We start from the raw sequence: 115,036 nt of genomic DNA, 5'->3' as shown, positions 1-115,036 counted from the left end.
GCGCGTTGTTCGGACTACACTGCCTATATGTACCTTGGCGAACTGATCGAATTCGGCGACACGGAAAAGATCTTCATCAAGCCGGTCCGCAAGGAAACGGAAGACTACATTACCGGTCGCTTCGGCTGATCGGCCGCGCGAGGCCAACGCTCACCTACAAGCGAAGCACAAAAGAGCAACGCAGAGAGCACCAGGAGCAAGACATGACCGACAAACACCTCTCCAGCCAGTTCGACGCCGACCTGAATCTTGTTTCATCGAAGGTCCTCGAAATGGGCGGCCTCGTTGAGTCGCAGATCGTCAAGGCGATGGAAGCGCTGAACAACTTCGACCTCGACATCGCCGAACAGGTGATCGCCGCCGAAGACCGTCTGAACCAGATGGAAGTCGATATCGACGAAGAATGCAGCAATATCATCGCGCGCCGTCAGCCGGCTGCGCGTGACCTGCGTCTGTTGATCGCGATTTCGAAGACGATCACGAATCTCGAACGCGCCGGCGACGAAGCCGAAAAGATCGCAAAGCGTACGAAGCGCCTGATGGAAGACGGCGCATCGCGCACGATCAATATCGCCGAGATCAAGCTGTCAGGCGAGATGGCCGTCACGATCTTGCGCCGCGCGCTCGATGCGTTCGCGCGTCTCGACACGGTGGCCGCCGCGCAGATCGTGCGCGACGACAAGGCGATCGACGAGGAATTCCGCGCGTTCGTGCGCAAGCTGATTTCGTACATGACGGAAGATCCGCGCTCGATTTCGGTCGGCCTCGATTTTCTGTTCATCGCGAAGGCGATCGAGCGGATCGGCGACCACGCGAAGAACATCGCCGAATTCATCATTTACATCGTGAAGGGCACGGACGTTCGGCACAAGTCGCGCGACGCGCTCGAACGCGAAGCGCTTAGTTAACCCCGTCACAAGGATACAGAGGTGCCGATGCCCAGCAGCATTCTTGTCATTGAGGACGAGCCCGCTATTTCCGAGCTGATTTCGGTCAATCTTCAGCATGCGGGACATTGTCCGATTCGCGCGTACAACGCTGAGCAGGCGCAGAACCTGATCAGTGACGTGCTGCCCGATCTCGTTCTGCTCGACTGGATGTTGCCGGGCAAGTCGGGCATCGCCTTTGCCCGCGACCTGCGCAACAACGAGCGCACGAAGCACATCCCGATCATCATGTTGACTGCGCGTGGCGACGAGCAGGACAAGGTGCTCGGCCTCGAAATCGGCGCCGACGACTACGTGACGAAGCCGTTCTCGCCGAAAGAACTGATGGCGCGGATCAAGGCGGTGTTGCGCCGTCGCGCGCCGCAGTTGACCGAAGACCTCGTCGCGATCAACGGCCTGAAACTCGATCCGGCGACGCATCGTGTGGCCGCGCACGCGGAAGGCAGCGAGATCAAGCTCGATCTCGGTCCGACCGAGTTCCGTCTGCTGCATTTCTTCATGACGCATCCGGAGCGCGTGCATAGCCGCACGCAACTGCTCGATCAGGTGTGGGGCGATCACGTGTTTGTCGAAGAGCGTACGGTCGATGTCCACATCAAGCGTCTGCGTGCCGCTCTAAAGCCGGCAGGGTGCGATGCTATGATTGAAACGGTGCGTGGCAGCGGTTACCGGCTCGCGAAAAGCGCCTGACGTTTGCGCGCATGGTGCAACAACGGCAATGACCGCAGAGCGTGGCGATGGTCCCGTCCCGTCGCGGCGCGCATGAATCCCTCTTCGACCGATAGAACATGAACGTCATCTGGGCGCGGTCCATCGTGTCGCTCGTGCTGCTCGCGATCGCGTGTGCGGGCGTCGGCATGCTTGTGAACGTCAAGGCTGCCCTCATCCTCGCGATCGTCGTGCTGGCCGCGCAGACCTGCTTCAGCACGTTCCACAAGCAGCGTCTGTGGCGTCTGCTCGACGCGCCTGTCTATGGCGAGGTGCCGAGCGCACCGGGCGTCTGGGGTGAAATCTACTATCGGTTGCACAAGCTCGCGAAGCGCTGGCACGCACAGGTGCGCCAGGTCGAGCAGCAGCACTCGCGTTTCATTCAGGCCATTCAGGCGTCGCCGAACGGCGTCGCGATGCTCGACGACCACGATCAGATCGAGTGGTGCAACGCGATCTCCGAAGTGCATTTCGGGCTCGACGCGAAGCGCGATCTGCGTCAGCACATCACCCATCTTGTCCGTCAGCCGGACTTCGTCAAATACCTGAACTCGCATCTCTATGACGAGATGCTGATCATGCGCGGCATGGGCGAAAAACGGCAGAACGTGCTCTCCGTGCAGGTGTTTCCGTACGGCGAAAATCGCAAGCTCGTGCTGTCGCAGGACATCACCGAACTCGAACGCACTGACGCAATGCGACGCGATTTCGTGGCCAATGTCTCGCACGAACTGAAGACGCCGCTCACGGTGCTGTCAGGTTTTCTCGAGACGATGCGCGAGTTGCCGCTCTCTGAAGCGGAGCGCTCGCGATATCTCGAACTGATGGAGCAGCAGGCGGGGCGCATGCGGCATATCGTGAGCGACCTGCTGGTGCTGGCGACGCTCGAAGGCGACAACAAGCCGCCGAGCGAACAGATGGTCGATATGCGCGCGGTGATGCGCCATCTTAAGGACGACGCGGAAAATCTGTCAGGCGAGCGGCATGCCTTCACGTTCGATATCGATGAAGGTCTGACGGTGACGGGTGTCGAAACGGAGATACTGAGCGCGCTTGGCAATCTGGTGACGAACGCAATCCGCTACACGCCCGACGGCGGCAAGATTCACGTCGACTGGCATGCGAACGGCGGCAGTGCGCTGTTTTCGGTAACCGATAGCGGCCTTGGTATTCCGGCCGCCGATATTCCGCGTTTGACGGAGCGGTTCTATCGCGTGGACCGTAGCCGCTCGCGCGACACGGGCGGGACAGGTCTGGGGCTCGCAATCGTCAAGCACGTGCTGCAACGGCACGATGCGCAACTCGAAGTGAAAAGCGAAGTGGGGCGCGGCAGTACGTTCACTGTGCGGTTCCCGGCTTCGCGTACTGCAAGGCGGCAACCGGCACCGGCTTGAGCCGCCAGTGTGATCAGGACGGCGACACGATGATTGATGTCGCCGTCTGTACCGCCGGCATCAGGGACAGAACCGCGCCAGCAAACTCATCTGCGCATTGCGCGACGATTTCCCCGGTCGACGCCGACGATAATGCCCATCGCTCTGCATGAGCCACGCGGTCTGGTTGTCGCCGAGAAACGCCGATAGGCCCTCGGCAATCACACGCCGCTTCAACCGGCGGTTATTGACCGGAAACGCCACTTCGACACGACGGAAGAAATTGCGGTCCATCCAGTCGGCGCTCGACAGATAGACCTGCTCCTCACCATTCGCGTAGAAATAATAGATGCGGTGGTGTTCGAGAAAACGTCCGACGATTGAACGCACCGTGATGTTCTCCGACAGGCCCGGCACGCCCGGCTGCAAGGAACACACGCCACGCACGATCAGATCGATCTTCACGCCCGCCTGCGACGCTTCGTATAGCTCGGTGATAACGGTCGGCTCAAGCAGTGCATTCATCTTCGCGACGATGCGCGCCTTGCGTCCCGCGCGCGCATGATCGGCTTCAGCACGAATCGCTTCGACGAGCTTCGGATGCAGCGTGAAAGGCGACTGCCACAGCTCGTACAGTGTCAGTTCGCCACCAATGCCCGTCAGTTGCTGGAACACGTGATGCACGTCTTCGCAGATTTTCTGGTCGGCGGTCATCAGGCCGAAGTCGGTATATAGGCGCGCCGTGCGCGGGTGGTAGTTGCCCGTGCCAAGGTGAGCGTAGCGCTTGAGCATCGACTTGCCGTTCACCGACACGCGCCGCACGATCAGCATCATCTTCGCGTGACACTTGTGGCCCACGACGCCATACACGACGTGCGCGCCAATCGCCTCGAGCTGGGACGCCCAGTTGATGTTGGTCTCTTCGTCGAAGCGCGCGAGCAGTTCGACCACCACCGTCACTTCCTTGCCGTTGCGCGCGGCCTGCATCAGCGCGTCCATCAGCGGCGAATCGGTGCCGGTGCGATAGATCGTCTGCTTGATCGCGACGACGTTCGGATCTTTCGCTGCCTGCAACAGCAGTTCGAGCACGGGCTGGAAGCTTTCGTATGGATGATGCAGCAGCACGTCGCCCTGATCGATCACATCGAACAGGCTCGCGCTGTTGGCGACCTGCTTCGGAATCGCAGGAATGTGCGGTACGAACTTGAGATCGGGCCGGTCGACCATCTCGGGCAACTGCATCAGCCGCACGAGATTGACCGGACCGTCGACGTAGTAGCAGTCCTTCTCGGAGAGGCCGCTTTCGTCGAGCAACCGGCGCGCGAGATGCGCCGGCGTTTCCGCCGACACTTCGAGGCGCACCGCATTGCCGAGATGCCGCGCGGGCAGTTCGCCTTGCAGCGCGACACGCAGATTGGTGATTTCGTCTTCGTCGACGAACAGTTCGCTGTTACGCGTGATGCGAAACTGGTTGCAGCTGCGCACGACGAGGTTCGGAAACAGTTCGCCCACGAAGCGCTGCAGCAGCGAACTCAGCAGCACGAAGCCGTGCGGATAGCCCGACAGTTCCTGCGGCATGCGCACGAGGCGCGGCAGCGCGCGCGGCGCCTGCACGATGCCCATCATTGCCTGGCGGCCGAACGCATCCTTGCCTTCCAGTTCGACGACGAAGTTCAGGCTCTTGTTCAGGACGCGCGGAAACGGATGCGCCGGATCGAGTCCGATCGGCGTCAACACAGGCAGCAGTTCATCGAAGAAGTAGTTGCGCGCCCATTCGGTCTGCGCTTCGTTCCACACTTCGGTGCCGTGAAAATAGATGCCTTCTTCCTCGAGCGCGGTCAGCACGGTGTCATGCAGCATCGTGTACTGACGATGCACGAGCTTCTGCGCGCGTTCGACGACGAGGTCGTACACGTGCTGCAGCGACATGCCATCGGGCGAAAGCGCGCCCGGGTTGTCGCGCATCTGCTCATGCAGACCGGCCATTCGGACCTCGAAGAATTCGTCGAGGTTGCTACTGGTGATACAGATGAAGCGCAGGCGTTCCAGCAGCGGCACGGCGGGGTCCGCGGCTTGCGCCAGAACTCGCTCGTTGAAACCTAGAATGCCCAGTTCGCGATTCAGAAGAGGGTAGCGGATGGACATCGGCAGCGAGAATGGATTGTCGGTGGGTGACTCGAAAGGACGCTCGGAAATTCGCACAGTATGATGACGTTCTTATGACATTCACGAATGTCATAAATTCTACGCCGTGTCGGGTATCTGTCGTTAATTCGACCCAGTGTATATGGGACCATAGCGCACCCACAACCGCGAGGGTGACACCGTGAGGACCAGTACGCTTAAAATGGCGTCTTTGAACAGCGCCGCGGCCAGCAAGGCCGCCGCGCTTGCGCGCATGGAGTCCGCTCAATCGATGGTCAATACCCCGCAACTCCTCGCCGCCGTGGACATGGGCTCGAACAGCTTCCGGCTGATCGTGGGCCGCGTCGAAGAAACCGAAGCAGGCAGCCAGATCTATCAGGTCGACGCCCTGCGTGAACCCGTGCGGCTTGCCGCCGGGCTGTCGCGCGACAAGATGCTCGATCGCGCATCGCAGGTGCGCGGCTGGGACGCGCTGAAGCGTTTCGGCGAACGTCTGCGCGATTTCCATCCTGATCATGTGCGCGCCGTCGCGACGAACACATTGCGCATCGCGAAGAACGCGGGCGAATTCCTCGGCGAGGCCGAAGCGGCGCTCGGGTTTCCGATCGAAGTCATTGCTGGCCGTGAAGAAGCGCGTCTCATCTACGCAGGCGCAGCACACTCCGTGCCTGCGAGCGCCGGCCAGCGGCTGGTCGTGGACATCGGCGGTGGCTCGACGGAATTCATCATCGGCTCGCACTACACGCCGATCCGCATGGAAAGCCTGTACATCGGTTGCGTGAGCCACAGCCGCACGTTTTTTCCGGCCGGCAACGTCGACGAATACACGATGCGTCAGGCCGAACTCGCCGCGACGCGCGAAATCCAGATCATTTCCAGCGACTACAAGCAGACTGGCTGGGATCAGGCGATCGGTTCGTCGGGCACGGCGCGCGCGCTGGCTGAACTCGTCGAGGCGAACGGCTTCAACGATCCCGGCATCACGCATGGCATTTCGCGCGGCGGTCTGGAAAGGCTGAAACGCGCGTTGATCAAGGCGGAGAACGTCAACCGGCTGAAGCTCGTCGCGCTCAAGAGCGACCGCGTTCCGGTGCTGGCGGGTGGCCTGTCGATCATGCTCGCCGTGTTCGATGAACTCGGCATCGATTACGTCGATACGACCGATGGCGCGTTGCGTCTTGGCGTGCTGTACGACCTGCTGGGGCGGTCGCAGCACGAGGACATGCGTACGGTGACCGCCGAGGGCTTCATGCGGCGCTATGGCGTCGATCGTGCGCAGGCGGGGCGTATCGGTGAGCTTGCCGTGCGCTTCTATGACCAGTTTGAAGAAGCCGACGATGAGCGCCGTGCGGAGAACCGCATGTTTCTCGGCTGGGCCGCGTCGCTGCATGAGATCGGCCTGTCGATCTCGCACAGCGCGTATCACAAGCATTCCGCCTACATCGCGAGCAACGCCGATATGCCGGGCTTTTCGCGTACCGATCAGGCGCGGCTGGCTGCACTCGTGCTCGGTCACGCGGGCAAGCTCGGCAAGCTGTCGCAGACGCGTGAAGTGGAATGGCCGTTGCTGTTCTGTCTGCGGCTTGCGTCGCTGCTATGCCGTCGACGCGCCGACGTCGGTTTGCCCGGCATTCTTGTCGCGCAGGCGAATGGCGGCTACGAGGTACGTCTGCCCAACGAATGGGTCGCGAAGAATCCGCTGACCGACTACAGCCTGATCCAGGAAGCCGCGGAGTGGGAGAAGGTCGGCATTCCGTATCGCGTCGTTTATACGGACGATTGAGCCGGCCAGTTCACGGCTCGCGCTTCACGCTGCGCTGTTTCGATGTGAAAAACCCCGGCTGATCTTCATCGATCTGCCGGGGTTTTTCGCCTGCCGTGCGTCGATCTGGCGATCAGCGCGACAACGAATCGCCGAGGAAATGCTTCGCGTAGCGCGCGTTGATTTCCGACAGACGGAAGAGCGTCAGAAAGTCAGCCGTGTTGAAGTCCGGATCCCATGCCGGTGCGCCGCAGATTTTCGCGCCGAGACGCAGATAGCCTTTGACGAGCGGCGGCGGCGCGACGTCGACGCCCGTCTGCAGTTCGTCGACCGGCAGCGGGGTGTGCGGGAACGCGCGATATTCGGGCGCCGTCAGCGCGCTGTCGCGCAGCGAGACGTACAGGTTCGACGCGTAGTGTCCGCCGTCGGCCATCGAGACGCTTGCGCAGCCGAGCATCGTCTCGTAGTCGTTCTGCATCATGTACGAAGCAAGGCCGGCCCACAGCGACATGATCACCGAGCCGCTGCGGTAATCCGGATGCACGCACGAGCGGCCGACCTCGACCATCTTCGAGCGCAGATGCGTGAGGCGCGACACGTCGAACTCGCTTTCCGCATACAGACGGCCAATGCGCGCCGCCTGGTGCGGCGGCAGCACGCGATAGGTGCCGACCACTTTCAGCGTATCGAGATCGCGCACCAGCAGATGGTCGCAATACGAATCGAACGAATCGACATCGAGTCCTGCGGGGCCGGTCAGGCGCGCGCCCATTTCGTCGGCGAAGACACGGTAGCGCAGACGCTGCGCCTCGCGCAGCTCTTCGTCGGTTCGGGCCCAGGTGACGCGGAGCCGGTGCTGCGCGGTGACCGTTTCTTCGGCGCGCGGCAGACGGCGGCGCGGTTCGGACAGGATCGAAGCGAAGGGCAGGGTAGGCGTCGGCAGTTCTCGCATGGGGCGTTCCTGGTGAAAAAGGGAGGAGTCCGTTTTTCCGCCAATGTAGTAACGCCAGGTGACGCTCGCATGGCAATGCGATGACGATTCCATGACGCGTCGTAAGGACCGCGCCGGAAGAATATAGGGATCAGACGAGATCCGGGCTCATCACCGCACGCAGGATGACCTGTTCGTCGCCGGCGCGCTCGCGGTTGGTGAGCCACCAGAGGCCGGCCTTTTTGATCGGCCAGCTCGTCGCGTTGCCGGACAGCAGCAGCGCCGCGACCTGGCCGAGCGTGGGCTGATGACCGACGATGACGACCGTCGGCGCGATGCCGTCGGGCCAGCCGGCGGCGGCGAGCACGTCGGTGGCGCGTGCGCCCGGCGCGAGTTCCCGCACGACGCGATACTGGTCGGTCAAGGGCTCAACGGTCTGCACGGTGCGCGCGGCGGGGCTGACGAGAATGACGGCGTCGTCGTCGAGCCGCGCGCGCAGCCATTTCGCCACGCCCTGCGCCTGCTTGCGGCCACGGACGGTGAGCTGCCGCGCGAGATCGCTCGATGCGACGTCTTCGGCTTCAGCGTGACGCCAGAGGATGAGGTTCATCGTCGTCTCCTTGTGATTTGGTGGTGCGCATGCGAAGCGATGCGTTTTGTGCCTGCTGGCACTGTCGCATGTCCGCGCGGGAACGGGCAAGGCGAACCTTTCTTGTGCCCGGCCCGATTAAAGATTGACGCGGACATCAGCACCCAGATAGAATCTTGGATTCGTCGGAGCGTAGCGCAGCCTGGTAGCGCATCTGATTTGGGATCAGAGGGTCGTAGGTTCGAATCCTATCGCTCCGACCACGAATGAGCGGTAAGCAGAAACAGCCAGAAACGCAGTAAGCAAAAACCCGCGAAGCCGGAAGGCGACGCGGGTTTTTGTTTTTCCGGCGCGAAGAAATTTCGTGGATCAGCGTACAGGCGTACAGGCCTGCACATCGCAGGCATCTGCGTCGCGATCCGTATGAAAGAAAACGATGCGCGCGGGAGACGCGCTCCCGCGCGAGGACTGGGGCTCAGCGTCTGTGGCGCAGACGGTCGAACATGTGATGCCCGGCGTCGAACACGTGATGTCCGGCGAGCCAGTGGTGCAGCATGCCTTCGCCGCCGTGTTCGCGTCGGTACGTTCGCGATTCGAAGACCGATAGCGCGACCAGCACGAGCAGACCGATGCCGAGGCCGATCAGCCCCGCGATTGATTCAGCATCCATGGCACCCTCCCTGGACGATTACAGCCATGCGTACATAGTAGGTCAGACATCGCGAAGCAGGGAAGTCATTGTGCGCTGCACACCTGCCGTCAGCGAAAACGCCTTGCAGGTAGACTGGCGGGCGTGTCCCACCGGGCGCGTCTCACGTTTATCCCTGCTTTCGAGAGTCTATGAATCGCGCCATTCTGATTGCCCTGCTGCTGACCGCCCTGACGGGCTGTGCCGACAACCCCAACGCCCATCACAAGACACCACCAAAAGATCCGCAGGATTATCACGGCGTGCCGACCGACGACCGTCCGCCGTCGATGCTCGATACGCCGACCGCTCCCGCTGCACCGGCCGCGCCGAAGTAAGTACGGTCCGTGTCGGAGCCGCCCGCCCGTTGCGTCACACGACGCCGGCGGGCGCGACGCTCGCCGCCGTGCGCGGCAGATAGCGCATCAACGTCGCGCCGCGCGCGAACATGAAGATGAGCAGCGCGAGCCACAGCCCGTGGTTGCCATACGGTCCCATCAGCGCCCACGAAGCAGCGACGAATACCGTCAGCGATGCCGCCATCGCTTTCATCAGGTCGTGCGTGCGCGTCGCGCCGATGAAGACGCCATCGAGCAGAAAACCCCACACCGAAATCACAGGCGATAACGCGGCCCATGGAAGGTATGTTTCCGCCGCAGCGCGCACGGCGGCCTGATCGGTCAGTCGTTCGACGATCCACGCGCCGCCCGTCCAGTACGCGACCGAAAACCCGAGCGCGCCGAGCGCCGACCACAGCATCGTCACCTTGACGGCCTGACGGAACGCATTGCGGTCGCGCGCGCCGATCGCCGCGCCGACGAGCGCTTCGGCCGCGTGCGCGAAGCCGTCGAGGCCGTAGGCCATAAACGTCTGGAAATTGAGCAGTAGAGCGTTGGCTGCGAGCGTCGCATCGCCTTGCCGCGCGCCGAGATGGGCGAACCAGCCGAACGCGCCGAGCAGACACAGCGTGCGCACGAAGATGTCGCGGTTGATCGCGACGAGCCGCCTGAGCGCCGCGGCATCGACGAGCGACGCGCGATCGGGCGTGGGCAGTCCACGCGGCCTCAAGTACCAAAGGATCGAAGCGCCGAGTACGAAGCCGAGCGCGTCGGCCGTGGCCGTCGCTGCGCCGATGCCGGCTATGCCCCAGTCGAAGACATACACGAAGAGGAGCACCGCGACGATGTTGACCGCGTTGATGAAGACCTGCGTCACGAGCGCAAGGCGCACGCGCTGGGTGCCGAGTAGCCAGCCGAGCACGACGTAGTTGGCGAGGGCGAGCGGCGCGGCCCAGATGCGCGCGTGGCAATACACGCGTGCGTGCAGTTGAACCGCTTCACTGCCGCCGATCGCGCGCAATGCATAGCCGATTAGCGGCGCCTGCAGCGCAAGCACTACCGCGCCGATCACGAATGCGAGCAGCAACGCGCGCAGAACATTCATCCGCAGGCCGGCCGCATCGTTTGCACCGAACGACTGCGCGACGAGCCCGGTCGTCCCCATTCGCAGGAAGCCGAAGCCCCAGAACACGAAGCTGAAAAACAGGCCGCCAAGCGCGACGCCGCCGAGATACGACGCGCTGTCCAGATGACCGGCGACGGCGGTGTCGACCGCGCCGAGAATCGGCTGCGTCAGATTCGCAATGACGATCGGAAAGGCGAGGGTGAGCACGCGGCGGTGCCAGCGAGCCGGAACGCCGACGACCGGTTCGACCGCTTCGGCGCGGGTTCCCGTGCCGGATTTGGGGCGTTCTGGCGTGCGGCTCGATGTATCAGCCGGCGAGCCGTCCGGCGCCCCGTTCGCGCCGCTCAACCGCGTTCCTGCACGCAGACCCACGGCGATACGACGACTGCCCACAGGTCCGGGTCGCGTGCCGCGAAGTCGGCCGCTGTGTCCGCCTGCACCCGTTCGACGAGGCCCGCTGAAAGCCATTGCGCGACCTGCGCGGTATCGTCACTGGCGATGGCTTCGGCGACACTTACGAGGTCGAGGTCACGGACGACGCGCAACAATATGCCGCGCGCGAAGAAGCGTTCGAGTTCGGACCAGCCGATCTTCGCGGTTTCAGCGAGGAGCTTAAGGTAAAGCGGGCTGTGGGTTGCGTCAGGGGAAGTCATGGGATATCGGGGAACTGGACAGGCGGCCGTCACTATAAACCATCGACGCGGCGTCGCTTCCGCGAGGACCGTTGCGAGGGGATTCCGCAGCGGGAATTTAACGTCGCCATTTTAGCCGTGATTTAAACAATCGCTAGGACACCGGCATTTAATCTGATCAAAGCGCAATACCCGAAACCGGCAGTGGACGCGATTGCATTTAGCCATTAAATCGATAGAAGAGTGCGCTTGCGCACCAAGGTTCAAGCGTGCAGGTTATCGCAAAAAAAATGCAGCCACGCTGCTTGTGAGAGACCCTTTCGCAGCCCGCTGAAAGACCTGTTCCGTCAGGCGTAGACGCTGGCCTGGCGCGGCTCTCAGGGGAGATGGAGAGGGCGAAAAAAGAAGCGAAATGCTCCGCTGCGTCGCAGCATTCCGGATACTTCGGTTTGCTAAATGGACGAGGCGCAGTTTGGTTGAGGGGCACTCCGTGCGCCGAGTAACATTATTTGCACAATTAATCGATTGCGTGGCTATAGGCGCGTTGCTAGATTTCGTTTCGGCGCATGGTGAACCGGTCCTTTGCCGATATGCGCCGAACCCCCGTTAGCCCGGCCTCGTGCCGGGCTCTTTTTTATTGCGCATCAGACAACGATCCGACGTAAGCGTCACTGCTTGCAGTGGATCACCATCGATCGGTTCTTCACGTTCGCGCCGAGAATTCCACCGATCGATCCGCCCGATGTCGCGCCGGTGTCGACATCCTTCGAGATCACGTCGTATCCATATGCGCCGCATGCTTCGCCGGCCTGCTTGTAGCATTCGCCCCAGCTTTCGCTGGCGTCGCTGCCGCTGCAGTTGATCGCGAAACCCGTCTCGCCGCTCGGCAGATAAGTGAGCTTCGATGTGCTCGAGCAGCCCGCGAGGCCTGCGAGTGTCAGGACGGCCAGTCCGGCCGCCATGGCGAGTGCGCTTTTCATCGCAGATTTCCTTTTAGCGGACGCAGCCGGTTGCCGCGCCCCTTGAGAATGGATTGTCCGAAAGCACGCGGGGTTCCCTGCGCGCCAGATCGACGGGCGGCAAAAGGCGATGCAATTGATATTACATCGGCCTTACATTGTGCCTTGCAACCCGCTTGATCTCAGTGGTCCAGCCCGGCCGCCACGTCTTAGCGAGGCGGCAGGGAGCGGGCCGGGTCGATCGAACGGCTCTGATAGCGCAATTCGAAGTGCAGCATCACGTGGTCGCTGTCCGTGTCGCCCATTTCGGCAATTTTCTGACCTTGCGAAACCGTCTGGCCTTCCTTCACGACGAGCGCGCGGTTGTGCGCGTAGGCGGTCAGATAATCGCTGTTGTGCTTGATGATGACGAGGTTGCCGTAGCCGCGCAGACCGTCGCCGGCGTACACCACGGAACCCGCCGCCGCCGCGACGACCGGCGTGCCGGGCGCGTTGACGATGTCGATGCCCTTCGAGTTCGCGCCGTCGAAGCTGCGTGTGACATTGCCCTGCGCAGGCCACACGAGCGCGATCGACGAAGCGGGCGCAGCCGATGGCGCAGGTGCCAGTGCGGTCGTACCGCGCGACGCTGTCGAACCCGCTGACGCCGTCGAGCCAGACGAAGCCTGTGCGCTGCCCGCACCCGCTGTCGTGGTATTGGCGGGCGGCGCGACACGCAGCACCTGACCGGTTTCGATGGTGTCGGGATGGGTCAATCCGTTCCATCGCACGATGTTCTGTACCGAGGTCCGGTTGCTGCGCGCAATACCGGACAGCGTGTCGCCCCGCTCGACACGATAGAACCCTGGCCCCACCGGAGCCGCCCCACACGCGGCGAGCACTGCGATCATCGATACGCAGGCGAGCCGTCTGATTTTTGTTCGCAACCTGGACCTCGCAAAACGCTGTCGCGCGCCGATCCCCGATCACGCACGCCAGTAGCAAAACGACCGATTCTAACGGTTTTGGATTGCAGCACCGGAAATGCTGCGCATCTCACCTCACGTGCCCGCGGCAACGCTGATGCGCAGCGCGGCGGTTTCCGTCGCGCCCGGTGCGAGCCAGCGCAACCCGAAGCCGTTATGAATGGCATCGGGCAGTCCGAGCCAGGGCTCGACGCAGTAGAAGTCCGATTCCGGCGCCAGGGTCCACGTTGTCACGGCGTACCAGGGGATCGAACCCGGCCGCTGCAGATCGATCGTGATCGTGCGGTTCAGGCCCGGCGCGATGATTCGTACCGGCCTGTCAAGCGTGCCTTCGGGCAGATGGAAGCGGTCGAGGATACGCCCGTCGTCGAGCGTGTAACGCGTTTCGCCAGGCTCGGCGGCGCTGATCGACGCGTCGGCCAGCTGGTGACGGCGCTGCGTCGGCGGCAGTTCGAGCGTGGTTTCGCCGCGCTGCGTGTGCGGCAGCGCGAAGTAGAAGTGGTGGCCGGCGTAGTAAGGCAGCGGTGCGTCGCCGGTGTTGGTGGCGGTGAGCGCCACGTCGAGCGTGTGTGCGTCGGCGAGACGGTAGGTTGCCTCGAAGCGGAAGCCGAACGGATAAGCGGTGCGCGTGGCGTCGCTATCGGTGAGCGTCATGGTGACGCCGCCGCCTGCCGCATCGAGCTCTGCAGCGAACGGCAGGTCGCGCGCGAAGCCGTGCATCGGCAGATCGCGCACGACGCCTTCTGCGTCGCGCCAGCGCCCGATCTGGCCGTCGACGAAATGCCGCGCAAGAAACGGAAACAGCAGCGGATTACCGCCGCGGACTTTGGCCGGCTGACTCCAGTCGGCGTCGTCGGGCCAGTAAATGACCTGTTCTCCGTCAATATCCCACGACAGCAACCGGCCGCCTGCCTGCGGCGCAATGCGGAGCAGGGAAGCGCCCTGCGTGATTTCGAGAATGTCCTGATTCTGGAATGTGGCCATGGTCGACGTTCAGAGTGAATTGGATGCGTTGCGCGAACAGGAAGCCGGCGCGTGAACTCCCGGTGGCCGATTTTGCGCTGGTTTGAGCTACGGGGAAACCCTTTCTCGGGAAATTGCGGGCGTGACCGCACGGACAGGCTTGCCGATAATCCGTACCAGCGCTGGTTGTTCGACCGGCGGGCCGACAGTTCAGAACGGAGGACGCATGGATCTCGCAATGGCAATGGGCGTGGCTTTGCTCGGTATGTTCGCTGGCAGCACCATCTACTTCTTCTACAAGGTCGAGCGCTAGACGCGCCGGTAGCCGCTCAAGGGAACGCCTCGCGCGTCGTATCCAACCTCCTTTGCCATTCGAAAAAGGCCCGCTTTTGCGGGCCTTTTGCTTTCGTTTTATTTACAGGTGTTTCAGGTTGTGACGCGGTGCGGCAAAAACCCGGTTATATGTGCGGTAAACCCTTGGCGGTGTCCGGAGCGCCAGGCATAATCGTGCGGCTCCTACGCACGGGAAGCGTTGTCCCGCGCGATGTTTATCACCTTGAGAGGACCGCCGCGTGAACTTGTGGTTTCTGATTTTTCTGAGTGTGTTGCAGGGCGTCACCGAGCTCTTTCCGGTGAGCAGTCTCGGCCATACCCTCCTCGTGCCGGCGCTGTTCGGCATGCACATCGACAAGCATGCGCCGCAGCTGCTGCCGTTCCTCGTCGCTTTGCATCTTGGCACCGCCGTCGCGTTGCTGTGGTATTTCCGCAAGCGATGGGTCGCGCTGATCAATGGCTTCGCCGGTGCGCTGCGCGGTCGTCGCAACGACGAAGGCCACATGATGTGGGCGCTCATCATCGGGACGATTCCGGCGGGTCTGGTCGGGCTGATTCTCGAAAAGCATCTTGAGCGCGTGTTTCACGATCTGCGGATCGTCGCGATCGCGCTGATCGTGAACGGCGTGCTGTTGTGGTTCGGCGATCGTCTGCAGCGCTCGCGTGAGCATCGCGCGCCGGAGAAACTCACGTTCCGGCAGGCGTTTTTCGTCGGTCTGGCGCAGATCGGCGCGCTGATTCCGGGCTTTTCGCGCAGCGGTCTGACGATGATCGCGGGCAACGCGGCCGGGCTCACGGCCGAGAAAGCAGCGGAGTTTTCGTTCCTGCTTGGCACGCCGATCATTTTCGCCGCGGGTCTGCTCGAAGTGCCGAAGCTCTTTCACGCACCCGACCAGCTCGCCGACGCGCTGCTCGGCGGCGTGCTCACGGCGATTGCGGCGTATCTCAGCGTGCGCTTCCTGATGCGCTACTTCGAGGGACGCGGCAAGCTGGCATCGTTCGGCGTGTACTGCGCGATCGCAGGCGTGCTGTTCCTCGGCTGGTTCATGATGCATCCGCAGCCGGTTTAAGCCTCGCAGGCTTGTCGGGCGCGCCGCTTACGCCGGCCCGTCGGGCGCGCCGCGGCGATGCGGTATAATTTGCGGCTCGGTCGACATCTCAGGCCGGGCGACCACTACGGTCTTTGCCTCCCCATAGTTCAACGGATAGAACACGGGTCTTCTAAACCTGAAATCGAGGTTCGATTCCTCGTGGGGGGGCCAACCAGGTTTCCTGCAATTCCCCAGTTTTCCCAGAAAGCCCCGCTAAGCCACAGCGGGGTTCAGGCTGCCAGCGCCATACGCAAAAAAGGGCAGCCGAAGCTGCCCTGTCAAAGTCCGGTACGAAGCGGACTGTGAAGCGGACTGTGAAGCGGACTGTGAAGCGGACTGTGAAGCGGACTGTGAAGCGGACTGTGCTTACCCAGTCATCTGGTCAGTGCGCGATGTTGAGCGCGTTCGTCAGATCACCCATCGGCTTGCCGCCGTTTGCCATGAGCGCATTGTCGCGGGCGGTGAGACCCGGCAGCGCCGGCAACGCGAAACGTTTCGTGATGAAGCGCAGGATCGACGTCGTGTCGTACTGCGTATGGTCGACGAAACCCTGTTTCGCAAACGGCGAAATGATGATTGCCGGAATGCGCGTGCCCGGACCCCAGCGGTCGCCCTTCGGCGGCGCGACGTGATCCCAGAAGCCCCCGTTTTCGTCGTACGTGACGACCACGACCATGGTCTTCCACTGCGGGCTCTTCTGCAGATGCGAGATCACGTCGGCGATGTGCTGGTCACCCGACGCGACGTCCGTGTAGCCCGGATGTTCGTTCAGGTTGCCCTGCGGCTTGTAGAACGTGACCTGCGCCAGCTTGCCTGCATCGATATCCGCGATGAACGATGCGCCGTTCGTGCCGCCGTCCAGCAGGTGCGTCGTGCGGTTCGCGGTGCCCGGCGCGAGATCGGCGAAGTAATTGAACGGCTGATGATGCGGCTGGAAGTTCGGCGTCGACAGGTTCGCGCCGTAGACCACGCCCGACGTGCCGGCCTGCGTCGCCGACAGCGCCGCGCCCCATGCGCCGCCATACCACGCCCACGATACGCCCGCGTTGTTCAGCAGGTCACCGATGTTCTGCTGCGTCTGCGGCGGCAGCGTGGTGGCCACCGTCGGGTCGGCAAGGTTCGCATCGCCGCCGCTGGCCGCCTTGTTGCCGCTCGGCTGATACGCCGGCTGCATCGTGTTGACCGCGTAGAAATCAGGCGTCAGGTTGCCGGCGTTCGCGAACTTCGGCGGCCCGTTCAGCGCCAAAGCGGGATTGTTCCCCGCGAGCGTGAGCGTTACGCCATCCGCCTCGACCTTCGAAATCGAACCGGCCGCGGGACTCTTGTCCGCGTTCGGATAGACCGGCGTGCATGCGCAGATCAGCCACTGGTGGTTCAGGAACGAGCCGCCGAACGCACCCATGAAGAAGTTGTCGGCGAGCGTGTACTGCTGGGCGATCTTCCAGAGCGGCAGCTTGTCCGCGTTCATCGTGTAGTGCCCCATCACGAGACCGCCGGCATCGGACCATGCGGCGAACCTGTCGTTCTTGCCGCCGTTGATCTGCATCTGGTTTTCATAGAAGCGGTGCACGAGGTCGCGTGTCGCTGAAGTGACCGGCGTGTTGAAGCCGTTCGGGTCATCGATCGCGAAAGCCGAATTCGGCAGGTTGGCCGTCATCGCCTGCGTCACGACCGGCGTGACGCCCGTCTGCGTAAGACCGTTCCAGACCTGCGGCAGCGTGGCGAGCACGGAGCCGTCGCGGTCGAGCTGCTGCGAGCTCGCGGCGGTCACGCCCTGGAGGCCGTTGGCGCCCGGGAACTGGCCGTACAGGTTGTCGAAGCTGCGGTTCTCGGCGTAGATCACCACGACGTTCTGCACAGCCTTGATGTCCGGCTGCGACACGCCGTTGCCGCCGCAGGCGTACAGGCCGATCGCTGCTGCGATCGCGATGGGCGTCGCGCAGATCAGATTGAGTTTTCTCTCTCGCGTTGGGGACCGGCGGTGTCCTTCGACCTGGCGCTGCGTCGAGGTTGGTATGGCCAGCGCGAAGAGTGTCGCAGCGCAATTTGACAGAACGATGTAAGCATTACGAATGGCTTAAAGTCCACGTAACGCTGTAGGCAGGATGTCATCGAAGTGACATACACGTGACATACGCTCGCGCAGTTCAACAACGTCGAAGATGCTCATATGCTGCCTGGTCAGAAAGGGATGCTGAAGCAAACGGCTGCGGCCAGGAGGTTGCGGACGGGTTTCCTCACGGCCGTGTGGGTGTCGTTCGCGCTGACAGGTTGCGATGCGCATGGGCCAGGCGGCGAGGGGAATGCAACGACGGTTGCGTCAGCGGTAAGGGTTGCATCAGCGGCGGTTGTGCCGGTTGCGGCACACGGCGGCGGACAGACGCGCGCCGAAGTCTACGAGTCGGTCCGCAAGATGACCGCGCTCGGCAAGCAGCTCTTTTTCGATGCGTCGCTATCGGGCTCGGGCAAGCTTGCGTGCGCGTCGTGTCACAGCCCCGACCACGGCTTCACGCCGGCGAATTCGCTTGCCGTGCAGCTCGGCGGCAGCGACATGAGGCAACAAGGTTTGCGCGCCGTTCCGACGCTCAAGTATCTGCAGTCCGTGCCGGCCTTCGCTGAGCACTTCCACGATTCCGAAGACGAAGGCGACGAGAGCGTCGACGCGGGCCCGACTGGCGGTTTGACGTGGGATGGCCGCGTCGACCGTGGATCGGATCAGGCGCGCATTCCGATCCTGTCGACCTTCGAGATGGGCAGCACGCCGGAGAAAGTGGCCGCAGCGGTGAAGGCCGCGCCGTACGCGAACGCGTTTCGCGCGGCATTCGGAGCGCACATTTTCGACGACACGGATGCCACATTCAAGGCCGTGCTTCAGTCGCTCGAAACATTCGAGCAGACACCTGAGACGTTTTATCCATACACGAGCAAGTACGACGCTGCACTCGCGGGCAAGGCGCAGCTGACAACGGCCGAACTGCACGGCCTGCAGCTTTTCAACGACGAGAAGAAGGGCAATTGCGCAAGTTGCCATCTGAGCCAGCGCGCCAACGACGGCTCGCCGCCGCAATTCAGCGATTTCGGTCTGATTGCGATTGGCGTGCCGCGTAACCGCGCACTGAAGGTCAATCGCGATCCGCACTTCTACGATCTTGGGGCATGCGGTCCCGAGCGAACCGACCTGAAGGGACACAACGAATATTGCGGAATCTTCCGCACACCGACGCTACGCAACGTCGCGTTGAAGAAGCGCTTCTTCCACAACGGCATCTACCATTCGCTCGACGAGGTGGTGCGCTTTTATGCAGAGCGCGATACGAATCCGGAGAAGTTCTATCCGGTCGTGAAGGGCAAGGTGCAGAAGTTCGACGATCTGCCGAAGCGTTACTGGGCAAACCTGAATACGGATCCGCCGTTTGATCGCAAGCCGGGCGGAGAGCCGGCGCTGAACGAGGCGGAAATCAAGGACGTGGTGGCGTTTCTGAATACGCTGACGGATGGCTACCAGCCCGCCGCGCACTGAACGCCGCGGTTATGACTTCAGCAGGAATGCGCAGATCATCAGCAGCATCACAAACGAAGCGAGCATGCAAACGAAGCCTGCGCGCGTGAGGATGGCGGGCCATTGAGGGCGTGGCAGCACGTTGATGCTCAGCACGCCGGCGACTGGCGCCGGATCGCGACGCGCCGCGATCGGCACGAGCGCGATGCAGATGAGCGTGAGCATGATGACGAAGAAGCGCAGAGCGATTGAGTAGTCCATGGCGGCAAGTGATCGTAGATGCGCGTGCGGACGGATGAAGACGGGTGAAGCGCAAGCGCGTAGCAAAGATCGCCATGCTAGGGGTCCGGCCCGACCCTCGCTATCGGACCGGTCCGAAAAACGATGACGGTCCGGTTCTCGCACCGTCCGCCGGGCAGCGGCTGCGCGTAACGTCGTGCTATGCTTTTAAGGGTCAGCTTACGCGGTATCTGGCGCGTGGGCGTTCCAGTCAGCCTTCAAGGAGAACAATCAATGTCGATGCGAACCCGAGCCCTGTTGTGCTGGGCTGCAGGTGGACTGCTGCTAGCAGGCGCAGGCGGCGCGCAGGCAGCGAATCTCGGCTTCCTGAACGATACGCCGATCAGCTACATGAAGCCGCGCGACGTCGATTCGATCAAGAAGGCCGTCTTCGACGCGCTCAACGACAAGCAGGACGGCGAGACCGCGAACTGGGTCAACGAGGGCACGGGCAATAGCGTCAAGATCGACGCCACGGTGACGCCCGATCAAACCACGAAGGAAGGCGACCGCACCTGCCGCTCGACAGCGGTGGTGCTGCAGTCGAAGGGCCAGTCGATGAATCTGCATCCGCTCTTTTGCAAGCAGGGCAGCGGCGCATGGCAACTGCAGAAACGGTGAGCACGGCGATTGTGCGCGGCGCGGGGGCGGGCTTTGCCTTCGCTGTCGCGGCAAAGGCGATAGTGGCATCGCGCCGCGCGATCCGGTGATGAGCGCGCGCGTCACCTCGTGCGGCGTCGTGCTGCTCGATGCCGACGGTCGCGTGCTGCTCGCGCACGCCACGGAAACCTCGCACTGGGATATTCCGAAAGGACACGGCGAAGAGGGTGAAGCGCCGCATGTCACCGCGTTGCGGGAAATGGTCGAGGAAACGGGCATCGAGCTCGCGCCCGAGCGGCTGAAAAACCTCGGTCTCTTTGTCTACCGGCGCGACAAGGATCTGCATCTGTTCGCGGCGCGTGTGCGCGACGGCGAAATCGATCTCGCGAAGTGCACGTGCACGTCGATGTTCCCGCGACGCTCAGACGGCACGATGATTCCCGAAATGGATGCATACCGCTGGACCGCGCCCGACGAAGTCGAGCGCTATGCGAGCCGCAGTCTCACCCGGCTTTTTCAGACGACGCTCTCGCTCACCGAGCTGCACCGCACGCTATAAGCGCGGACACGCGGCTGGCGCGGCTTAATCGAGCGCTTTGTCGTTCGGATGGGCGAAGAGTTCGCGCATCTCGGCGGAGATCGGGAAGTTCAGGTTCGTGCCGTGTGGCGGAATCGGCTGGGTGAACCAGACGTTGTAGAGCCGCTCAGCTTCGCCGGACGTCTGCATCCGCGAAATGACCCCGTTGACGACGTCACGCATGGGCGCGTCGCCCTTGCGGAACATGCACGCGTACGCCTCGTAGCCGAGCGGCGTGCCGGTGATCACGTAGTCTTCGGGATGCGCTTCCGCGGCCTTCAGGCCGTGCAGCAGCGGCTCGTCCATTACGAACGCCACCGCGCGGTCGGCGCGCACGGCGGCGAACGCCTCTGGATGATCCCTGGTCGCCGTGATGCGCATGTTGAGCTGCTTCTCGCTGTTCAACTGGCGCAGCAGGCGTTCATCCGACGTGCCCGCCGTCGTCACCACAGACTTGCCCGCGAGATCCGCGAAGTCCGCAATGCCGGATTTCTTGCGCGCGATCATGCGCACCGCGTACTGGAAGAAGCTGTCCGAAAACGCGACCAGCGACTCGCGCTCCACCGTGTGCGTGGTTGAACCGCATTCGAGGTCGATCTGGTTGTTGAGCAGCATCGGAATGCGGTTGCTCGACGTCACGACGATCTCGCGCACCTTGAGATCGCGCACGCCCAGTGCTTTCTTGATCTCATCGACGATGCGCAACGCGATCGTGTACGAATAGCCGACTGTGTGGCCGCCATCGGAGTAGGCAAACGGAATCGACGCCTCACGCACGCCGAGCGTGATGACGCCGTCGTCGTGAATTTTCTTCAGCGTGCCGGTGAGTTCATCGGCGTGAACGCCGAGTGCGAACGTAGCCGCGGCGGCGCATGCGATCAGCCGGATTCGGGCTGCGAACTTCATTGCTCCTCCGGGAAGGGCGCGCCTTTTCAAAAAAATCGGATCCCGCCGCAACGCCCTGTCGATGGTATGGAGCGCGCCGGCGCACGTTCCTGCCGGAAGCGATGCGCCGCGGACTGCATTCAAGTGCCCGACGGTCAGTGGAACACCCGGCTTACGCCGGCTTGCCCCAACTATCCCGCAAAGTCACGATACGGTTGAAGACGGGTTTTCCCGGCTTCGAATCGTAGCGATCGGCGACAAAATAACCATGTCGTTCGAACTGGAAACGTTGCTCCGGCTGCACGTCGTGCATGCCCGGTTCGAGGTACGCGCTGGCGATACGTTTCGAATCCGGGTTCAACGCTTCGAGGAAGTCCCGGCCGCCCGCATCGGGTTGCGGTTCGCGGAACAGGCGGTCGTAAATGCGCACTTCAGCTGGCAGCGCGTGCGCGGCGCTCACCCAATGGATGTTGCCCTTGACCTTGTAGGTGTTCGCGCCTTCCGTGCCCGACCTGCTGTCCGGGAAATAATTGCAGTGCACGGCGATCACGTTGCCGTTCGCGTCCTTCTCCGCGCCCGTGCATTCGATCACGTAGCCATAGCGCAGACGCACCTTGTTGCCCGGGAACAGCCGGAAATAACCCTTCGGCGGTGCTTCAGTGAAATCGTCACGCTCGATCCACAGTTCGCGCGAGATCGGGAACGTGCGCGTGCCCATTTCCGGATGATGCGGGTGAACTGGCGCACTGCATTCTTCCGTCGTGCCTTCCGGGAAGTTGTCGATGATCAGCTTCAGCGGATCGAGCACGGCGGCGGTACGCGGCGCCTTGTCGTCGAGATCGTCGCGCAGCGCGCCTTCGAACACGCTCATGTCGATCCACGAATCGACCTTGGTGATGCCGATGCGTTCACAGAACAGCTTGATGCTCCCCGGCGTGAAACCGCGCCGGCGGACGCCGACGATGGTCGGCATGCGCGGATCATCCCAGCCTTCGACGTGGCCTTCGGTCACCAGTTGCAGCAGCTTGCGCTTGCTGGTGATCGCATACGTGAGGTTCAGGCGCGAAAATTCGATTTGTTGCGGCAGCGGACGTGTGAACACGCCGGCGTCGGCCAGTTCGTTCAGGATCCAGTCGTATAGCGGCCGGTGATCCTCGAATTCGAGCGTGCACAGCGAATGCGTGATGTTTTCGAGCGCGTCCGAAATGCAGTGCGTGTAGTCGTACATCGGATACACGCACCATTGATCGCCGGTGCGGTAGTGATGCGCAAAACGGATGCGATAGATGACCGGGTCGCGCATGTTGAAGTTCGGCGACGCCATATCGATCTTCGCGCGCAGCACGTGCTCGCCTTCCTTGAACTCGCCCGCTTTCATGCGGCGGAAGAGGTCGAGGTTCTCCTGTGCCGTGCGGTTGCGGAACGGCGACGGCGTGCCCGGCTCGCTCGCCGAGCCGCGGTTCGCACGCATTTCTTCGGCCGACTGGCTGTCCACATACGCCTTGCCGCGCTCGATCAGCAGTTCGGCGAACGCATACAGCTTGTCGTAGTAATCGCTCGCGTAATACAGCTGTTCCTTGCCGTCCTTCGTCCAGTCGAAGCCGAGCCAGGTGACGGCATCGATGATCGAATCGACGTACTCGACGCTTTCCTTCTCCGGATTCGTATCGTCGAAACGCAGATGGCACACGCCGCCGTAGCTGCTGGCGATGCCGAAATTCAGGCAGATGCTCTTCGCGTGACCGATGTGCAGATAGCCGTTTGGCTCAGGCGGGAAGCGTGTTTCCACGCGCTGGCCCCACTTTCCGGAGCGGTTGTCGTCATCGATGATGTTGCGGATGAAATTGGATGCCGCGGGCGCTTCGTTGCGTTCGGTATTCATGCGTGATGGTGAAAGTCGTTCGGGGACGCGCGATGCGCCCGCTTATCTGTCAATTCTACCTGACCAGTCAAGGAGCGCCAGGGTTCGCGCGGCACGCGGCCGGAGTGAGGACTTCGTCCGGACGCTGTTACAGCGTGCAACAGGAGGTAAAACGCGTTGTCCGCGTGCGCGCCGCCCGGCCAGAATGCGAGCGTCGCGGCACAGGCTGCCTCGCAACATGCAACGTATATGAAGACAATAACGACAGATTTCACCAGAAATGTACTGAAAGTTGCTGTCATGGGCCGCAGGCGGGCTGACTGGCACGGGACATTGAGCGGTTGGGGCGTTTAAAGCCCGTCGCGATTGAAGCGAATGGGTTGTTTTGAAGTCGCGGGCCCTGTTGAGCCACATCCGGTCCGGACCTTTTCGCCGCGGAAGCGGTATTTCACCATTCACGCGCACCGGCGCGGCCTGGCTGTGCCGGCCACGCGCCTTGCCCGAAGGCCGGCCGTTCGGCAACATGGCGCCTTCAGTTCCCGGAGTTTCACGGATGCCCGATCCCATGCACGATGCGCCCCGCGCGCCTTTCGCCTCACTGTCCCTGCGCCGCCATCTGGGCGCGGTCACGCTGGTCGCCGCATTGGCATGTAGTTTCGTGCCGGTCGCGCCCGCGCTCGCCAAAACTGCGCCGCCGCCGAAAACGGTACTCGACGCATCGGCTGTCGCGGTGCCCGATCGCTACAGTGCCGACACGGCTCAGCAGATCTTCGCCGCCGGCGGCAACGCGGTCGATGCGGCGGTCGCGATCGCGTTCACGCTGGCAGTCACCTATCCGGACGCCGGCAATATCGGCGGCGGAGGGTTCATGACGCTCTATATCGACGGCAAGCCCTACTTTCTCGACTATCGGGAACGCGCGCCGCAACGGGCGACCCGCGACATGTATCTGGACGACAAGGGCAACCCCGTGCCGGGCATGAGCCTCGTCGGATTCAGGGCGGTGGCCGTGCCGGGCACGGTCGACGGCATGTGGGAGGCGCAGCGCCGTTTCGGCAAGCTGAAGTGGAAGCAGGTGCTTGCCCCGGCGATCAAATATGCGACCGACGGTTTCGTCGTTGAGCCGTGGCTGCAGAAGCGCGCGGAATACGCGTCGAAGAATTTCGCGGGCAAGACCAACTTCAGCGTGTACTTCTCGGGGCTGAAGGCGGGCGCGAACTTCCGCCAGCCGGAGCTGGCGCAGACGCTGTCGCGTATCGCGAGCGACGGCGGCCGTGAGTTTTACGAAGGCAAGACCGCCGATCTGATCAGTACCCAGATGTATGGTCACGGCCTGCTGTCGAAGGGTGATTTGACGCAATACAAAGCCGTCTGGCGCCAGCCGATGACAGCCGACTGGAACGGATATCAGATCGTCACGGCGCCGCCGCCGAGTTCAGGGGGCGTGGGCCTGATCCAGATGCTGAAGATGAAGGCCGATCTGAAGCCGGCATTCGCCGGGCTCGAGCTGAATTCGCCACCTTATATTCACCTGATCGCGCAGATCGAGGACCGCGTGTTCGCTGACCGCCAGCAGTACATGGGCGACCCGGATTCGTATCGCGTACCGGTCGACAGACTGATTGACGACGCCTACCTCGCGCAGCGTGCCGACGAGGTGTCGCCTGACGAAGTGCCGGGCGCCGCACCCGTGAAGCCGGGCCTCGGCGATTCGATGCCGGAGCGCGCCGAGACGACGCACTTTTCGGTCGTTGATAAATGGGGCAATGCAGTGTCGAACACGTATACGCTCAACGGACCGTTCGGGTCGGGTGTTGTTGTGGACAACGCCGGCTTCGCGCTGAACGACGAGATGGACGACTTCGTCACGAAGGCTGGCGCGCCAAACCAGTTCGGCGTGACGGGCGGCGATGTCAATACAGTCGCGCCGGGCCGCCGGCCGCTGTCGTCGATGACGCCGACCATCCTGCTCAAGGACGGCAAGGTTTCGCTCGTGATCGGCACACCCGGCGGCTCGCGGATTTTCACGTCGATCTTCCAGGTGATGACGAATCTTTACGATTTCGGTATGCCGCCTGCCGACGCGCTCGCCGCGATGCGCTTTCATCACCAACTGCTGCCGCCGAAGACAATCTACTGGGAGCCGTATCATCCGGTCACGGGTGAACTGGCCGAACAGTTGCAGGGTTTGGGCTACACGCTCGAAGGGCAGGTCTTCAACGGCGATGTCCAGTTAATCCGCGTGGACGGCACGACGCCGGAGCCTGCCGCTGATCCACGCGGTGTGGGCGTGGGCAGGGTGTTTCACTGAACATGACGACAAACCGGCGAGACGGAGAAAGGCGATGACAACGCATAAGGTTCTGGTGTTGCCCGGATATCAGAATTCCGGTGAAGGTCACTGGCAGACACGCTGGGAAGCGGCACATCCCGACTATTCGCGCGTCCGGATGCCAGACTGGGATCGCCCGGTGCGCGACGCGTGGTGCCGGACGCTGGATGAGGCCGTTGCCGCCGCCGACGTGCCGGTGGTGTTCGCCGCGCATAGCCTCGGCTGTCTGACGGTAGCCTTCTGGGCCGGGCAATACGCGACTGCGGCGCGTGCAGCGAAAGTGGCTGGCGCGCTGCTGGTTGCAGTACCTGATCCGGCGGAAGCGCAGTTTCCGGCTGACGCGTCCGGCTTCGCGCCCGTGCCGCTCGAACCGCTACCGTTTCCGACGATCGTGGTGGCCAGTACTGACGATCCGCACGGCGGTCCCGCGTTCTCACAGACCTGCGCCAGGGCCTGGAAGAGTGCGTGGTTCGACATCGGCCCTCGCGGTCATATCAACGCCGCAAGCGGTCTGGGTGACTGGCCTGAAGGGATGTGCTGGCTGGAATCGCTGGCGCCAGTGTCCGGGCGTGACGGGCACGCGTAGCCAGCGGGGCTGGACGAAAGGCGGTGGCAGTGGGAGCGTTGGTGCTGAAGCCGCAGCCGCAGCCGAAGCTGAAGCCGAAACCGGAGCCGAAGCCGAAACCGGAGCCGAAGCCGCAGCCGCAGCCGAAGCCGAAGCCGAAGCCGAAGCCGAAGCCGAAGCCGAAGCCGAAGCCGAAGCCGACACCAGCAGCCGCCTTTAGCACCCACGTCAGCACGACGAGTCAGATCACAGACCGTGCCCTCAAATCCGCGATCCGCGCGTCATCCAGTCCGAGCACGCTCCGCAATATCTCGTCGGTATGCTCGCCGAGCATCGGCGGATGAGCGACCGCCTGTGGCGGCGTCACACTCATATTGACCGGATTGCGAACCAGCTTGACCATCCCGCCCGACGGATGCGGCAGGTCGACCTGCATACCCCGTGCGACCACCTGCTCATTCCTGAACACTTCGCCGAGATCGTTGATCGGCCCGCACGGCACGCCCGACGCCTCCAGCGCCGAGATCCACGCCTGCTTGCTTCTCAGCCGGACCATGTCGGCGAGCAGCGGCACGAGCGTTTCGCGGTTGCGCACGCGTGCCGGGTTGGTTGAGAAACGCTCGTCATCGGCGAGTTCCGCGCGGCCGCCTGCTTCAACAAACTTGCGGAACTGCCCATCATTGCCGACCGCGACGATGATCCAGCTGTCGCTCGTCTGGAACGTCTGGTAGGGAACGATGTTCGCATGTGCGTTACCCCAGCGCACCGGCGGATTGCCGCTCGCGAGGTAGTTCGAGTTCATGTTGGCAAGCATGGCGACCTGCACGTCGAGCAAGGCCATGTCGATGTACTGACCTTCGCCGGTCCGGTCGCGATGGGCGAGCGCGGTCAGTACGGCGATCGTCGAGTACATGCCAGTCATCAGGTCGGCAATGGCGACACCGGCCTTTTGCGGGCCGCCGCCGGGCAGCGCGTCGCGCTCACCGGTGATGCTCATAAAGCCGCCGATGCCCTGGATGATGAAGTCGTAGCCCGCGCGCTGCGCGTACGGGCCTGTCTGGCCGAAACCGGTGACCGAGCAGTAGACAATGTCCGGCTTCACTTCTTTCAGCGATGCATAATCGAGCCCGTATTTCTTCAACTGCCCGACCTTGTAGTTCTCGAGCACGACGTCGCACCGCGCGGCAAGATCACGGATGATCTGCTGCCCTTCGGGCGTGGCGATATCGACGGTGACCGAGCGCTTGTTACGGTTCGCGGCAAGGTAATACGCGGCTTCGCGCGTGTCTTCGCCAGCAGGTGTTTTCAGGTACGGAGGGCCCCAATGGCGCGTATCGTCGCCCACTTCGGGACGTTCGATCTTGATGACGTCCGCGCCGAAGTCGGCGAGGGTCTGTGCACACCAGGGGCCGGCGAGCACGCGTGTGAGATCCAGCACGCGGATGTGACTGAGGGCGCCCATATTCTCTTTGTGTCTCCTTTAAGCGTGGCTGCAAGGCATGCGCACCGCGTGGTGCAGCTGCCGTATCGATGTCCTGAATCTTAAGCGATTCCCGTCAGACGACCCATCGGCCGGATGGCATAGGACGGATCTGAGGCCGCGAAGGCCCGCCCCGCACGGATCGGCGAGAAAAACCTGGCCGGATGGCTAACGTTGTGCGCAGACCGCCTCAAGCCGCTGCGCACGGGCGCCGATCCCGTATAATCAGCGGCTCAGGAAACAATCAGTTGGCGCATCCCAGGATGCAGCCGAAACAGTCAGGACCGTCCCCCGCACGCCATGAAAGCCTCCGAAATCCGCGAGAAGTTCCTCAAGTTCTTCGAATCGAAGGGCCACACGATTGTCCGTTCGTCGAGCCTCGTGCCCGGCAACGATCCGACGCTGCTCTTCACCAATTCGGGAATGGTGCAGTTCAAGGACGTGTTCCTCGGCGCGGAATCGCGTCCGTACTCGCGCGCCACAACCTCGCAGCGCAGCGTGCGCGCGGGCGGCAAGCACAATGATCTGGAAAACGTCGGCTACACCGCGCGTCACCATACGTTCTTCGAAATGCTCGGCAACTTTTCGTTTGGCGACTATTTCAAGCGGGACGCGATCCACTACGCGTGGGAACTGCTGACGGGCGTCTACGGGTTGCCGAAAGACAAGCTGTGGGTCACGGTCTATCACGAAGACGACGAAGCGCACGACATCTGGGCGAAGGAAGTCGGCGTACCGGTCGAGCGCATCATCCGCATCGGCGATAACAAGGGCGCGCGTTACGCGTCGGACAACTTCTGGCAGATGGCCGATACCGGCCCGTGCGGCCCGTGTTCGGAAATCTTCTACGACCACGGCCCGGACGTATGGGGTGGCCCGCCGGGATCGCCTGAAGAAGATGGTGACCGCTATATCGAGATCTGGAATCTCGTGTTCATGCAGTTCAATCGTGATGCCCAGGGCAACATGACGCCGCTGCCGAAGCAGTGTGTCGATACCGGCATGGGTCTCGAGCGTATTGCCGCCGTGCTGCAGCACGTGCACAGCAACTACGAAATCGATCTGTTCCAGGCACTGATCAAGGCCGCTGGCCGCGAAACCGGCGTGACCGATCTGACGAACAACTCGCTGAAAGTGATCGCCGATCACATTCGCGCGTGCTCGTTCCTGATCGTCGATGGCGTCATTCCCGGCAATGAAGGCCGCGGCTACGTGCTGCGCCGGATCGTGCGTCGCGCGATCCGTCACGGCTACAAGCTGGGCCGCAAGGGTTCGTTCTTCCACCGTCTCGTCGCGGACCTCGTCGCGCAGATGGGCGGCGCGTATCCGGAACTGAAGGACGCGGAACAGCGCGTGACCGACGTACTGCGTCAGGAAGAGGAACGCTTCTTCGAAACGATCGAGCACGGCATGTCGATCCTCGAGAGCGCGCTGGCTGATCTCGACGCGAAGGGTGGCAAGACGCTCGATGGTGAACTCGCGTTCAAGCTGCATGACACGTACGGCTTCCCGCTGGATCTGACGGCAGACGTCTGCCGCGAGCGCGAAGTGACGGTCGACGAGCCCGCGTTCGACGAAGCAATGGCCCGTCAGCGCGAACAGGCGCGCGCGGCCGGCAAGTTCAAGATGGCGCAGGGGCTCGAATATTCCGGCGCGAAGACGACGTTCCACGGCTACGAAGAAATCGTCTTCGACGACGCGAAGATTATTGCGTTGTACGTCGAGGGCGCCTCCGTCAAGGAAGTCGCGAAGGGCCAGCAGGCGGTCGTCGTGCTCGATCACACGCCGTTCTACGCGGAGTCGGGCGGTCAGGTCGGCGACCAGGGTCTGCTTGCCAACGCGAGCGTGCGCTTTGCCGTCGCCGATACGCTGAAGGTGCAGGCCGATGTGGTCGGTCATCACGGCACCCTGGAACAAGGCACGCTGAAGGTCGGCGACATCGTGAAGGCGGAGATCGACGCGGTGCTCCGCGCGCGCACGGAACGCAATCACTCGGCCACCCACCTGATGCACAAGGCGCTGCGCGAAGTGCTGGGCTCGCACGTGCAGCAGAAGGGTTCGCTCGTCGATGCCGACAAGACCCGTTTCGACTTCGCGCACAACGCGCCGATGACCGACGAACAGATTCGCCAGGTCGAAGCGATCGTGAACGCCGAAGTGCTGGCGAACGCGCCGGGCATCGTGCGCGTGATGCCGTTCGATGAAGCAGTGAAGGGCGGCGCGATGGCGCTCTTCGGCGAAAAGTACGGCGACGAAGTACGTGTGCTCGATCTCGGCTTCTCGCGCGAACTGTGCGGGGGCACGCACGTGCGTCGTACGGGCGACATCGGCTTCTTCAAGATCGTGATGGAAGGCGGTGTGGCCGCGGGCATCCGTCGCGTGGAAGCCATTACGGGCGACAACGCCGTGCGCTTCGTGCAGGAACTCGACGCGCGTATCAACGCTGCCGCAGCCGCGCTGAAGGCGCAGCCGTCGGAGCTGACGCAGCGTATCGCGCAGGTTCAGGATCAGGTCAAATCGCTGGAGAAGGAACTCGGCGCGCTGAAGTCGAAGCTTGCTTCCAGCCAGGGCGATGAACTCGCGGGTCAGGCGGTCGAAGTTGCGGGTGTCCACGTGCTGGCCGCGACGCTCGAAGGTGCGGACGTCAAGACGCTCCGCGAAACCGTCGATAAACTGAAGGACAAGCTGAAGAGCGCGGCAATCGTGCTGGCTTCGGTCGAAGGTAGCAAGGTGAGCCTGATCGCAGGTGTGACCGCGGATGCGAGCAAGAAGGTCAAGGCTGGCGAACTCGTGAACTTTGTCGCGCAGCAGGTCGGCGGCAAGGGCGGCGGCCGTCCCGATATGGCTCAGGCTGGCGGCACGGAGCCGGCGAATCTGCCGGCGGCCCTCGCGGGTGTGAAGGGTTGGGTCGAAGCGCAGCTGTAATCGAAGGCGTGTAACGCGCATTGGCGGTCAGGTTGTCCCTGACCGCGAGATGTCGAATCAGAAAGCCGCGAGCGTTGAACTCGCGGCTTTCTGCTTTTCAGAACGACTGCTTCCCTCAGTTGTTGACGCGAGCCGCGTTCACACGGGCTGCGCGATCTCACGCTGTGGATGTTCATCCGTCGCCAGGTTACTCTCCGCCAGTAACTGCTCGCGCAGCGCGTTCAGGGCTGAAGAGAAGTGTCCGCGTCGCCAGATCAGCAGCGTATCGATCGCGCCGAGTTCGTCGAGCGGATGAACCACGATCTCGTCGACGTTCTGCTGCAAATCCAGCACCGAGCGCGGCGCGATCGCAACGCCCGCGCCTGCAGCAACGCACGCGACCATCGCGTGGTAAGAACCCAGTTCCAGCACGCGCGCCGGCCGGATGCCGTGCTCCAGATACCACTTCTCGATGTAGCTTCGATACGCGCAACCGCGCTCGAACGCGACGAGCGTCGATAGCGCGACATCACGCGCGTCGCGAATCGGCGGGTGACCGCGCGGCGTCAGCATGACCAGTTCTTCACGGAAGACCGGTACGTAATCGAAGACGTCGCACAGCGCGTCCGGATCGGGTGGCGTCGCGACCAGCGCGGCGTCCACCTCGAATTCGCGCACACGTTCGATAAGCCGTCCCGTCGTGCCGGTTTCGAGTTCCAGCGCGACCTCGGGCCAACGCTGGTGATACCGCGCGAGCAGCGCCGGCAGCCGGCTTGCCGCGACGCTTTCCATCGTCCCAAGCCGCAGTCGCCCGTTCGGCCGGTTTTCGCGCACGGCGTGGCGCGCTTCGTCCGCAAGCGCGAGCAGGCGCTCGGCGTACGGCAGCAGCGTTTCGCCGGCCGGCGTCAGCACGAGTCGACGACCATCGCGGATAAACAGGTCCGTGCCAAGCTGTACTTCCAGTTGCTTGATGCGGGTCGTGACATTTGACTGCACCCGGTTCAGCTTCGCGGCAGCGCGCGTCACCCCGTTTTCGCGCACTACAGCGCGAAAGATGGTCAAGGCGGCCAGGTCCATCGTTCTCTCCCGGAGATTCCTCCAATCATCATAATTCATTTTTTATGATGTGAAGAGCGGACTAGTATCAGAGAACGGGATGACCGACGCGCGCGTGTCGTCGGCTCCGGAAAACCTTCGTCGATACCCATGACCCTTCTCGCCGCTCCCGCCACCGTATCCTCCGCTCACTCCCACGACGCCCGGCGCGCCGCGCTCGCGTGCATGGTGGCGCTCGCTGTGGCGCTCGGAGTCGGGCGCTTCGCATTCACGCCGCTACTGCCCCTGATGCTGCAAAGCGGCGCGATCGATATCCGGCATGGCGGCTTGCTCGCTTCCTTCAACTACGCGGGCTATTTCATCGGCGCGATTTCCTGCGCGGCGCTGCGGGTCGATCACGCGCGGATGGTGCGCGTCGGTCTCGCTGTCACTGTCGTGCTGACGCTCGTCATGGGTGTCACCGACCAGTTCTGGATCTGGGCGCTGGTGCGGCTGGTGGGCGGGGCCGTCAGCGCGTGGACGTTCGTGTTCGCATCGCAGTGGGGGCTGCGCCGGCTCACCGAGCTGGGCGCGCACGGCTGGAGTGGCGTGATCTATACAGGGCCGGGCGTCGGGATCGTCGGCACGGGCCTGCTGGTGAGCGCCGCGGGCGGTCTCGGCGCGACAGTGGGGTGGATCGGCTTCGGGCTCATCTCGGCGGTGCTGGCGGCGCTCGTATGGCATGTTTTTGGATCCGCTCCCCGGCGCTCCGCTTCGTCTGCGCCGGAAACGGGAACGAGAACGGGAACGGGAACGACACGGGCGACGCCAGCCGCTGGGCATCACGCGTCCGAAGCCGCTCAACACGGCAAGGCCGCACAGCACGTACAGCATTCCGATCGCGCCACATCAGCTAGCCGCCCCCTTGCGTCCCAATCCACCCACCAGCCCCAGCCCCGACAAGCCACCCAACACGCGGACAACGCGCGTCACACCCACCGCGCCGACGCCTTCTGGCTCATCGTGCTGTATGGCGTCCCCGGCTTCGGCTACATCATCACCGCGACGTTTTTGCCGGTGATCGCGCGCGCCGCGTTGCCTGGCTCGGCCTGGCCCGATCTGTTCTGGCCGATGTTCGGCGTGGCGCTCATCGTCGGCGCGTTGCTCGGCGCGCGTCTGCCGCTCCACTGGGACAATCGCACGCTGCTGGCCGGCTGCTACGTGCTGCAGGCGGCGGGTATTGCCTCGGGCATCATCTGGCCGACTGCGGCGGGATTCGCGATCGGCAGTATGTTGATCGGGCTGCCGTTCACGGCGATCACGCTGTTCGCGATGCGTGAAGCGCGTCGTCTGCATGGCGATCACGCCGCGGGATTGATGGGCTATGCGACCGCCGCTTACGGCATCGGCCAGATTGTTGGCCCGCTCGTGGCCGCGCCGGTCGCCGCACACACCGGCTCGTTTTCGCCGGCGTTGTGGCTGGCCGCCAGCGCATTGATGCTCGGCGCCTTCGGGCTCGTCGTCGTCACGCGCGTTTCACGGCGCGCGGCGCGGTAGTGGTCCCTTCGTCGTCCTGTCGGCGTTCTCGCCGCGCGTACGGGCAACCGTCCGGCCGCGTGCCACGATAGCGTCCGCCCACACCGCGAACCCTACGATTTCCCTCCAGCAAATTCGAACGACCGGACAATAATGGGACGGCGCACTAAAATGTCCGCTTCCCGTTACTTTCGCGTGCCTGTTGCCGGGCGCGCCGCCCGCCATGCAACATTTCGCGTCGGACAATTACGCCGGCATCTGCCCCGAAGCGCTCGCGGCGCTCGTCGAAGCCAACAACAGCGGTCACGAGCCGGCCTACGGCGACGATTCCTGGACCGAGCGCGTCTGCGACCGTCTGCGTGACCTGTTCCAGACCGACTGCGAAGCCTTCTTCGTCTTTAATGGCACGGCGGCGAACTCGCTGGCGCTGGCGTCGCTGTGTCAGTCGTATCACTCTGTGATCTGCCACGATCTCGCGCACATCGAGACCGACGAATGCGGCGGTCCCGAATTCTTCTCCGGCGGCTCGAAGCTCCTGACCGCGCCCGGCGCACACGGCAAGCTGACGCCCGATGCAATCGAGGCCGTCGTCACCCGTCGCGCCGACATTCACTATCCGAAGCCGAAGGTCGTGACGCTCACGCAGTCGACGGAAGTCGGCAGCGTCTACAGCGTCGAGGAAGTGCGCGCGATCGCCGCGATCGCAAAGCGCCGCCACCTGAAGGTCCACATGGACGGCGCCCGTTTCGCGAACGCGGTCGCAGCGCTCGGCGTGCATCCGTCGGAAATCACGTGGCGCGCGGGCGTCGATGTGCTGTGTTTCGGCGGCACGAAGAACGGCTTGCCGGTGGGCGAAGTGGTGGTGTTCTTCGACCGCGCGCTCGCCGACGATTTCGCGTACCGCCTGAAGCAGGCCGGCCAGCTGGCGTCGAAGATGCGCTTCATCTCGGCGCCGTGGCTGGGCCTGCTGGACGACGACGTGTGGCTGCGCAACGCGCGCCACGCGAACGCGATGGCGCAACTCATGAAGACGCGTCTTGAAGCGATTCCTGGCGTGAGCATCATGTTCCCGGTCGAATCGAACGCGGTGTTCGCGCAGTTGCCGGCGCATGCGGCGAAAGCGATGCGGGCGAAAGGCTGGAAGTTCTATGAGTTCATCGGCGCGGGCGGGTGCCGTCTGATGTGCGCGTGGGATACGCAGCCCGAAACCGTCGAACGTTTCGCCGCCGAAGTTCGCGAACTGTGCGCAGCGTGAAGCCGCGCGGCGCGACCGCGCAATTCACCGCGCGGCACTGAAGCACGAGCGGACCCGAACCCGCATTCGACATTCACCCATCCTTAATCTGATCGAGTATGTCCGACTACCAATTCTGCCCGCGCTGTGCGACACCGCTCACCGAACGCAGCGACGCTAAACACGAAGGCGGCCGCGTGCGCCAGGTCTGTCCCGATGACACCTGTGGCTACGTTCACTGGAACAATCCGCTGCCGGTCGTCGCGGCCATCGTTGAATATGAAGGCAAGATTCTGCTCGCGCGCAACGCGGCCTGGCCTGAAGGGATGTTCGCGCTGATCACCGGTTTTCTGGAGAACGGCGAGACGCCGGAAGCGGGCATCGCGCGTGAAGTTCTCGAAGAGACGTCGCTGCACACGGAGTCGGTCGAACTGATCGGCGTCTACGAATTCATGCGCAAGAACGAGCTGATCATTGCGTATCACGTGAAGGCGCACGGCACCGTGGCGCTGTCGCCGGAGCTGCTCGAATACCGGCTGGTCGAGCCGGCGAAGCTGCGTCCGTGGCGTGCGGGCACGGGCCAGGCGCTCGGCGAATGGATGCGCCGGCGTGGGCTGCCGTTTGAATTCGTCGAGCGGCCGGGACAGTAACTGCGGGCTCGATGGCGACGCCGGGCCGGCGCCTCGCTCACTGCAATCACCTTAAACCAGAAATAGACTGCGTGATACCTGGCCATCCGGCCGATGGCGAACATGTCGCGGGTATTGCTACAGTGTCTGCATGACCCCGGCGTCACGAGATGAAACGCTGGAATGTAGAGCGGCCCGCGCCATTCATCACAATACAATCAGGAGACAGATTCGACATGGCCTACATCTACTATCTGACGCACATCCATCTTGGCTACGATGCGCTGGCGCAACTGCCCGCCGAATGCGCGCGGGTCGGCATCAAGCGGCCGCTCGTCATCACCGACAAGGGTGTCGTCGCAGTGGGCGTCGCGCAGCGCGCGATCGACGCGTTGAAGCTCGCCAGCGTACCGGTGTTCGACGACACGCCGTCGAACCCGACCGAAGCGATGGTGATGGCCGCCGCGGCACGTTATCGCGAGGAAGGGTGTGACGGGCTGGTCGCCGTGGGCGGAGGTTCGTCGATCGATCTTGCAAAGGGCGTCGCAATTGCCGCGACGCATCCGGGTACGCTGACTGAATACGCGACGATTGAAGGCGGCAGCGGCAGGATCACCGAAGCCGCCGCGCCCCTCATCGCCATTCCGACGACGTCCGGCACCGGCAGCGAAGTTGCGCGCGGTGCGATCGTGATCCTGAACGATGGCCGCAAGCTCGGCTTCCATTCCTGGCATCTGCTGCCGAAGTCGGCGATCTGCGATCCGGGTTTGACGCTCGGTTTGCCAGCAGGACTGACCGCCGCCACTGGCATGGATGCGATCGCGCACTGCATCGAGACGTTCCTCGCGCCGTCGTTCAACCCGCCGGCCGACGGCATCGCGCTTGACGGGCTGGAACGCGCATGGGCGAACATCGAACGCGCGACGCACAACGGCAGCGACCGCGATGCGCGTCTGAACATGATGAGCGCATCGATGCAGGGCGCGATGGCGTTCCAGAAGGGCCTTGGCTGCGTGCATTCGCTGTCGCATCCGCTCGGCGGCATCGCGGTGAACGGGCGCACGTCGCTGCATCACGGCACGCTGAACGCGGTTGTGCTGCCTGCCGTGCTGCGCTTTAACGCATCCGCCGAAACGGTGGTGGCGAACAATCGGTACGCGCGCATGCGTCGCGTGATGAATCTGCCGGCAAACGCCGATCTCGCGCAGGCGCTGTTCGACATGACCGCGCGTCTCGGGTTGCCGAGAGGCCTGAAACAGATGGGCGTCGACGAAAGCGTGTTCGACAAGGTGATCAAGGGCGCGCTGGCCGACCATTGCCACAAGACCAATCCGCGCGAAGCGACGGCCGCCGACTACCGCCGCATGCTGACCGAATCGCTCTAATCCTGCTCCCACCACGACGCCCTGAAGAAGATGAGCAAACCGACCCCGACGCCGCGCGACGCCTACCGTCATTTCCTGCCGATCACGACGCGCTGGATGGACAACGACGTCTACGGTCACGTCAATAACACGGTCTACTACAGCTATTTCGATACGGTGGTGAACGAGTATCTGATCCGCACCGGCGCGCTCGATTTCGAGCACGGCGAGACGATCGGTCTCGTCGTCGAAACGCATTGCAACTACTTTGCGCCGTTCGTGTTTCCGGAGCGCGTCGAGGCGGGGCTGCGCGTCGCGCGCCTGGGTTCGACGAGCGTGCGCTATGAAGTCGGGCTCTTCAAGGAAGGCGAGACGCATGCGGCGGCGCAGGGGCACTTCGTGCATGTCTATGTCGACCGCGAGACGCGTCGGCCGGTCGCGCTGCCGGCTGTGCTGCACGCGGCGCTCGCGCCGCTTGTCGTAACCGCGGAATAGCGCGTGCAGTCGCTCGTCATCAACCTGCTGAACGGCGTCAGCTACGGATTGCTGCTGTTCATGCTGTCGGCAGGGCTGACGCTGATTTTCAGCATGCTCGGCGTGCTCAACTTCGCGCACGCGAGCTTCTACATGCTCGGCGCGTACATGGGGGTTTCGGTCGCGGCGCGCGCGGGTTTCTGGAGTGCGCTCGTGATCGCGCCGCTTGTCGTCGGCATCGTGGGCGCGACGATGGAGCGCTGGCTGCTGCGTCGCGTGCGGCCGCACGGACATCTCGCCGAGTTGCTGCTGACGTTCGGCGCGGCGTACCTGATCGGTGAGGCGGTCAAGCTTGTGTGGGGTTTGCCGGCGCTCGCAGCGCCCGTGCCACGTGCGCTGGATGGTCCGCTCTTCACACTATACGGCGCGGGTTTTTCGCGCTATCGCGCGTTCATGATGGCGGTTTCGATTGCGATGCTCGCCGCGTTGTATCTGGTGCTGCGCACGTCGAAAACCGGCCTGATCGTGCGGGCAGCGCTGACGCACGCACGCGCCGTCGAGGCGCTCGGTCACAACGTGCCGCGCGTGTTCACGCTGGTGTTCGCGACGGGCACGGCGCTCGCCGCGCTCGCGGGTGTGATCGGCGCGCCGCTCTTCGTGATCGAACCGGCAATGGCGGAATCGGTTGGCTCGATCGTGTTTGTCGTCGTCGTGACCGGTGGACTGGGATCGCTCGGCGGCGCGCTGGCGGCTTCGCTGGTTGTTGGGTGTGTGCAGACGTTTGCTGTCGCCAGCGATACGTCGCTCGGAACGCTGGCCATGTGGATCGGGCCGCCCATGCCGGCTGCGTGGGCGTCGTTGAGCGTCGCGCAACTGGCGCCCCTTGTGCCGTATGTGCTGCTCGTCGCGATGCTCGCGTTGCGGCCGCGCGGCCTGTTTGGACAGCGCGACGATGAAACCTGATCCCCGGGCCACGCGTCAGGTGCAAGGCGATCTCGCGGGTGAGTCACGACCGCGTGCGTCTTCGTGGCGATCCTCCTTGCCATGGCTCGCGTTGATCGCGCTGTTTGCCGTGCCGCCTTTGCTGTCGTCGCAAAGCTGGTTGCTGGCGTATCTTGCGCAGACCGCGTCGATGATCGTCTTCGCGCTGTCGTACAACCTGCTGCTCGGCGAGACTGGTCTGCTGTCGTTCGGTCACGCGGCGTTTGCAGGGCTGGGTGCGCTTGGCGCTGCACATGTGTTCAACCGGTACGGGGTCTCATTGCCATTGCTGCCGCTCGTCGGCGGCATGGGGGGTGCGCTGGCTGGCGCGGTCGCGGGCGCCGTCGCGACGCGACGCGCGGGTACCGCGTTTGCGATGATCACGCTCGGTATCGGCGAACTCGTGGCCGCCGCGGCGTGGACGTTGCCCGACTGGTTCGGCGGCGAGGCCGGCGTGCCGATCGACCGCGCAGGCGGCCCGCCGTGGGCCGGCTTTACGTTTGGTCCGACCCGCGAGGCGTACACGGTGATCGCGTGCTGGTGCCTGCTCGCGACGTTTGTCATGGGGTCGCTGTCGCGCACACCGCTCGTGCGGCTCGCGAATGCCGTGCGCGATAACCCCGTGCGTGCGGCGTCGATCGGTTGCGATCCGCGGCGTCTGCGTTATCGGATGTTCGTGCTGTCGTCGTTCTTCGCGGGCGTCGCCGGGACACTCGGGCTCATCAATGTGGAACTGGTGTCGACTGAAAGCGTCGGCATGCTGCGCTCGGGCGCGGTGTTGATCGCGACGGTGACAGGCGGAGCGGGTTCGTTTTTTGGGCCGGTCGCGGGCGCGATTGTGCTGGTGTTCTTTAGCGTCGCGGTGGCGAGTGTTACGCGGGCGTGGCTGTTTTACCTTGGGCTCTTCTTCATTGTCGTCGTTGCGGGTTCGCCGGATGGGATCGCCGGGTTTGTCGCCCGTGCTGTAACGCGATCGCGGCGCTTCGGATGGCGGGCGTGCCGGCGCGCGTGGTTGTTCGATGTGTGCGCCGCTTTCATCTGGTCGCTTGCCGTTGTGCTCGCGGTGCAGTGGGCGTACGCGTTGCAGTCGGCGGATGAGGTGGCCGGACATGTCATGCTGTTCGGCGCGCTTGCGGTCGATGCGGCCGGATGGGTCGCTGGATTGCTCGCGTCGATTGCGGTGCTGGCAATGGCTGGATGGTTCGCGCGTCGTCGTGCGCAACGTGGCTGGGCCCGACTGGATGGCCTTCATGGTGAAGCGCGGGCCCAAGCTGAGGATGGAGCCAGCACCAATCCCAACGCCCCAACCACAACCCGGCCCGGAGCCCCGCGATGACCGCCGCCCTCGCACTCCACGGCGTCGAGAAGCGCTTCGGCGGGACCGTCATCCTGCGCGGCATCGACCTCACGATCGAAGCCGGGGAGCGCCACGCGCTGATCGGCCCGAACGGCGCCGGCAAGTCGACACTCTTCAACCTGATTGCGGGCGCGGGACGCGTCAGCGCGGGGCGCATCGAAATCAACGGTACCGACACCACACGTCTGACACCGACCGCCATCAGTCGCCGCGGACTCGCGCGCAGCTTTCAGACGACGAGCGTCTTCGGCCGTCTGACGGTGCTCGACAATCTGCGCTGCGCCGTGCTCGCGGCGAACGGCGAAGGCGTGCGCTGGTGGCATCGATGGAAGCATGCGCGCGTGGTCGACGAAAGCGCCGGGCGCGTGCTCGATGCCGTGGGTCTCACAGCGCGCCGGCATGCGCCCGCCGGTACGCTCAGCTACGCGGAACAGCGCGCGCTCGATCTTGGCATTGCGCTCGCGGGCGGCGCGCATACGCTGCTGCTCGACGAGCCCACTGCCGGCATGAATCGCGCCGAAGCCGCGCGCGCCATCGAGTTGATCCGCGAGACGACCCGAGGCCGCACGCTGCTGATGATCGAACACGACATGGACGCGGTCTTCAGCCTCGCCGACCGCGTCTCCGTGCTCGTGCAGGGCCGCGTGATCGCGACGGGCACGCCGGCCGCAATCCGCGCCGACGAAGCCGTGCGCGCGGCCTACCTCGGCGAGGATTTCGCGCGATGACGGCATTGCTCGACATCGGCGGCCTGTGTGCGTGGCACGGCGCGAGTCAGGCGCTGTTCGGCGTCGACCTGCGCATCGACGCGGGTGAGGTCGTCGCGCTCGCGGGACGCAACGGTTCCGGTCGCTCGACGCTCGCAAAGGCGATCATGGGACTTGTGCGCACACAGGGCCGGGTGCAGTTTGCCGGCCGGTCGCTGACGGATCTGCGCACCTTCGAGATCGCGCGGCGCGGCATTGGCTACGTGCCTGAACATCGCGACGTGTTTTCCGCGTTGACCGTGCATGAGAATCTCGAGCTTGGCGTGGCACCGCGTCAGGCGAAACGCACAACGCCGCGCTTCACTTTTGATGACGCCTACACGCTCTTTCCCGTACTCCACGAACGCCGGGCGACGCGTGCTGATGCGCTCTCCGGTGGCGAACAGCAGATGCTGACACTCGCCCGTGCACTCCTTCGCAATCCGGCGTTGCTGATCGTCGATGAACCGGCTGAAGGGCTCGCGGGCCAGGTTGTCGCGCAGGTGAGCGGCTGTCTGCGACAGCTGCGTGATCGCGGCGTCGCGGTGCTTCTGATCGAGCAGCGGCTCGTCATCGCGCATGACATCGCGAGCCGGATCGCCGTGATGGGCCACGGCGAGATCGTGTTCGACGGCACGCCCGACGCGTTTCGCGAGCGGGACGATGTCGTGCAGGAATGGCTGGGCGTCGGTTGATGCTGCGGTGTGTCGTTTTGCCCTTGCGCCAGGCGCCAGGCGATGACGATGAGTGTTGCCACACGCAACACAACACAACGCAACACAACACTCACCGGACGCGCAGCTATTTCCTAAGCCTTCGCATCCCGCTCGATGATCCATTCATGCGCTGGATCGTTCTTGAAGTGCCACACGCGCTGCTTCCCGGCCATCACGTTCAGATAGTACGAGTCGTAGCCATACGGCACGACGACCGGATGATAGCCACGCGGCACCATCACTACATCGTGATTCTCGACGGCGAGCGATTCGTCGATATCGCGCGAATCCGTATAGACGCGTTGAAACGCAAATCCTTGCGGCGGGTTCAGCCGATGGTAGTACGTCTCTTCGAGTGAGCTTTCCTGCGGCACGTTGTCGGTGTCGTGCTTGTGCGGCGGATAGCTCGACGCATGACCGCCGGGCGTGCGCACTTCGACCACCAGCAGTGATTCCGCCGGCTCGGTCTGCGGAAGAATGTCGCAGACGTAGCGCGTATTCTGGCCTTTACCGCGCGTCGAACGCTTCATCTGCGAAGGCTCGATCAGGCGCGCCGGCAGCGTGCCGGTAGCCGGTGCGCTGGCGACGCCGATCTCCGCACGTCGAGTCGCGCGGATCGTGGTGCGCACGCCGGGCGGGATGTAGACCGCGTAGGGCGCGGCGTCTTCAAAGACGCTGTCGCGCGAGCCGAGGCTTGTCCATTTCTGGTCGGCGGTTTCGATATCGACCGCGCCCGTCAGCACGACGATGCACGACTCGCGTCCCGCTTCCTGCACGTAGACAATCTCTTCCGCTTCCATCCTGTACGCGACAAAACCGACGTACCGCCACGCGGCGGACTGCGGCGTCACGCGCGCGATTGTCTGGCCTTCGCGCTGTGCCTTGACGAGCAGACTCATGCTGCCTCCCTTGACGGAACCAGCGGCGCATCGACGAGCGAGCGCAACGTCTGGTAACCCTTCTGCGCATACTTGTACGAAGCGGCGATCACCGGATCCTGCTCGGCTTCGACGACGAGCCATCCACGATATCCGTGCTGCTTCAGGCGACCGATGATCGAAGCGAAATCGACCGTACCGTCACCCGGGACGGTGAACGCGCCGTTGATCACCGCGTCGAGAAAACTCCAGTTGCGGTTGCGCGCGAGCTTGATGACCGCGGGCCGCACGTCCTTGCAATGCACGTGGCACACCCGCGCGACGTGTTTGTCGAGCACCGCGACCGGATCGCCACCCGCGAACGTGATGTGGCCCGCATCGAACAGCAGACCGACGGCATCGCTCGTGAGCGACATCAGACGGTCGACATCCGCAGGCGTTTCCACGTACGCGCCCATGTGATGGTGATACGCGACCCGCACGCCGCGGCTTAGCGTATAGCGTGCGAATTCGTCGAGGCGGGCAGCGTACTGCTCCCACTGTGCGTCCGAGAAAAAGCGCGGCCGTTGATACAGCGGTTGCGGCGCACCCTGGATCGAATCCGCGACTTCGCCGTACACCATGACCGTCGCGCCGTTCTTGGCGAGCAGGTCGAGATGCGGACCGACCGACGCGATTTCCTCTTCGACACTGCGTTTCGCAAGCCTTCCCGAATACCAGCCGGATACCAGCGCAAGATCGTATTGCGCGAGGAGCGTCTTCAGCGCCTGCGGCTCACGCGGAAACTTGTTGCCGAGCTCGAACCCGTCATAGCCAATTTTGCGGCCTTCGGTCAACGCCACGTCGAGCGGTGTCTCGCCGCCAAGCGACGGCAGATCGTCGTTCATCCACGAAAGCGGGTTGATGCCGATGCGTACTGCGAAGTCAGTCGTCATACAGATGTCCTCAATCGTTAGCGGTGTCGTCGCCGGATTCACCGGATCCGTCCGTCGCGCCGCGTTCGCGCGCGGCGATCTGCGCCTCGTATTTCGCGCGCGCTTCGCGCACGGCAGGGCGGGTCGATACCTCGGGCACGGCGACTTCCCACCACCAGCCGCCGTCATCGGTGGTGCGGGCGGCGTCGGTATCGATGCTGATCACGTAGGTACGGTCGGCCGCGCGCGCACGTTGCAGCGCGGCCTCCAGTTCGCCGATGTCCGCGACATGTTCCGCCAGCGCGCCGAGCGCGCGCGCGTGCGCGGCAAAATCGACGGCCGGCGCGCCGAGCGGACCTTGCGCGCAGTCGTCGAACATGTTGTTGAACGGCGCGCTGCCGCACGCCTGTTGCAGACGGTTGATGCAACCGTAGCCGCGATTGTCGAGCACGACGACGATCAGCTTCGCGCCGAGCATCACCGACGTCGCGATCTCGCTGTTGAGCATCAGATAACTGCCGTCGCCGACCATCACGATCACGTCACGTTCCGGTCGCGCGAGTTTCGCGCCGAGGCCGCCCGCGATCTCGTAGCCCATGCACGAGTAGCCGTATTCGACGTGATAACCGCCCGGACGACCCGTGCGCCACAGCTTGTGCAACTCGGCGGGCAACGTGCCGGCCGCGCAGACGACGATATCGTCGGTGGTCGAACGCGCGCTGGAGCGCTGAACGGCGCCGATCACGTCGGCGTCGTAGGGCAGCACGCCTTCGCGTTGCGGTGCATGTGTGAGTTTGCCGAGCGTGTCTCGCCATTGTGAGGCGAGTTGATGTGCGCGCTGCGTCCAGCCTGCGTCGGCATGCCATTCACCGAGGCGCGTGGACAACGCTTCGAGTGCCAGACGCGCATCCGCCTCGACGATGATGGCGCGATGCTTCATGCCGTCGAACGCGTTCGCGTTGATGCCGATGACGTCCGCCTGCGTGAAGAGCGTGTTCGACCCGGTCGTGAAGTCCTGCAGACGCGTGCCGACGGCCAGCACGCAATCGGCGTGATGAGCGAGTTCGTTTGCAGCGGGCGAGCCGGTCACGCCGAGCGCGCCAGCGTTCAGCGGATCGTCCCATGCGAGCGAGCCTTTGCCTGCCTGCGTTTCAGCAACGGGAATGCCATACGCCGTGGCGAATGCCTTGAGCGCAGTGGTTGCGTGACCATAAAGCACGCCGCCGCCTGCGACGATCATCGGACGCTTTGCATGCCGCAGACGTTCGAGCGCGGTATCGAGCTCATGTGCGACCGGCGCGGGCGAATGGAACATTACGACGCGTGGTGCGAAGAAGTCAGCCGGGAAGTCGAATGCCGCGGCCTGCACGTCCTGCGGCAACGCGAGCGTGACGGGACCGCACAGCGCGGCGTCGGTCAGCACGCGGATCGCGCGGGGCAACGCGTTTAGCAACTGTGCTGGATGGACGATGCGATCGAAATAGCGCGACACGGGTTTGAACGCATCATTCGCGGAAATGCCGCCATCGTGGAAATCTTCGACCTGCTGTAGCACCGGATCGGGCGCACGCGAAATAAAGATATCGCCCGGCAGAAGCAACACCGGCAGGCGGTTCACGTGCGCAAGCGCCGCGGCCGTCAGCAGATTCGTCGCGCCGGGGCCGATGGATGTGGTGACGGCCATCATGCGTCGACGGAAATGCGCCTTCGCATACGCGATCGCGCTGTGCGCCATCGCCTGCTCGTTGTGCGCGCGTAGCGTCGGGAGCTCGTCACGATGCTGGTACAGCGCTTCGCCGAGACCCGCGACGTTGCCATGTCCAAAGATCGCGAACACGCCGCCGAAGAGCGGCTCGGTGCCCTTGCCGTCTTCCGTGACGACGCGCTGCGCCGCCAGATAGCGGACGATCGCCTGCGCGCCCGTCAGGCGGATCGTGCCGCCGGACGGCACCTGAGTCGCTTCGTTGGCCGGCGCCGTATCGTGATGCAACACACGTTGGTTCATGCCGCCTGCTCCTGATGGACTTTGCGCGTGCCGCCCGTCTGTGCCGAAGACTGGCTCCGCGCGGCGCGCCACGAAGCGATCAGTGTTTCGAACGTGCCGCGAACGCGCGCGATAAGTTCGTTGTCGTCGATCTGGCCAGCGAGCCACGCGTAGCTCGGTTCATGAAAGATCGTACGCCCAACCGTGAAACCGCGACACGTCGCCGATGTGGCCGCCGCGCGGAATCCTTCATTCAACTGTTCGACAGCCGCCGACAGGCCGAGCAGTACGACGCCCCGGCAATACGGATCACGTTCGGCGATCAGCGCATCGATGGCCTGCCACTGGCTCGCTTCCATCGGTTCGAGCTTCCACCATTCCGGATAGATGCCGATGTTGTACAGCCGCTTCAACGCGCGATAAACCGTATCGGATGCCATCGGCAGAGTCGCGTTCCTGGGCGGAATCACTTCGAGCAGCAGCTCGTGGCCGCTCGCCTGCGTTGCGTCGTACAGCGCGCGCAGTTGCGCTTCCTGTTCGAGCCGCTGTTCGATCGGTTCATCGGGATGAAACTGCACCAGGCATTTGGCGACGTGATCGCGCGGCCAGTTCATGAGTGTCGTGCCGATCGAGCGTCCGTGATCGAACACGAGCGGAACCGACCCGGGCAGTTCGACCGGACGGCCGATCCACCAGCCGCGTCCGGTTGCTGCGTTCAATGCATCCTGGCCGTAGCGATCGTCGATCAGCACGCCGATGCGGCCTTGCAGGCCGAGCGCGGTTTCCGTCTGCGCTACGGCTTCGACGAACAGGCCTTTGAGACTGGCGATACGCGATTCGTCGGCGCCGGTCTGCTGCGCGAGATCGAAGAACTGGTTGCGGTGATCGAACGCGAAGCCGAGCACTTCATCGCGCGCGGTGCGAGCGGGTGTGACGCGATGCAGACGCGCGAGCGTCGCGTCGCGATCGGGGCGGCGCATCCGCTGCGGGTCGGCTTTCGCTTCGCGCAGGAAGTATTCGAGTTCGGCGGGCGTTGGCATGGCCGGCGCGCAGCCGTGGCGCGACACGACCAGTGCGCCGCTCGCGTTCGCCGCACGCGCACACGCTTCGAGTGGTTCGTCGCGCAGCCAGCCGGACAGGAAGCCCGAAGCGAACGCATCGCCCGCGCCCAGCACGTTCAGCACTTCGACCTGGACGCCGCCTTGAACGGGCAGGTCATCGAGTGAGGCAGGCACGTCGCCGTCGATGATCTGGCAGCCCAGCGGGCCGCGCTTCACGACCAGCGTCGCCGGAGTGAGCGCGCGCACGGCAGCGAGCGCCTTGACGAGATCCGTATCGCCGCCCGCGATGCTGAATTCCTCTTCGGTGCCGATGATCAGGTCGAAAAGCGGCAGGAAGCGTTGTAAATGCGCCGTCACGCCTTCGCTGGCGACAAAGCGTGTCTCGCCGTCGGCCTTGCCTGTCAAACCCCACAGCACCGGCCGGTAGTCGATATCGAGGACGGTGCGCACCTGGTTGCGTCGCGCGTAATCGAGCGCGCGGCGGCTCGTGCGGTTCACCTGTTCCGTCGAGAAATGCGTGCCGGTGATCAGCAGCGCCTTCGACGACGCGATATACGCTTCGTCGAAGTCGTTTTCGTCGACGGCCATGTCCGCGCAGTTCTCGCGATAGAAAACGAGCGGGAACGTGTCGCGATCCTTCAGACCGAGCAGCACGAGCGCCGTCAGACGCTCCTGATCGATGCGCACATGGCTGATGTCGCAGCCTTCGTTCGCGAGCGTTTCGGTGAGAAAGCGACCCATGTGATCGTTGCCGACCCGCGTGAGCATCGACGCTTCGAGACCGAGCCGCGCGCAGCCGAACGCAATATTGGCTGACGAGCCGCCGAGATACTTCGCGAATGTCGACACATCTTCGAGCCGCGCGCCGACCTGCTGCGCATACAGATCGACCGCGAGGCGGCCGAGGCAGATCACATCGCGGCTGCGGCCTGGCGCGAAGCGGCTTGCGGTCGAGAGACCGCTTGCGGTCGTTGCGCCTGAGTTACTTGAAATAGCCATGGGAATTCCTGATTGTCGATGCATCGAATGAACGTCAGGACGATCGTTCAGATCGTCGCGCCTTCGAGTTCGCCGATCATCTTCTGCATCTCGGCGCCGCCTGCCATCATGTCGAGCACTTGATCCTTGCTGATCGTTTCCTTCGTGTACGTACCGAGCGATTTGCCGCGATTGAGCAGCGTGAACGAATCGCCGATCGGATACGCGTGGTGCACGTTGTGCGTGATGAAGATCACAGAGATGCCTTTCGCACGCGCCGTGTGGATCAGCTTCAGCACGTTGAAACTCTGCTTCACGCCGAGCGCGGCGGTGGGTTCGTCGAGAATCAGCACGCGCGCGCCGAAGTGGATTGCACGGGCGATCGCGAGACACTGCTTTTCGCCGCCGGACATCGTGCCGATCGGCTGATGCGGATCGCGCACGTTGATGCCCATTTCAGCGAGCTTGCCGCGCGCGGTCGCCGCACTCGTTTCGAGGTCCATCACGTTGAAGAGGCCGAACAGCTTTTTCTGTGGCTCGCGTCCCATGAAGAAGTTGCGCGCCACCGACAGCAGCGGCACCAGCGCGAGATCCTGATACACGGTCGCGATGCCGAGATCGAGCGCATCTTTCGGCGACTCGAACTGCACCGGCTTGCCGTCCACCAGATACTGGCCGGAGGAGGGTGCGTGCACGCCGGCAAGCGTCTTGATGAGCGTCGACTTGCCGGCGCCGTTGTCGCCGAGCAGGCAGTGCACTTCGCCGCGTTTCAGGCGCAGCGTCACGCCGCTGAGCGCGATGACCTTGCCGAAGTATTTGCTGACGTTCTCGAGCGCAAGGATGATGTCGCCATCGTTTGCGTTTGCCTGGTTGTTGAGATCGGACATGGTGTTCTCCCGTTCAGCCCTGCGACACGCGGCGGCGCACATAGTGATTAAAGAGCACGGCGAGCAGCAGCATCACGCCGAGGAACACGCGGAACCAGTCGGAACTGATGTTCGTGTAGGTGATGCCGATCTGCACGACGCCGAAGATCAGCGCGCCGAAACAGGCGCCGATCACGGAACCGTAACCGCCCGTCAGGAGCGTGCCGCCGATCACCGCGGCGATGATCGCCTCGAATTCCTTCTGCAGACCGCGGTCGGCCGCAGCAGAGCCGATGTCGCACACCTGCAGCACGGCAAACAGGCACGAGCAGAACGCGGTCAGCACGAAAAGCGAAATCTTCACGCGACGCACCGGCACGCCGACGTTCTTCGCCGCATTCGCGTCGCCACCGACAGCGAGAATCCAGTTACCGTAGCGCGTCTTTGCGAGGATGAATGCGCCGACTGCGGCAAGCGCGAACCACCAGAGAATGACCTTCGGAATGCCCGGCACGAGCGGTTCGCCGTTGTCGAGCAGCTTGCCGATGCCCATATGCGCGAGATTCGCGAAGAACCCGTGCAGCGCGACGCCATGAAACAGCGTGTTCGCGATCCAGTCGTTCTGCGCGAGGTCGCCGACGCCGGAGATGATCGTGCGGTCCGCGACCATGATCGACAGCGCGAGCGTCAGGCCGCGCAGGATGAACAGGAACGCGAGCGTGACGATGAACGACGGCAGCCGCGTGCGCATCACGAGATAGCCGTTCAGCGCGCCGAGCGCCATCGAGCCGGCGAACGCGAACAGGATCGAGAGCGAAAGCGGCCAGTGAAAATACACGGACGGAATCGCGACCATCATGCCCGCGAAGCCGATCATCGAACCGATCGACAGATCGAACTCGCCGGCGATCATCAACAGGCACGCGCCGACCGCGAGCAGCCCGAGATACGCGGACACCTGCGACCAGTTCATCACACCGTCGAGCGCGAACATGCCAGAGCCGCCCGCGGCGAACGCGAACACGGCGAAGACGAGTACAGCGCCGGAAATCGCGGCGAACTCCGGACGGTTCAGCAGATGCCCGAACCGGGATTCCTTGCGCACGCGCTCGTCCGATGGCTGCGGAACAGAAGGCGCATCCGTCTCCTCTTCAGGAGCCTTCTGCACATGCGAGGGGAAATGCTTGCCGGCTACGCCCATGATGTCTCCTTGATGCCCGGTCTCCGGGATGCGCATGGGGTTGCGTATCGGGGAAAGCCGGTAAATGTCGCGGCAGTTGAGGACGAAGCCGGTCAGCAACGGCGGACTGGTGTCCGCCATCGCCTTCCTGGTCTTTGTCTTTTTTGCCGCGAGTGACTGACTAAACGCGAACCGCTGTCACTACGCGAATCGGGAAAGAATCAGCGGTACTGACCTGCGTACTTGAGAACCTTGTCGATGTTGTCCTTCGTGATGAAGCCCGGACCCGAACGGATGTTCTTCGGTCCATACGACGGTTCGAGCCCGTAAGTCGCCAGGCGCGCCTTGAACTTCGGATTCGCTTCGAGGATCTGGCGGATCTTCGTCGTGTCCGTCGTGTGTTCCTTCTTCACGATTGCCAGCACCGCTACGGGGATATAACCCTGCAGATACGGCTGCTGGTCGATCGCGAACTGGATCGTGCCGGCCTGGATGGCCTTCGCGATGTCGTCCGAGAAGTCGAACGTGCAGAAGTAGATCTTGCCCGCAAGGCCCATCTGCGTGACGGCCTTGAGCGTTGCAGATGCCGGTGTCGGTCCAAGCGTCAGGATCGCGCCCGTGTTCGGATGGTTGCGCAGATACGCGCTCACCTTCGACTGGATTTCCGTCGGATCCTGGCCCGAGTCGATCGTCGACGTCTTGTAGTCGACGCCGATCGCTTCAGCGAAACCGCGGCAACGGTCGAACGAAACCGTGTTCGTTGCGATGTGGTTCACGCACAGGAACGATTTCACGCCTGCTGCCTTGGCTTTCTCGCCCGCGGCTTTACCCGCGACGTATTCCGGCTGGCCGACGTGCATGATCGCGCCCAGCTGCGCGCTTTGTTCCTCAGTACCGGAGTTGATCGTGACGAGCGGAATCTTCTTCGCCGTCACCTTGTTGATCGAGCTCTTGAGCACGTCGAAGTCGGCGATGGTGACGATCACGCCGTCATAGTTGCGCGCCGCAGCCTGTTCGACCAGACGCGCCATGTCGGCGATGTCGCCGTTCGGCGGATTGCGATAGTCGGTCTCGACGTTGAAGTCCTCGTCGGCCTGCTTGATCGCGTTCTTGATCGTGTTCCACCACGAGTCGGAATCTGGCGCGTGGCTGATCAGCACGAAGTGCGCATCCGCAGCCTGCGCGGACGACGCGGCGCCGAATCCTGCGGTGAGTGCCAGTGCCGCAGCCAGAATCCTGAGCGAAGCCTTGCCCTTGCAAAGTCTCATTGTCTCCACCTTTCTCGGTCTGTCGTTATTAAAGGGAGCGCGTTGCACCGCGATTCGTTGCCCGGTACATCGATGCTCACGACCAAGATTAGGCCAACTTCTTCCGTCTTGCAATGAAAATTTCATTGCAAAGTAAATTGGAAAATGTGTTCCATTTATGACTTTGCGTGCCTATAATCCGCACCATTAGCGAGCGTTGTTCAACGGCCGCAAGCCATTGATGCAGCGCGGAAAATGCACCGGGGAAGGCCCATGGCTGAAGAGAGCACGGAAGAGTTACCCAGCGTCGAAGAATTGATGCAGCGCATCGCGGAAAATTACGAATCACTGCCGCGTCAGCTGAAGAGTGTCGCGACGTATATCGAGCAGCACAAGTCGAGCGTGATGGTCGATCGCACGAGCGATATTGCCGCGAGTTGCGGCGTGCACCCTTCGGCGGTCGTGCGGTTTGCGCAGCGTTTTGGCTTTTCCGGCTTCTCCGATCTGCAGGCGGTGTTTCGCCAGGCTTATACGGGGCAGGGGACGTCGTCGCCGAGTTATCAGCAGCGGATTCGCAAGCTGATCGACGACAAGCCTGGCGCGTTGTCGGGCGGCGCGGTGGCGCGCGAGTTCGTAGCGGCGTGCCGGGGCGGTCTCGATGAGCTCGAAGAGAGTCTCGACGATACCCAGTTCGAAGCCGCCGTCAAAATGCTCCAGCAGGCAGAGAACATCTATGTGGTCGGCGTGCGCCGGTCGTTTCCGGTGGCGAGCTACATCGTGTACGCGTTGCAGCACACGCCGAAGCGCGTGCATCTGGTGTCGGGTTTTGGCGGCATGTATCGCGAACAGATCCGCAGCGTGAAGAAAGGCGACGTGGTGATCGCGATCAGCTTCGCGCCGTACGGCAAGGAAACACAGTATTGCCTGCGCATCGCGCATCATCATCAGGCGAGGACGCTTGTCATTACCGACAGCCAGCTTTCGCCGCTGCTGCGCTATGCGAGCGCGCATCTCTATGTGAAGGAGGGGAGCGCGTTCGCGTTCCGCTCGCTCACGAGCACCATCTGCCTGTGCCAGGCGCTGTTTATCGCGCTTGCGTACCGGCTCGAACTGAACGTTGAAGAATCGAAAGATACTGGAGGCTACGATGACTGACGCGGTAAAGACGATTGATGTTGCGGTGTTTGGCGCGGGTCGCATTGGCCGGATTCATGCGGCCAATCTGGCGCGGCAGCCGGGTGTGCGGCTCAAGTATGTCGTCGATGTGAATCGTGAGGCGGCTGCGGCGCTCGCGGAGCAGCACGGCGCGAAGGTCGCGGATATCGATGGCGCGATGGGCGATGCGTCGGTGGGCGCGACTGTGATTTGCTCAAGTACGGATACGCACGCCGATCTGATCCTGCAATCGGCTGCGCAGAAGAAGCATGTGTTTTGTGAAAAGCCGGTTGACCTGACGCTGGAGCGGGCCCGGGCGTGTGCTCTAGCGGTTGAAAAGGCTGGCGTGGTCTGCATGATCGGTTTTCAGCGACGTTTCGATCCGACGTTTTCCGCGTTGAAGGCGCGCATCGATGCGGGTGAGATTGGCTCGCCGGAAATGCTTGTGGTGACGAGCCGCGATCCGGGCGCGCCGCCCGTGGAATACATCAAGCATTCGGGCGGCATCTTCAAGGACATGCTGATTCACGACTTCGATATCTTCCGCTGGATTCTCGACGACGAAGCCGAGACGTTGCATGCGACGGGGAGTTGTCTGTCCGATCCGGCGATCGCCGATGCGGGCGATATCGATTCGACCGCTGTCACGATTCGCACGAAGCGCGGCCGGCTGTGCCAGATCAATACGGCGCGTCGTGCGGCTTATGGCTACGACCAGCGTTTCGAGGTGCTCGGCAGCGATGGGATGTTGCAGGCGGGGAATGTGCGTCCGACGGAAGTGACTGCGTATTCAAAGACCGCGGTGTCGAGCGATGTGCCTGAGGCGTTTTTCCTGGAGCGGTATCGCGCGGCCTATGCGCTGGAAATCGCGCATTTCTTCGATGCGGTGACGAACGGCAAGCCCGTGCGCACGACCGTGGCCGACGGGATGAAGGCGCTGGAACTGGCCGAAGCCGCGACGCGTTCGTGGCGCGAAGGCAGGGCGGTGCGGATCGGCGAGTGAGTGCATGGCGGGCTCTGCGATTGCGGTTTGCGATCGCGTTGTTGTTCGCGATTTTCCGCCGCGTTCGCGTTTGGGTTGGCGGACGCGCATGCGATGTAGGAACACATTGGAGACAGTTCGATGACGTCAGCGGTATCGAATGTGCGGGTCGGTGTGGTGGGTCTTGGCCGGTTAGGCAAGCGGCATGCGCAGAATCTGGCTTTTCGTGTGCCGGGCGCGTCGCTCGTGGCGGCGTGTAGCCCGGTGGGAGAAGAGCTGGAGTGGGCGCGCGGTACATTGCCGTCGACGCGCCTGTATCGCGACTACGCGGCGCTGCTCGCTGATCGCGAGGTCGACGCCGTGTGGCTCGTGACGCCTTCGTCGCTGCACGCACAGCAGATTCTCGACGCGTTGCGCGCCGGCAAGCATGTGTTCTGCGAGAAGCCGCTGTCGCTCGATGTCGCTGAATGCGAGCGTGTGATCGCCGAGGCTGCGCAATATCCGCAGCTTCGCGTGACGATCGGCTTCATGCGACGTTTCGATCCGAGCTATCGCGATGCCTTCGATCGTATCGAGTCGGGTTCGATCGGACGTCCGTTCATGGTGCGCTCGCAAACCTGCGACAAGAACGATCCCGAAGGGTTCTTCGTGCGGTTCGCGCCGACGTCGGGCGGGATCTTTCTCGACTGCAGCGTGCATGACATCGACGTCGCGCGCTGGCTGCTCGGCAATCCGCGTGCGACGCGCGTGTTCGCGAGCGGCACGATCGCGCTGCACGAAGGTCTGCGCGAATTCGGCGACGTCGATAACGGCGTAGCGATCTGCGAATTCGAAGGCGGCCGGCTCGCGATGTTCTACGCATCGCGGACGATGGCGCACGGCAACGACACCGGCAGCGAAGTCATCGGCACGGCAGGCGCGCTGGCGATCGGACGCAATCCGCGGGCGAATCGCGTGGAGATTGCCGATGCGCACGGCGTACGGAATGAATGCACGCCGACGTTTTTCGAGCGTTTCGAAGACGCGTTTCTCTGCGAGGCACAGGCGTTTGTCGCAGCGGTGCAGGGCGGGGCGCAGGCGGGCGCGAGTCTGGCCGATGCGCTCGAAGCGACACGGATCGGTTGCGCGATGCGCGAATCGCTCGCGAGCGGGCAGCCGGTTGGGCTGTGACATTGGATGTGACTTGCGCTGCGACTTCTGCTGCGATGCCGGCGGTTATGTCGCGCGGGCAGAGCGTCGCGGGGAAGGGTGCGGTAGAATTTGACGCTCTGATGGCGTCCTTCGGACGCCTCCTCCCGAAGGTCGATCCCCGATGCAGATCCAGATTCACAAGGAAGTCGATGCGCGCGGGCTGAACTGCCCGCTGCCCATTTTGCGCGCCAAGAAGGCGCTCGCCGATATGGAAAGCGGCCAGATTCTCAAGGTGCTGGCTACCGATCCCGGTTCCCAACGCGATTTCGCTGCGTTTGCGAAGCAGACAGGGAATGAAATCGTTGAAGTCTCGTCGCAGGACAAGGTTTTTACGTTTTTGATGCGGCGGCGATGAGGTCGTGAGTCCGACCGGCACGGCGAGCGGTGTTCCGTCGATATGACCGGAGCGGAGAAAGCTACAGATACGTGTCCCGCAGGTACCGGTCAAAAGACAAAGGCGCTGTGCCCGCTATGAACGGATGCACAGCGGGATGCACAGCGCCTTCTGGAACGACCACTTCTGCAGGATATGCGGGGCGCCTTACCCTTCCAGCACCGGCGACCGCGTCCTGAGATACTCCTCAAAATCCGCCGCCACTTCCGGGTGACGTAGCGCAAACTCGACCGTCGCTTTCAGATACCCGAGCTTGCTGCCGCAGTCAAAACGCGTGCCGTGATACTTGTACGCGAGCACCTGTTCATCGGCAAGCAGCGACTGAATCGCGTCCGTCAATTGAATCTCACCACCCGCACCCGGCTTGATTGCGCGGATGTGATGGAAGATGCGCGGCTTAAGCACATACCGGCCGACCACACCCAGGTTCGACGGCGCCACTTCCGGCGCCGGTTTTTCGATGATTCCCGACAGTTTGATGATCGAATCTTCCCATTCCTTGCCGTCGACGATGCCGTACGACTTGGTCTCTTCATGCGGGATTTCTTCGACGCCGATCACCGAGCTGTGATAGTGATCGAAGACCTCGATCATCTGCTGCATCACGGGCGGCTTGCCGTACAGCAGGTCGTCCGCGAGGATGACGGCGAACGGGTTGTCGCCCACCAGCTTCTCGGCGCACAGCACGGCGTGGCCGAGACCCAGCGCTTCCGGTTGGCGCACATAGAAGCAGTCAACGTGACTCGGCTTGATGCTGCGAACCAGTTCGAGCAGCTTCTGCTTGCCGCGTGCTTCGAGTTCAGCCTCGATCTCATACGATTTGTCGAAGTGATCTTCGATCGCCCGCTTGCTGCGCCCGGTCACGAAGATCATTTCCGTAATGCCCGCCGCCATCGCTTCTTCAACCGCATACTGGATCAGCGGCTTGTCGACGATGGGCAGCATTTCCTTCGGGCTCGCCTTGGTGGCAGGGAGGAACCGGGTGCCAAGACCAGCTACCGGAAAGACTGCTTTTGTAACTTTTAGCATGTGATTACCCTGGGTCCTCTGGTTTCAGTGCGTGCGAAATATCGGCTGCTATCGCGTGTCTGGGTGCGCGTTCTGGTCCGCGCTCCGGTCAACATCGCGCAACAGGTACGACGCTCAGGCCGGCAGACGCGCAAGTTGCGCAGTGAGCTTGCCAATCGTGGTCTGATATTCTGCCAGCCTTTTCTGCTCCTGCTCAACGACCGCAGGCGGCGCTTTTGCAACAAAACTCTCATTCTGAAGCTTGGCATTACATTTCGACACTTCTGCGGTCAATCTCGCAATTTCCTTCGACAGGCGTTCGCTTTCCGCCGCGACATCGATCTCGACCTTCAGCACGAGCTTGTCATTGCCTACGATAGCAATTGGTGCGCCTGCTGCCTGCGCATCGAGCGTTGCTTCGTCGACGATGATCTGGACCTCCGACAGTCGGGCCAGCGCCTGAGCGTACGGCGCGAACGTGCGCAGCCGTTCCGCATTGCCGGTGGCGAGGAGCGGCACCTTCGTCGCGGGCGACAAGTTCATCTCGCCGCGCAGGTTACGCGCCGCGTCGATGATCGTCTTCAGGTCCGATACCCACCGCTCGGCGGCTTCGTCGATCTTCTTCGGCTCCGCGACCGGATAGCGCTGCACCATGATCGATGCTTCGCCTTCAGCCTTCCCTTCCGGATAGCTTGCCGCAAGCGGCGCCACCTTTTGCCACAAAGCTTCGGTGATAAACGGAATCACCGGATGCGCGAGACGCAGGACGGTTTCGAGCACGCGTAGCAGCGTGCGGCGCGTTGCGCGCTGCTGCTCCGGCGTGCCGGTCTGGATCTGCACCTTCGCAAGTTCTAGATACCAGTCACAGTATTCGTCCCACACGAACTTGTATATGGCGTTTGCCACATTATCAAAACGATAGTCGGCAAAACCCCTGGCGACCTCAGCCTCGACGCGTTGAAGCAGTGACACGATCCAGCGGTCTGCCTGCGAAAAATCGGTGTAGCCGCCTGGGCCGCAATCACCCGGCTGGCAATCGCCCGGCTTGCTGAAGCCGCAGTCGTGACCTTCGCAGTTCATCAGCACGAAGCGCGTGGCGTTCCACAACTTGTTGCAGAAGTTGCGATAGCCCTCGCAGCGTGCAAGATCAAAATTGACGTTGCGCCCGAGCGTCGCCATCGATGCCATCGTGAAGCGCAATGCATCCGTGCCGAAGGCCGGAATGCCTTCCGGGAATTCCTTGCGCGTTTTCTTTTCGATCGACGTAGCCTGCTTCGGATTCATCAGGCCGGTCGTGCGTTTCGCGACCAGCGCGTCGAGTTCGATGCCATCGACGATATCGATCGGGTCGAGCGTGTTGCCCTTGCTCTTCGACATCTTCTGGCCTTCGGCGTCGCGCACGAGGCCGTGCACATAAACGGTGTCGAAAGGCACCTTGCCGGTGAAGTGCGTGGTCATCATGACCATGCGCGCGACCCAGAAGAAAATAATGTCGAAGCCGGTGACGAGCACCGACGACGGCAGGAAGTGTTCCAGTTCCTCCGTCTCGTTCGGCCAGCCGAGTGACGAGAAGGGCACGAGCGCCGACGAGAACCACGTATCGAGCACGTCTTCATCGCGACGCAGTGCGCCGGTGTAGCCCTTCGCAATGGCCTGTGCCTTCGCTTCTTCTTCGGTCTTCGCGACGAAAATCTCGCCATTTTCGCCGTACCACGCCGGGATCTGATGGCCCCACCACAGTTGGCGCGAGATACACCAGTCCTGGATGTTCTCGAGCCACTGGTAATACGTGGTCGTCCAGTTCTCCGGCACGAATTTGATCTCGCCGCTGCGCACGACGTCGAGCGCCGTTTCCGCAATCGATTTGCCCGGATTGAACGTGCCTTCGGGCGCCGGCTTGCTCATCGCGACGAACCACTGGTCCGTCAGCATCGGCTCGATCGCGACGCCCGTACGGTCACCACGCGGCACCATCAGCTTGTGCGGCTTCACGGATTCGAGCAGGCCGAGCGCTTCGAGATCGGCGACGACCTGTTTGCGTGCCTCGAAGCGGTCGAGGCCGCGATATTTTTCCGGCGCGTTGTCGTTGATCTTCGCGTCGAGCGTGAAGATCTCGATTTGCGGCAGCTTGTGGCGCAGGCCGACCTGATAGTCGTTGAAATCGTGTGCGGGCGTGACCTTCACGACGCCCGTGCCGAATTCGCGGTCGACGTAGTCGTCGGCGATGATCGGGATATCGCGACCGGTGAGCGGCAATCTGACCGTCTTGCCGATGAGATGCGCATAGCGCTCATCTTCGGGATGAACCATCGCGGCGACGTCGCCAAGCATTGTTTCAGGACGCGTCGTGGCGACCGTCAGATGGCCGGAGCCGTCCGACAGCGGGTACTGGATGTGCCACAGGTGGCCGTTTTCTTCCTCGCTGACCACTTCGAGGTCGGAGACGGCGGTGAGCAGCACCGGATCCCAGTTCACGAGGCGTTTGCCGCGATAGATCAGACCCTGTTCATACAGACGGACGAACACGTCGCGCACCGCGGCGGACATCCTGTCGTCCATTGTGAAGTATTCGCGCGACCAGTCGACCGACGCGCCGAGGCGGCGCACCTGGTTCGTGATGGTCGAGCCGGACTCCTGCTTCCATTCCCACACGCGTTCGATGAACTTCTCGCGGCCGAGATCGTGGCGGGAGATCTTCTGCGCATCGAGCTGACGTTCGACGACGATCTGCGTGGCAATACCCGCGTGGTCGGTGCCGGGCAGCCACAGCGTGTTGTTGCCGAGCATGCGGTGATAGCGCGTGAGGCCATCCATGATGGTCTGGTTGAACGCGTGACCCATGTGCAGCGTGCCCGTGACATTCGGTGGCGGCAGTTGGATCGAAAAATCCTTGCGGTCCGCATCCATCGTCGGGGCGCTGTAACCGCGTTTTTCCCACTCGGGGCCCCACTGGGCCTCGATTGTCTGGGGTTCGAAACTCTTGGCAAGCGTGCTGTCGCTCATTGTTGGAAGTCTGCCGAAAAATGCGTGAAAAGAAGCGGGGAATGCCCAATTATAAAGGCTCGAGCGGCCGGCAAGGCGCAGGCGCATCCTGATTGGCCATCCGGACAAGGCTGGAGCTGGGAAGAACCCGCCGAAGTCCTGGCCGGTTGGCCAGTGCAAGCGGCACGAAGCGGCACGAACAGCGCCTGGACTTATAATGTCCGGCGACCTGCTCAATGTAGCTTCACCCCGCCGTCTACCCATCTCACATGCCCGATCTGTTAGCGAATCTGAATCCCGAACAACACGCCGCCGTCACGTTGCCGAACGAACCGGCACTCATTCTGGCTGGCGCCGGCAGCGGCAAGACGCGCGTGCTGATCACGCGGATCGCGTGGCTGATCCAGAACGGGTTCGCTTCGCCGTCCACGATTCTCGCCGTCACGTTCACGAACAAGGCCGCGCGCGAAATGATGTCGCGCCTGCAGGGGCTCTTGCCCATCGATACGCGCGGCATGTGGATCGGCACGTTCCACGGCCTGTGTAACCGGATGCTGCGCGCCCATCACCGCGATGCGGCTTTGCCGGCCACGTTCCAGATTCTCGATACGGCCGACCAGCTGTCGGCCATCAAGCGTCTGATGAAGGGCCTCAACATCGACGACGAGAAATATCCGGCGAAGAACCTGCAGTACTTCATCAACAACGCGAAAGAGCAGGGGCTGCGTCCGAAAGACGTCGACGCCACTGACAACTTCAACCGCAAGTTCGTCGAGCTTTACGAAGCGTATGACCAGCAGTGCCAGCGCGAAGGCGTGGTGGATTTTCCTGAGTTGCTGCTGCGCTGTTTCGAACTGCTCGCGCACAATCCGCCGCTGCGCGCGCATTACCAGGCGCGCTTCCGGCACATTCTCGTCGACGAGTTTCAGGACACCAACAAGCTCCAGTACGCATGGCTCAAGATGCTCGCGGGCCAGACGAATTCGATCTTTGCCGTCGGCGACGATGACCAGTCGATCTATGCCTTCCGCGGCGCGAACGTCGGCAACATGCGCGATTTCGAGCAGGAATTCAACGTACGGCATCTGATCAAGCTGGAGCAGAACTACCGTTCGCACGGCCATATTCTCGACGCCGCGAACCAGTTGATCGCGAACAATTCGCGCCGTCTCGGCAAGAACCTGCGCACGGACGCGGGCCACGGCGAGCCGGTGCGTGTGTATGAAGCCGCGACGGATACACAGGAAGCCGGCTGGATCGTCGAAGAGATCAGGGCGCTCATCAACACGGGCACGTCGCGCAGCGAGATCGCCGTGCTGTACCGGAGCAACGCGCAGTCACGGACGATCGAGCACACGCTCGTGAACGTGGGCATTCCATACCGTGTGTATGGCGGTTTGCGCTTTTTCGAGCGACAGGAAGTGAAACATGCGCTCGCTTATCTGCGTCTGATCGACAATCCGAATGACGACACCGCGTTCGCGCGCGTCGTCAATTTTCCGACGCGCGGTATCGGCGCGCGCTCGATCGAGCAGCTGGCGGACGCGGCGCGCCTGTACAACGTGTCGATGGCCGCGGCGATTCCGTATGTCACCGGCAAGGCCGGTTCGAGCCTCGCCAGCTTCGCGACGCTGGTCGCGAAGATGCGCGCCGAAACGCAGCAGATGAGCTTGCCGGAGACAGTCGAGTACGTCGTGCGCGCGAGCGGCCTTTCCGACTTCTATCAGAACGAGCGCGAAGGTCAGGATCGGCTGGAAAACCTGCAGGAACTGGTCAACGCGGCGGCCGCGTTTGTCAGCGAAGAGGGCTACGGCCTCGACACGCCGGCGCGTTCCATTCCACTGCGCCCGGGTGCGACGGCCGCGCCCGAACTCGTTACCGCGACCGATGATCCGAATACCGTTGTGCTCGACGCCGCTACGCCCACCGACCCGGCGCAGAATCCCGACACGATGACGCCGCTTGCGGGCTTCCTGTCGCACGCGTCGCTGGAGGCGGGTGATAACCAGGCGCAGGCCGGTCAGGAAGCGGTCCAGCTGATGACGGTGCACGCGGCGAAAGGCCTCGAATTCACGGCCGTGTTCATCACCGGTCTCGAAGAAGGCCTGTTCCCGCACGAAAACAGCGCGATGGAATCGGATGGGCTCGAGGAAGAGCGGCGTCTTGCGTATGTCGCGATCACGCGCGCGAAGGAACGGCTCTATCTGTCGTTCGCGCAGAGCCGCATGTTGCACGGCCAGACGCGCTACAACATTCGCTCGCGTTTTTTCGACGAATTGCCGCAGGAGACGCTGAAGTGGCTCACGCCGAAGGTCGAGGCAGGCGCGCGCTGGGGTGGCCGTTCAGACAACGCCGGGTATGGCCGCGACTGGTTCGCGCGTCCTGACCACCAGCAGGGCTATACGGGCGCGGCGACGACGTCCGCGCCGCTGCCTGCTTTTGCGAACGCGCAACGGGCTGCGGAAACGGGCTTTCGTGTCGGGCAGCAGGTATTTCACACGAAGTTTGGCGAAGGCACGGTGACGGCGCTCGAAGGCGGTGGCGCCGATGCGAAAGCGCAGGTCAAATTCAAACGACACGGCGAGAAATGGCTGGCGCTCGCCGTCGCAAAACTGCAGGCGGTGGAATGAGTACGGTGCAGCTTTCAAATAACGAGGTCGCACGTCGTCCGCTCGGCGTGCTCGCGGCGTTGCCGCAGGAACTTGGCGACCTGCTGGCCGCCATGCGCGCTGAATCGGGCGTACGCACCATCACGTTGGGGCAGCGTGATTACCACGTGGGAACGGTGCAGGGCACGCCGTGCGTTGTGACGCTCGCGCGTGTCGGCAAGGTCGCGGCGGCGGCGACCGTCAGCGCGCTGATTCACGTCTTCGACGTCGAAGCTGTCGTGTTCGCGGGCGTCGCGGGCGGCGTTGGGCGTGATGTGCACATCGGCGACATCGTCGTGGCCGACATGCTGTTGCAACACGATCTCGACGCGTCGCCACTCTTTCCGCGATTCGAAGTGCCTTTGCTGGGCATGGCGCGCTTTGGCGCTGATGAGACGTTGTCGGCGCAACTCGCGGCGGCTTGCGAAAGTTTCGTCGCGCAAGAGGGAGGCGCGCTTTCAACGCGCTTCAGTACGCAGATGCCGCGCGTGCATCGCGGGCTGATCGTCAGCGGCGACCAGTTTGTCGCGAGCGCCGCTGCGGTTCAGGCGCTGCGCGACGCATTGCCGGACGCGCTGGCGGTCGAGATGGAAGGTGCGGCGATCGCGCAGGTGTGTTTCGAATATGGCGTGCCGTGCGCAATCGTGCGCACCATTTCCGATACTGCGGATGCGCACGCGCCGGCTTCGTTTGCTACGTTTCTGGTCGAGATCGCCGGCGCATATTCAACCGGCGTTCTCACGCGGTTTTTTCAGATGCGCGGTTGACGAAAGCGGTGTTTCGCCACGTCGCAAGGAACGGATTTCGCGAAGGCGCTGACCGGTTCTGGCAAGCCGATCACACCGGTCACACCGCAAACCCCTTCACGATCCCGTTCACCCCAGCGCCTCATCCAGCGCCGCGCGAATCTGCCCGAGCGCGGCGGGATCTTCGATAGTAGGCAGATCGCCCGGGTCGCGGCCTTCTGCAAGCGCCGCGATCGCGCGCCGCAACAGCTTGCCGGAGCGCGTCTTCGGCAGCATCGACACCACGTGCACGCGGGCCGGCCGCGCGATCGCGCCGAGTTGCCGGTCCACCGTTGTCGCCAGATCCGATTCGAGCGCAGCACGCGCTGCAGCGTCCGCGTAGCGATCCGGCTCGCGCAGCACGACGAACGCGAGCGCCACCTGTCCCTTCAGCTTGTCCGCCACACCGACGACCGCCACTTCCGCGACCGACGCATGGCTCGACAGCGCTTCCTCGATTTCGCGCGTGCCGAGGCGGTGTCCGGCGACGTTGATCACATCGTCGGTGCGACCGAGGATCGTCACGTAACCGTCGTCGTCCTGCACGCCCCAGTCGAACGTCGAATACAGCTGTTGCCCCGGCACGCTCGACCAGTACGTGTCGACGAAGCGTTGATCGTCGCCCCACACCGTCGACATGCAGCCCGGCGGCAGTGGATAGCCCAGCGTGATCACGCCTTTTTCGCCCGGCGTGCACGGCTCGCCCGTATATTCGTTACGCACCGACAGGTTGTAGCCATAGGCCGGCACGCCCGGCGAGCCGAGCTTCGGCGGCAATGCATCGATGCCGCGCTGGATCGCGATAATCGGCCAGCCGGTTTCCGTCTGCCAGTAGTTATCGACGACGGGTTTGCCGAGCGCATCCGCGATCCACGAAGCAGTCGGTTCGTCGAGCGGCTCGCCAGCGAGAAACAGCGTGCGCAGACTCGACAGGTCGGCCTGCTTCATGAACTTCGGGTCCTGCTTCTTCAGCACACGCAGCGCCGTCGGCGCGGTGAACATCAGGTTGATCCCGTACTGCTGCACGAGCCGCCACCAGATGCCGCCATCGGGACGGATCGGGGTGCCTTCATACATGACCGTCGTGAGCCCCGCGATCAGCGGCGCGTAAATGATGTAGCTGTGCCCGACCACCCAGCCGATATCCGACGCGGTGAACATCGTGTCGCCCGCGCGGCCCTCAAAGATGTATTCCATCGATGCCGCCAGCGCCACTGCATAGCCGCCGACGTCGCGCTGCACGCCTTTCGGCTTGCCAGTCGTACCCGACGTGTAGAGCACATACGAAGGCTCACTCGATTCGAGCCATTCGCACGGCACGTGAGCGTCGAAATACTGTTCGCGCAAGGGCTCGTACGCGACGAGATAGCTCGCGTTGAGCCGTTCGGGCGCGAGTTGTCGGTCGATCAGAAGCACGTGTGGCGGCTTGTGCCGTGCGCGCGCGAGCGCTTCGTCGACGAGCGGCGTGTAGTCGATGACCTTGCCGCCACGCGCGCCGGCATCGGCGGTGACGATCAGCGCGGGCTTCGCATCGTCGATGCGCGCGGCAAGATTCGGCGCCGCGAAGCCGCCGAATACGACCGAGTGAATCGCGCCGAGCCGCGCGCAGGCGAGCATCGCGAACGCAGCTTCGGGAATCATCGGGAGATAGAGCAGCACACGCTCGCCGCGCTTCACGCCGAGCGAGCGCATCACAGCGGCCATCCGGTTGACCTCGGCGTGCAGCTCGGCGTAGGTATAGCGTCGCTCGATGCCGGTCTCGGTCGACACATAGATCAGCGCGTTCTGCTGCGCCCGCGCGACGAGATGCCGGTCCACCGCGTTATGACACAGGTTCGTCCGGCCGCCCACGAACCATCGCGAAAACGGTGGATTCGAGCGATCCAGCACGCTGTCGAACGGCCTTTCCCAGTGGATGCGTTGTGCCTCGGTGCCCCAGAACGTCTCCGGGTCGTCGATCGAGCGGCGGTGGAAATCGCGATAACGGGTCATCTGCGGCGATCCTTCTGCGAAGCGTTGAGCGGAACAGCGACCGGCTTGCATCCGCCTGCCGGTAGCGGCCACACGGGCGGCTCGCGGGCAATGCGTGCGCACAGCATAGAGCAGCGTAGCACCGTCGAACAACGCGGGTTCACCATGACGCGCGATCGTCTCGCCGTCCACTCGCGCGCAAAAGAAAAGGCGCCGCGGTGCGGCGCCTTAAGCTACGGCGAGCGAATCAGACGCAGTGCGCTCAGGCCTTCGCTTTCTTGCGTTCGAGATCCGGCAGGAACACCGTCAGCACGCCGAGCAACGGCAGGAACGAGCAGACCTTGTAGACGTAGGCAATGCTCGTCGCATCGGCCAGCTGGCCGAGCACCGCAGCGCCGACGCCGCCCAACCCGAACGCGAGACCGAAGAACAGCCCCGCGACCATGCCGACTTTGCCCGGAATCAGTTCCTGCGCATAGACGAGGATCGCCGAGAACGCCGACGCCAGCACGATACCGATCACGACGGTTAGCACGCCCGTCCAGAACAGGTTCGCGTACGGCAGCAGCAGCGTGAACGGCGTGACGCCCAGGATCGACACCCAGATCACGTATTTACGTCCGATACGGTCGCCGATCGGGCCGCCGATCATCGTGCCCGCCGCGACTGCCGCGAGGAACACGAACAGATGGACCTGCGCCGCCTGGACCGGCAGATGGAAGCGGTCGATCAGATAGAACGTGAAATAGCTGTTGATGCTCGCAAGGTAGAAGTACTTGGAAAACACGAGCAGCACCAGCACGCCCATCGCGAACAGCACCTTGTTTCGCGACAGCGTCGGGTGGCCGGCCTGCGCGCCGCGCGCCTTCTTCGTCGCCGGATGACGTTTGTACCAGCGGCCGATCTGCGTCAGCACGACGATTGCAACCAGCGCGGCCACCGAGAACCACGCGATGCTGCGCTGACCGTGCGGAATGACGATCAGCGCGGCGAGCAGCGGTCCGAGCGACGAGCCCGCATTGCCGCCCACCTGAAACAGCGACTGCGCCATGCCGTGCTTGCCGCCGGACGCCATGCGCGCCACCCGCGACGATTCCGGGTGAAACACCGACGAGCCGCAACCGACCAGCGCCGCCGCCACCAGCAGCACGCCGAAGTTCGGCGCGACCGACATCAGCAGCAGACCCGACAGCGTGAAACCCATGCCGACCGGCAGCGAATACGGCTTCGGATGTCTGTCGGTATAGATGCCAACCAGCGGTTGCAGCAGCGATGCGGTGATCTGGTAGACCAGCGTGATCAGTCCGATCTGCCCGAACGACAGCGCGAAGTTGTCCTTCAGCATCGGGTAGATGGCCAGAATCAACGACTGGATCATGTCGTTGAGCAGGTGCGAAAAGCTGATCGCGCCGAGCACGGAGTAGACCGTGCGCTGCGCCCTGGCAGCAAGCGGCGGCGCGGCGGGGCTGCCGGCGGCGGCAGGCGCGGCGCTCAGGGCGCTGTTTTCGAGGCTCGTTTCCATAAGTATCGAAAAAGGGACAGGGAAGAAAAACGTCTCGCGAACCGGCGAATTCCGGGGCCGCGACATCAGGACGCAGCGATCGAAATTGTTTTGCCGGAGCTTATCTGCTAACTCCGAGAGTTTAATTTGGCTCAGATGAATTGTCCGGCCAACATTTGTCGCGAATCGGACATCGCTGATACCGCGAATCGTGCCAAAGTGGTGCAAAAATGTCCCGAATAGTGAGCTTGCACGTCTGCAAATGCTTCCGGTGGACTTATTGACCGTGTATAAATCCAACGCGGATGCGCGGCTCACGAGGCGGCGCGACACGGGGCGGAGCGCCGGAGCGACATTAAAGATCGCGGCGGGCGATGCCGTAGACCCGGATAGATAAGCAGAAATGCCGGAACTGACCTTTCTGGCAGCCAGGTTTTACACGCGGGGGAATAAAAGAATGAAAACAGTTTCGCTGGGCAATCAACCAGGTGCAAAGCCAGGCGCAGGTGCCGGGGCGAACAGGGAACGCGCGGGCGGCGGATCGCCATCGCGCAAGGGCGCTGGCCGGCTCGCCGGCCTGTCGGTGAAGGCGACGCTGCGGCTGGCGTTTGCATTGCTGCTGGTCGGTACGATGGCGATCGGCGTGTTTTCGCTGGCGCAGATCAGCCGTCTGAACGGTTCGACCCGTTCGATCTACGATCAGGGCCACGTCGCGAGCCGTGCTGCTGAAGAGGCGCGCGGTTACGTGCTGCGCGCGAGCCGCGCCCAGAAGATGCTGCTTACCGCGACCACCGCGAAAGAGCGCGACGACCTTGGCAACGACATCGAAACGGGCCTCGCGTCGATCAGTACCGAACTGAATACGCTGCAGCAATACGTCGATCCGTCCGACGGCGCTGCCGTTGCGCAGCAGAAAAAATTCTCGGCCGCCGTGACCACGTGGAGCGGCAACCTGCGCGCGTTCGTGACGCTCGTGAAGGCACAGCCGCTCGATCTGTCGCAGATGAACTGGCAGGTCGGCACGCAGGACGTGTCATTGCTGGTCGAGACGGGCAAGCTCGAAAAGCTCGTCGACGAACTGGTCGCGCAACGCGGCACGGCCGCGAAGGCGACCATCGAGGCTTCCGCGTTCATCTACCGCTCGTCGTTCGTGATGATGGCCGTGATGACGGTGGCGCTGATGGTGCTCGCGTTTTTCGTCAGCGAATGGGTGGTGCGGCGTCTTGCGCGCCAGCTCGGTGGCGAACCCGTGTATGCGAAAGAGATCGCAAGCCGGATCGCGGCGGGCGATCTGTCGAACGAGATCGTGCTGGGGCGCAAGGACACGTCGAGCATGTTGTCCGCCTTGCGCGACATGCAGACTGGTTTGTCGACGACGGTCGCGGATATTGCGGCGAGTGCGGAAGCGATTGCTTCGGCGTCGGGCGAGATTTCGATGGGGAATCTGGATCTGTCGAAGCGGACCGAACAGCAGGCGGTTGCGCTGGAGCGCACGGCGAGCAGCATGGAGCAGTTGACGTCGACGGTGCGTCAGAACGCTGACAACGCGAAGCAGGCGAGTGCGCTTGCAAACAATGCTTCGGAGATTGCGGAGAAGGGCGGCGAGGTGGTGGGCCGCGTGGTCGCGACGATGGGCGCGATTAACGATAGCGCGCGGAGTATTGGCGACATCATCGGCGTGATTGAGGGGATTGCGTTTCAGACGAACATTCTGGCGCTGAACGCAGCGGTTGAGGCTGCGCGGGCGGGTGAGGATGGACGCGGGTTTTCGGTTGTGGCTGGCGAGGTTCGAAATCTTGCTGGGCGCTCCGCTGCGGCTGCGAAAGAGATCAAGCTGTTGATCAATGCGTCGGTCGAGCGGGTGGGGAATGGCTCGGCGCTTGCTCACGATGCCGGACAGACGATGGATGAAGTGGTGAAGGCCGTTAAGCGCGTGACGGACATCATGGGGGAAATATCGGCTGCTTCCGCCGAGCAGAGTTCTGGGATCGAAGAGATTAATCTTGCTGTTACGCAGATGGACTCCGGAACACAGCAGAATGCCGCGCTGGTTGAGCAGGCTACTGCGGCTGCCCGATCGCTCGATGATCAGGCGAGGGCGTTGAAGGGGATGGTTGGGAAGTTCAGGCTGGGGGTTTGATTTTTGGTTGTTGCTGTTTTTGCTCTCGGGCTATTAGCGTTGCCCCTGTGCGGGGCGGCACGTACTTTTCTTTGTCCCCCACGGGACTTTTGCGTAGTGTTTTTGGCCTTTCCTTGTATTCATGTCGGTCTATTAGCGTCGCCCCTGTGCGGGGCGGCACCTACTTTTCTTTGTCCTTGCCAAAGAAAAGTAGGCAAAAGAAAGGCGCCGAAAACTCTTCGCTTCCTGGTGCGTCATCACCGGGGAATGGCACCCCATGAAGTGTCGCCCCCGCGCTTCACACGGCATGGGTCCGCGCACGATCCGATCTCTCGCGCAGCACCGCTCGTGACACAGGGCTCATTCATCCCGCTCCGCACTGCGTGCGTCACGGACGGGTGTCTAGTAGCGGTGCGCGGGCCGCACTTCACAAAGTACGCAGGAAGTCGACGCTCGGCAGAGTGTAGCGAGCGCGCCGCAAGCGTTGGACGCAGCTACCCTCTCTCCAAAAAGCCGTCGGCTTTTAAAGAGATACCTCGCTACTAACGCCGCCCGGTAATGCCGCTAACAATGCAACAGGCGAGAATAGCGGAAGGGCAAGCGGAGGGATTGGTGTACCTAACGGCGATGCGCGTAGCGCGGAGTCGGGTGGATGAGCCCTTTGTCACTAAGGATGCTGTGCGAGAGATGTTCTCGTGCGCGGACCCATGCGGCATGAAGTGCGGGGGCGACACTTCATGGGGTGCCGTTCCCCGTGTGTCACACAACCTGGAAGTATCGAGTTTTCGGCGCCTTTCTTTTGCCTACTTTTCTTTGGCAAGGACAAAGAAAAGTAGGTGCCGCCCCGCACAGGGGCGACGCAAATAGACCGACATGAATACAAGGAAAGGCCAAAAACACTACGCAAAAGTCCCCTTGGGGAACAAAGAAAAGTAGATGCCGCCCCGCACAGGGGCAACGCTAGCAGACCAAAAGCAAAGAAAGCAGCAACCAGCCTCAGCGAGGCGTAACAACCACAGTACAGGTAGTCCCGGCGGACAAAACCAACCCATCCGGCACCTGATCAATATGAATCCGCACTGGCACGCGTTGTGCCAGCCGAACCCAGTTGAACGTCGGGTTCACGTCAGCCAATAGCTCACGGCTCTGCGGATTATCGCGATCGTAAATACCTCGCGAAATACTTTCGACGTGCCCCTGCAAAACCCCACCGCTCATCAACCGTATCTCGGCCTTGTCGCCGATCCGAACCCGCGGCAATTTTGTCTCTTCAAAATACCCATACACCCAGAACGAATGGCTATCGACAATCGCGAGCTTCGGCGTGCCCGCCGTCGCATAGTCTCCGCGATACACGGATAGATTGGTGATATACCCATCCACCGGCGCCACCACCCGCGTGCGCTCCAGATTCAGTTTCGCTGCATCCAGCGCGGCAATCGCCTGCTGATACTGCGCCTGTGCCGCCGTCGCCGAGTGCGATGCGTTTTCGCGGCTTTCCTTCGAGACAACCAGGCTGTCCATGTCGGCGCGACGTTGGGCCTCGTCGCGACGTGCCTGCAGCTCCGCCTTGCGCGCAGCAACCGCCGCCTGCGCCTGCTCGACCGCAATCTGATAGTGCGCAGGATCGATCTGCATCAGCAGGTCGCCTTTCTTCACCAGCTGGTTGTCCCGCACCGGCAGTTCCACCACCGCGCCCGAGACGTCCGGGGCGATGTTGATCACTTCCGCCCGCACGCGGCCGTCGCGCGTCCACGGTTCGTCCATGTAGTGAACCCACAGCGCGCGGCCAATAAAGATCGCGACTGCGAAAATCGCAAGCGTCGCGATAAAGCCAATAATTTTTCGGATGGTCATGTTTCGACTCTGATCAACGATAAACGGCGAGGCCAAGCACCCCGCACACACAGACAAGCAGGCTCGCCCGGAACAAGGATGGATGCCAGACGATACGGTACAGCCCCGTCCAGGCAATCACGCGATCCAGCATCCACGTAATCGCGGCGCCGGCAATGAACAGCAGCACAATGGCCGGCACGTAGGCGTCAAGGACAGCAATCTCACGCGGCATGGCGGTCTCCCTCAAGCGCTTCACCCCGGCCGCCCACCAGTGCCTCCAGCGGCGACTGCGGGTCGAGCAGCGCAGTACGTATGAAATGCAGATGACTCAGGATGCGCTGCAACTGGTGCCGCTCCTCGCGCGGCTGCGTGAAAGTCGCGAGCACCGGCTGTGTCAGCGCGATCGCGTCGGCGGTGGCGAGCAACGCCTCATCCATGCGGTCGGCGCCCGGCCGGTCGAAGAGGTCCGCCAGCGTGTCGCGCATCTCGCGGATCGCGACGCGCCAGGGCATCGATTCTTCGTAGCGCGGATCGGCGGGCAACGTCGCCAGTTCGTTGCGCACGTCGATGACTGCGTTGCCCACTTCCAGCACCGCGAACAGCCAGCGCAATGTATTCAGCTTCAGTTCGGGCTCGCCCTCGGCCAGCGCGTTGATCTGGAACATCAGGTCGCGCGCGCCGCTTTCGAAGTGTGAACGCAGACGTACAAGCCGCCCGTGACAGCTCAGCACCACCTGGCGGCGCAGGTCATGGAACAGCCGGTTACGCAGCCACGGCGTCGATGGCGGCAGCAGCACGGCGAACGCGATCGACGACACCAGCATCGACATCACCAGCGCCAGCGCATCGTTCATGAAGCTTGTCGGATCGTAGTGGACCAGGTTGTCCGGACCCGCCAGAAAGCAGAAGAAAATGCAGTAGCCGATGCCGTAGCCGGCCAGCTTCGGCCGCGTCGTCATGAATATGCCGAGCAGCAGGAAGGGCGCGAGCGCCAGCGCGAGCAGCGGAAAGCCGTCGATGTGCGGATAGATGCCGAACGTGACGATCATCCCCATGATCGACGACAGGACGGTGCCGGCCGCCATCTGGAACGCAGTACGCGTCGGGTAAGGCGACGACGACGCCAGCGCGCAGATGGCCGCCGCGTTCAGCACGAGCGTCGTGCCGCTCGGCCACGCGGTCGCGATCCAGAACGCGCCAAGCACCAGCATCACGATTAGCGCGCGAAGGCCCGCGACGCCCGCCGCGATCAGGTTCGTCTTCGGCTCGTAGCGCTCGATCCAGCGTTCGCGCTCGTGCGTGTCGACGGCCAGCGACGCATACGTGGCCGCGTACGCATGCAGATCGTCGACGAAGCGATAGAGCAGTTCGCTCGCCGTGTCGAAGTCGAGCAGCGGGCACTCCGGATTGTGCTCGAGCTCGGCGCGCGTCGCCCGGATGCGCTTCGGCAACGCGGCCTTGTACGCTTCGAGCTGCGCGGCGGCGTGCGCGGCGTCGGCAGCGGTGAGCACCGGCTCGCCCGCGCTCGACTTCGCGAGGAGCGGCGCGATCTCCTTGTAATACGGCTCGAGCGCGGCAATCGTTTCGGCGGCTGCAGTCTTGTGCAGACGGTTCATCAGCTGATGCAGCGCATGAAAACGTGTCGACGCAGTCATGAACTCGCTGTTCAGCCGCGACAGACGTCCGCTTTTCATCCGCGAATCCGGGCTCTCGAACACGGCGACGCTGCGGGTCGCTTCGAAGCCCACGATATCGGCAACAAAGCGCGCATTCGTCGCTTCGATCTGCTCGCGCGGGATGCGCCCTGAGAGCGACCCGGATATGTATTCGACAAACGAACTGAAGCGCGCCCGCACGGTGGTGCGCATCTGCTCGCCGGCGTGCTGGGGAAACACCAGCGCGCTGACCGCGCCGGAACACAGGATGCCGACCGTGACTTCGGCCACCCGCGTGAGCGCGGAGAGGAACGCGCCGTCCGGATGCTGCGACGCCGGGATGCCGATCAGTGCGGCCGTGTAACCGGCGAGCACGAAACCGTACGAGCGGAAGTTGCGGTTACGCGCCGCGCCCGCCGTGCAGATGCCAACCCAGATCGCGGTCGTAACGATGAAGAGTTCCGGTTGCTGCGAAAAGAGCCCGAGCAGCGCAAGCATCACGATGAGTCCGACGAGCGTGCCGCAGATCCGGTAGAAGCTCTTCGCGAGCACCATCCCGCTTTGCGGCTGCATGACGACGAACACGGTCGTCATCGCGGTGCGCGGCTGCGGCAGATCGAGCTTCATCGCGATGCCGAGCGCGAGCAGCGCGGCGGCGATCGCCTTGAACATGTAGATCCAGGTGCGACCGTCGGTGCGTGCCCAGTCGGCGGCGGCCGCGTAGAACGCGACGAGCGGCGACGGCGGCGGGGCGGAGGAGAGAGGCGTGGACATGTGAGCGCCGCGCTTACTTCTGTGACGCCGTGTCAGCGGGCGCCGTGCCAGCGGACGCCGTGCCCGCGGCCGCCGTGCCGGAGGGCGCGGTCGACGTGGCGAATGCGGCAGACGTAGCAACCGTCGAAGTCTTCTTGCCGCGTCCGTGCGCAGGCAGCGTCTCCGTGGTGTCCGGTCCGTCTTCCGGTTCGATGACGCCTCCGCCGAGTGCGGTCACAAGCGAAGCCTGCACGTCGATCCGTTCAGCCTGCACCCGCGCGACGCCTTCCTGCGCTCGAAGCAACTGCGTTTGCGCGATCAGCACGTTCAGGTAATCGGTCAGACCGCGCCGGTAGCCTTCCGCGGACAGCTGGTAGTTCCGGCGCGCCGCATCGACCGAACGTTGTTCGTCCTTCGCCTGCGTTTCGAGCGAGCGCATCCGCACGATCTGGTCGGCGATGTCCTTCAGCGCGCTGACGATCGTCTGGTTGTACTGGTCGACCGCGACGTCATAGCCGGCGGAAGCCGCGCCAAGCTGCGCGCGCAGCCGCCCGCCTTCGAAGATCGGCAGCGACAGGGCCGGCCCCGCCGTCCAGCCGCCGTTCGCCGCATGCAGGAACTGGAACATCGGGCCAGCCGCAGCAAAGCCGCCGACCGACGCGAGCAGGTTGATGTTCGGGTAGAAGTCGGCCTTCGCGACGTCGATGCCACGTGCCTGCGCCGCGACCGTCCAGCGGGCAGCGACGACATCCGGCCGGTGGCCAATCAGTTCGGCCGGCAGCGCTGACGGCAGACCGATGGGCGCGGCGAGCGCAATGGCAGGACGGGCGATCGATTCGCCTGCGCCCGGACCCTTGCCGGCCAGCGCGGCCAGCTGGTTGCGGCCCAGCGCGATCTGTTCTTCGTACGCGTCGATTTGCCGTTCGTACTCAGGCAGCGGCGTTTCGGCCTGGCTGACTTCGAGTTGCGTGCCGAGACCGCCTTTCAGGCGCTTCGTCGCGAGATCCAGAATGCGGTGCTGCTGGTCGACCGTCGACTTTGCGATGTCGAGCAGCGCGTAATTCATCGACATCTGCACGTACGTGCGCACGACGTTCGCTTCGAGTTCGAGCTGCGCAGCGCGGGCGTCGGCGGCGGTGGCGTGCGCCATATCCAGCGCGCGCTCAGCGTTGTTCCTGTCGTGGCGCCACAGGTCGAGGTTGTAGGAGAGGCTGATGGTGCCCGTGTTGTTCCACGTGTTGGCGTCGGAGAGCGGGCCCGGACCGTAATAGACGTTGTCGGGCCAGTGTTGACGCTGCAACGACAGATCGCCCTTCACCTGCGGCGACAGCGCCGATGCGGCTATGCCGGCCATCGACTTCGCCTGGCGCACGCGCGCCTGCGCGACCGCGAGCGTGGGATTGCCTTCTTGCGCCGCCGCAACCCATGCGTTCAACTGCGGGTCGTTGAAGACACGCCACCAGTCGGCGGCGGGCCATTTCGCGTCGGCGTTGGCCGCGCGGATGGCCGCGCCGGCATCGAGCGTGGACGTATTGAGCCCCTGTGACTGCGGCGCGATGCCTCCGGTATTGGCACAGCCGGCGATTATTAATGAGATCGCAAGAACGCTAAACGCAACGATCCCTTTCGATACCGGAGACTGCACGATTTGCTCCTTAATTGACTATAGAACACTGTGCGTCATTATATTTTTCGAGGGATTGCTGAATAACCTGTAAAGATGCAAGGCATCTTTACGGGAATTGAGATAATTGTTCTTGCGATTCATGTAACAATCCATCGGGTCAACGGAAGGATATATGGATACGCTTCAAAATATGCGCGTATTTGCTCGTGTCGTAGAGGCTGGCAGCTTCACGGGCGCCGCGCAGCATCTCAATACCACGACCGCCTATTGCTCACGCGCTGTGTCCGATCTCGAAGCGCATCTGCGCACGCGGCTGCTCAACCGCACGACGCGCCGCATCGCGCTGACCGAGGCCGGCGAGCGTTATCTGCAGCGCTGCGAGGAGATTCTCGCGTACGTCGAGCAGGCGGAAGCGGAGGCGAGTGACGCCCATGCGCGACCGTCCGGCAAGCTGAAAGTACACGCGATGACGAGCTTCGGCCAGCACTACGTCGTGCCTGCCGTCGGGCGGTATCAGAAGCGCTATCCGGAGGTTCACGTCGAGCTGACACTCGCGCAGCGCATGCCCGATCTGCTCGACGAAGGCTACGACGTTTCGCTGACGGTTGCGACTGGTCTGCCGGATTCGGGCCTCGTCTCGCAGCGGCTGGGCAGCGCGTTCAGCATTGCCTGCGCGTCGCCGGCCTATCTGGAGCGCAACGGTATTCCGCAAGTGCCGGCCGATCTGGCCAGACATACCTGCCTGCAGATGGTGACGCCGGTTTTTCCCTCCGACGAATGGATTTTCGACGGCCCGGATGGTCAGGAATCCGTGTTTCTCGGCCCGGCGACGTTTCAGGTGAATGTCGCGGAGGCGATGGCGGTCGCGGTGCGTGAGGGCATGGGCGTTGGCCTGATTCCGATCTATTCGGCGATCAGCGGTCTGCGCAGCGGCGAGCTTGTCTGGATCCTGCCGGCGTACACGTCGCAGGAAATGAACGTGTATGCGCTCTATGCGTCACGTCAGTATCTGGACGCCAAGATCCGTACGTGGGTCGAATTCATGCGCGACGAATTGCCGGCGACGCTCGCTACCGATCAGGCCGAGTTGCGCCAGTTTGCGCGGACGTAAGTTTTCGCGTCGGCCGCACAGCCAGCCGCCGTTTGGCGCGGATGATGTGATGTCGACCGTTGCGCGCTGTTACAGACGTGGCGCATCGCAACATTTCCTTACTTCTTCCTGCGAATCGATTTGCTAACGTTTGGTGAATGCACTGATCGACCTGACTTACATCAGACGTTATCACCTGAATTACCCGCATCACTCGAACCGCACGAAGAGGAACCCCATGGATACGCATCTGCTCGTCGGCGTTGCCGTCATGCTTGGACTGATCGGAATCGCCGCGTCGCGCGAACTCCTGCGCATACTGCGGCCGCAGCCTCAACTCGTCCCCATCAAGGTTTCCCGTCCAGTTCGTTCGGATCGTTCTGATATTCGCTGATTATTCGCTGACCATGCGCCTGGCTCTGGCCGCTTCGCCGCTTTCGTGGCCAGTGACCAGTGGTCAGGGCAGCGCCTCGATCAGGCCGGGCTCGTCGCTTAGCAGGCGATTGACGTCGCCACTGACGCGATACCACACGAATTCGCTCGCTGGCACACATGCCTTGCGGGCAAGCAGTTCGAGCTCCCGCAGCGGCAACGACGGATCGAACCAGCGGCGCGCCGTATCGCGCGACAAGACCAGCGGGCGTCGATCGTGCACGTCGATCAGTCCCGCGTCGGCCGTCGCGGTCACGATCACCATGCCCATTCCCTCTGTTTGACGCCCCGGTTCGCGCACGCTGGAAAGCGCCGCGAGATACATCGGCTCGTCGCGTTTCAGGCGCACGTACCAGGGCTGACGTTCCCTGATATCGCTCGCCCCCGGCGCTGCGTCGGTGCCAGCGGTTTCCAGTGCGGGCTCCACGTGCCATTCGAACCAGCCATCGGCGGGCACCAGCACGCGGCCCGTGCGCCACAGCGTGCGGAAATAGCGGGCGGTCGCGGCCGTTTCGGCGCGCGCGTTGATCGTCTGCGGCAGATTTTCTTCGACGGCCCACGGCGGCCGGTAACCCCAATGGACTGCGCGGACGGTTTCGTCAGGATAAATCGCGAGCGGATGCATGCCGGGCGCGAGGTTGTAGCCCGGGCGACGGTCTGCGGCATCGAACAGCATGAACGGATTCGAGAGGCCAAGATGTTCTGCGTAACGTAGCGGCTGGCTGTACTGGCTGATCCGGTTACACATGAGGCCTCCGAAGGGACAGCGCTCTAGATTTCCACGACCTTGTCCCACGTGAAATCGGGGTTTTCGAGCTTGCCCGTGCGTCGGTCGATGTAGCCGCGCGGGTTGCACACGACGCGCGTGCCGTTGACCGTGTAGTCGAACGCGGTATGCGTATGACCGTGGATCCACAACGCAGCGGGCGCGCGGACAAGCTCCGGCAGGTCATTGACGAAGCCCGCCGATACGCGGTCTTCCGCATAACGTGCGGAGAGGCTGAGCCGGTGCGGCGCGTGATGGGTCACGACGATCGTCTTGCCGTCGAACGGGCGGGCCAGTTCCGCTTCGAGCCACGCACGCGCGCGGACGTGCAGCGCGAGCGAATCGGCGGGCGTGAAGTCGCGCGGACCTTCGGCGGCGGCGCTGCTGTCGCCGCTGCCGGGGTCGACATTGTGCGGCCAGGTCAGCTGGATGAGCCCGCGGAAGTCGAGCATGACGCGTTCCGCTGCGGCGATCGATTCCGCGCGCGCTTCGTCGCTCGCGCCATACAGTGTGAAGTCGGTCCACAACGTGGTGCCGAGCACGCGCCAGCGGCCCGCCGGATCGACGAGCGACGCGTTATTCAGGAAGTGGACGTTATCGACCGCGTGCGCGGCGTCGCGCATCGCCGATTCGAGCGCGCCGAACTCGCCGTCGTAGTACTCATGGTTGCCCGGCACATAGATGACGGGCACGGCACCGTCGAACGTCTCCGCGGCCCAGCGCAGGCCAAGCGCGTGGTTATGGATGTCGCCGGCGAGGACGACCAGATCCGCGTTCGCGTGCGGGATCACTTCGGGCTCGTCGCATTCGAGATGCAGATCGGACAGAACGCGAATTTTCACGGACACGGCTCCTTCGTCGATATCGATGCGCCGGACCTCAGCGTATCACCTTGCCGGGGTTCATCAGATTGAGCGGATCGAGTGCGGCTTTCAGCGTGCGCATCAACTGCACTTCGACCGGCTGCTTGTAGTGCATCGCTTCGTCGATTTTCAGCTGCCCGAGGCCATGTTCCGCGCTGATGCTGCCGCGATGCCGGTGCACGCTGTCGTAGACGATCTGGTTGATCGATATCTGATACTGATCGAGAAACGCCTTCGCGTCGACCCCTTCGGGCGCCTGCACGTTGTAGTGCAGGTTGCCGTCGCCGAGATGGCCGAACGTCACCATTCGCGCGCCCGACACGTGCTTCGCAATGGCCGCGTCGGTTTCCTCGATGAAATGGCCGATGCGCGAGATCGGCACGGCGATATCGTGCTTGATGTTCAGCCCTTCCTCGGCCTGCGCAAGCGGAATGTGTTCGCGCAGATCCCAGAATGCATTCGACTGTGCGAGATTTTCCGCGACGACCGCATCTTCGACGAGGCCGTCCTCGAGCGCCGTTTCCATCAGCCGTTCGAAGAGGGCGCGCGCGTGCTCCTCGCTTTCGCTATCGGACAGCTCGAGTAGCACGACCTGCGCGTGCGCGTCGGCGAACGGATAGCGCATCTGCGGGAAATGCGCGCCGACGAGCCTGAGGCAGAAATCCGACATCAACTCGAAGCCGGTCAACAGCGGGCCGGCGCAGCGTTGCGTCAGCGCGAGAAAATCGAGCGCGGCGTGCGGTGACGCAAGCGCGGCCAGCGCCGTCACACGCGCCGCGGGTTGCGGATGCAGTTTCATCACGGCCGCGGTGATGATACCGAGCGTGCCTTCGGCGCCGATGAACAGATCGCGCAGGTCGTAGCCGGTATTGTCCTTGCGCAGTCCGCGCAGGCCGTCCCACAGTTCGCCTTGCGGCGTCGCAACTTCGAGACCGAGACACAGCTCGCGCGTGTTGCCGTAACGCAGGACGCCCGTCCCGCCGGCGTTCGTCGCAAGGTTGCCGCCGATTGTGCAACTGCCTTCAGCCGCGAGACTCAGCGGGAACAGGCGGCCGGCTTCTTCCGCGCGCGCCTGGACGTCGGCGAGGACGACGCCCGCTTCCACCGTGATCGTGTTGTTGTGCGGATCGATATCGCGCACCCGGTTCAGACGTTTCAGGCTCAGCACGACCTGTTCGCCACTGTTGTCTGGCGTCGCGCCGCCGGCGAGGCCGGTGTTGCCGCCTTGCGGGACGATCGCGATGCGGTGTTCGACGGCACGTTTGACGAGCGCTGCGACTTCATCAGCGGTGGAAGGGCAGAGCACTGCGAGCGTGGCGCCCGTGTAGCGACGACGCCAGTCGGTGATGTACGGGGCGGTGTCGTGCGGGTCCGTCAGGACATGCGCGGCGCCAATGGCATCGCGGCAGGCGTCGAGGAAGGTGCGATGGCGAGAGGCTTCAGCGGGTTGGCTCATGATGGTGGTCGGTCGGGTTGTGTCGCCCGGCTTTAGTGCGTGTATTGCGGTTGGTGTACGTGGCGTTCCGGGTGGGCTGTTGTGCGTTTGCGGGATCTCCACGTTCTGCTGCATATATTGGGTTGTTGTGCGCACTGGCGCCATGCGCGCGGTTATCGGCGCTTTTCAACCCGCTTTTCAGCCTGTTTCTCGGCCTTGCTTCTCGGTCTCGCTTCTCAGCCTCGCTTCTCGGCCTGCTGCTCACCTTGCGTTCGACCGCCGCTTAACCCGCGGCCTTTTTCGCGCGTTTTGCCGCGCGCTTGTAAGGCGCGACATAGCCTAGCGCGCAGACAAAGAAGACGATCGCGAGCGCCGCTTCCAGCCAGCTTAGACTCGCGCTCAGGCCACCGTCGGTCATGCCGCGCACGATGCCTTCCGCGAGATAGAGCAGCACCAGCATCGACGCCCATTGCAGCGTGTACACACGATGGCGCAGCACACCGCCGAGCGCTAAGCAGAGCGGTGCGGCCTTCAACACGAGCGCCGAGCCGCCGGGCCGCAGCGGCGCGAGCCACCACTCCCACGCGACCGACAGCACGATCAGCGCGATCAACGCCGCCGATGCGCCGTGCGCTAAGCCGCGCGGCGCCGTAACGGGCGCGACAGGCGCGGGCGGCGTGCCTGCTGGCGTCGGCCTGGCTGGCGGCACATGAGGCGCGTTCATGGCCGGTCGTTCATCATCGAAGCCGCCCGCGCGACACGTGCGCCGAGCGCGACCGCGAGCGTTTTTTCATCGGCGGAAATGCCCTGTTCGGCCGAGCCCGCTCGCGCAAAGTGCGACGCACCGTAGGGCGTGCCGCCGGTCTGCGTGGTGGTGAGCGTGCTCTCGGTGTACGGAATGCCGAGGATCATCATGCCGTGGTGGAGCAGCGGCAGCATCATCGAGAGCAGGGTGGTTTCCTGGCCGCCGTGCAGGCTGCCCGTCGACGTGAACACGCAGGCCGGTTTGCCCGCAAGCGCACCGGAAAGCCACTGCGGTGTCGTGCCGTCGAGGAAGTATTTGAGCGAAGCGGCCATGTTGCCAAAGCGGGTTGGCGAACCGAGTGCGAGGCCGGCACATTCCTCGAGATCGCGCAGTTCGACGTAAGGCGGACCTTCGGCGGGAATATCCGGTTGCGTTGCCTCGCAGACGGTCGAAACCGGCGGTACCGTACGCACGCGCGCCTGCATGCCCGGCACGCTGTCGATGCCGTGCGCGATCGCCAGCGCGAGCTCGCGCGTGGCGCCGTACCGGCTGTAATAGAGCACAAGAATGTCTTTCATAGGCCTCGTTGGTGAACGGGTATTATAGGGGTTGGGTCCGCGCGCACGTTGCGCCGCGGGCGGTTTCACGAGACGAAGGAGGTGCTTTTGTTGTCCAGAGTGCGTGTCGATCTCGATGTGATCCGGCGTCTCGCGCAGTTCGCCGCGCAGCGCAGCAGTGAAGATCGTATTCCGCAGGTGGCCGGCAGTCTCACGTTCACGACGATGCTCGCGATCGTCCCGCTCGCGACGGTCGCGTTCGCACTTTTCACCGCGTTCCCGATTTTTGCGGCGTTCCAGATGTCGTTGCAGGATTTCCTCGCCGACCATCTGATGCCCGCGCAGATCAACAACCAGATTTTCAACTGGTTGAACGAATTCGCGTCGAAGGCAAAAGGCCTGACGACGATGGGCATGATCATCCTGTTTCTCACGTCGGTCATGACGATGATGACGGTCGAATCCGCGTTCAACGTGATCTGGCGCGTGCGCAAACCGCGGCCCTTCGCACAGCGCGTGCTTGTCTACTGGGCGATTCTCACGCTGAGTCCTCTTCTGATCGGTTTCAGTCTGTCGATTTCCTCCTATCTGTTCACGCAGTCGATGGCGTTCACCGGCGTGCAGCATGTGCCGACCGTGATCGAGTGGGCGCTGACGGGTGCCGCCTTGCCGCTCACCGCGCTCGCATTCACGATGTTGTATGTCTATCTGCCGAATTGCCGGGTCGAATGGCGCGACGCGGTAGTGGGCGGCCTGTGTGCCGCAGTTGCATTCGAACTCGCGAAGCGCGGCTTCGGCTATTACATCCGGCGTATACCGACCTACACGGCCATGTACGGCGCGTTCGCCGCGCTGCCGATGTTCCTGCTCTGGATGTACCTCAGCTGGTTCATTACGCTCGCGGGCGCAATGATCGCGTCGGCGTTGCCGGCGATCCGGACCGGCCAGTTCCACCGGCCGCAGTTTCCCGGCAGCGACCTGTTCGACGGGCTTGAACTGCTGGCGCGGCTGTCCGAAGCGCGTGAAGCAGGTAAGCCGGGCTACACGATCCAGCAACTCGCACGCGCGCTCCGTCGCGATATGGATACGACCATCCGGCTCACGCAGCAGCTTGAACAGCTCGAGTGGGTCGCGCGTCTCGAAGAGAACGGCGCCCAGCCGCGTTTTCTGCTGCTCGCAAATCCGAGCCAGATTACCGTCGCGCAACTGTTCGCGCTTTTCGTGATCGACCGCGCGGAACTGGAGTATCAGCTGAATCTGGATTCGACGCGTATCGACAGCGCGTCGCTCCTCGCCGCGCTCGAAAACGACAAACTCAACGTTTCGCTGGCTTCGCTGCTGGCAACGCGGGCTGCGGCGCGAGCGGCCGATGGCGCGGAAGACGACGCGCGGCGCACGGCCATGCCGCACCAGACGGCGTAGCTCAGACTTTTCGCTGGCCGGGCGGGCGCCGGTGTCTTTGCCTGTCCCTGCTTCGGCCGCCGCTACTTTGTTTGCGGGTACTTCACATACTGCTGCTCTTGTTGTTTTCGCTTCAGTTCACCGTCAGCCCACCCAGCGCGAGCCCCCACGCCGCCAGTTCACTTGCCGCTATAGCGAGATCTTCCCCGTGCAGATGTCCTTGAACATCACCCAGTCGCCCATCAGGCTGTAGATCGGATGCCGGAACGTAGCGGGACGGTTTTTCTCGAAGAAGAAATGCCCGATCCACGCGAAGCCATATCCGCAGACGAGCGCCGCTGGTAGCCACAACCAGTCGCCGGTGGCGAGCGCCATCGCCAGAAAGCCGATCACGCCTAGCGAGCCCACGAAATGCAACCGGCGCGACACGCTGTTGCGATGCTCTTCCAGATAGAACGGATAGAACTCCGCGAAACTCGCGAAGTGATCGGTATGAGTGGTGTGCGCCATCATTGCCTCCGCTTCTTCCATGCCCGGCCGGTACACGCCACGTGCGCCATGCACGTGCTGCCGGTTGACTGGAATCATTGTGCTGCTATCGATGCATGGGCGCAACCTGGCCATTCGGCCGATGGTGGGCGTCCACGCAATTCGCTATCGTGATGGCTGTCGAGCGGCCTTAGCGGGTCACGGTCGCGGCAGAGCCGGAAGCAAACGTGAACAGGGCGTCGAGCGTTGCATCCGGTTGTTCGGCCATCAGGGCGTGACCGGCGTCCAGCGTAACGGTGTCGACGGTGACACCGGCGGATGCAAATGCGTGGGTGAGCGCCTGCGCGGCGCGTGGCGGCGTCATCGCATCGCGGCGGCCCACAATCAACCGTACGGGGCATTGCACCTGTGCGGCCCGTGCGATGCCGTCCGTGTAGGCATTGCATGCGCTGAAGTCGCGGTGAAAGAGTTGTGGCTCGCCGGTGGCCGCCACGCGTTCCATCAGGCGCTGGTTCATGCCGTGAAGCCAGAAACCCGGGCCTGGACAGGAAGGCTTGGCGGCGAAGGTCGAGTGAGACCACTGATTGACCATTTCGATGGCCTCAGGCTCGCGGTTGGCGGCCGCATCGAGCAGGGCGTCGGAGACGGCCATCGGCGCGGCGGTGGCGAGCAGCGCGAGATGCGTTGCCCGGTGGGGATAGCGCGCGGCGAAATCGAGCGCGATGAGCGAGCCCATGCTGTGTCCGGCGACGAACGCGCGCGCTGCACCTGCGGCGTCGAGCAGGGCAGCCAGCCAGTCGGCCATTGTGCCGATATCGCGCAACGCTGGCCCTGCACTACGGTGATGACCGGGTAGATCGACCGCGAGCACGCCAAAGCCGTGGTGCGCGAAATATCGGGTCTGCAGCGCCCATACGCTGTGGTCGTGCTCGGCGCCGTGGATAAAGACGGCGGTCGGGAGTGCGGGGTCGAACGGTTTGCCGCCGGTGTAGGCGTATGCGGGCGCGCCGTAAACATCGAGGATCATACGGACTCCCTGCGCGAACCGTCGTCTTTGGGTGGGTTTGTCGACGCTTTTGTCGATCCTTTGGCGGTGGGTGCGTCCGCGGACTTCTGCGATGCCTTCAGCGCGCGCTTGAGATCGTCGATCAGGTCGTCGGGATCTTCGAGGCCGATCGACAGCCGGATTGTGCCTTCGGCGATGCCGGCTGCGGCAAGCGCGGCCGCGTCCATGCGGAAATGCGTGGTCGACGCGGGGTGGATGACGAGCGAGCGCGCATCGCCGACATTCGCGAGGTGCGAGAAGAGCGCAAGTGTTTCGATGAAACGCCGGCCGGCGGCGCGATCGCCTCGCAGGTTGAAGCTGAACACCGCGCCCGCGCCGCGCGGCAACAGACGCTGCGCCAGCGCGAAATCCGGATGCGACGCCAGTTCCGGATAGGCGACAGATTCGACGGCGGCGTGGCCGGCGAGAAATTCGACCACCTTGCGCGTATTCGCGACGTGACGTTCCATGCGCAGCGGTAGCGTCTCGATGCCCTGCAGCAGTTGCCAGGCGGCCTGCGGGTGCAGGCATGCGCCGAAGTCGCGCAGGCCTTCGCGGCGGGCGCGCAGCAGGAAGGGCGCGACGGTGCTTTCCTCGGCGAATACCATGCCGTGGAAGCCCTCATAGGGTTCTGTGAACTCTGGAAAGCGGCCGGACGCCTCGAAGTCGAATGTGCCGCCGTCAACCAGCACGCCGCCGATCGTCGTGCCGTGGCCGCCGAGGAATTTCGTCGCCGAGTGGTAGACGAAATCCGCGCCGTGGTCGAATGGTTTGAGCAGGTAAGGCGTCGTGAAGGTCGAATCGACGAGCAGCGGCACGCGGTATTCGTGGGCGATCTCTGCGACAGCGGCGATATCGAGCACGTCGAGGCCGGGATTGCCGAGCGTTTCGCCGAACAGTAGCCGCGTGTTGGGGCGCAGCGCCGCGCGCCATGCGTCGAGGTCGCCGGGTTTGACGAAAGTCGTTTCGATGCCAAAACGCCGAAGCGTGTAGTTCAGCAGGTTGTGCGAGCCGCCGTACAGCGCGCCGGACGCCACGATGTGTGAGCCGGCGCCCATCAGCGTGGCAATGGCAAGATGCAGCGCCGCTTGCCCGCTCGCCGTCCCGATTGCGCCGGCGCCGTTCTCCAGCGCGGCGACGCGCTCTTCGAAGACGGCGACGGTCGGGTTCGAGATCCGCGAATACACGTGGCCGGCGCGCTCCATATTGAAGAGCGACGCGGCGTGGTCGGTATCGCGGAACGAAAACGAGGTGGTCTGATAGATCGGCGTGGCGCGGGCGCCGGTCGTCGGGTCGGCGGCAGCGCCGGCGTGCAGCGCAAGCGTGTCGAAACGGTTGGCGGACATCGTGAGCGGCTGAGCCGTGGGTGGCCCGGCGAAGGATGAAAGTGGGGGCAATCGTATCACCGGGGCAAAGCCGCGTCCGCATGCGGTTTGCCCGCTTTCCTTTTGCACCCCTTTCCGCTAGGATCGAAAGTCAGTCAGGCTTTAAAGCATCACAGGAGACAATCATGCGAGTCAGCGATATCCTCAAGGTCAAGGGCAACACGCTTTTCACCGTCACGCCCGATACGCGGCTGAGCGAAGCAGTCAACACAATGGCCGAGCACGATATTGGCTCGCTCGTTGTCATGGAATACGGTGATCTGGTCGGCATGCTGACCTTTCGTGAGATTATCCTGACGCTGAGCGAGAACGGCGGCAGCGTCGGCACATCGACAATCCGCAAGGTCATGGACGACCATCCGCTTACCTGCACACCGGAAACGGACGTGAACGAGGTACGCCGCATGATGCTGGAGCACCATGTGCGCTATCTGCCGGTTCTGGAAAGCCGCACGCTGATGGGCGTGATCTCTTTCTACGATGTGGCCAAAGCGGTCGTCGAGGAGCAGGGTTTCGAAAACCGCATGTTGAAGGCGTATATCCGCGACTGGCCCGAGCAGGAGCAGGAACAGACGCGTTGAATGATCATCGTGCGGGGTGGGGCGGATCAACGTCCGCGTTCGCTGCTTCGCTACCGTCGATGTGAAAGACTGAGTGTGAAGCCTGAGCGAAAGGCGCGCGCGAAAGCGTGCGCTTTTTTTGTGTCCGCGCGGCGCGTCCGTTGCCCGCGCTGCATGTCCTGATCTCCGTTGTCATGAACGATCGTCCGATACCCGCCGCCCATCGCACCAGCCGCAGAGGCGAGCAGCACGAATCGCAGTTCCGCCTGCTGCGGGAACGACGCTTCGCGCCGTTTTTCTGGACGCAGTTCCTCGGCGCGATGAACGACAACGTCTTCAAGATCGGCTTCACGTCCCTGGTCACGTTTCAGACCGCGCGGTTTTCAGGCGTCGACGCGAAGACCGCCGCATTCCTGATCTCGGCGGTTTTCATTTTGCCCTTCGTCCTCTTCTCGGCGACGTCGGGACAGATCGCGGACAAGTACGACAAGGCGATGCTGACGCGCTTTGTGAAGACCTTCGAGATCGGCGTGATGTTGATCGGCGGCGCCGGATTCCTGCTGCATAGCGCGCCGCTACTGTACTTCTGCACGTTCCTGATGGGCGTGCATTCGACGCTGTTCGGCCCGGTCAAATACGCGTATCTGCCGCAGCATCTGGCGACGGCGGAGCTCGTCGGCGGGAACGGGATGGTCGAGATGGGGACGTTCGTCGCGATCCTGATCGGGACGATCGTCGGTGGCGCGGCAGCGGGGTTCGTCGAGCATGGTGCCGTTGTGCTCGCGTGCTGCTGCGTGGCGATTGCGCTCGTCGGGCGGCTCGTGTCGGGCTTCGTGCCGAAATCTGTTGCGCCGCAGGCCGACCTGCGCATCAACTGGAATCCGGTTAGCGAAACGTGGCGCAACCTGAAACTCGCCCGCGAGAATCGCACGGTTTTTCTGAGCCTGCTCGGCATTTCCTGGCTGTGGTTCGTCGGCGCCACGTTTCTGTCGTCGTTTTTCAGTTTTGCGAAGAATGTGCTGTCGGCCAATCCTGATGTCGTCACAGTGCTGCTCGGCACATTCTCGGTCGGCATCGGTATTGGCTCGCTGCTGTGCGAACGGCTGTCTAAACGCCGCGTCGAAATCGGTCTTGTGCCACTCGGCTCGATCGGCATGAGCGTGTTCGCTATCGACCTTTATTTCGCAAGTCACGCGTTGCCCGCGGTAGGGCATCTGCTCACTGTCGGAGAGTTTATGTCGCTGCTGCCGCACTGGCGCATTCTCGCCGACCTGTTCCTGCTCGCGATGTTCGGCGGCTTCTACAGCGTGCCGCTTTATGCGCTGATCCAGAGCCGGAGCCAGCCGAGCCATCGCGCGCGCATCATCGCGGCCAACAATATTCTGAATTCGCTGTTCATGATTGTGTCGGCGTTGATGGCGGTCGGGTTGACCGCCGCGGGCGTGAGCATTCCGGGCATTTTTCTCGTGACGGCGCTGCTGAATATCGTCGTCGCCACGTACATCTATTCGCTCGTGCCCGAGTTTCTGCTGCGCTTTATCGCGTGGCTGCTGGTGCACACGTTCTATCGCATGCGCGTCGTTCACGCGGAGCGCATTCCGGAAGAGGGTGCCGCGGTACTGGTGTGCAATCACGTCAGTTACGTCGACGCCGTGGTCATCATGGCCGAGAGTCCGCGACCGATCCGTTTTGTGATGGACTACCGCATTTTCCAGTCGCCGTTTGCCGGATGGCTGTTCCGTCAAGCGAAGGCCATTCCGATCGCGCCCGCGCACGAGAACCCGCAGATGCTGACGCGCGCCTACGATTCCTGCGCGAAAGCGCTCGCCGATGGCGATCTGGTGTGCATCTTTCCTGAAGGGAAGCTGACGCGGACCGGCGACCTGAACCCGTTCCGCCACGGCGTGAGCGAGATCGTCCGGCGCTCGCCCGCGCCGGTCATACCGATGGCGCTGCGCGGCCTGTGGGGCAGCGTGTTTTCGCGGCACGAGGAAGTGCATCTGCCGCGGCCGGTCCAGAAGGGCGTGATGAGCCGTCTGACGCTCGCGGTCGGAGAACCGCTCGATCCGGCAAGCGTCACGCCCGAAGGTTTGCAGCAGATCGTCACGGACCTGCGCGGCGCACGCAAATAGCGGCCCGCGCTGCATGTCCTGATTGCCGTTGTCATGAGCGATCGTCTGGCCATGCCCGTGCTCGCCTGCCTCGCTGCGCACACAGCCGCGCCGTTGCGCTACCGCTGACCGGCAGAGGGCTGCACGAGCAGCCCGCGCCACTACGCCAGACAGCGCGCCCGGGCGGCCGGGCTGGCATAATAACGGCTTCCCCGCCTTTCTTTGGACGACGCTCATGTCCGGCAATACCCTCGGTACGCTTTTCACCGTCACGACCTTCGGCGAATCACACGGCCCCGCGATAGGCTGCGTGATCGATGGCTGCCCGCCGGGAATGGCGCTGACCGAAGACGACATCCAGTTCGAACTCGACCGCCGCAAGCCGGGCACGTCGCGCCACGTAACGCAGCGCCAGGAAGAGGACAAGGTCGAAATTCTCTCCGGCGTGTTCGAAGGCACGACCACGGGCGCGCCGATCGCGCTGCTGATCCGCAACACCGACCAGCGCAGCAAGGACTACGGCAACATTGCCGATACGTTCCGCCCCGGTCACGCCGATTACACGTACTGGCAGAAATATGGCATCCGCGACTATCGCGGCGGCGGCCGCTCGTCGGCACGTCTGACGGCGCCGACGGTCGCTGCCGGCGCGGTCGCGAAGAAATGGCTGCGCGAGCATTTCGGCACGGAGATTCGCGGCTACATGAGCGCACTCGGCGAGATCGATGTGCCGTTCGTCGACTGGTCGCATGTGCGCGAGAATCCGTTCTTCGCGCCGAACGCCGACATCGTGCCGAAGCTCGAAGAATATATGGACGCGTTGCGCAAGGACGGCGATTCGATCGGCGCACGCATCAACGTGGTGGCGTCGGGCGTACCGGTTGGCCTCGGCGAGCCGCTCTTCGACCGGTTCGACGCCGACATCGCCCACGCGATGATGGGCATCAACGCGGTGAAGGGCGTCGAGATCGGAGCGGGTTTCGCGAGCGTCGCGCAGCGTGGCTCGGTGCACGGCGATGAACTGACGCCGGAAGGCTTCGTCGGCAATCATGCGGGTGGCGTGCTCGGCGGCATTTCGACCGGGCAGGACGTGACCGTTTCGATCGCGATCAAACCGACGTCGAGCATTCGCACGCCGCGTCGTTCGATCGACAAGGCAGGACAGCCGGCCGTCGTCGAAACATTCGGGCGTCACGATCCGTGCGTCGGCATCCGCGCGACGCCGATCGCTGAAGCGATGCTCGCGCTGGTGATGATCGATCACGCGCTGCGTCATCGTGCGCAATGCGGCGATGTCGTCGTCGCGACGCCGAAAATTGCAGCGAGCGCGCCTTGACGTGCTGACGTCATGAGCGGTTGTCGCCCCTCGCGGCACGGACCAAGCGATTCGCGCGTGCGTGCGCCGGAAAGCGAAAAGCCCCGCGAATTGCGGGGCTTTTCATATGCAGCGCAGCCAGATCACATGTTCGGATAGTTCGGCCCACCGCCACCTTCCGGCGTGACCCACACGATGTTCTGCGTCGGGTCCTTGATGTCGCACGTCTTGCAGTGCACGCAGTTCTGCGCGTTGATCACGAGCCGCTCGCTGCCGTCGTCGTTCTTCACGAACTCATACACCGCTGCCGGGCAGTAACGGCTTTCCGGGCCGGCGTACGTGGCCAGGTTGATGTTCACCGGCACCGATGGATCTTTCAGCGTCAGGTGCGCCGGCTGGTTCTCTTCGTGATTCGTGTTCGAGATGAACACCGACGAGAGGCGGTCGAACGTCAGCTTGCCATCCGGCTTCGGATACACGATCGGCTTGCATTGTGACGCGGGCTTGAGCATCTCGTGGTCCCAGTGCTGGTGATGCAGCGTCCACGGCACGTTGCCGCCCAGCAGCTTCTGCTCCAGCCCCACCATCAGCGTGCCGAGATACAGGCCCTTGCTCATCCACTGCTTGAAGTTGCGCGCACGGTACAGTTCGGTGTGCAGCCACGACGTCCTGAACGCTTCAGGATAGGCCGTCAGCTCATCCGCCTGACGGCCTGCCTGGACCGCGTCGAAGGCCGCATCGGCCGCCAGCATGCCGGTCTTGATCGCCGCATGGCTGCCCTTGATGCGCGAGGCGTTCAGGAAGCCTGCATCGTCGCCCACCAGCGCACCGCCCGGGAACACCAGCTTCGGCAGCGACATCAGGCCGCCCGCGGTGATCGCCCGCGCGCCGTACGACACCCGCTTGCCACCTTCGAGAAACGCGCGGATCGACGGATGCGTCTTGTAGCGCTGGAATTCCTCGAACGGCGACAGATACGGATTCGAATAGCCGAGCCCCACGACAAAGCCCACCATCACCTGGTTGTTGTCCATGTGATAGAGAAACGAGCCGCCGTAGGTGTCGCTCTCCAGCGGCCAGCCGGCCGTGTGGATCACCAGACCCGGCTTGTGCTTGGCCGGATCGATTTCCCACAGCTCCTTGATGCCGATGCCGTAGACCTGCGGATCGGCGCCGTCACGCAGCTTGTACCGGTCGTTCAGCTGCCGTCCCAGATGCCCGCGCGCGCCTTCGCAGAAGAGCGTGTATTTCGCGTGCAGCTCCATGCCGAGCTGGAAGTTCTCGGTCGGCTGGCCGTCCTTGCCGATGCCCAGATTGCCGGTCGCAACGCCTTTGACCGAGCCGTCGTCGTTATACAGGATTTCAGCGGCCGGAAAGCCCGGGAAAATTTCGACGCCCAGCGCCTCAGCCTGCTGGCCGAGCCAGCGCGTGACGTTCGCGAGGCTCACGACATAGTTGCCGTGATTCTTGAAGTTATCCGGCAGCGCCCAGTTCGGCACGCTTTTGGCGCCGGATTCGCTCAGGAACAGGAAGCGGTCCTCGGTCACGCCGACATCGAGCGGCGCGCCTTTTTCCTTCCAGTCAGGAATCAGCTCGTTCAAGGCGCGCGGATCCATCACCGCGCCCGACAGAATGTGGGCACCGACCTCCGAGCCTTTCTCCAGTACACAGACGCCCACCTCGACGCCTTTCTCCTGCGCCAGCTGCTTCAGACGGATCGCAGCGGACAGGCCAGCGGGGCCACCGCCAACGATCACCACGTCGTATTCCATCGACTCGCGCGGGCCGTACTGCTCAATGAGACTTGCGGGGGTCATTGATGCTCCTCTTACCGTTAGAATGCTTTTTTCGGGATCGTATTGTCCGGGAAGGATCTGGACGCCGCAACCCGAGCCGTGCACATTAGCACGACCGTTCTATTTATGTGATACGGTTTAACCCTTCCTCGCGGACGCCCGTACCGGCGGCCGCCGCTTCAACCGAACCAAATAAAGGACCGACAATGGGCCGTTCGATCAATCTGGAAGGCAAGGTCGCGCTGATCACGGGCGCGTCGAGCGGACTGGGCAAACGCTTTGCGCAGGTGCTGTCGCAGGCGGGCGCGAAAGTCGTGCTGGCAAGCCGCCGCACCGAGCGCCTTAAGGAACTGCGCGCCGAAATCGAGGCCTCCGGCGGCGCCGCGCACGTCGTCTCGCTCGATGTGACTGATTACCAGAGCATCAAGTCGGCGGTCGCGCACGCGGAAACTGAAGCCGGCACCATCGATATTCTCGTCAACAACTCGGGCGTCTCGACCACCCAGAAGCTCTCGGAAGTCACGCCCGCCGACTTCGAGTACGTGTTCGACACGAACACCCGCGGCGCGTTCTTCGTCGCACAGGAAGTCGCCAAACGGATGATGATGCGCGGCAATGGCGGCGGTCAGAAGCCGCCGTACCGGATCATCAATATTGCTTCGGTGGCCGGGCTGCGCGTGCTGCCGCAGATCGGCCTCTATTCGATGAGCAAGGCGGCGGTCGTTCATATGACCAAGTCGATGGCGCTGGAGTGGGGCCGCCACGGCATCAACGTGAACGCGATCTGCCCGGGCTATATCGATACCGAGATCAATCACCATCACTGGTCGACGGAGCAGGGGCAGAAGCTGGTTTCGATGCTGCCGCGTCATCGCGTCGGCAAGCCGGAAGATCTGGACGGCCTGCTGCTTTTGCTCGCCGCCGACGAATCGCAGTTCATCAACGGCGCCGTCATTACCGCCGACGACGGCTTCGGCCTCGCCTGAGCGTCCTTACAGCGCGCCGGCCGGGCGGTCACGAGCCGCCCAGGGCCCGGCGTGCTGATCCTGTTTCAACCCGCAGAAGAAGTACGATGAGCGAATATCACGCAGTTTTTGAGATGTCCATGCCGATCCGATGGGGCGACATGGATGCGTTTGGCCACGTAAACAACACGGTCTATTTCCGTTATATGGAGCAGGTGCGGATTTCCTGGTTCGAGCAACTCGGCATCGCCGGCGGCAATGGCGAAGGGCAGGGACCGGTGATCGTCAACGCATCGATGGAGTTTCTGAAGCAGCTTCACTATCCCGGCGACGTGATCGGCCGCATGACGGTCGCCACGCCCGGCCGCAGCAGCTTCGATACGGGTTTCGAACTGACTCGCGCCGACGATCCCACCACCGTCTATGCACGCGGCGCCGCGCGCTGCGTGTGGATCGACTACGCCGCCGGCAAATCCGTGCCGATTCCCGATCTGTTGCGCTCGACGATCGACAACGCCGCGCTCGTGAAAGCCGTCTGATCGCTCTGTTGACAATGCCAGCCGGCTAACGGGTTGCGTCCGGCGCGGATTGACGGCGCCCCGCGCCGCCGCGCTTCAGTTCCCGAGCAGCCTTTGCAGCAGTTCGGTCGCGTTTCCGGTGTCGTACTTGCGCATCAGCCGCGAACGGTAGACGTCGACCGTTCGCGAGCTGATGTCGAGCGCGCGGCCAATCTGTTTGCTCGTCTTGCCCGTCACCAGTTGCGCGGCGATTTCGCGTTCGCGCGGCGTCAGTTCGACCGCGACACGCCGCGTCGCGCTCAGGTCCTCGAAGGTCCACACGCCCACAGCATGCGGCTCGGCCCGATCGAGCGAGCGTCCCGTCACGTGGCACCAGAACAGCTCGCCCGTCGCGCGCTTCATGATACGGTCATCGGCGTAACTGCCCTGTGCGGTCATGATGGGCGGAATGCGCTCGCCGATCCGCTCGAATTCGTCCAGAGACGGATATAGCACCTGGAAGGACTGCCCGATCAACGATTCCCGCGGACAGCGGAAAATCGACGCCACCTGGTCGTTGCAGTCTTCGATGATGCGCTTGCGCGAGAGCACGAGCCCGATCGGCGCAAGGTGAAAAGCGGTTTGGTAATCCAGGGCGGGCATGGGTGCGCGGGAAGTCCTTGAGCGGCGGCGTGCAGTGGCAAATACTTATGTATTTTTGCGTATTGTGCCGTAAGGGCGCGCCATCGTACCCTTTCGAACAAATCAAGAGGCTGCGAAGTCACAGCTGAATCGGACGATGTCACGGCATCGTCGTATGATTCAACGGTATCGCACCGATCCGGATTTCGGAATTCCAATCGAGGAAGGGACAAACTGATGAACAAGGTCTATCCAGGCGCGGCCGACGCGCTTAAAGACATCGTCAAGGACGGGCAGACATTCGCCGTCGGCGGCTTCGGCCTGTGCGGCATTCCCGAAGCGCTGATCGCCGCGCTGCGCGATACCGGCGTAAAGGGCATCACGTGTATCAGCAACAACGCGGGCGTCGACGGTTTCGGCCTTGGTCTGCTGCTGGAAACGCGCCAGATCAGGAAAATGATCTCGTCGTACGTCGGCGAAAACAAGGAGTTCGAGCGGCAATATCTGGCCGGCGAACTCGAGCTCGAATTCACGCCACAGGGCACGCTGGCTGAAAAGCTGCGTGCGGGCGGTTCGGGCATTCCTGCTTTCTTCACGAACACCGGCTTCGGCACGCTGATTGCCGAAGGCAAGGAAACGCGCCAGTTCGGTGAAAACCACTACGTGCTCGAGCATTCGCTGACGGCCGACGTTGCACTCGTCAAGGCGTGGAAGGCGGACAAGTCGGGCAATCTGATCTATCGCCGCACGGCGCGCAACTTCAACCCGATGTGCGCGATGGCCGGCAGGATCACCGTCGCGGAAGTCGAGGAAATCGTGGAAGTCGGCGAACTCGATCCAGACGCGATTCATACGCCGGGCATCTTCGTGCAGCGCATCGTGCTGAACGCGCATCCGGAAAAACGTATCGAACAACGCATTGTCCGCGCGAAGGGAGACTGATCATGGCATGGAATCGTGACGAAATGGCCGCGCGCGCGGCACAGGAACTGCAGGACGGCTTTTACGTGAACCTCGGCATCGGCCTGCCGACGCTGGTGGCGAACCACGTGCCGAAGGGCGTCGAAGTGTGGCTGCAGTCGGAAAATGGCCTGCTCGGCATCGGGCCGTCGCCGACCGAAGAGGAAGTGGATGCCGACCTGATCAACGCCGGCAAGCAGACGGTCACCACGCTGCCGGGCTCGTCGATCTTTTCGTCGGCGGACTCGTTCGCGATGATTCGCGGCGGCCACATCAACCTCGCGATCCTCGGCGCGATGCAGATCAGCAAGAAGGGCGACCTGGCCAACTGGATGATTCCGGGCAAGATGATCAAGGGCATGGGCGGCGCGATGGACCTGGTGGCGGGCGTCAAGCGCGTGGTGGTGCTGATGGAGCACGTCGCGAAGGGCGACCAGCACAAGATCCTCGAAGAATGCTCGCTGCCGCTCACGGGCGTGGGCGTGGTCGACAGGATCATCACCGATCTGGGCGTGATCGATGTCACCGACAACGGCCTTAAGCTGGTCGAACTCGCGCCGGGCGTGAGCGTCGACGAAATCAAGGCGAAGACGGGCGCGCCGCTCGATGTGAGCGCGGTGGGCTGACGGCTGGATGATTTCGGGGCAGGGGCACTCACCGAAGCGTCTTTAGTATCGGTGCACGACGGGCGAAGCGCGAGTTTCGCCCGTTTTGTTTTTTGCGGGCCGCGTGTGTGTGGCCGTTATGGCTGGCCATTCACGCACTGTATAGGCCATTCGGACGAGGCGTGGTCCTGGGCAAAGCGGTTTACAATCGATTGCGTGTTGAGCGGCTGTGCTGCTGCTTCAATCAGGCGCTCTGCTTTTTCTGCCTGTGACAACGTCTACGCTTTGGCCAAGGAAATCTCCGATGACGACCGCCGCGCCCCCTGTCCCTTCAGCCCTTTCTGCCACTGGCAACGTTGCCGGTTTTGTCTCGCCCCGTCAGCATGAAGTGCAGTGCATCAGTCCGGGCGGTCTGCATCGCGTCGCCTATACCGAGTGGGGCGATCCGGCGAATCCTCGGGTGCTGTTGTGTGTACACGGCCTTACGCGCTCGGGGCGAGACTTTGACCGCGTCGCTGCGGCACTCGCCGGCACGTATCGCGTGGTGTGTCCGGATGTGGTCGGTCGGGGATTGTCTTCGTGGCTTGCCGACCCCAACTATTACGGTGTGCCGCAATACGTCTGCGACATGATCACGCTGATCGCGCGGCTCGATGTGCAGTCGGTCGACTGGTTTGGCACGTCGATGGGCGGCCTGATCGGCATGGCGCTGTCGGGCGTGCCGGATTCGCCGATCCGCAAGATGCTGGTCAACGACGTCGGTCCGCATGTCGAGCCGGCGTCCCTGTCCCGCATCGGCGACTATCTGGGCAAGCCGACGCGCTTTGAAACGTTGCAGCAGGGCATCGATTACGCTGCGCTGCTCGCTGCTTCCTTCGGACCGCTCACGCCCGATGAATGGCGCGAAATCAACACGCCACTTCTGCATGAACGTGACGGCGCATGGCAACTTCGCTACGACCCGCGCATTGCGCAGCCGTTTGCCGCGACAACGCCGGAAATGACAGCGCTCGGCGAGGCCGCGTTGTGGCGTTCGCTGGCTGCGACTGAAGGTCCTGTACTCGTCGTTCGCGGCGGGGAGTCGGATCTGCTGTCGCGTGAAACAGTCGCGAAGATGATCGAGCAGGGGCGCGCCGTATCGAGCGTGGAAATTCCGGGCGTCGGGCACGCGCCGGCCTTTCTCGCCGACGACCAGATTGAGATCGCGCGACGCTTCTTCATCGGCGAAACATCTGACGCGTCATAATATGGGGTTTCGCGGCGCGGTTTGCACGAGGCGCCACGGAACGCTCGTTCGATCACATTCAACCTCAACCACAGGATCTTTCATGGCAGTCATTCGTCACCACGTCGGCGCGCGCCTCTCGGAAATCGCCGTGCATAACGGCACGGTCTACCTGGCCGGCCAGATCGCCGAAGACACGAATCAGGACATCGCCGGTCAGACACGCGAAGTGCTCGGCCACATCGACCGCCTGCTCGCCGAAGTGAACAGCGACAAGTCGCACCTGCTGTCTGTGCAGATTTTCATCTCCGACATGGCCCACTTCGCCGGCATGAACGCCGTGTGGGATACGTGGGTTGCAGCAGGCGCCACGCCGCCGCGCGCAACGGTCGAAGCGAAGCTGGCGAACCCGGCGTGCCTCGTCGAAGTCGTCATCGTGGCCGCACAGCGCAGCTGATCTACTGCAGCATCTGTTTTTGGGTTACTCCTGGCTTTTCCGGCGAAGCGCCGCATCATGAATACCGATACCGTCACGACTGTTCCGAACCCGACACCGTCTTTCGACGAGGCGATGGCGTTCGTGCGCGAGCATGCCGGCGAGGTGCGGCTTTCGTCGGGCGAGCTGCTCGCGGATCACGCAGCGGGCACGGCGGCGGTCATGCGCACGCTCAACGTCGATCCGCCGGCGGTGCTGGCGGCCGCGTTGTTCGCGCTGACACCCCATCTGAAGGATCCGGAACGCATCCTCGCCGACCGCTTCGGTGAAGAGGTCGCGCAGCTTGTCGGTGACGTGCGCAAGCTGTTGCGCCTGGGAACGGTGAGTCTGCGTGCGGCACAGAATGCGATGCCCGAAGCCGGTCGCGATGCGCAGGCTGCGCGCCGCGCCCAGGTCGAGGCGTTGCGCAAGATGCTGCTCGCGTTTGCGCAGGACATTCGCGTCGTGCTGATCCGGCTTGCGTCGCGCGTGCAGTCGCTGCGTTATTACGCGGCGGCGAAGATCACGCCGTCGCCGGACGTCGCGCGCGAGACGCTCGACATTTACGCGCCGCTCGCGAACCGTCTCGGTATCTGGCAACTGAAATGGGAACTCGAGGATCTCGCGTTCCGCTTCGAGGAGCCGGAGACGTACAAGCGCATCGCGAAGCTGCTTGACGAGAAGCGCATCGAGCGCGAAGCGTACGTGGCGGAGGCTATCGCGCGTCTGCAGCAGGAACTCGCCGCGGCGCATATCCGTGCTGAAGTGAGCGGCCGGCCGAAACACATCTATAGCATCTGGCGCAAGATGCGCGGCAAGGAACTCGATTTCTCCGAACTGTATGACGTGCGCGCATTTCGCGTCATCGTGCCGGACATCAAGGATTGCTACACGGTCCTGGGCATCGTCCACAACCTCTGGCAACCCGTGCCGAAAGAGTTCGACGATTACATCTCGCGTCCGAAGCCGAATGGCTACAAGTCGCTGCACACGGTCGTGATCGGCGACGACGGGCGCGCATTCGAAGTGCAGATCCGCACGCAGGAGATGCATCAGTTTGCGGAGTACGGTGTCGCGGCGCACTGGCGCTACAAGGAAGCGGGCACGCGTGGCTATGGCGGCCAGTTCAGCGCGAGTGAGAAGTACGACGAGAAGATCGCGTGGCTGCGTCAACTGCTCGCGTGGAAGGACGACGTTTCCGAAGGCGAGCATGACGGGAAGCCCGCGACGCAGCCGTGGGAGCAGTTGCGTCAGGCCACGCTCGACGACGATCACATCTACGTACTCACGCCCCAGGCGCGCGTGATTCCGCTGCCGCAAGGCGCGACGCCTGTCGACTTCGCGTATCACCTGCATAGCGAACTGGGCCACCGTTGCCGCGGCGCGCGCGTCGATGGCGCGATGGTGCCGCTCAACACTGCGTTGCAGAACGGACAGACTGTTGAGATCGTCTCGGTGAAGGAGGGCGGTCCGTCACGTGACTGGCTCAATCCGCAGCTTGGCTATCTGCGCAGTTCGCGCGCGCGTCAGAAAGTGCGCGCCTGGTTCAACGCGGTCGACCTGCAGGAAAACATATCGATCGGCCGCGCGATGGTCGAAAAGACGTTACAGCGCGAAGGCAAGACATCCGTCAATCTGGATCAGCTTGCCGCCAAGCTCGGCTTCAAGACAACGGACGATCTTTTCTGGGTTGTCGGCAAGGAAGAGTTCAGTCTTCGTCTTGTCGAGCAGGCCTTACACGATGCACCGCCGCCCGAGCCGGTAGTCGAGGCGCCGGAGCAATTCGAGAAGCGCAGTAGTGGCGCGAGCGTGGCGCATGGCGCATCGACGGGCGTGCTGGTCGTTGGCGTCGACGCATTGCTGACGCAACTCGCGCGATGCTGCCGTCCCGCGCCGCCGGATGCCATCAGTGGTTTCGTCACGCGTGGCAAGGGTATGTCGATTCATCGCAGCGATTGCCCGACGTTTCTGCGCATGGCCGAGCGCGCGCCGGAGCGCGTGCTCGAGACAGCGTGGTCCGCGGACGTCATGAGCGGCCACGGCCGCTCGGTCTATCCGGTCGATCTCACAATCGATGCGTCCGACCGGCAAGGTTTGCTGCGCGATATCTCGGAAATTTTCGCGCGCGAGAAGATGAATGTGATCGGCGTCAAGACGCAGACGCGACGTAACGCGGCGTTCATGCAGTTCACTGTCGAGGTGTCGAGTGCTGCGCAAATTCAACGCGCGTGCGCGTTGCTAGGCGAAGTAACGGGCGTTGTGCGCGCGTCGCGCAAGGGATGAAATGTGTGTCGATCGGGCACGTCGACATGCGTCGTCAGGATTTTTAATGTCGACGCATAAAAGTGCTTGCCAAGTTTCGAGGCGCTCCATATAATCTCGTTTCTTCAGGCTCGTAGCTCAGCTGGTTAGAGCACCACCTTGACATGGTGGGGGTCGTTGGTTCGAGTCCAATCGAGCCTACCAACGAAATAGAAACTCTGGTTCGCCGGAGTTTCGTAGCAAGTAAGCAACAAGCGCTTCGGCGCGAAAGGCGAATACGGTTATGACACCGCGAACGTTGACCGAAACCACTTCGGATCGGCGCTAGTCGAGGACCAGGTTTGCCGTTGCAGTTTGCTGGAAATGTGAATGCGGCCCCTCGAAAGCGGGGCCGCATTTTTTTTGCTTTTTTGGTTTTCTCGCCTGATCGCGACATCTGCCGCGGATCGGCCTCTCGGAGAACACAATGGTTTCGATACGTCTGCCTGACGGTTCTGTTCGACAGTACGAGCATCCGGTGACGGTTGCTGAAGTCGCTGCGTCGATCGGTGCGGGTCTCGCGAAAGCCGCACTCGGCGGCAAGGTCGATGGCGAGCTGGTCGATACGTCTTCGCTGATCGATCACGACGCAACGCTCGCGATCGTTACCGAGAAGGACGCGGACGGCCTCGACATCATTCGTCACTCGACGGCTCACCTGCTCGCGTACGCCGTCAAAGACCTGTATCCGGAAGCACAGGTGACGATCGGGCCGGTCATCGACAACGGCTTCTACTACGACTTCGCGTACAGCCGTCCCTTCACGCCCGAAGATCTCGAGAAGATCGAAAAGCGCATGCAGGAACTTGCGAAGAAAGACGAGCCGGTTTCACGTCGTGTCGTGTCGCGCGACGAAGCCGTCGACTACTTCAAAAGCATCGGCGAAAAGTACAAGGCCGAGATTATCGAGTCGATTCCCGCGACCGACGAAATCAAGCTGTATTCGCATGGCGGTTTCACGGATCTTTGTCGTGGTCCGCACGTCCCGTCGACGGGCAAGCTAAAGGTCTTCAAGCTGATGAAGGTCGCGGGCGCCTACTGGCGCGGCGACTCGAAGAACGAACAGCTGCAGCGTATCTACGGCACGGCCTGGACGAAGAAGGAAGATCAGGAAGCGTATCTGCATATGCTCGAGGAAGCCGAGAAGCGCGATCACCGCAAGCTCGGCAAACAGCTCGATCTCTTCCACATGCAGGACGAATCGCCGGGTATGGTGTTCTGGCATCCGCGTGGCTGGACGCTGTGGCAGCAGGTCGAGCAGTACATGCGTCGCCGCGTGAACGATGCAGGCTATCTCGAGATCAAGACGCCGATGATCATGGACCGCTCGCTGTGGGAGGCGTCCGGTCACTGGCAGAACTATCGTGAAAACATGTTCACGACGGAATCGGAAAAGCGCGACTACGCGATCAAGCCGATGAACTGCCCGGGTCACGTGCAGGTGTTCAATCACGGTCTGCGTTCGTATCGCGATCTGCCGCTGCGTTACGCGGAGTTCGGTTCGTGCCATCGCAACGAGTCGTCGGGTGCGTTGCACGGTCTGATGCGCGTGCGGGGTTTCGTCCAGGACGACGCGCATATTTTCTGTACCGAAGACCAGTTCATTAGCGAGTCGATCGCGTTCAACACGCTGGCGATGAGCGTGTACAAGGACTTCGGCTTCGAACATATCGACATCAAGCTGTCGCTGCGCCCGGATGCGCGCGCCGGCACAGATGAAACGTGGGATCGCGCGGAGCACGGCTTGCGCGAAGCGCTGACTGCCTGCGGCGTGACGTGGGAAGAGCTTCCTGGCGAAGGCGCGTTCTATGGTCCGAAGGTCGAGTACCACATCAAGGACGCGCTCGGCCGTTCGTGGCAGTGCGGTACGCTGCAGCTCGATATGGTGCTTCCGGAGCGTCTCGGCGCCGAATACGTGGCGGAAGACAATAGCCGCCGGCGGCCGATCATGCTGCACCGGGCAATCGTCGGATCAATGGAGCGGTTCCTCGGCATTCTGATCGAGCACCATGCCGGTGCAATGCCGTCGTGGCTTGCCCCGATGCAGGTCGTGGTGATGAATATCGCCGAAAATCAGGCTGAATATGCCCGGTCTCTTGCCCAAACGTTGCAAAAACAAGGGGTTAGAGTAGAGGCCGATTTGCGTAACGAGAAGATTAGCTATAAAATACGCGAGCACACGCTGGAAAAGGTCCCGTATCTGCTGGTTGTCGGCGACAAAGAGCGTGATGCACAAACGGTAGCCGTGCGTGCCCGTGGTGGTGTCGATCTGGGTGTGATGCCGGTCGACGCCTTCATTGAGCGTCTGCGACAGGACGTCCAGTCGTTCAAGTAAGCCACCTGGCAGCGCGGCTCGTTTTTTTAATTTTTAGAGGAAACGTAACATCGCTACTGATAAGTCTGCGCATCGCATCAACGGTGAAATTACTGCACCCGAGGTGCGTCTGGTCGGAGTCGAGAACGAACCCCTCGGCATCGTGAAACTCGCTGATGCGTTCCGCCTGTCGGAACAGCAGGACGTGGATCTGGTAGAAATCGCCCCGCAGGCGGTCCCGCCGGTCTGCCGTTTGATGGACTACGGCAAGTTCAAATACTCGGAAGCGAAGAAGCAACACGAGGCCAAGCTCAAGCAGAAGATCGTCCAGGTCAAGGAAGTCAAATTCCGGCCAGGTACGGATGACGGCGATTACAACGTCAAACTGCGCAACCTCATTCGCTTCCTCGAAGACGGCGACAAGACGAAAATCACGTTGCGTTTCCGCGGCCGCGAAATGGCGCACCAGGAAATCGGTATGCGCATGCTCGAGCGCCTGCGCACTGACCTCGACGATGTGGGTGCCGTCGAGCAGATGCCGAAGATGGAAGGGCGCCAGATGATCATGGTGCTGGCCCCGAAGAAAAAGAAGTAAGCAATGCGCTGCGTATCGTCGATACGCGTGGTTGTGTCAGAAACAAGCGGTACTCCGTCGGTGTCGACGGATTGGCAGGTTTCGGAAGTGTGCCCGCGTAGCGGGTGCTTTCCTGAAAAGCGGCGGCCAGCATCATCGGCCAGCTGCATACCAAGTGGAGTGGGTTTCGAAGGGCGGGTTAGGGCCATCAGGGCCGACCGCACACCCATATCCATCTAATAATGGAGTTGTTCGTCATGCCTAAGATGAAGACCAAGAAGAGTGCTGCAAAGCGCTTCGTGGTGCGTCCGGGTGGTACCGTCAAGCGCGGTCAAGCCTTCAAGCGCCACATTCTTACCAAGAAGTCCACCAAGAACAAGCGTCACCTGCGTGGTTCCACGGCCGTTCATGATTCCAATCTGAACTCCGTGCGCGCGATGCTGCCGTTCGCTTAACCCTTAACTGAAACTCACAGGAGCTAGATATGCCTAGAGTCAAACGTGGGGTTACCGCACGGGCCCGTCACAAGAAGATCATCAAGCTGGCCAAGGGTTACCGCGGCCGTCGCAATAACGTCTATCGCATCGCCAAGCAGGCGGTCATGCGCGCAGGCCAGTACGCCTATCGCGATCGCCGCAACAAGAAGCGTGTGTTCCGCGCACTGTGGATCACGCGTATCAACGCGGCGGTGCGTCAGCACGACATGACGTACAGCGTGTTCATCAACGGCCTGAAGAAGGCTTCGATCGAACTCGACCGCAAGGTGCTGGCCGACATGGCTGTGTTCGACAAGGCCGCTTTTGCTGCGATCGTTCAGCAGGTGAAAGCCGCCGTTGCAGCCTGATTGCGCTAGTTAGCACATCGTACTGCGTGGTTCGTTGCAGCGAAGATCCGGTAGTCTCGGTGACGCTGCAACAGAAACGGGGCTCCTCACCGAGCCCCTTTTTTGTTGGTCGAGCGATTTTCGCTCGTACTGAACATTGAACACTGACGTTGAAAAGATGGGATCAATGGATCTGGACCAGATTGTCGCCGACGCGCAAGAGGCCTTTGAACAGGCCGCCGACACCAACACGCTCGAAAACGAGAAAGCCCGTTTTCTCGGCAAGTCGGGTGCGCTGACCGAGCTGTTGAAGGGCCTTGGCAAGCTCGATCCCGAGACTCGCAAGACTGAAGGCGCGCGCATCAACGCCGTCAAGCAGCAGGTGGAAGCCGCGCTGACGGCACGTCGCCAGGCCCTGGCCGACGCCTTGCTGAACCAGCGCCTCGCCGCTGAAGCCATCGACGTCACGTTGCCCGGCCGCGGCATCGGAGCGGGCAGCCTGCATCCGGTGATGCGCACATGGGAACGCGTCGAACAGATTTTTCATTCCATCGGTTTCGATGTGGCCGACGGCCCCGAAATCGAAACGGACTGGTACAACTTCACTGCGCTGAACAGCCCGGAAAACCATCCGGCGCGTTCGATGCAGGACACCTTCTATATCGACGGCAAGGATGCCGACGGCCGCCAGTTGCTGCTGCGTACGCACACGAGCCCGATGCAGGTTCGCTACGCGCGCACCAACACGCCGCCGATCAAGGTGATCGTGCCGGGTCGCACGTATCGTGTCGATAGCGACGCAACGCATTCGCCGATGTTCAATCAGGTCGAAGGCCTGTGGATCGACGAGAACATCAGCTTTGCGGACCTGAAGGGTGTCTACACCGACTTCCTCAAGAAATTCTTCGAGCGCGACGATATTCTCGTGCGCTTCCGTCCGTCTTATTTCCCGTTCACGGAACCGTCGGCCGAAATCGACATGATGTTCGAACACGGCAAGAACGCGGGTAAGTGGCTGGAGATTTCCGGCTCCGGCCAGGTTCATCCGGCGGTGATCCGCAACATGGGCCTCGACCCCGAACGGTATATCGGCTTTGCATTCGGCAGCGGCCTCGAGCGGCTGACGATGCTGCGTTACGGCGTGCAGGATCTGCGTCTGTTCTTTGAAAACGACCTGCGTTTCCTGCGGCAATTCGCCTGACGCGCAACGTGACATGCGATGTGGACGGCTGCGCTGAAGCACGCGCGCCGTCACCGCAAGCTGCACGTCCGGCAGATTCCCAGCGAGCAAGCTGCCGGACGTGGACCTAACCTGTTTAGAACGTAAAGAACCATGCTATTCCCTGAATCCTGGCTGAGAAGCTTTGTCGACCCGAAGATGACGACGGACGAGCTGTCGCACGCATTGACGATGGCGGGTCTCGAAGTCGAAGGGCTGAGCCCCGCAGCGCCGCCGACGTCGAAGATCGTCGTGGGCCGCGTGCTCGAAGTGGTCAAGCATCCGGACGCGGACAAGCTCAACGTCTGTCAGGTCGATGCCGGCACTGGCGCGACGCTCAGCATCGTGTGCGGTGCGCCCAACGTGGCGCCCGGCATCAAGGTGCCGGTCGCACTGGTTGGGGCGCAGCTGCCGCCCGCAGAAGCGGGTGGCACGCCGTTCGCGATCAAGCTGTCGAAGCTGCGTGGCGTCGAGAGCCAGGGCATGCTCTGCTCGGCGCGCGAACTGAAGCTGTCGGAAGATCATAGCGGTCTCATGATCCTGCCGGAAGATACGCCGATCGGCCAGGACATCCGCGAGACACTCAATCTCGACGATACGATCTTCGAAATCAAGCTGACGCCGAACAAGGCGGATTGCCTCTCCGTGTTTGGCGTCGCGCGTGAGACGTCGGCCATCACCGGCGCGCCGTTGCATGCGCTCAAGATCAAGCCGGTTGTCGTCAAGCTCAACGAAACGTTGCCCGTGAAAATCTCGGCGCCGGATCTGTGCGGCCGTTTCTCGGGTCGCGTGATTCGCGGCGTCAATGCGCGCGCGAAGACGCCGCACTGGATGGTCGAGCGGCTCGAACGTTCAGGCCAGCGCAGTATTTCGGCGCTCGTCGACATCTCGAACTACGTGATGCTCGAACTGGGCCGTCCGTCGCACGTGTTCGATCTTGACAAGATTCACGGCGGCATCGACGTCCGTTGGGGACGTCGTGGCGAATCGCTCAAGCTCTTGAACGGCAACACGGTTGAACTCGACGAAACCGTCGGCGTGATCGCTGACGATCAGCACGTCGAAAGCCTCGCGGGCATCATGGGCGGCGACAGCACGGCCGTCACGCTCGACACGACCCACATCTATCTCGAAGCAGCGTTCTGGTGGCCGGACAGCATCCGTGGCCGCTCCCGCAAGTACAACTTTTCGACGGACGCCGGACATCGCTTCGAGCGCGGCGTCGATTACGCGACAACCGTCGAGCACATCGAACGCATCTCGCAGCTGATCCTCGACATCTGCGGCGGCGAAGCGGGTCCGGTCGACGATCAGATCGTCAACGTGCCGCAACGCGCGCCAGTGAAGATGCGCGTCGCGCGCGCGAACCGCATCATCGGCGTGCAGATCAGCGCGGACGAAATCGCACAGATTTTCACGCGCCTCGGTCTCACGTTCGAACGCGAAGGCGATACGTTCGCTGTGATGCCGCCGTCGTATCGTTTCGACATCGAAATCGAAGAAGACCTGATCGAAGAAGTCGCACGTATTTACGGCTTCGAAAAGATCCCGGCGCGGCCGCCGGTCGCGACGAGCGAAATGCGTCGAACCAATGAGACGCAGCGCTCGCTCCACGTGATTCGCCACGCGCTCGCCGCGCGCGATTACGCGGAGACGGTGAATTTCAGCTTCGTCGATGCCGAGTGGGAGCAGGATTTCGCGGGCAACGACAAGCCGGTGCGTCTCCTGAATCCGATCGCGAGCCAGCTGTCGGTGATGCGTACCACGCTGTTCGGCAGCCTGATCAACGTGCTGCGGTCGAACCTGAACCGTCGCGCGGACCGCGTTCGCGTGTTCGAAGCGGGTCGCGTGTTCTTGCACGATCCGGCGATCAAGGCGGGCGAGCTGGCTGTCGAGGGATTCGCGCAGCCGAAGATGCTGGGCGCGCTGGCCTACGGCCCGGCGCTCGAAGAGCAGTGGGCGGCGCCGTCGCGTGCCGTCGATTTCTTCGACGTGAAGGGCGACCTCGAAGCGCTGTTCGCGCCGGTGGTGCCGAGGTTCGTCAAGGCGGAACATCCGGCGCTGCATCCGGGACGCAGCGCGCGCGTCGAAATCGATGGTCGGGCAGTGGGCTGGATTGGCGAACTGCATCCGCGCTGGATGCAGAAATATGATTTGCCGCACGCGCCGATTCTGTTTGAAGTTGAAGCGGAAGCATTAATGCAGCGCACTTTGCCGACTCCGACGGAAGTATCGAAATTCCCGCCGGTGCGACGCGATATTGCTGTTGTTGTCGATCAGAAAATCGAGGCTCAGGCATTGCTTGACGCACTGCAAAACGCCCTTTCCGAGGACGCCTGCAAGACCATTCAGAAGGTTGCGCTTTTCGACGAATTCCGTCCAAAATCAAACACTTCCGGCGGGTTGGCAGCTACCGAGAAAAGCCTTGCGTTCCGTGTGACGTTGCAAGATACTGGCGGGACCCTTCAGGACGAAACGGTCGATCTGGCCATTAAAACCCTGGTGGATCGTCTGGCTCGAGTATATGGCGCACGGTTGCGCGGATAACCTTAAAACGGCTGTTTCCGCATTTTACGTTTCTGGTTATCGCGCCATTTTATAGATTATGAACGAAATGAACTCGAGTGATTTCGAAGCCCTTCTTACGGCGCAACGTAGCGCCATGATTCGCGACATTCCGACATCACCCGCCAACACGTCGGCCGAAACGCCGACGCTCACCAAGGCCGAGCTTGCCGAGTTGCTGTTCGACAATGTCGGACTCAACAAGCGGGAGGCGAAGGACATGGTTGAAGCGTTCTTCGAGGTGATCCGCGATGCGCTGGAGAGTGGCGATAGCGTGAAGCTGTCCGGGTTCGGCAACTTTCAGTTGCGCGACAAACCCCAGCGTCCCGGTAGAAATCCGAAAACGGGCGAGGCGATTCCTATTGCCGCGCGCCGCGTCGTGACGTTTCATGCAAGTCAAAAGCTGAAGGCGCTGGTTGAAAGCGGCGCTGAGGCGAGTTTCGCGCGCTCGTAGTTTTCGCGCGTTCCCTGCGCAACCACCACGGCTAACTGACGATGACAGCGACGATCGAAAAAGTCGTCTTGCCTCCGATTCCGGCGAAGCGCTACTTCACGATCGGTGAAGTCAGCGAACTGTGCGGCGTGAAACCGCATGTGCTGCGATACTGGGAGCAGGAGTTCACGCAGCTGAGGCCTGTGAAGCGGCGCGGTAACCGCCGCTACTATCAGCATCATGAAGTGCTGCTGATCCGCAGGATTCGTGAACTGCTGTACGAACAGGGATTCACCATCAACGGCGCGCGCAATCGTCTCGATTCGCACGGCGGTGGCCATGGTGGTCCTGCGGAGATGGAAGAGGTTGAAGAGCCTGTGGCGGCGAAGTCGGCAGAGACGTCTTCGAATGTCGATGTCGATCAGTTGCGCAAGGAGTTGCTGCACGTGCTCGATGTGTTGAGCCGCTGATCTCGCGGATGATTCAATCGCTGTGCGTGCTGTTTGTTCTGCGCTAGCGGTTCTAATCAGGCGAAGGCTCTGTTATACTTTTGTGCTGTTCGGGGCGTAGCGCAGCCTGGTAGCGTACCTGCATGGGGTGCAGGTGGTCGGAGGTTCAAATCCTCTCGCCCCGACCAAAGAAATCAAGGCCTTACAAGCAATGCTTGTGAGGCCTTTTTCATTTCGGGCGGATTTTGCCACCACGTTTGCCCCCACACGACGGACGGCTCTCGCAGGAACGTCGAACGCACCATTGATGACGTTCTGGACGACGTTGCCCTTGTGCGGCACGCGTATATCCCGGACGTCGTCGCCCGCGACCATACCCGTTCTGGCAGACGAAGCGCAGCACACCCGCGAGCATTTGATAGCTGCTCATGCCATCGTGTGAGTTCAGCAGCACGATTTCGTTGGCTTCGTCGCCGGTGATCTGCTTGGCGTGGCGAAGCCGCAGCATGTGCTTCGTGTACTCGCGGCGGTCGTCGTGCCGCACGCGGGTCTGGCAGACCATGAACGGCTGGACGCCTTCGTTGCCGATGGCGAAGGTCCGATTCTGGGCCGACGACTGCCTGTGGGCGCTGGCACCGCAAAGCTGACCTTTACCGAAATACGCGGCGCACCCGACGACCGCTTTCGGCGAACATCAGGAACCGCGGCTCTCGGCCAGTTCCAGCCATGGCGCGACGACTCACGACCGTCTGCAAGTTAGCCAGCAGGCGACGCTCATTCATGTCGACAATTCACGCGCCGCTTCCGCTCGAAGAAGCACTGTCGCCTTTCAGCTACGAGCCATCGCCTTTCCGACATGTTCGGCGAACGCTTTTACCTTGGCCGAATGCCGGCGCTCGAGCGGGCTCACCAGATGGATCGGGATAGGGATCGTTTCCCAGTCCGGCAACATCCGCAGCACTTCGCCACTGGCCAGTTCGTCATCGAAAAGCCAGGTCGGCGAATAGCCAATACCCATACCCGCGAGGACTGACGCCCGCATGACCTCACTGCTGTTGGTCTGCAGATTGCCCTGGACCCGCACGATGCGCGTGGTTCCCACCGGATCCGCAGCGCCGGGTCCTGCCGTAAAACTCCAGCTGTTGCGCATCGCCAGTTCGGTATAGACGATGCAGTTGTGACCGACCAGATCATCAGGAACGCGCGGCGCCTTCGTTCCTTTTGGCAGTGAGCGCACGTAGCTGCGATGCGCCATCAGCATCCGGTAGGCCGTTCCTACGCGACGCGCGATCAGGCTGCTGTCCGGCAGATCGCCGATGCGCACCGCGACGTCGATGCCCTGTTCCACGAGATCGATAAAACCGTCACTCAGACGCAGGTCGACCTTCACGCCCGGATGCTCTACCAGAAACGACTGAACCAGCGGCATGAGCTTGAGGCGCCCGAAGCCGACCGAAGCCGCGATCCGCAGCCAGCCCGTCAGTTGCTGCTCGCCGCGCCGCAGCACGCCTTCGGCCTCCGCGATCTCCGCGACCAGGCGCCGCGCCTGGCCGAAATAGTGTTCACCTTCTTCCGTCAGCGCAAGCGAACGCGTGGTTCGCGTCAGCAGCCGCGCGCCCAGCTCGCGCTCGAGCGCCGCGACCTGTTTGCTCACTGCGCTTTGCGTCGTGTCGGACTCGTGCGCGACCGCGGAAAAACTGCCCGCTTCCACCACGCGCACGAAAGTTTTCATTGCCTGCAGCTTGTCCATTCCGCTCAATATATTCCTGACGGGCATTAGTAATATGAGCATACACCATCTATATCGCTCATCTGGAATCAGTCAAAGTGCAGTCATCGCAAACGCGATGTCACCCCACCTGAAGGAGCACTGACATGAACTCACCCGTCGTCCTTATCACTGGCGCGCTGACCGGCATCGGCCGCGCTACTGCTTTTGCCTTCGCTCGCGAAGGAAACCGCGTGGTCGTCAGCGGCCGTCGCGAAGAGGCAGGCCAGGCGCTTGCAGCCGAACTGCGCGCCCTCGGCACCGAAGCCGAATTCCTGCGTGCCGATGTGCGTTTCGAAGCCGAAGTGCGCAGCGTCGTCGAGCAGACCATCGAGCGTTTCGGGCGCATCGACGTGGCGGTCAACAACGCCGGCACTGAAGGTCAACTGGCGCCGATCGTCGAGCAGACGGCGACCAACTACGAAGACACGTTCTCGGTCAACGTGCTCGGCACGCTGCTGTCGCTCAAGCACGAGATGCGCGTGATGCTGGCGCAGGGCGCCGGCTCGATCATCAACCTCTCGTCGATCGCGGGCCAGGTCGGCATCGCGGGTGCGTCAGTGTACGCGGCCAGCAAGCATGCGGTCGAAGGCCTCACGAAGAGCGCAGCGCTCGAAGGCGCTACCGCAGGCGTGCGCGTCAACGCCGTGGCGCCTGGTCCTGTCGCCACCGAAATGCTCGACCGCTTTGCAGGCGGCAGCGAAGAGGGCAAGGCCGGTTTTCTCGCGACGATACCGGCGCGACGCGCCGCGACCCCGGACGAAATCGCCCAGACGATCGTGTTCCTTGCGAGCGATAAGGCGCGCTATCTCACCGGACAGAACATCGCAGTCGACGGCGCCTACACGGCGCAATAACAGGCTTTTTTTCCACTCGCTTTATCCATCGCTTCATCTCTTTTACTCAGGATCATCACCATGACCACCATCAATGTCCCGACGCGCGACGAAGTTTCCCCGGCTAACCAGGTCATTTTTGACAAGCTCAAGAGCAGTCTCGGCACCGTGCCCAACCTGTACGCGACGCTGGCCCATTCGGAGCATGCGCTCGGCAACTATCTCGCGTTCCAGAACGCGAAGAGCAGCATCAGCGGCAAGGCGCGCGAAATCGTGAACCTCATCGTGAGTCAGGTCAACGGCTGCGAATACTGTCTGGCTGCGCACACCGTGATCGGCAAGATGAACGGCTTCACCGACGAACAGATTCTCGAAATCCGCGGTGGCAAAGCAAGTTTCGACGCGAAGTTCGACGCACTCGCACGGTTGGTGAAGAACATCGCGGTCAACCGCGGGCACGCCGATCGGGCGCTCGTCGATGCGTTCTTCGCCGCGGGCTGGACCAAGGCCAATCTGGTCGACGCGATCGTCGTGATCGGCGACAAGACCGTCACCAACTATCTGCACGCAACGACGCGCGTACCGGTGGACTTCCCGGCTGCGCCGCAACTCCCTGCCTGACGGTTGCAGCCGGGCAACGCGCGGAGCTGACGCGATGCCCCGCGTTGCCCGGCTGACTGAAGTTGTTCCGAATCGGAGGATGTGATGTCTCAAGCTGAACATTTCGACACCGGGATTCACCGCTGAAAGCGCAGAGCAGATCCTCCGTACCGGCGATGCCGATCTCGTCGCCTTCGGCCGGAAGTTTATCTCCAATCCGGACCTGCCGGAGCGTTTGCGTACCGGTGCGCCTCTGAATGCCTACGACCGTTCAACGTTCTATGGAGGCGATGGGCGAGGCTACACCGACTACAGCCTGCACCGGGCACCGGCCACGGCCTGTACGCAGACATCCATAGACGCTGCGTCAAGGCGCTCACAGGGAATGGCCATCAGACCGCTGGCGGCGGTCTCCCCCAGAACATCATTCCCGTGCGCAGTTGCGCATCGCATGCGTAAGACGTCTGGACAGACTGCTCGTTGTTACCGGTCATTCTGATGGACGCTGGATGGTGCTCGCACGCCGTCCGACGACAGGAGCTCCGCGGCACATTCGAAACCGCGCTCACCTGGTGAGCCCGACCGCAGCAACCATCAACGAGAGCACAGCTTGCGGCAGGGCGAGTATTTCGTTGGCAGCAAGATCCGGCGATACACTTCGCGGGTGGGGATCGATGGCAAAAGACCGTGACGAAATGGTCATCGGTCACTCATCGAGCCCGGCGGGATCGGACTGCGACGCGTGGCCGCGCCCGAACTCTTCGCCGTGCGCAGGCGCAGTCAGATCACGTAACGCAAGACAGCACTGGTGAGGTAGCGCGCCTCTTCGTGCTCACAGGCTGGCTTGAGTGCGCCTGGTCGCGCGACACACGACCCACGATGATTCGTCCCAGGAGAGAAGGAAGTGGACCGACTGACAGCGATGGAAACATTTGTATGCGTGATTGAGTCGGGTTCCTTCTCGGCTGCCGCCCGGTTGCTCGATGTAGGGCAACCAGCCGTTTCAAAGTCGATTGCGCAACTCGAAGAACGGCTCGCCGTTCGATTGCTGCTCCGGTCCACCCGCGGGCTGATGCCGACCGAGGCGGGTCAGGCGTTTTACGAACGCGCCAAACGGGCGATCGAAGAAACGGACGAAGCAGAGTTGGCGGCACGAGGATCGGCGGGCACTCTCTCGGGCCGCCTTAGGGTTTCAGCGGCAGTGACCTTTGCGCGGCTTCATATCATCCCGCGACTGCCGTCGTTTCTTGATCGACATCCTGATCTCAACATCGACATCGTCCTCGATGATGAAAACATTGACCTGCTGGAACGCGGCATCGATGTCGCGTTGCGAATGGGTGTGCTGGACGACTCGACCATGACGGCGCGCAGGCTCGCCCATGGCAGGCGTTGTGTTGTCGGCTCGCCAGCGTGGTTCGCGAAAGCCGGCGAACCGCGCATGCCTGCCGATCTGGTTTCGCATCAGGCGATTGTGTACGAGCAGGGCGGCGGCGGAAGCGTATGGTCGTTCAAGCGAGGCAACACGGAGACGGCTATTGCGGTCGCGGGGCGAATTCGCGTGAACGCGGCGGAGGGCGTGCGTGAAGCGGTGCTCGCCGATATGGGCGTCGCGATCGCGTCCGAGTGGATGTTCGCACCAGAAATCGCGAGCGGCACGGTAAAACAGGTGCTCGCCGACTGGGAATTGCCCGGCATTGACCTGTGGGCAGTGTTTCCGAGTGGGCGCATGGTCACTGCAAAAGCGCGTGCTTTTGTCGCCTGGGTCGAGGAGATATTATCCGCATCGGATTTCATGGCCTGACTGACCTCGCTGCCAGCGCCGCGTGCGCTGCAAGCCCAACACCGCTGATGACGCTGGCGTCGCGGGTGTGCGGTGGCAACCTGCCAATTCCTGCAACGCAGATTCTTCTCAAATGGAAGCCTTGCCGATCGAGGCGCCGCCATCGACAAACAACGTTTGACCTGTAATGAAAGCAGCATCTTCGGACAGCAGGAAAGCGATGGCTGCAGCAATCTCGGCTGGCTTGCCAAAGCGTTTCATTGGAACGGCAGCGAGGTAGCGCTGCTCGCCTTCGCTTCCCGGCGCGTTGTTGGCTCTAAAGAGTTCGGTCTCCGTCGGTCCGGGCGCGACGGAATTAACTGTAATGCCGGCGGTCGCCAGCTCGAGTGCCCAGGACCGCGAAAAGCTCACCAGGGCGGACTTGGCGGCAGCGTAAGCAGTACGTTCCACGATGCCGAGGACGGTGAGGCTCGAGATATTGACGATTCGGCCCCAGCCCTGCGCGCGCATGTTGGGCAGCAGCGCTTGCGCGGCCTGTACAGCAGGATGCAGATTGAGCGACATGACGGAGTCAAGTGCGTCCAGATCGATGGCGCCCAGTCTCTGCGGTTTCACCAGCCCAACGTTATTGACCAGACCATCGAACTGGTATTCCGACGCGAGTTTGTCGAGCGTGGCCTGCGTTTTCACGCGGTCGGACAGGTCGACGCACACAAGCGTTCCTGGGAAGCCAGAATCGTCCGCCTGACGTGCCAGTCCCACAACCCGGTGCCCGTCTGCGTTCAGCCGCTGTGCGACGGCCCGGCCGATGCCTTTGCTGGCACCGGTTACGAGAATAGTGCGTGATTTCATGATCTCTCGATGTTTCGATGTTTTAGCGCCGGTCACCCTCGTGCGCTCGCTCCCGATCTCGAAGCGTCGGGAGCGAAGCAGATCCGGCTTACGAAGCCGGGGTGACCTTCCTGCGGAGAACGGGCAACATGTCTTGCGGTTCAGGCCGATGGGTGTAGTCCGGATTCACTTCGGAGTACAGGATCGTGCCGTCTTGCCCGACCACGTAACGCGCCGGCATCGGCAGAGTCCAGCTGTTGTCGCCGTTGAACGCTGGCAGGTCGTTCTTGAGGTTCTTGTACAGATCAACGAGATAGTCGGGCAGGGCAAAGCGGATGCCGAATGCCGCTGCCACAGCGTTGTGCGTGTCGCTGAGGATCGGGAAGCCCAGCTTGTTGGTGCGGACCGACTTGCGGCTATTCACGGCATTCTGCGGTGAGATTGCGACCAGGTTGGCACCTTCAGCCTTGAACGACGGCAGGGCCTCCTCAAGAGCCATCAGTTCGAGATTGCAATACGGGCACCACACGCCGCGATAGAAGCTGATGACAAGCGGCCCGCGCTTCAGCAGTTCGACGGACGACACGGGTTCTCCCTCCGGGTCATTGAGGGTAAATTCCGGTGCAATGTCGCCCGCCTTGAGCGCGCGTTCTGCCTGACCGGACGCCACGAGTTCGGCTGTGGCACGTTCCATGACCGGATGGATTTCCGGCGGTGCGAAGTACGGGGCTTTGCCGGCTTTGAAATCCGCTTTGAATGCGTCGAGCTTGGCTTGCAGTGACATGACGATCTCCTTCTTTCAAATGAATGGCGCGGTGTGTTGAAGTTGCATTGCATTGCATTGCATTGCATTGCGTTGGATAGATAGTCAGTCAATGCAGACGAGTGGAGAAGACTCGCCGACCGCATAACAATCATTCCTGCGAGGCATAAAGGCTGGTGGTATCCGCGACGTGGGTCACGGTGTGCCGGGCATGGGTGATACGTTCGCTGCTGGGCTTAGGATTGTCCGAATTCCAGTCAATCACGGACATTGGTTGCTTGCACGCGACTGGCTCAAATGGGGTCGACTGCTGCCCGACGCGGAAACATCCATGGTTGAGCATGCCGTCAGTTCATCGGCATGGCGCGCTTGCCGTCAAGGGCTTCACGGAGCCGGTTCCGGCGTGGTGTCTTGCCGGTCTTCGGCGCTTGGCCCCGGGCCGGCCGTTCGTCGGTCGTCGTGACGAGCTGCGTCAGTTTCGGGCAGTGCTCGAATCGTGCCGCGAGACCGGGTGCGGGCACATTGGTGAGGGATGGTCTTGAGACCGCACTTACCAGCATCGCGGCGGCCGACAAGGTCGGTCATCGCCGGTCGCTTGCGATTGCCCATCATGCCGCCTATCACTGCTTGCACGCTCTCGCGGAGTGGGATCGAGCCTGGGAGCATGTCGACGCGGCATTGCGGCACGCGCGCGAGTTGAAGGCGAGGCGCTTTGAAGGCGAGGCTCTCGCGTATCGCGCTGAGCTGCATAGGGTCGCAGGGCGCCAGAGTGAAGCACTTGATGATATCGGGGAGGCTCTGGCGATTAGTCGGGAAACGGGCATCGCCTATATGCAGCCGTTTTATCTCGGTGTCCTTGCGCGCGCGACCGACGATGAGGCTGTCTTCGAAACTGCGCTCGCAGAAGGCGAAGCCCTGCTCGTCGCCGGGGCGGTGAGCCACAATCATTTTCTATTTCGGCGTGGCGCGATAGACGCATGCATCGACCGGGGACTGTGGGATGCGGCCGCGACCCATGCTGCGGCCCTTGAGGATTACGCACGCCGCGAGCCGTCGCCGTTTTCCGCCTTTGTCGTGGCGCGGGCACGCGCGCTCGTCTCGTACGGGAGAGGTAATCGAGACCTGGCATCGCTGAACGAACTCCAGCAGCTCAAGGAAGAGGGCCGGAGGTTAGGTTTCCTTCACGCTCTCCTGGCGATCGACGCCGCGCTCGTGGGCCAGGCGAACAAAGCCGAATAAGATCGAAGCGAGAGCGGCGATCGTCTCACGTCGAATTCGAACCGCAAATCTCGCTTGCGTGAAAGACCTGTTCTCGTACATGGAAACCGCAGCCAGCGCGAACTGGTACCGACTGATCGTTGAAAAATCTCTATGCTGTCCCCGAGCGATTGCAGTAGCCGACCGCCTTAGAAAAACTGTCGAGGCCCTCTGTGACGTCGAGCGTCGGTCGCGACAGACTGGGTGCGGCCAGGATGCGACATTCGACTGAGCTGCATAGATCGTCAACAATGAAAAATCGCAAGCGTCCGATCGGGGCCGTTCTTTGGCGGTCGCGACCAATGTGTAGATCACGACAATTCGTTCGCCGCTGCTGTGAAGGCCGAAGTGCAGAAAGTTTTGCGCCCGAGGGCCACGACCCGCAACGCTCATTCAGCAGCGTTTTTGCCTGTTTCGAGCGCTCTATCAAAGGAAGCAATCGGCGTTCCGGCCGAGGGTGACGTGGCGCGATCCAACGACGGCGACGCCGTTACGCCTGCAACTTGACGCAACTTTTCCGCTGCTGCGACGACGATCGGCGACTTCTTCAGCCTGCCTTAAGGTAGTGCGCGAATACAGCCGGATGTTGCGGCAAGTACGCGGAGCGCTTCATACGCGCTTGCTTCGTAAGCTTGCTTTGTCGTGGAACCCACCCCGCGGTCGTATCGCCAACTTGTGAATCTCCGGTCGCCCATCGCGACGCAATCCGCGCGAGGCATGGATCACGTACAGGTTGCGACGACAAACTTGGAGCGACAGTGAGCACTGTTACCGCCGGTTGCCGACCTCGAAAAGCTTTCCACGGGCGCGCAATGGACTCCGACAGGCATGACTGCCGCTGCATTCTTTAGCCGCGCCCGGAATATCTCTTCCTCCAACCCGTTTACTCGACACTGCTCTCACGGCATCCGATTTGCCGATTTCACCCAGCTACATCGCATCGCGGGTTGCCCACAGCGAGGCAGCGTCATGCTCTGTGACAGGCGACCTGCTGCCCGGCCATGGACAGCCCGCGACTCAACTTTCAATGGAGGTTAAGCCACACATCAATACCCAACTGCAGATCTCTCCGTTGAAGCGGGTCAACCTCAGGAGCAATCATGAAATCGCTATTCAAGCCCCGCAGCTTCAGACCACTGGCTTCACGTGCTGCCAGCCTGTCCGCTGCCGCCTTCATCGCCGCGTTGGCCGCAGGCCAGGCATGCGCGGAACAGCCGCCGCCACCTTGCCATCCGAATCCGAACGCTGCCGCTGACGGCGCGCTGGTGCGTCAGCGCGGCGACATCGCGCACCTGCCGGATTCGCTGCAGGATCTCCTCCAAAGGATGGCCGAGCGGCCCCATACCTATTTGCCAATTCAGGCCTATGCCGAGGCCGACAAACCGAGCCAGCTGTTCCAGTATTACCTGCTGTCCACAGTAGGATTCGAACCCAATCCGTTCACGACACGATTCTCGGGCATCAACGACCAGGCGATGCTGACGGCAACTGGCGCCGACTGCGGCTTGCCAACCATCGGTGCGGTGCGCCTGGTGGTCGAGCCGAAGCCTGGGCTGCCCACTGATCCCGATAACGTTCGCGCCTTCATCGATGTATTTACCGACCTTTCATATCTGTTTGTGATTAACAACGAAAGCGGCTGGTACGAGGGCTGGATGATCCACGATTTGCAAGTGCCGAATGTCGCACCACCCCGTCCCGACGGGCACGCCCAGTTCGGCACAATGACAGTCGCGGACGCGGCTGCCTTGCGGGCGATGGGCACGCACCACAACGTGCCCGGCCGGCTATTCACAATGGATGGCAAGGCACCGCATTTGCCCGAAGCTTCAGACCACTTCCCTGACCGCCAGACCAATATCGTGCCGATCCAGCTAAGCATGGGGGCGCTCAACTGCATGCAGCAGTCTGATTGTCACGGCTACTGGGAATTCAACTACACGACCAACTGGATCCATCCACTCTACGAGTTGCCTTTTACCGGCGGTATCCCCGGTACCTTTGAAGCCGGCAATGTTGGTGCGCTCTCGTCACTGATTCCCGGCTCTGGACCGGCAGGCGTGAAAAACCGTCCGATCGACTATGGGGACGATCCGAACAATGCGGCTCCGCTGGGTGGTGCCGGTCCACGCGACCCCGACCGATTCGATGCCACAGTCGATAACCAGCGGGAATACCGCCAGCGCTTTATCCCGAGCGGACTCGCCCACGAAATCTACCTGGACACCTACGTGCGAGTGGCTTCGTTCGAGCCGGGCACGCCATTCCCGCAGCGCTTGTACGACGCCTATGTGGCCGAAGTCAAACGGGTCGATACCAATGGCGACGGCGTCATTTCGGCACGCGAGGGAGACGTGGATACTGCCAGCGATGGGTTCCCGGACAATTCCCGCCTGTTCTTGCCGGCGACTTCGTTCCGTCGCTTTGCCGTGACACGCGAAATCAACGACGGCTCCCTGGCGCCGCGGTTCGCGCCCAGCCAGCGGGCTTGGGTACTTACTGGCGCCGCCATAACCGTAAGCCCCTCGCGGCCGGCGTCTGCGGGTCGCGATAGCGACGACCGTTGAAGGCAACTCGTCGACCTGACGGGCTGTCTCCTGAGTTGCGAGACGCGTTCAAACCGTACTGTGCGCTCTCCAGGTAGACAAAAGGGCCGCCCCAAAGGCGGCCCTATTGACGTGCTGTTGCCGGCCAATCGCGAATGACCGCTCTGTAGAAACTCGACCGTCACTTTCGGGTCGAGTGAACGAAACCGCTCGCGCGGTAGGGGGCTCCGGCCCGTGGTAGTGGTAATGCTGAGGAAACCGACTCTGTTTTCATGTTGATGGGCGAGGCAATC

99 protein-coding genes, 4 tRNA genes and 2 pseudogenes (1 of these 105 cut by a window edge) are annotated in these 115,036 nt (G+C 62.7%); 61 read left to right on the top strand and 44 right to left on the bottom strand.

Going from position 1 to position 115,036, the window contains the following annotated elements:
- The 4 genes from pstB to phoR all read left to right on the top strand — a co-directional run.
- A protein-coding gene (gene pstB / locus P3T16_RS12915; RefSeq protein ID WP_429342593.1) for a phosphate ABC transporter ATP-binding protein PstB crosses the window boundary here: on the top strand, nt 1-129 show its 3' end. The gene continues 720 nt to the left of window position 1, outside the view; 129 of the gene's 849 nt are visible here — the last part of the coding sequence; the start codon falls outside the window, past its left edge; it ends in the stop codon at nt 127-129.
- A 74-nt stretch (nt 130-203) separates the two neighbouring features.
- Nucleotides 204-908: a phosphate signaling complex protein PhoU gene (phoU, locus tag P3T16_RS12910; RefSeq protein ID WP_429256757.1), complete on the top strand. Its 705-nt coding sequence runs from the start codon at nt 204-206 to the stop codon at nt 906-908.
- A gap of 27 nt (nt 909-935) precedes the next feature.
- Nucleotides 936-1,637: a phosphate regulon transcriptional regulator PhoB gene (gene phoB, locus P3T16_RS12905; protein ID WP_028199153.1), complete on the top strand. Its 702-nt coding sequence runs from the start codon at nt 936-938 to the stop codon at nt 1,635-1,637.
- 98 nt (nt 1,638-1,735) lie between these two features.
- Nucleotides 1,736-3,049, top strand: coding sequence for a phosphate regulon sensor histidine kinase PhoR (gene phoR, locus P3T16_RS12900; protein WP_429342592.1), 1,314 nt, complete (start codon nt 1,736-1,738; stop codon nt 3,047-3,049).
- Between the two features lie 60 nt (nt 3,050-3,109).
- Here phoR and ppk1 read toward each other — a convergent pair whose 3' ends face one another.
- The gene (gene ppk1, locus P3T16_RS12895) at nt 3,110-5,173 is read right to left on the bottom strand and encodes a polyphosphate kinase 1 (protein ID WP_429342591.1); all 2,064 of its coding nucleotides are present in this window, start codon (nt 5,171-5,173) and stop codon (nt 3,110-3,112) included.
- 202 nt (nt 5,174-5,375) lie between these two features.
- Between ppk1 and ppx the strand changes: the two genes are divergently transcribed.
- Nucleotides 5,376-6,956: an exopolyphosphatase gene (gene ppx / locus P3T16_RS12890; RefSeq protein WP_429342590.1), complete on the top strand. Its 1,581-nt coding sequence runs from the start codon at nt 5,376-5,378 to the stop codon at nt 6,954-6,956.
- A gap of 112 nt (nt 6,957-7,068) precedes the next feature.
- On the opposite strand, the gene P3T16_RS12885 is transcribed toward ppx, so the two are convergent.
- Entirely contained in the window at nt 7,069-7,887 is an 819-nt protein-coding gene (locus tag P3T16_RS12885; protein ID WP_429256752.1) for a GNAT family N-acetyltransferase, read from the bottom strand.
- Between the two features lie 130 nt (nt 7,888-8,017).
- Nucleotides 8,018-8,476 (bottom strand): phosphohistidine phosphatase SixA, encoded by a 459-nt coding sequence (gene sixA / locus P3T16_RS12880; protein ID WP_429342589.1) that lies wholly within the window; start codon nt 8,474-8,476, stop codon nt 8,018-8,020.
- Between the two features lie 165 nt (nt 8,477-8,641).
- On the opposite strand from sixA, the gene P3T16_RS12875 reads away from it, so the two are divergent.
- Nucleotides 8,642-8,718 (top strand) — tRNA-Pro (locus tag P3T16_RS12875).
- 212 nt (nt 8,719-8,930) lie between these two features.
- Here P3T16_RS12875 and P3T16_RS12870 read toward each other — a convergent pair.
- A complete protein-coding gene (locus tag P3T16_RS12870; RefSeq protein ID WP_429256750.1) occupies nt 8,931-9,125 on the bottom strand; it encodes a hypothetical protein in 195 nt (64 codons plus the stop codon).
- Between the two features lie 170 nt (nt 9,126-9,295).
- Here P3T16_RS12870 and P3T16_RS12865 point away from each other — a divergent pair, with 170 nt between their 5' ends.
- On the top strand, nt 9,296-9,481 hold the full coding sequence (locus P3T16_RS12865) for a hypothetical protein (RefSeq protein ID WP_429342588.1): 186 nt from the start codon (nt 9,296-9,298) through the stop codon (nt 9,479-9,481).
- A gap of 34 nt (nt 9,482-9,515) precedes the next feature.
- On the opposite strand, the gene P3T16_RS12860 is transcribed toward P3T16_RS12865, so the two are convergent.
- The 5 genes from P3T16_RS12860 to P3T16_RS12840 form a co-directional block, all read right to left on the bottom strand.
- Nucleotides 9,516-10,814, bottom strand: a complete 1,299-nt coding sequence (locus tag P3T16_RS12860; RefSeq protein WP_429342708.1) for an MATE family efflux transporter — start codon at nt 10,812-10,814, stop codon at nt 9,516-9,518.
- A gap of 137 nt (nt 10,815-10,951) precedes the next feature.
- Nucleotides 10,952-11,260, bottom strand: coding sequence for a DUF2288 domain-containing protein (locus P3T16_RS12855; protein WP_429342587.1), 309 nt, complete (start codon nt 11,258-11,260; stop codon nt 10,952-10,954).
- Between the two features lie 647 nt (nt 11,261-11,907).
- Nucleotides 11,908-12,219 carry a hypothetical protein gene (locus P3T16_RS12850; protein WP_429256747.1) on the bottom strand — a complete coding sequence of 104 codons (312 nt, stop codon included), beginning with the start codon at nt 12,217-12,219 and terminating at the stop codon, nt 11,908-11,910.
- Nucleotides 12,220-12,407: 188 nt separating this feature from the next.
- Nucleotides 12,408-13,088 (bottom strand): peptidoglycan DD-metalloendopeptidase family protein, encoded by a 681-nt coding sequence (locus P3T16_RS12845; protein WP_429342586.1) that lies wholly within the window; start codon nt 13,086-13,088, stop codon nt 12,408-12,410.
- 150 nt (nt 13,089-13,238) lie between these two features.
- Nucleotides 13,239-14,147: an aldose epimerase gene (locus P3T16_RS12840; protein ID WP_429342585.1), complete on the bottom strand. Its 909-nt coding sequence runs from the start codon at nt 14,145-14,147 to the stop codon at nt 13,239-13,241.
- 551 nt (nt 14,148-14,698) lie between these two features.
- Between P3T16_RS12840 and P3T16_RS12835 the strand changes: the two genes are divergently transcribed.
- Nucleotides 14,699-15,529 (top strand): undecaprenyl-diphosphate phosphatase, encoded by an 831-nt coding sequence (locus P3T16_RS12835; RefSeq protein ID WP_429342584.1) that lies wholly within the window; start codon nt 14,699-14,701, stop codon nt 15,527-15,529.
- Nucleotides 15,530-15,646: 117 nt separating this feature from the next.
- Nucleotides 15,647-15,721 (top strand) — tRNA-Arg (locus tag P3T16_RS12830).
- Between the two features lie 211 nt (nt 15,722-15,932).
- Here P3T16_RS12830 and P3T16_RS12825 read toward each other — a convergent pair.
- Entirely contained in the window at nt 15,933-17,498 is a 1,566-nt protein-coding gene (locus tag P3T16_RS12825; protein ID WP_429342707.1) for an acid phosphatase, read from the bottom strand.
- Between the two features lie 243 nt (nt 17,499-17,741).
- On the opposite strand from P3T16_RS12825, the gene P3T16_RS12820 reads away from it, so the two are divergent.
- A complete protein-coding gene (locus tag P3T16_RS12820) occupies nt 17,742-19,070 on the top strand; it encodes a cytochrome-c peroxidase (RefSeq protein ID WP_429342583.1) in 1,329 nt (442 codons plus the stop codon).
- A 9-nt stretch (nt 19,071-19,079) separates the two neighbouring features.
- Here P3T16_RS12820 and P3T16_RS12815 read toward each other — a convergent pair whose 3' ends face one another.
- Nucleotides 19,080-19,310, bottom strand: a complete 231-nt coding sequence (locus tag P3T16_RS12815) for a hypothetical protein (protein ID WP_429256717.1) — start codon at nt 19,308-19,310, stop codon at nt 19,080-19,082.
- Nucleotides 19,311-19,562: 252 nt separating this feature from the next.
- Between P3T16_RS12815 and P3T16_RS12810 the strand changes: the two genes are divergently transcribed.
- Nucleotides 19,563-19,949, top strand: a complete 387-nt coding sequence (locus P3T16_RS12810) for a hypothetical protein (RefSeq protein ID WP_429342582.1) — start codon at nt 19,563-19,565, stop codon at nt 19,947-19,949.
- An 88-nt stretch (nt 19,950-20,037) separates the two neighbouring features.
- Nucleotides 20,038-20,487, top strand: coding sequence for an NUDIX hydrolase (locus P3T16_RS12805; protein ID WP_429256715.1), 450 nt, complete (start codon nt 20,038-20,040; stop codon nt 20,485-20,487).
- Nucleotides 20,488-20,511: 24 nt separating this feature from the next.
- On the opposite strand, the gene P3T16_RS12800 is transcribed toward P3T16_RS12805, so the two are convergent.
- Together P3T16_RS12800 and P3T16_RS12795 are read right to left on the bottom strand one after the other, a co-directional pair.
- Entirely contained in the window at nt 20,512-21,411 is a 900-nt protein-coding gene (locus P3T16_RS12800) for a transporter substrate-binding domain-containing protein (protein WP_429256714.1), read from the bottom strand.
- Nucleotides 21,412-21,562: 151 nt separating this feature from the next.
- Nucleotides 21,563-23,272: a glutamine--tRNA ligase/YqeY domain fusion protein gene (locus P3T16_RS12795; protein ID WP_429342581.1), complete on the bottom strand. Its 1,710-nt coding sequence runs from the start codon at nt 23,270-23,272 to the stop codon at nt 21,563-21,565.
- 532 nt (nt 23,273-23,804) lie between these two features.
- On the opposite strand from P3T16_RS12795, the gene ggt reads away from it, so the two are divergent.
- Genes ggt through P3T16_RS12780 form a run of 3 tightly spaced genes read left to right on the top strand, consistent with a single transcriptional unit; the run spans nt 23,805 to nt 26,368 of the window.
- On the top strand, nt 23,805-25,562 hold the full coding sequence (gene ggt / locus P3T16_RS12790; protein ID WP_429342580.1) for a gamma-glutamyltransferase: 1,758 nt from the start codon (nt 23,805-23,807) through the stop codon (nt 25,560-25,562).
- Nucleotides 25,563-25,596: 34 nt separating this feature from the next.
- Nucleotides 25,597-26,169, top strand: a complete 573-nt coding sequence (locus tag P3T16_RS12785; RefSeq protein ID WP_429256711.1) for an RBBP9/YdeN family alpha/beta hydrolase — start codon at nt 25,597-25,599, stop codon at nt 26,167-26,169.
- Entirely contained in the window at nt 26,153-26,368 is a 216-nt protein-coding gene (locus tag P3T16_RS12780) for a hypothetical protein (protein WP_429342579.1), read from the top strand. Before P3T16_RS12785 ends, P3T16_RS12780 begins: the two co-directional genes overlap by 17 nt.
- Before the next feature lie 21 nt (nt 26,369-26,389).
- Here the strand turns inward: P3T16_RS12780 and P3T16_RS12775 are convergent, their stop codons facing one another.
- Nucleotides 26,390-27,610: a CaiB/BaiF CoA transferase family protein gene (locus P3T16_RS12775; RefSeq protein WP_429342578.1), complete on the bottom strand. Its 1,221-nt coding sequence runs from the start codon at nt 27,608-27,610 to the stop codon at nt 26,390-26,392.
- 318 nt (nt 27,611-27,928) lie between these two features.
- Between P3T16_RS12775 and alaS the strand changes: the two genes are divergently transcribed.
- On the top strand, nt 27,929-30,553 hold the full coding sequence (gene alaS / locus P3T16_RS12770; protein ID WP_429256708.1) for an alanine--tRNA ligase: 2,625 nt from the start codon (nt 27,929-27,931) through the stop codon (nt 30,551-30,553).
- Nucleotides 30,554-30,691: 138 nt separating this feature from the next.
- On the opposite strand, the gene P3T16_RS12765 is transcribed toward alaS, so the two are convergent.
- Entirely contained in the window at nt 30,692-31,609 is a 918-nt protein-coding gene (locus P3T16_RS12765) for a LysR substrate-binding domain-containing protein (protein WP_429342577.1), read from the bottom strand.
- A gap of 129 nt (nt 31,610-31,738) precedes the next feature.
- On the opposite strand from P3T16_RS12765, the gene P3T16_RS12760 reads away from it, so the two are divergent.
- From P3T16_RS12760 to P3T16_RS12720, 9 genes are all read left to right on the top strand, one after another.
- Nucleotides 31,739-33,124 carry a YbfB/YjiJ family MFS transporter gene (locus P3T16_RS12760; RefSeq protein ID WP_429342576.1) on the top strand — a complete coding sequence of 462 codons (1,386 nt, stop codon included), beginning with the start codon at nt 31,739-31,741 and terminating at the stop codon, nt 33,122-33,124.
- A 202-nt stretch (nt 33,125-33,326) separates the two neighbouring features.
- Nucleotides 33,327-34,358 (top strand): threonine aldolase family protein, encoded by a 1,032-nt coding sequence (locus P3T16_RS12755; protein WP_429342575.1) that lies wholly within the window; start codon nt 33,327-33,329, stop codon nt 34,356-34,358.
- 98 nt (nt 34,359-34,456) lie between these two features.
- Nucleotides 34,457-34,987: an NUDIX domain-containing protein gene (locus P3T16_RS12750; protein WP_429256704.1), complete on the top strand. Its 531-nt coding sequence runs from the start codon at nt 34,457-34,459 to the stop codon at nt 34,985-34,987.
- A 215-nt stretch (nt 34,988-35,202) separates the two neighbouring features.
- Nucleotides 35,203-36,351 (top strand): iron-containing alcohol dehydrogenase, encoded by a 1,149-nt coding sequence (locus P3T16_RS12745; protein ID WP_429342574.1) that lies wholly within the window; start codon nt 35,203-35,205, stop codon nt 36,349-36,351.
- Nucleotides 36,352-36,381: 30 nt separating this feature from the next.
- Nucleotides 36,382-36,825 carry an acyl-CoA thioesterase gene (locus tag P3T16_RS12740; protein WP_429256702.1) on the top strand — a complete coding sequence of 148 codons (444 nt, stop codon included), beginning with the start codon at nt 36,382-36,384 and terminating at the stop codon, nt 36,823-36,825.
- A 3-nt stretch (nt 36,826-36,828) separates the two neighbouring features.
- A complete protein-coding gene (locus P3T16_RS12735; protein ID WP_429342573.1) occupies nt 36,829-37,767 on the top strand; it encodes a branched-chain amino acid ABC transporter permease in 939 nt (312 codons plus the stop codon).
- Nucleotides 37,757-39,121 carry a branched-chain amino acid ABC transporter permease gene (locus P3T16_RS12730; RefSeq protein WP_429342572.1) on the top strand — a complete coding sequence of 455 codons (1,365 nt, stop codon included), beginning with the start codon at nt 37,757-37,759 and terminating at the stop codon, nt 39,119-39,121. The genes P3T16_RS12735 and P3T16_RS12730 overlap by 11 nt, the downstream gene beginning before the upstream one ends.
- Entirely contained in the window at nt 39,118-39,870 is a 753-nt protein-coding gene (locus P3T16_RS12725; RefSeq protein ID WP_429342571.1) for an ABC transporter ATP-binding protein, read from the top strand. Before P3T16_RS12730 ends, P3T16_RS12725 begins: the two co-directional genes overlap by 4 nt.
- The gene (locus P3T16_RS12720) at nt 39,867-40,583 is read left to right on the top strand and encodes an ABC transporter ATP-binding protein (RefSeq protein WP_429342570.1); all 717 of its coding nucleotides are present in this window, start codon (nt 39,867-39,869) and stop codon (nt 40,581-40,583) included. Before P3T16_RS12725 ends, P3T16_RS12720 begins: the two co-directional genes overlap by 4 nt.
- A 113-nt stretch (nt 40,584-40,696) precedes the next feature.
- Here P3T16_RS12720 and iolB read toward each other — a convergent pair whose 3' ends face one another.
- The 7 genes from iolB to P3T16_RS12685 all read right to left on the bottom strand — a co-directional run bounded on the left by iolB (nt 40,697) and on the right by P3T16_RS12685 (nt 49,733).
- The gene (gene iolB / locus P3T16_RS12715; RefSeq protein WP_429256697.1) at nt 40,697-41,503 is read right to left on the bottom strand and encodes a 5-deoxy-glucuronate isomerase; all 807 of its coding nucleotides are present in this window, start codon (nt 41,501-41,503) and stop codon (nt 40,697-40,699) included.
- Entirely contained in the window at nt 41,500-42,417 is a 918-nt protein-coding gene (gene iolE, locus P3T16_RS12710; protein ID WP_429342569.1) for a myo-inosose-2 dehydratase, read from the bottom strand. Before iolE ends, iolB begins: the two co-directional genes overlap by 4 nt.
- 10 nt (nt 42,418-42,427) lie before the next feature.
- Nucleotides 42,428-44,401 carry a 3D-(3,5/4)-trihydroxycyclohexane-1,2-dione acylhydrolase (decyclizing) gene (iolD, locus tag P3T16_RS12705; RefSeq protein ID WP_429342568.1) on the bottom strand — a complete coding sequence of 658 codons (1,974 nt, stop codon included), beginning with the start codon at nt 44,399-44,401 and terminating at the stop codon, nt 42,428-42,430.
- Complete coding sequence (locus tag P3T16_RS12700) at nt 44,398-46,440, bottom strand: bifunctional 5-dehydro-2-deoxygluconokinase/5-dehydro-2-deoxyphosphogluconate aldolase (protein WP_429342567.1); 2,043 nt, start codon at nt 46,438-46,440, stop codon at nt 44,398-44,400. The genes iolD and P3T16_RS12700 overlap by 4 nt, the downstream gene beginning before the upstream one ends.
- 47 nt (nt 46,441-46,487) lie before the next feature.
- A complete protein-coding gene (locus P3T16_RS12695) occupies nt 46,488-47,306 on the bottom strand; it encodes an ATP-binding cassette domain-containing protein (RefSeq protein WP_429256693.1) in 819 nt (272 codons plus the stop codon).
- A 13-nt stretch (nt 47,307-47,319) separates the two neighbouring features.
- Nucleotides 47,320-48,486 (bottom strand): ABC transporter permease, encoded by a 1,167-nt coding sequence (locus P3T16_RS12690; protein ID WP_429256692.1) that lies wholly within the window; start codon nt 48,484-48,486, stop codon nt 47,320-47,322.
- Nucleotides 48,487-48,686: 200 nt separating this feature from the next.
- Complete coding sequence (locus tag P3T16_RS12685) at nt 48,687-49,733, bottom strand: sugar ABC transporter substrate-binding protein (protein ID WP_429256691.1); 1,047 nt, start codon at nt 49,731-49,733, stop codon at nt 48,687-48,689.
- A gap of 252 nt (nt 49,734-49,985) precedes the next feature.
- Here P3T16_RS12685 and P3T16_RS12680 point away from each other — a divergent pair, with 252 nt between their 5' ends.
- The 4 genes from P3T16_RS12680 to P3T16_RS12665 all read left to right on the top strand — a co-directional run bounded on the left by P3T16_RS12680 (nt 49,986) and on the right by P3T16_RS12665 (nt 53,395).
- Complete coding sequence (locus P3T16_RS12680) at nt 49,986-50,867, top strand: MurR/RpiR family transcriptional regulator (RefSeq protein ID WP_429256690.1); 882 nt, start codon at nt 49,986-49,988, stop codon at nt 50,865-50,867.
- The gene (gene iolG, locus P3T16_RS12675; protein WP_429342566.1) at nt 50,860-51,870 is read left to right on the top strand and encodes an inositol 2-dehydrogenase; all 1,011 of its coding nucleotides are present in this window, start codon (nt 50,860-50,862) and stop codon (nt 51,868-51,870) included. The genes P3T16_RS12680 and iolG overlap by 8 nt, the downstream gene beginning before the upstream one ends.
- 120 nt (nt 51,871-51,990) lie before the next feature.
- On the top strand, nt 51,991-53,019 hold the full coding sequence (locus tag P3T16_RS12670; protein WP_429342565.1) for a Gfo/Idh/MocA family oxidoreductase: 1,029 nt from the start codon (nt 51,991-51,993) through the stop codon (nt 53,017-53,019).
- A gap of 148 nt (nt 53,020-53,167) precedes the next feature.
- Entirely contained in the window at nt 53,168-53,395 is a 228-nt protein-coding gene (locus P3T16_RS12665) for a sulfurtransferase TusA family protein (protein ID WP_429256935.1), read from the top strand.
- A 186-nt stretch (nt 53,396-53,581) separates the two neighbouring features.
- On the opposite strand, the gene galU is transcribed toward P3T16_RS12665, so the two are convergent.
- Both galU and P3T16_RS12655 read right to left on the bottom strand, forming a co-directional pair.
- Complete coding sequence (gene galU / locus P3T16_RS12660; RefSeq protein WP_429256687.1) at nt 53,582-54,463, bottom strand: UTP--glucose-1-phosphate uridylyltransferase GalU; 882 nt, start codon at nt 54,461-54,463, stop codon at nt 53,582-53,584.
- A gap of 114 nt (nt 54,464-54,577) precedes the next feature.
- On the bottom strand, nt 54,578-57,445 hold the full coding sequence (locus P3T16_RS12655; RefSeq protein ID WP_429342564.1) for a valine--tRNA ligase: 2,868 nt from the start codon (nt 57,443-57,445) through the stop codon (nt 54,578-54,580).
- A 248-nt stretch (nt 57,446-57,693) separates the two neighbouring features.
- On the opposite strand from P3T16_RS12655, the gene P3T16_RS12650 reads away from it, so the two are divergent.
- Together P3T16_RS12650 and P3T16_RS12645 are read left to right on the top strand one after the other, a co-directional pair.
- The gene (locus tag P3T16_RS12650; RefSeq protein WP_429342563.1) at nt 57,694-60,054 is read left to right on the top strand and encodes a UvrD-helicase domain-containing protein; all 2,361 of its coding nucleotides are present in this window, start codon (nt 57,694-57,696) and stop codon (nt 60,052-60,054) included.
- Nucleotides 60,051-60,839 (top strand): 5'-methylthioadenosine/adenosylhomocysteine nucleosidase, encoded by a 789-nt coding sequence (locus tag P3T16_RS12645; RefSeq protein WP_429342562.1) that lies wholly within the window; start codon nt 60,051-60,053, stop codon nt 60,837-60,839. Before P3T16_RS12650 ends, P3T16_RS12645 begins: the two co-directional genes overlap by 4 nt.
- 108 nt (nt 60,840-60,947) lie before the next feature.
- On the opposite strand, the gene P3T16_RS12640 is transcribed toward P3T16_RS12645, so the two are convergent.
- Complete coding sequence (locus tag P3T16_RS12640) at nt 60,948-62,849, bottom strand: propionate--CoA ligase (RefSeq protein WP_429342561.1); 1,902 nt, start codon at nt 62,847-62,849, stop codon at nt 60,948-60,950.
- A 241-nt stretch (nt 62,850-63,090) separates the two neighbouring features.
- Nucleotides 63,091-64,350, bottom strand: a complete 1,260-nt coding sequence (locus P3T16_RS12635) for an MFS transporter (RefSeq protein ID WP_429342560.1) — start codon at nt 64,348-64,350, stop codon at nt 63,091-63,093.
- Nucleotides 64,351-64,786: 436 nt separating this feature from the next.
- Between P3T16_RS12635 and P3T16_RS12630 the strand changes: the two genes are divergently transcribed.
- The gene (locus P3T16_RS12630; protein WP_429256681.1) at nt 64,787-66,469 is read left to right on the top strand and encodes a methyl-accepting chemotaxis protein; all 1,683 of its coding nucleotides are present in this window, start codon (nt 64,787-64,789) and stop codon (nt 66,467-66,469) included.
- A 975-nt stretch (nt 66,470-67,444) separates the two neighbouring features.
- Here P3T16_RS12630 and P3T16_RS12625 read toward each other — a convergent pair.
- Genes P3T16_RS12625 through P3T16_RS12610 form a run of 4 tightly spaced genes read right to left on the bottom strand, consistent with a single transcriptional unit; the run spans nt 67,445 to nt 72,340 of the window.
- Nucleotides 67,445-68,305, bottom strand: a complete 861-nt coding sequence (locus P3T16_RS12625) for an efflux RND transporter periplasmic adaptor subunit (RefSeq protein ID WP_429342559.1) — start codon at nt 68,303-68,305, stop codon at nt 67,445-67,447.
- Nucleotides 68,306-68,318: 13 nt separating this feature from the next.
- Nucleotides 68,319-68,519: a DUF1656 domain-containing protein gene (locus P3T16_RS12620; protein WP_429342558.1), complete on the bottom strand. Its 201-nt coding sequence runs from the start codon at nt 68,517-68,519 to the stop codon at nt 68,319-68,321.
- On the bottom strand, nt 68,509-70,716 hold the full coding sequence (locus P3T16_RS12615; RefSeq protein ID WP_429342557.1) for an FUSC family protein: 2,208 nt from the start codon (nt 70,714-70,716) through the stop codon (nt 68,509-68,511). The genes P3T16_RS12620 and P3T16_RS12615 overlap by 11 nt, the downstream gene beginning before the upstream one ends.
- Before the next feature lie 13 nt (nt 70,717-70,729).
- Nucleotides 70,730-72,340, bottom strand: coding sequence for an efflux transporter outer membrane subunit (locus P3T16_RS12610; RefSeq protein ID WP_429342556.1), 1,611 nt, complete (start codon nt 72,338-72,340; stop codon nt 70,730-70,732).
- A 154-nt stretch (nt 72,341-72,494) separates the two neighbouring features.
- Here P3T16_RS12610 and P3T16_RS12605 point away from each other — a divergent pair, with 154 nt between their 5' ends.
- Together P3T16_RS12605 and P3T16_RS12600 are read left to right on the top strand one after the other, a co-directional pair.
- The gene (locus P3T16_RS12605) at nt 72,495-73,433 is read left to right on the top strand and encodes a LysR family transcriptional regulator (protein WP_429256677.1); all 939 of its coding nucleotides are present in this window, start codon (nt 72,495-72,497) and stop codon (nt 73,431-73,433) included.
- A gap of 217 nt (nt 73,434-73,650) precedes the next feature.
- Nucleotides 73,651-73,806 carry a hypothetical protein gene (locus tag P3T16_RS12600; RefSeq protein WP_429256676.1) on the top strand — a complete coding sequence of 52 codons (156 nt, stop codon included), beginning with the start codon at nt 73,651-73,653 and terminating at the stop codon, nt 73,804-73,806.
- Between the two features lie 63 nt (nt 73,807-73,869).
- Here P3T16_RS12600 and P3T16_RS12595 read toward each other — a convergent pair whose 3' ends face one another.
- The 5 genes from P3T16_RS12595 to wrbA form a co-directional block, all read right to left on the bottom strand.
- Entirely contained in the window at nt 73,870-74,592 is a 723-nt protein-coding gene (locus P3T16_RS12595) for an SOS response-associated peptidase (RefSeq protein ID WP_429342555.1), read from the bottom strand.
- A 23-nt stretch (nt 74,593-74,615) separates the two neighbouring features.
- Nucleotides 74,616-75,452, bottom strand: coding sequence for a metallophosphoesterase (locus tag P3T16_RS12590; protein WP_429256674.1), 837 nt, complete (start codon nt 75,450-75,452; stop codon nt 74,616-74,618).
- A 37-nt stretch (nt 75,453-75,489) separates the two neighbouring features.
- Nucleotides 75,490-76,929: an FAD-binding oxidoreductase gene (locus P3T16_RS12585; RefSeq protein WP_429342554.1), complete on the bottom strand. Its 1,440-nt coding sequence runs from the start codon at nt 76,927-76,929 to the stop codon at nt 75,490-75,492.
- A gap of 262 nt (nt 76,930-77,191) precedes the next feature.
- Nucleotides 77,192-77,632, bottom strand: a complete 441-nt coding sequence (locus P3T16_RS12580) for a DUF2069 domain-containing protein (RefSeq protein WP_429342553.1) — start codon at nt 77,630-77,632, stop codon at nt 77,192-77,194.
- A complete protein-coding gene (wrbA, locus tag P3T16_RS12575; RefSeq protein WP_429342552.1) occupies nt 77,629-78,231 on the bottom strand; it encodes an NAD(P)H:quinone oxidoreductase in 603 nt (200 codons plus the stop codon). The genes P3T16_RS12580 and wrbA overlap by 4 nt, the downstream gene beginning before the upstream one ends.
- Nucleotides 78,232-78,318: 87 nt before the next feature.
- Here wrbA and P3T16_RS12570 point away from each other — a divergent pair, with 87 nt between their 5' ends.
- Complete coding sequence (locus P3T16_RS12570; RefSeq protein WP_429342551.1) at nt 78,319-79,632, top strand: YihY family inner membrane protein; 1,314 nt, start codon at nt 78,319-78,321, stop codon at nt 79,630-79,632.
- Nucleotides 79,633-79,800: 168 nt separating this feature from the next.
- On the opposite strand, the gene P3T16_RS12565 is transcribed toward P3T16_RS12570, so the two are convergent.
- The 3 genes from P3T16_RS12565 to P3T16_RS12555 form a co-directional block, all read right to left on the bottom strand.
- Nucleotides 79,801-80,121: an Mpo1-like protein gene (locus tag P3T16_RS12565; protein WP_429256933.1), complete on the bottom strand. Its 321-nt coding sequence runs from the start codon at nt 80,119-80,121 to the stop codon at nt 79,801-79,803.
- A gap of 169 nt (nt 80,122-80,290) precedes the next feature.
- Complete coding sequence (locus tag P3T16_RS12560; RefSeq protein ID WP_429342550.1) at nt 80,291-81,127, bottom strand: alpha/beta fold hydrolase; 837 nt, start codon at nt 81,125-81,127, stop codon at nt 80,291-80,293.
- Nucleotides 81,124-82,491: an O-acetylhomoserine aminocarboxypropyltransferase gene (locus P3T16_RS12555; RefSeq protein ID WP_429342549.1), complete on the bottom strand. Its 1,368-nt coding sequence runs from the start codon at nt 82,489-82,491 to the stop codon at nt 81,124-81,126. Before P3T16_RS12555 ends, P3T16_RS12560 begins: the two co-directional genes overlap by 4 nt.
- Nucleotides 82,492-82,655: 164 nt before the next feature.
- Here P3T16_RS12555 and P3T16_RS12550 point away from each other — a divergent pair, with 164 nt between their 5' ends.
- From P3T16_RS12550 to aroC, 3 genes are all read left to right on the top strand, one after another.
- Entirely contained in the window at nt 82,656-83,111 is a 456-nt protein-coding gene (locus P3T16_RS12550) for a CBS domain-containing protein (protein WP_429342548.1), read from the top strand.
- A 173-nt stretch (nt 83,112-83,284) separates the two neighbouring features.
- The gene (locus P3T16_RS12545; protein WP_429342547.1) at nt 83,285-85,222 is read left to right on the top strand and encodes an MFS transporter; all 1,938 of its coding nucleotides are present in this window, start codon (nt 83,285-83,287) and stop codon (nt 85,220-85,222) included.
- 214 nt (nt 85,223-85,436) lie between these two features.
- Nucleotides 85,437-86,537: a chorismate synthase gene (gene aroC, locus P3T16_RS12540; protein ID WP_429256664.1), complete on the top strand. Its 1,101-nt coding sequence runs from the start codon at nt 85,437-85,439 to the stop codon at nt 86,535-86,537.
- A gap of 122 nt (nt 86,538-86,659) precedes the next feature.
- Here aroC and P3T16_RS12535 read toward each other — a convergent pair whose 3' ends face one another.
- A complete protein-coding gene (locus P3T16_RS12535; protein WP_429342546.1) occupies nt 86,660-88,333 on the bottom strand; it encodes an electron transfer flavoprotein-ubiquinone oxidoreductase in 1,674 nt (557 codons plus the stop codon).
- Nucleotides 88,334-88,518: 185 nt separating this feature from the next.
- Between P3T16_RS12535 and P3T16_RS12530 the strand changes: the two genes are divergently transcribed.
- Nucleotides 88,519-89,298 carry an SDR family oxidoreductase gene (locus P3T16_RS12530; RefSeq protein WP_429256662.1) on the top strand — a complete coding sequence of 260 codons (780 nt, stop codon included), beginning with the start codon at nt 88,519-88,521 and terminating at the stop codon, nt 89,296-89,298.
- Nucleotides 89,299-89,384: 86 nt separating this feature from the next.
- Nucleotides 89,385-89,816, top strand: coding sequence for an acyl-CoA thioesterase (locus P3T16_RS12525; protein ID WP_429256661.1), 432 nt, complete (start codon nt 89,385-89,387; stop codon nt 89,814-89,816).
- A 75-nt stretch (nt 89,817-89,891) separates the two neighbouring features.
- Here P3T16_RS12525 and P3T16_RS12520 read toward each other — a convergent pair whose 3' ends face one another.
- The gene (locus P3T16_RS12520; RefSeq protein ID WP_429256660.1) at nt 89,892-90,437 is read right to left on the bottom strand and encodes a LuxR C-terminal-related transcriptional regulator; all 546 of its coding nucleotides are present in this window, start codon (nt 90,435-90,437) and stop codon (nt 89,892-89,894) included.
- A gap of 216 nt (nt 90,438-90,653) precedes the next feature.
- On the opposite strand from P3T16_RS12520, the gene P3T16_RS12515 reads away from it, so the two are divergent.
- The 15 genes from P3T16_RS12515 (at nt 90,654) to P3T16_RS12445 (ending at nt 104,547) form a co-directional block, all read left to right on the top strand.
- The gene (locus P3T16_RS12515) at nt 90,654-91,358 is read left to right on the top strand and encodes a CoA transferase subunit A (protein ID WP_429342545.1); all 705 of its coding nucleotides are present in this window, start codon (nt 90,654-90,656) and stop codon (nt 91,356-91,358) included.
- A 2-nt stretch (nt 91,359-91,360) separates the two neighbouring features.
- Complete coding sequence (locus tag P3T16_RS12510) at nt 91,361-92,002, top strand: CoA transferase subunit B (protein WP_429256658.1); 642 nt, start codon at nt 91,361-91,363, stop codon at nt 92,000-92,002.
- 283 nt (nt 92,003-92,285) lie between these two features.
- Entirely contained in the window at nt 92,286-93,227 is a 942-nt protein-coding gene (locus tag P3T16_RS12505) for an alpha/beta fold hydrolase (protein ID WP_429342544.1), read from the top strand.
- Nucleotides 93,228-93,309: 82 nt separating this feature from the next.
- Complete coding sequence (locus P3T16_RS12500) at nt 93,310-93,663, top strand: RidA family protein (RefSeq protein WP_429342543.1); 354 nt, start codon at nt 93,310-93,312, stop codon at nt 93,661-93,663.
- Nucleotides 93,664-93,720: 57 nt separating this feature from the next.
- Nucleotides 93,721-95,964: a RelA/SpoT family protein gene (locus P3T16_RS12495; RefSeq protein ID WP_429342542.1), complete on the top strand. Its 2,244-nt coding sequence runs from the start codon at nt 93,721-93,723 to the stop codon at nt 95,962-95,964.
- 106 nt (nt 95,965-96,070) lie between these two features.
- Nucleotides 96,071-96,147: transfer RNA gene (locus P3T16_RS12490), tRNA-Val, on the top strand.
- Between the two features lie 262 nt (nt 96,148-96,409).
- Complete coding sequence (thrS, locus tag P3T16_RS12485; protein WP_429342541.1) at nt 96,410-98,317, top strand: threonine--tRNA ligase; 1,908 nt, start codon at nt 96,410-96,412, stop codon at nt 98,315-98,317.
- Between the two features lie 49 nt (nt 98,318-98,366).
- Nucleotides 98,367-98,891 (top strand): translation initiation factor IF-3, encoded by a 525-nt coding sequence (infC, locus tag P3T16_RS12480; RefSeq protein WP_429342706.1) that lies wholly within the window; start codon nt 98,367-98,369, stop codon nt 98,889-98,891.
- 236 nt (nt 98,892-99,127) lie between these two features.
- A complete protein-coding gene (gene rpmI / locus P3T16_RS12475; RefSeq protein ID WP_228876595.1) occupies nt 99,128-99,325 on the top strand; it encodes a 50S ribosomal protein L35 in 198 nt (65 codons plus the stop codon).
- A gap of 29 nt (nt 99,326-99,354) precedes the next feature.
- The gene (gene rplT, locus P3T16_RS12470; protein WP_006052502.1) at nt 99,355-99,714 is read left to right on the top strand and encodes a 50S ribosomal protein L20; all 360 of its coding nucleotides are present in this window, start codon (nt 99,355-99,357) and stop codon (nt 99,712-99,714) included.
- Between the two features lie 166 nt (nt 99,715-99,880).
- A complete protein-coding gene (pheS, locus tag P3T16_RS12465; RefSeq protein ID WP_429256653.1) occupies nt 99,881-100,894 on the top strand; it encodes a phenylalanine--tRNA ligase subunit alpha in 1,014 nt (337 codons plus the stop codon).
- 132 nt (nt 100,895-101,026) lie between these two features.
- Nucleotides 101,027-103,459 carry a phenylalanine--tRNA ligase subunit beta gene (gene pheT, locus P3T16_RS12460; RefSeq protein WP_429342540.1) on the top strand — a complete coding sequence of 811 codons (2,433 nt, stop codon included), beginning with the start codon at nt 101,027-101,029 and terminating at the stop codon, nt 103,457-103,459.
- A gap of 58 nt (nt 103,460-103,517) precedes the next feature.
- The gene (locus P3T16_RS12455; protein ID WP_429256651.1) at nt 103,518-103,931 is read left to right on the top strand and encodes an integration host factor subunit alpha; all 414 of its coding nucleotides are present in this window, start codon (nt 103,518-103,520) and stop codon (nt 103,929-103,931) included.
- A 41-nt stretch (nt 103,932-103,972) separates the two neighbouring features.
- On the top strand, nt 103,973-104,380 hold the full coding sequence (locus P3T16_RS12450) for a MerR family transcriptional regulator (RefSeq protein ID WP_429256650.1): 408 nt from the start codon (nt 103,973-103,975) through the stop codon (nt 104,378-104,380).
- Nucleotides 104,381-104,470: 90 nt separating this feature from the next.
- Nucleotides 104,471-104,547, top strand: a tRNA-Pro gene (locus P3T16_RS12445).
- Between the two features lie 99 nt (nt 104,548-104,646).
- Here P3T16_RS12445 and P3T16_RS12440 read toward each other — a convergent pair.
- Nucleotides 104,647-104,939, bottom strand: a pseudogene (locus P3T16_RS12440) (DUF932 domain-containing protein); the annotation flags it as partial.
- A 249-nt stretch (nt 104,940-105,188) separates the two neighbouring features.
- Nucleotides 105,189-106,091 carry a LysR family transcriptional regulator gene (locus tag P3T16_RS12435; RefSeq protein ID WP_429342539.1) on the bottom strand — a complete coding sequence of 301 codons (903 nt, stop codon included), beginning with the start codon at nt 106,089-106,091 and terminating at the stop codon, nt 105,189-105,191.
- 143 nt (nt 106,092-106,234) lie between these two features.
- Here P3T16_RS12435 and P3T16_RS12430 point away from each other — a divergent pair, with 143 nt between their 5' ends.
- The 4 genes and pseudogenes from P3T16_RS12430 to P3T16_RS12415 all read left to right on the top strand — a co-directional run bounded on the left by P3T16_RS12430 (nt 106,235) and on the right by P3T16_RS12415 (nt 109,367).
- Nucleotides 106,235-106,984, top strand: coding sequence for an SDR family NAD(P)-dependent oxidoreductase (locus tag P3T16_RS12430; RefSeq protein ID WP_429342538.1), 750 nt, complete (start codon nt 106,235-106,237; stop codon nt 106,982-106,984).
- A 60-nt stretch (nt 106,985-107,044) separates the two neighbouring features.
- The gene (locus P3T16_RS12425) at nt 107,045-107,584 is read left to right on the top strand and encodes a carboxymuconolactone decarboxylase family protein (RefSeq protein ID WP_429256647.1); all 540 of its coding nucleotides are present in this window, start codon (nt 107,045-107,047) and stop codon (nt 107,582-107,584) included.
- Nucleotides 107,585-107,684: 100 nt separating this feature from the next.
- Nucleotides 107,685-107,885: pseudogene (locus P3T16_RS12420) on the top strand (alkene reductase); the annotation flags it as partial.
- Nucleotides 107,886-108,467: 582 nt separating this feature from the next.
- Nucleotides 108,468-109,367, top strand: coding sequence for a LysR substrate-binding domain-containing protein (locus tag P3T16_RS12415; RefSeq protein ID WP_429342537.1), 900 nt, complete (start codon nt 108,468-108,470; stop codon nt 109,365-109,367).
- Nucleotides 109,368-109,475: 108 nt separating this feature from the next.
- Here the strand turns inward: P3T16_RS12415 and P3T16_RS12410 are convergent, their stop codons facing one another.
- Nucleotides 109,476-110,198 (bottom strand): SDR family oxidoreductase, encoded by a 723-nt coding sequence (locus P3T16_RS12410; protein WP_429342536.1) that lies wholly within the window; start codon nt 110,196-110,198, stop codon nt 109,476-109,478.
- An 88-nt stretch (nt 110,199-110,286) separates the two neighbouring features.
- The gene (locus P3T16_RS12405; protein WP_429342535.1) at nt 110,287-110,961 is read right to left on the bottom strand and encodes a peroxiredoxin-like family protein; all 675 of its coding nucleotides are present in this window, start codon (nt 110,959-110,961) and stop codon (nt 110,287-110,289) included.
- 390 nt (nt 110,962-111,351) lie between these two features.
- Between P3T16_RS12405 and P3T16_RS12400 the strand changes: the two genes are divergently transcribed.
- Nucleotides 111,352-112,179: a hypothetical protein gene (locus tag P3T16_RS12400; protein WP_429342534.1), complete on the top strand. Its 828-nt coding sequence runs from the start codon at nt 111,352-111,354 to the stop codon at nt 112,177-112,179.
- Between the two features lie 1,118 nt (nt 112,180-113,297).
- On the top strand, nt 113,298-114,764 hold the full coding sequence (locus tag P3T16_RS12395) for a hypothetical protein (RefSeq protein WP_429342533.1): 1,467 nt from the start codon (nt 113,298-113,300) through the stop codon (nt 114,762-114,764).
- Nucleotides 114,765-115,036 lie beyond the last annotated feature (272 nt).

The sequence above is a fragment of the Paraburkholderia sp. GAS42 genome (assembly GCF_050436565.1).
Lineage (GTDB): Bacteria > Pseudomonadota > Gammaproteobacteria > Burkholderiales > Burkholderiaceae > Paraburkholderia.
Note: the sequence above shows the minus strand (reverse complement) of the source record. Positions and strands in the feature narration are given on the sequence as shown.

Excerpts from the sequence above, each read along its gene's own strand:
- phoU (WP_429256757.1), top strand. The coding sequence starts at position 204 with ATGACCGACAAACACCTCTCCAGCCAGTTCGACGCCGACCTGAATCTT.
- phoB (WP_028199153.1), top strand. The coding sequence starts at position 936 with ATGCCCAGCAGCATTCTTGTCATTGAGGACGAGCCCGCTATTTCCGAG.
- phoR (WP_429342592.1), top strand. The coding sequence starts at position 1,736 with ATGAACGTCATCTGGGCGCGGTCCATCGTGTCGCTCGTGCTGCTCGCG.
- ppk1 (WP_429342591.1), bottom strand. The coding sequence starts at position 5,173 with ATGTCCATCCGCTACCCTCTTCTGAATCGCGAACTGGGCATTCTAGGT.
- ppx (WP_429342590.1), top strand. The coding sequence starts at position 5,376 with ATGGCGTCTTTGAACAGCGCCGCGGCCAGCAAGGCCGCCGCGCTTGCG.
- P3T16_RS12885 (WP_429256752.1), bottom strand. The coding sequence starts at position 7,887 with ATGCGAGAACTGCCGACGCCTACCCTGCCCTTCGCTTCGATCCTGTCC.
- sixA (WP_429342589.1), bottom strand. The coding sequence starts at position 8,476 with ATGAACCTCATCCTCTGGCGTCACGCTGAAGCCGAAGACGTCGCATCG.
- P3T16_RS12870 (WP_429256750.1), bottom strand. The coding sequence starts at position 9,125 with ATGGATGCTGAATCAATCGCGGGGCTGATCGGCCTCGGCATCGGTCTG.
- P3T16_RS12865 (WP_429342588.1), top strand. The coding sequence starts at position 9,296 with ATGAATCGCGCCATTCTGATTGCCCTGCTGCTGACCGCCCTGACGGGC.
- P3T16_RS12855 (WP_429342587.1), bottom strand. The coding sequence starts at position 11,260 with ATGACTTCCCCTGACGCAACCCACAGCCCGCTTTACCTTAAGCTCCTC.
- P3T16_RS12850 (WP_429256747.1), bottom strand. The coding sequence starts at position 12,219 with ATGAAAAGCGCACTCGCCATGGCGGCCGGACTGGCCGTCCTGACACTC.
- P3T16_RS12845 (WP_429342586.1), bottom strand. The coding sequence starts at position 13,088 with ATGATCGCAGTGCTCGCCGCGTGTGGGGCGGCTCCGGTGGGGCCAGGG.
- P3T16_RS12840 (WP_429342585.1), bottom strand. The coding sequence starts at position 14,147 with ATGGCCACATTCCAGAATCAGGACATTCTCGAAATCACGCAGGGCGCT.
- P3T16_RS12820 (WP_429342583.1), top strand. The coding sequence starts at position 17,742 with ATGCTGAAGCAAACGGCTGCGGCCAGGAGGTTGCGGACGGGTTTCCTC.
- P3T16_RS12815 (WP_429256717.1), bottom strand. The coding sequence starts at position 19,310 with ATGGACTACTCAATCGCTCTGCGCTTCTTCGTCATCATGCTCACGCTC.
- P3T16_RS12810 (WP_429342582.1), top strand. The coding sequence starts at position 19,563 with ATGTCGATGCGAACCCGAGCCCTGTTGTGCTGGGCTGCAGGTGGACTG.
- P3T16_RS12805 (WP_429256715.1), top strand. The coding sequence starts at position 20,038 with ATGAGCGCGCGCGTCACCTCGTGCGGCGTCGTGCTGCTCGATGCCGAC.
- P3T16_RS12800 (WP_429256714.1), bottom strand. The coding sequence starts at position 21,411 with ATGAAGTTCGCAGCCCGAATCCGGCTGATCGCATGCGCCGCCGCGGCT.
- P3T16_RS12795 (WP_429342581.1), bottom strand. The coding sequence starts at position 23,272 with ATGAATACCGAACGCAACGAAGCGCCCGCGGCATCCAATTTCATCCGC.
- ggt (WP_429342580.1), top strand. The coding sequence starts at position 23,805 with ATGCCCGATCCCATGCACGATGCGCCCCGCGCGCCTTTCGCCTCACTG.
- P3T16_RS12785 (WP_429256711.1), top strand. The coding sequence starts at position 25,597 with ATGACAACGCATAAGGTTCTGGTGTTGCCCGGATATCAGAATTCCGGT.
- P3T16_RS12775 (WP_429342578.1), bottom strand. The coding sequence starts at position 27,610 with ATGGGCGCCCTCAGTCACATCCGCGTGCTGGATCTCACACGCGTGCTC.
- alaS (WP_429256708.1), top strand. The coding sequence starts at position 27,929 with ATGAAAGCCTCCGAAATCCGCGAGAAGTTCCTCAAGTTCTTCGAATCG.
- P3T16_RS12765 (WP_429342577.1), bottom strand. The coding sequence starts at position 31,609 with ATGGACCTGGCCGCCTTGACCATCTTTCGCGCTGTAGTGCGCGAAAAC.
- P3T16_RS12760 (WP_429342576.1), top strand. The coding sequence starts at position 31,739 with ATGACCCTTCTCGCCGCTCCCGCCACCGTATCCTCCGCTCACTCCCAC.
- P3T16_RS12755 (WP_429342575.1), top strand. The coding sequence starts at position 33,327 with ATGCAACATTTCGCGTCGGACAATTACGCCGGCATCTGCCCCGAAGCG.
- P3T16_RS12750 (WP_429256704.1), top strand. The coding sequence starts at position 34,457 with ATGTCCGACTACCAATTCTGCCCGCGCTGTGCGACACCGCTCACCGAA.
- P3T16_RS12745 (WP_429342574.1), top strand. The coding sequence starts at position 35,203 with ATGGCCTACATCTACTATCTGACGCACATCCATCTTGGCTACGATGCG.
- P3T16_RS12740 (WP_429256702.1), top strand. The coding sequence starts at position 36,382 with ATGAGCAAACCGACCCCGACGCCGCGCGACGCCTACCGTCATTTCCTG.
- P3T16_RS12730 (WP_429342572.1), top strand. The coding sequence starts at position 37,757 with ATGAAACCTGATCCCCGGGCCACGCGTCAGGTGCAAGGCGATCTCGCG.
- P3T16_RS12725 (WP_429342571.1), top strand. The coding sequence starts at position 39,118 with ATGACCGCCGCCCTCGCACTCCACGGCGTCGAGAAGCGCTTCGGCGGG.
- P3T16_RS12720 (WP_429342570.1), top strand. The coding sequence starts at position 39,867 with ATGACGGCATTGCTCGACATCGGCGGCCTGTGTGCGTGGCACGGCGCG.
- iolB (WP_429256697.1), bottom strand. The coding sequence starts at position 41,503 with ATGAGTCTGCTCGTCAAGGCACAGCGCGAAGGCCAGACAATCGCGCGC.
- iolE (WP_429342569.1), bottom strand. The coding sequence starts at position 42,417 with ATGACGACTGACTTCGCAGTACGCATCGGCATCAACCCGCTTTCGTGG.
- iolD (WP_429342568.1), bottom strand. The coding sequence starts at position 44,401 with ATGAACCAACGTGTGTTGCATCACGATACGGCGCCGGCCAACGAAGCG.
- P3T16_RS12700 (WP_429342567.1), bottom strand. The coding sequence starts at position 46,440 with ATGGCTATTTCAAGTAACTCAGGCGCAACGACCGCAAGCGGTCTCTCG.
- P3T16_RS12695 (WP_429256693.1), bottom strand. The coding sequence starts at position 47,306 with ATGTCCGATCTCAACAACCAGGCAAACGCAAACGATGGCGACATCATC.
- P3T16_RS12690 (WP_429256692.1), bottom strand. The coding sequence starts at position 48,486 with ATGGGCGTAGCCGGCAAGCATTTCCCCTCGCATGTGCAGAAGGCTCCT.
- P3T16_RS12685 (WP_429256691.1), bottom strand. The coding sequence starts at position 49,733 with ATGAGACTTTGCAAGGGCAAGGCTTCGCTCAGGATTCTGGCTGCGGCA.
- P3T16_RS12680 (WP_429256690.1), top strand. The coding sequence starts at position 49,986 with ATGGCTGAAGAGAGCACGGAAGAGTTACCCAGCGTCGAAGAATTGATG.
- iolG (WP_429342566.1), top strand. The coding sequence starts at position 50,860 with ATGACTGACGCGGTAAAGACGATTGATGTTGCGGTGTTTGGCGCGGGT.
- P3T16_RS12670 (WP_429342565.1), top strand. The coding sequence starts at position 51,991 with ATGACGTCAGCGGTATCGAATGTGCGGGTCGGTGTGGTGGGTCTTGGC.
- galU (WP_429256687.1), bottom strand. The coding sequence starts at position 54,463 with ATGCTAAAAGTTACAAAAGCAGTCTTTCCGGTAGCTGGTCTTGGCACC.
- P3T16_RS12655 (WP_429342564.1), bottom strand. The coding sequence starts at position 57,445 with ATGAGCGACAGCACGCTTGCCAAGAGTTTCGAACCCCAGACAATCGAG.
- P3T16_RS12650 (WP_429342563.1), top strand. The coding sequence starts at position 57,694 with ATGCCCGATCTGTTAGCGAATCTGAATCCCGAACAACACGCCGCCGTC.
- P3T16_RS12645 (WP_429342562.1), top strand. The coding sequence starts at position 60,051 with ATGAGTACGGTGCAGCTTTCAAATAACGAGGTCGCACGTCGTCCGCTC.
- P3T16_RS12640 (WP_429342561.1), bottom strand. The coding sequence starts at position 62,849 with ATGACCCGTTATCGCGATTTCCACCGCCGCTCGATCGACGACCCGGAG.
- P3T16_RS12635 (WP_429342560.1), bottom strand. The coding sequence starts at position 64,350 with ATGGAAACGAGCCTCGAAAACAGCGCCCTGAGCGCCGCGCCTGCCGCC.
- P3T16_RS12630 (WP_429256681.1), top strand. The coding sequence starts at position 64,787 with ATGAAAACAGTTTCGCTGGGCAATCAACCAGGTGCAAAGCCAGGCGCA.
- P3T16_RS12625 (WP_429342559.1), bottom strand. The coding sequence starts at position 68,305 with ATGACCATCCGAAAAATTATTGGCTTTATCGCGACGCTTGCGATTTTC.
- P3T16_RS12620 (WP_429342558.1), bottom strand. The coding sequence starts at position 68,519 with ATGCCGCGTGAGATTGCTGTCCTTGACGCCTACGTGCCGGCCATTGTG.
- P3T16_RS12615 (WP_429342557.1), bottom strand. The coding sequence starts at position 70,716 with ATGTCCACGCCTCTCTCCTCCGCCCCGCCGCCGTCGCCGCTCGTCGCG.
- P3T16_RS12605 (WP_429256677.1), top strand. The coding sequence starts at position 72,495 with ATGGATACGCTTCAAAATATGCGCGTATTTGCTCGTGTCGTAGAGGCT.
- P3T16_RS12600 (WP_429256676.1), top strand. The coding sequence starts at position 73,651 with ATGGATACGCATCTGCTCGTCGGCGTTGCCGTCATGCTTGGACTGATC.
- P3T16_RS12595 (WP_429342555.1), bottom strand. The coding sequence starts at position 74,592 with ATGTGTAACCGGATCAGCCAGTACAGCCAGCCGCTACGTTACGCAGAA.
- P3T16_RS12585 (WP_429342554.1), bottom strand. The coding sequence starts at position 76,929 with ATGAGCCAACCCGCTGAAGCCTCTCGCCATCGCACCTTCCTCGACGCC.
- P3T16_RS12580 (WP_429342553.1), bottom strand. The coding sequence starts at position 77,632 with ATGAACGCGCCTCATGTGCCGCCAGCCAGGCCGACGCCAGCAGGCACG.
- wrbA (WP_429342552.1), bottom strand. The coding sequence starts at position 78,231 with ATGAAAGACATTCTTGTGCTCTATTACAGCCGGTACGGCGCCACGCGC.
- P3T16_RS12565 (WP_429256933.1), bottom strand. The coding sequence starts at position 80,121 with ATGGCGCACACCACTCATACCGATCACTTCGCGAGTTTCGCGGAGTTC.
- P3T16_RS12560 (WP_429342550.1), bottom strand. The coding sequence starts at position 81,127 with ATGATCCTCGATGTTTACGGCGCGCCCGCATACGCCTACACCGGCGGC.
- P3T16_RS12555 (WP_429342549.1), bottom strand. The coding sequence starts at position 82,491 with ATGTCCGCCAACCGTTTCGACACGCTTGCGCTGCACGCCGGCGCTGCC.
- P3T16_RS12550 (WP_429342548.1), top strand. The coding sequence starts at position 82,656 with ATGCGAGTCAGCGATATCCTCAAGGTCAAGGGCAACACGCTTTTCACC.
- P3T16_RS12545 (WP_429342547.1), top strand. The coding sequence starts at position 83,285 with ATGAACGATCGTCCGATACCCGCCGCCCATCGCACCAGCCGCAGAGGC.
- aroC (WP_429256664.1), top strand. The coding sequence starts at position 85,437 with ATGTCCGGCAATACCCTCGGTACGCTTTTCACCGTCACGACCTTCGGC.
- P3T16_RS12535 (WP_429342546.1), bottom strand. The coding sequence starts at position 88,333 with ATGACCCCCGCAAGTCTCATTGAGCAGTACGGCCCGCGCGAGTCGATG.
- P3T16_RS12530 (WP_429256662.1), top strand. The coding sequence starts at position 88,519 with ATGGGCCGTTCGATCAATCTGGAAGGCAAGGTCGCGCTGATCACGGGC.
- P3T16_RS12525 (WP_429256661.1), top strand. The coding sequence starts at position 89,385 with ATGAGCGAATATCACGCAGTTTTTGAGATGTCCATGCCGATCCGATGG.
- P3T16_RS12520 (WP_429256660.1), bottom strand. The coding sequence starts at position 90,437 with ATGCCCGCCCTGGATTACCAAACCGCTTTTCACCTTGCGCCGATCGGG.
- P3T16_RS12515 (WP_429342545.1), top strand. The coding sequence starts at position 90,654 with ATGAACAAGGTCTATCCAGGCGCGGCCGACGCGCTTAAAGACATCGTC.
- P3T16_RS12510 (WP_429256658.1), top strand. The coding sequence starts at position 91,361 with ATGGCATGGAATCGTGACGAAATGGCCGCGCGCGCGGCACAGGAACTG.
- P3T16_RS12505 (WP_429342544.1), top strand. The coding sequence starts at position 92,286 with ATGACGACCGCCGCGCCCCCTGTCCCTTCAGCCCTTTCTGCCACTGGC.
- P3T16_RS12500 (WP_429342543.1), top strand. The coding sequence starts at position 93,310 with ATGGCAGTCATTCGTCACCACGTCGGCGCGCGCCTCTCGGAAATCGCC.
- P3T16_RS12495 (WP_429342542.1), top strand. The coding sequence starts at position 93,721 with ATGAATACCGATACCGTCACGACTGTTCCGAACCCGACACCGTCTTTC.
- thrS (WP_429342541.1), top strand. The coding sequence starts at position 96,410 with ATGGTTTCGATACGTCTGCCTGACGGTTCTGTTCGACAGTACGAGCAT.
- rpmI (WP_228876595.1), top strand. The coding sequence starts at position 99,128 with ATGCCTAAGATGAAGACCAAGAAGAGTGCTGCAAAGCGCTTCGTGGTG.
- rplT (WP_006052502.1), top strand. The coding sequence starts at position 99,355 with ATGCCTAGAGTCAAACGTGGGGTTACCGCACGGGCCCGTCACAAGAAG.
- pheS (WP_429256653.1), top strand. The coding sequence starts at position 99,881 with ATGGATCTGGACCAGATTGTCGCCGACGCGCAAGAGGCCTTTGAACAG.
- pheT (WP_429342540.1), top strand. The coding sequence starts at position 101,027 with ATGCTATTCCCTGAATCCTGGCTGAGAAGCTTTGTCGACCCGAAGATG.
- P3T16_RS12455 (WP_429256651.1), top strand. The coding sequence starts at position 103,518 with ATGAACGAAATGAACTCGAGTGATTTCGAAGCCCTTCTTACGGCGCAA.
- P3T16_RS12450 (WP_429256650.1), top strand. The coding sequence starts at position 103,973 with ATGACAGCGACGATCGAAAAAGTCGTCTTGCCTCCGATTCCGGCGAAG.
- P3T16_RS12435 (WP_429342539.1), bottom strand. The coding sequence starts at position 106,091 with ATGAAAACTTTCGTGCGCGTGGTGGAAGCGGGCAGTTTTTCCGCGGTC.
- P3T16_RS12430 (WP_429342538.1), top strand. The coding sequence starts at position 106,235 with ATGAACTCACCCGTCGTCCTTATCACTGGCGCGCTGACCGGCATCGGC.
- P3T16_RS12425 (WP_429256647.1), top strand. The coding sequence starts at position 107,045 with ATGACCACCATCAATGTCCCGACGCGCGACGAAGTTTCCCCGGCTAAC.
- P3T16_RS12410 (WP_429342536.1), bottom strand. The coding sequence starts at position 110,198 with ATGAAATCACGCACTATTCTCGTAACCGGTGCCAGCAAAGGCATCGGC.
- P3T16_RS12405 (WP_429342535.1), bottom strand. The coding sequence starts at position 110,961 with ATGTCACTGCAAGCCAAGCTCGACGCATTCAAAGCGGATTTCAAAGCC.
- P3T16_RS12395 (WP_429342533.1), top strand. The coding sequence starts at position 113,298 with ATGAAATCGCTATTCAAGCCCCGCAGCTTCAGACCACTGGCTTCACGT.